General features: G+C 72.3%; 94 protein-coding genes, 1 tRNA gene and 3 pseudogenes (1 of these 98 only partly in view). 37 read left to right on the top strand and 61 right to left on the bottom strand.

Annotated features, from left to right (window positions below):
- The first annotated feature begins 24 nt into the window (after window positions 1-24).
- A complete protein-coding gene (locus JS756_RS07715) occupies window positions 25-1512 on the top strand; it encodes a glutamate synthase subunit beta (protein WP_205382243.1) in 1488 nt (495 codons plus the stop codon).
- 138 nt (window positions 1513-1650) lie between these two features.
- Here JS756_RS07715 and JS756_RS07710 read toward each other — a convergent pair whose 3' ends face one another.
- From JS756_RS07710 to JS756_RS07700, 3 genes are all read right to left on the bottom strand, one after another.
- A complete protein-coding gene (locus tag JS756_RS07710; RefSeq protein WP_205382242.1) occupies window positions 1651-2463 on the bottom strand; it encodes an SAM-dependent methyltransferase in 813 nt (270 codons plus the stop codon).
- Window positions 2464-2546: 83 nt separating this feature from the next.
- Window positions 2547-2822, bottom strand: coding sequence for a DUF397 domain-containing protein (locus tag JS756_RS07705; protein WP_205382241.1), 276 nt, complete (start codon window positions 2820-2822; stop codon window positions 2547-2549).
- On the bottom strand, window positions 2823-3683 hold the full coding sequence (locus JS756_RS07700) for a Sco1979 family transcriptional regulator (protein ID WP_205382240.1): 861 nt from the start codon (window positions 3681-3683) through the stop codon (window positions 2823-2825).
- A 260-nt stretch (window positions 3684-3943) separates the two neighbouring features.
- On the opposite strand from JS756_RS07700, the gene JS756_RS07695 reads away from it, so the two are divergent.
- From JS756_RS07695 to JS756_RS07685, 3 genes and pseudogenes are all read left to right on the top strand, one after another.
- On the top strand, window positions 3944-4621 hold the full coding sequence (locus tag JS756_RS07695; protein ID WP_205382239.1) for an ATP-binding protein: 678 nt from the start codon (window positions 3944-3946) through the stop codon (window positions 4619-4621).
- Complete coding sequence (locus JS756_RS07690; protein WP_205382238.1) at window positions 4612-5055, top strand: hypothetical protein; 444 nt, start codon at window positions 4612-4614, stop codon at window positions 5053-5055. The genes JS756_RS07695 and JS756_RS07690 overlap by 10 nt, the downstream gene beginning before the upstream one ends.
- A 252-nt stretch (window positions 5056-5307) precedes the next feature.
- Window positions 5308-7177: pseudogene (locus JS756_RS07685) on the top strand (ABC transporter ATP-binding protein).
- Window positions 7178-7183: 6 nt separating this feature from the next.
- Here the strand turns inward: JS756_RS07685 and JS756_RS07680 are convergent.
- Complete coding sequence (locus tag JS756_RS07680; RefSeq protein ID WP_205382237.1) at window positions 7184-7357, bottom strand: DUF8839 family protein; 174 nt, start codon at window positions 7355-7357, stop codon at window positions 7184-7186.
- Window positions 7358-8140: 783 nt separating this feature from the next.
- Window positions 8141-10039 (bottom strand): FUSC family protein, encoded by a 1899-nt coding sequence (locus JS756_RS07675; protein WP_307790395.1) that lies wholly within the window; start codon window positions 10037-10039, stop codon window positions 8141-8143.
- Window positions 10040-10353: 314 nt separating this feature from the next.
- Here JS756_RS07675 and JS756_RS07670 point away from each other — a divergent pair, with 314 nt between their 5' ends.
- A complete protein-coding gene (locus JS756_RS07670) occupies window positions 10354-10770 on the top strand; it encodes a RidA family protein (protein WP_205382235.1) in 417 nt (138 codons plus the stop codon).
- A complete protein-coding gene (locus JS756_RS07665; RefSeq protein ID WP_205382234.1) occupies window positions 10767-11261 on the top strand; it encodes a GNAT family N-acetyltransferase in 495 nt (164 codons plus the stop codon). Before JS756_RS07670 ends, JS756_RS07665 begins: the two co-directional genes overlap by 4 nt.
- A 54-nt stretch (window positions 11262-11315) precedes the next feature.
- Here JS756_RS07665 and JS756_RS07660 read toward each other — a convergent pair whose 3' ends face one another.
- On the bottom strand, window positions 11316-12365 hold the full coding sequence (locus JS756_RS07660; protein WP_205382233.1) for an alpha/beta fold hydrolase: 1050 nt from the start codon (window positions 12363-12365) through the stop codon (window positions 11316-11318).
- Window positions 12366-12436: 71 nt separating this feature from the next.
- Complete coding sequence (locus JS756_RS07655; protein ID WP_205382232.1) at window positions 12437-13246, bottom strand: uracil-DNA glycosylase; 810 nt, start codon at window positions 13244-13246, stop codon at window positions 12437-12439.
- A gap of 57 nt (window positions 13247-13303) precedes the next feature.
- Here JS756_RS07655 and JS756_RS07650 point away from each other — a divergent pair, with 57 nt between their 5' ends.
- Window positions 13304-13891, top strand: coding sequence for an RNA-binding S4 domain-containing protein (locus JS756_RS07650; protein ID WP_240203415.1), 588 nt, complete (start codon window positions 13304-13306; stop codon window positions 13889-13891).
- Window positions 13892-13957: 66 nt separating this feature from the next.
- Here the strand turns inward: JS756_RS07650 and JS756_RS07645 are convergent, their stop codons facing one another.
- The 3 genes from JS756_RS07645 to JS756_RS07635 form a co-directional block, all read right to left on the bottom strand.
- On the bottom strand, window positions 13958-14461 hold the full coding sequence (locus JS756_RS07645) for a DoxX family protein (RefSeq protein WP_205382231.1): 504 nt from the start codon (window positions 14459-14461) through the stop codon (window positions 13958-13960).
- Window positions 14462-14772: 311 nt separating this feature from the next.
- On the bottom strand, window positions 14773-15480 hold the full coding sequence (locus JS756_RS07640; protein ID WP_205382230.1) for a class I SAM-dependent methyltransferase: 708 nt from the start codon (window positions 15478-15480) through the stop codon (window positions 14773-14775).
- Window positions 15481-15675: 195 nt separating this feature from the next.
- Window positions 15676-16575 (bottom strand): acyltransferase domain-containing protein, encoded by a 900-nt coding sequence (locus JS756_RS07635; RefSeq protein WP_205382229.1) that lies wholly within the window; start codon window positions 16573-16575, stop codon window positions 15676-15678.
- Window positions 16576-16652: 77 nt separating this feature from the next.
- Here JS756_RS07635 and JS756_RS07630 point away from each other — a divergent pair, with 77 nt between their 5' ends.
- Window positions 16653-16925 (top strand): DUF6343 family protein, encoded by a 273-nt coding sequence (locus JS756_RS07630; RefSeq protein ID WP_205382228.1) that lies wholly within the window; start codon window positions 16653-16655, stop codon window positions 16923-16925.
- 126 nt (window positions 16926-17051) lie between these two features.
- On the opposite strand, the gene JS756_RS07625 is transcribed toward JS756_RS07630, so the two are convergent.
- The 4 genes from JS756_RS07625 to rpsA all read right to left on the bottom strand — a co-directional run bounded on the left by JS756_RS07625 (window position 17052) and on the right by rpsA (window position 20847).
- Window positions 17052-17432: a tetratricopeptide repeat protein gene (locus JS756_RS07625; RefSeq protein WP_205382227.1), complete on the bottom strand. Its 381-nt coding sequence runs from the start codon at window positions 17430-17432 to the stop codon at window positions 17052-17054.
- Window positions 17433-17482: 50 nt separating this feature from the next.
- Window positions 17483-18115 (bottom strand): dephospho-CoA kinase, encoded by a 633-nt coding sequence (gene coaE / locus JS756_RS07620; RefSeq protein ID WP_205382226.1) that lies wholly within the window; start codon window positions 18113-18115, stop codon window positions 17483-17485.
- Between the two features lie 69 nt (window positions 18116-18184).
- Window positions 18185-19123 carry a PAC2 family protein gene (locus JS756_RS07615; RefSeq protein WP_205382225.1) on the bottom strand — a complete coding sequence of 313 codons (939 nt, stop codon included), beginning with the start codon at window positions 19121-19123 and terminating at the stop codon, window positions 18185-18187.
- Window positions 19124-19353: 230 nt separating this feature from the next.
- Window positions 19354-20847, bottom strand: a complete 1494-nt coding sequence (gene rpsA, locus JS756_RS07610; RefSeq protein WP_205382224.1) for a 30S ribosomal protein S1 — start codon at window positions 20845-20847, stop codon at window positions 19354-19356.
- Window positions 20848-21235: 388 nt separating this feature from the next.
- Between rpsA and JS756_RS07605 the strand changes: the two genes are divergently transcribed.
- Complete coding sequence (locus JS756_RS07605) at window positions 21236-22096, top strand: class I SAM-dependent methyltransferase (RefSeq protein ID WP_438817291.1); 861 nt, start codon at window positions 21236-21238, stop codon at window positions 22094-22096.
- Window positions 22097-22166: 70 nt separating this feature from the next.
- The gene (gene hrpB, locus JS756_RS07600; protein ID WP_205382223.1) at window positions 22167-24716 is read left to right on the top strand and encodes an ATP-dependent helicase HrpB; all 2550 of its coding nucleotides are present in this window, start codon (window positions 22167-22169) and stop codon (window positions 24714-24716) included.
- A 489-nt stretch (window positions 24717-25205) separates the two neighbouring features.
- Here hrpB and JS756_RS07595 read toward each other — a convergent pair whose 3' ends face one another.
- Complete coding sequence (locus JS756_RS07595; RefSeq protein WP_205382222.1) at window positions 25206-27056, bottom strand: lytic transglycosylase domain-containing protein; 1851 nt, start codon at window positions 27054-27056, stop codon at window positions 25206-25208.
- Between the two features lie 371 nt (window positions 27057-27427).
- On the opposite strand from JS756_RS07595, the gene JS756_RS07590 reads away from it, so the two are divergent.
- On the top strand, window positions 27428-28282 hold the full coding sequence (locus JS756_RS07590; protein WP_205382221.1) for a DUF4184 family protein: 855 nt from the start codon (window positions 27428-27430) through the stop codon (window positions 28280-28282).
- On the opposite strand, the gene JS756_RS07585 is transcribed toward JS756_RS07590, so the two are convergent.
- Window positions 28242-28655, bottom strand: a complete 414-nt coding sequence (locus tag JS756_RS07585) for a hypothetical protein (protein ID WP_205382220.1) — start codon at window positions 28653-28655, stop codon at window positions 28242-28244. The two genes, JS756_RS07590 and JS756_RS07585, sit on opposite strands and share 41 nt — an antisense overlap.
- Before the next feature lie 677 nt (window positions 28656-29332).
- The gene (polA, locus tag JS756_RS07580) at window positions 29333-32059 is read right to left on the bottom strand and encodes a DNA polymerase I (RefSeq protein WP_205382219.1); all 2727 of its coding nucleotides are present in this window, start codon (window positions 32057-32059) and stop codon (window positions 29333-29335) included.
- A gap of 540 nt (window positions 32060-32599) precedes the next feature.
- On the opposite strand from polA, the gene JS756_RS07575 reads away from it, so the two are divergent.
- The 7 genes from JS756_RS07575 to JS756_RS07545 all read left to right on the top strand — a co-directional run bounded on the left by JS756_RS07575 (window position 32600) and on the right by JS756_RS07545 (window position 42224).
- Entirely contained in the window at window positions 32600-34879 is a 2280-nt protein-coding gene (locus JS756_RS07575) for an FdhF/YdeP family oxidoreductase (protein WP_205382218.1), read from the top strand.
- Between the two features lie 60 nt (window positions 34880-34939).
- Entirely contained in the window at window positions 34940-35413 is a 474-nt protein-coding gene (locus JS756_RS07570) for a PaaI family thioesterase (protein ID WP_205382217.1), read from the top strand.
- Window positions 35414-36374: 961 nt separating this feature from the next.
- Complete coding sequence (locus JS756_RS07565; RefSeq protein ID WP_205382216.1) at window positions 36375-37607, top strand: branched-chain amino acid ABC transporter substrate-binding protein; 1233 nt, start codon at window positions 36375-36377, stop codon at window positions 37605-37607.
- A 134-nt stretch (window positions 37608-37741) separates the two neighbouring features.
- Window positions 37742-38674: a branched-chain amino acid ABC transporter permease gene (locus JS756_RS07560; RefSeq protein ID WP_205382215.1), complete on the top strand. Its 933-nt coding sequence runs from the start codon at window positions 37742-37744 to the stop codon at window positions 38672-38674.
- Window positions 38675-38679: 5 nt separating this feature from the next.
- Entirely contained in the window at window positions 38680-40509 is a 1830-nt protein-coding gene (locus JS756_RS07555) for a branched-chain amino acid ABC transporter permease (RefSeq protein ID WP_205382214.1), read from the top strand.
- A gap of 6 nt (window positions 40510-40515) precedes the next feature.
- Window positions 40516-41511 (top strand): ABC transporter ATP-binding protein, encoded by a 996-nt coding sequence (locus tag JS756_RS37535; RefSeq protein ID WP_205382212.1) that lies wholly within the window; start codon window positions 40516-40518, stop codon window positions 41509-41511.
- A complete protein-coding gene (locus tag JS756_RS07545; protein ID WP_205382211.1) occupies window positions 41508-42224 on the top strand; it encodes an ABC transporter ATP-binding protein in 717 nt (238 codons plus the stop codon). Before JS756_RS37535 ends, JS756_RS07545 begins: the two co-directional genes overlap by 4 nt.
- Before the next feature lie 87 nt (window positions 42225-42311).
- On the opposite strand, the gene JS756_RS07540 is transcribed toward JS756_RS07545, so the two are convergent.
- Window positions 42312-42971, bottom strand: a complete 660-nt coding sequence (locus JS756_RS07540; protein ID WP_205382210.1) for an ANTAR domain-containing response regulator — start codon at window positions 42969-42971, stop codon at window positions 42312-42314.
- 96 nt (window positions 42972-43067) lie between these two features.
- On the opposite strand from JS756_RS07540, the gene JS756_RS07535 reads away from it, so the two are divergent.
- A tRNA-Leu gene (locus JS756_RS07535) sits at window positions 43068-43151 on the top strand.
- A gap of 82 nt (window positions 43152-43233) precedes the next feature.
- Window positions 43234-44026: pseudogene (locus JS756_RS36600) on the top strand (helix-turn-helix domain-containing protein).
- A 49-nt stretch (window positions 44027-44075) separates the two neighbouring features.
- Here JS756_RS36600 and pyk read toward each other — a convergent pair.
- The gene (gene pyk / locus JS756_RS07530) at window positions 44076-45512 is read right to left on the bottom strand and encodes a pyruvate kinase (protein ID WP_205382209.1); all 1437 of its coding nucleotides are present in this window, start codon (window positions 45510-45512) and stop codon (window positions 44076-44078) included.
- A gap of 315 nt (window positions 45513-45827) precedes the next feature.
- Window positions 45828-46533: pseudogene (locus tag JS756_RS07525) on the bottom strand (SIMPL domain-containing protein).
- A 177-nt stretch (window positions 46534-46710) separates the two neighbouring features.
- Between JS756_RS07525 and JS756_RS07520 the strand changes: the two are divergent.
- Window positions 46711-48534, top strand: coding sequence for a bifunctional metallophosphatase/5'-nucleotidase (locus JS756_RS07520; protein ID WP_205382208.1), 1824 nt, complete (start codon window positions 46711-46713; stop codon window positions 48532-48534).
- Between the two features lie 85 nt (window positions 48535-48619).
- On the opposite strand, the gene JS756_RS07515 is transcribed toward JS756_RS07520, so the two are convergent.
- The 5 genes from JS756_RS07515 to JS756_RS07495 all read right to left on the bottom strand — a co-directional run bounded on the left by JS756_RS07515 (window position 48620) and on the right by JS756_RS07495 (window position 56044).
- The gene (locus JS756_RS07515) at window positions 48620-50032 is read right to left on the bottom strand and encodes a lysine N(6)-hydroxylase/L-ornithine N(5)-oxygenase family protein (RefSeq protein ID WP_205382207.1); all 1413 of its coding nucleotides are present in this window, start codon (window positions 50030-50032) and stop codon (window positions 48620-48622) included.
- The gene (locus JS756_RS07510; protein ID WP_205382206.1) at window positions 50029-51399 is read right to left on the bottom strand and encodes a pyridoxal phosphate-dependent decarboxylase family protein; all 1371 of its coding nucleotides are present in this window, start codon (window positions 51397-51399) and stop codon (window positions 50029-50031) included. The genes JS756_RS07515 and JS756_RS07510 overlap by 4 nt, the downstream gene beginning before the upstream one ends.
- An 871-nt stretch (window positions 51400-52270) precedes the next feature.
- On the bottom strand, window positions 52271-54763 hold the full coding sequence (gene pepN / locus JS756_RS07505; RefSeq protein ID WP_205382205.1) for an aminopeptidase N: 2493 nt from the start codon (window positions 54761-54763) through the stop codon (window positions 52271-52273).
- 47 nt (window positions 54764-54810) lie between these two features.
- Window positions 54811-55356 carry a response regulator gene (locus tag JS756_RS07500; RefSeq protein ID WP_205382203.1) on the bottom strand — a complete coding sequence of 182 codons (546 nt, stop codon included), beginning with the start codon at window positions 55354-55356 and terminating at the stop codon, window positions 54811-54813.
- 262 nt (window positions 55357-55618) lie between these two features.
- A complete protein-coding gene (locus JS756_RS07495) occupies window positions 55619-56044 on the bottom strand; it encodes a chorismate mutase (protein ID WP_240203413.1) in 426 nt (141 codons plus the stop codon).
- Between the two features lie 104 nt (window positions 56045-56148).
- Between JS756_RS07495 and JS756_RS07490 the strand changes: the two genes are divergently transcribed.
- Window positions 56149-57045, top strand: coding sequence for a hypothetical protein (locus JS756_RS07490; protein ID WP_205382202.1), 897 nt, complete (start codon window positions 56149-56151; stop codon window positions 57043-57045).
- Between the two features lie 204 nt (window positions 57046-57249).
- Here the strand turns inward: JS756_RS07490 and JS756_RS07485 are convergent, their stop codons facing one another.
- Entirely contained in the window at window positions 57250-57975 is a 726-nt protein-coding gene (locus tag JS756_RS07485; RefSeq protein ID WP_205382200.1) for a VWA domain-containing protein, read from the bottom strand.
- A 154-nt stretch (window positions 57976-58129) separates the two neighbouring features.
- Here JS756_RS07485 and JS756_RS07480 point away from each other — a divergent pair, with 154 nt between their 5' ends.
- On the top strand, window positions 58130-59053 hold the full coding sequence (locus JS756_RS07480) for a rhomboid family intramembrane serine protease (RefSeq protein ID WP_205382199.1): 924 nt from the start codon (window positions 58130-58132) through the stop codon (window positions 59051-59053).
- Window positions 59054-59072: 19 nt separating this feature from the next.
- On the top strand, window positions 59073-59987 hold the full coding sequence (locus tag JS756_RS07475; RefSeq protein ID WP_205382198.1) for a chitosanase: 915 nt from the start codon (window positions 59073-59075) through the stop codon (window positions 59985-59987).
- Between the two features lie 428 nt (window positions 59988-60415).
- Here JS756_RS07475 and JS756_RS07470 read toward each other — a convergent pair whose 3' ends face one another.
- The 14 genes from JS756_RS07470 to hisI form a co-directional block, all read right to left on the bottom strand.
- Window positions 60416-61879 carry a glutamate synthase subunit beta gene (locus JS756_RS07470; RefSeq protein ID WP_205382197.1) on the bottom strand — a complete coding sequence of 488 codons (1464 nt, stop codon included), beginning with the start codon at window positions 61877-61879 and terminating at the stop codon, window positions 60416-60418.
- On the bottom strand, window positions 61872-66494 hold the full coding sequence (gene gltB / locus JS756_RS07465) for a glutamate synthase large subunit (protein ID WP_205382196.1): 4623 nt from the start codon (window positions 66492-66494) through the stop codon (window positions 61872-61874). Before gltB ends, JS756_RS07470 begins: the two co-directional genes overlap by 8 nt.
- Before the next feature lie 381 nt (window positions 66495-66875).
- Window positions 66876-67607 carry a VIT1/CCC1 transporter family protein gene (locus JS756_RS07460; protein ID WP_205382195.1) on the bottom strand — a complete coding sequence of 244 codons (732 nt, stop codon included), beginning with the start codon at window positions 67605-67607 and terminating at the stop codon, window positions 66876-66878.
- A 408-nt stretch (window positions 67608-68015) separates the two neighbouring features.
- Window positions 68016-69119 (bottom strand): prolipoprotein diacylglyceryl transferase, encoded by a 1104-nt coding sequence (lgt, locus tag JS756_RS07455; RefSeq protein WP_205382194.1) that lies wholly within the window; start codon window positions 69117-69119, stop codon window positions 68016-68018.
- Window positions 69120-69251: 132 nt separating this feature from the next.
- On the bottom strand, window positions 69252-70028 hold the full coding sequence (locus JS756_RS07450) for a DsbA family protein (RefSeq protein ID WP_205382193.1): 777 nt from the start codon (window positions 70026-70028) through the stop codon (window positions 69252-69254).
- A 116-nt stretch (window positions 70029-70144) separates the two neighbouring features.
- A complete protein-coding gene (gene trpA, locus JS756_RS07445; RefSeq protein ID WP_205382191.1) occupies window positions 70145-70963 on the bottom strand; it encodes a tryptophan synthase subunit alpha in 819 nt (272 codons plus the stop codon).
- Window positions 70960-72243, bottom strand: a complete 1284-nt coding sequence (trpB, locus tag JS756_RS07440) for a tryptophan synthase subunit beta (protein WP_205382189.1) — start codon at window positions 72241-72243, stop codon at window positions 70960-70962. Before trpB ends, trpA begins: the two co-directional genes overlap by 4 nt.
- 338 nt (window positions 72244-72581) lie before the next feature.
- Window positions 72582-72755, bottom strand: coding sequence for a tryptophan biosynthesis modulator TrpM (trpM, locus tag JS756_RS07435; protein WP_205382188.1), 174 nt, complete (start codon window positions 72753-72755; stop codon window positions 72582-72584).
- 24 nt (window positions 72756-72779) lie between these two features.
- Window positions 72780-73589, bottom strand: a complete 810-nt coding sequence (trpC, locus tag JS756_RS07430) for an indole-3-glycerol phosphate synthase TrpC (RefSeq protein WP_205382187.1) — start codon at window positions 73587-73589, stop codon at window positions 72780-72782.
- A 120-nt stretch (window positions 73590-73709) separates the two neighbouring features.
- Entirely contained in the window at window positions 73710-74156 is a 447-nt protein-coding gene (locus JS756_RS07425; RefSeq protein WP_205382186.1) for a DUF2752 domain-containing protein, read from the bottom strand.
- Window positions 74157-74238: 82 nt separating this feature from the next.
- Window positions 74239-74493, bottom strand: a complete 255-nt coding sequence (locus JS756_RS07420; RefSeq protein WP_205382185.1) for an HGxxPAAW family protein — start codon at window positions 74491-74493, stop codon at window positions 74239-74241.
- 203 nt (window positions 74494-74696) lie between these two features.
- Window positions 74697-75359, bottom strand: a complete 663-nt coding sequence (locus JS756_RS07415; protein WP_205382184.1) for a TIGR02234 family membrane protein — start codon at window positions 75357-75359, stop codon at window positions 74697-74699.
- Window positions 75360-75430: 71 nt separating this feature from the next.
- Entirely contained in the window at window positions 75431-76924 is a 1494-nt protein-coding gene (locus JS756_RS07410) for an anthranilate synthase component I (RefSeq protein WP_205382183.1), read from the bottom strand.
- An 11-nt stretch (window positions 76925-76935) separates the two neighbouring features.
- Window positions 76936-77334, bottom strand: coding sequence for a phosphoribosyl-AMP cyclohydrolase (gene hisI, locus JS756_RS07405; protein ID WP_205382182.1), 399 nt, complete (start codon window positions 77332-77334; stop codon window positions 76936-76938).
- Window positions 77335-77415: 81 nt separating this feature from the next.
- Between hisI and JS756_RS07400 the strand changes: the two genes are divergently transcribed.
- Complete coding sequence (locus tag JS756_RS07400) at window positions 77416-78051, top strand: TIGR03085 family metal-binding protein (protein ID WP_205382181.1); 636 nt, start codon at window positions 77416-77418, stop codon at window positions 78049-78051.
- A 34-nt stretch (window positions 78052-78085) separates the two neighbouring features.
- Here JS756_RS07400 and hisF read toward each other — a convergent pair whose 3' ends face one another.
- Genes hisF through hisD form a run of 8 tightly spaced genes read right to left on the bottom strand, consistent with a single transcriptional unit; the run spans window position 78086 to window position 83816 of the window.
- Window positions 78086-78841, bottom strand: coding sequence for an imidazole glycerol phosphate synthase subunit HisF (gene hisF, locus JS756_RS07395; RefSeq protein ID WP_205382180.1), 756 nt, complete (start codon window positions 78839-78841; stop codon window positions 78086-78088).
- Window positions 78838-79242 carry a RidA family protein gene (locus tag JS756_RS07390; RefSeq protein ID WP_205382179.1) on the bottom strand — a complete coding sequence of 135 codons (405 nt, stop codon included), beginning with the start codon at window positions 79240-79242 and terminating at the stop codon, window positions 78838-78840. Before JS756_RS07390 ends, hisF begins: the two co-directional genes overlap by 4 nt.
- Window positions 79239-79976 carry a bifunctional 1-(5-phosphoribosyl)-5-((5-phosphoribosylamino)methylideneamino)imidazole-4-carboxamide isomerase/phosphoribosylanthranilate isomerase PriA gene (gene priA / locus JS756_RS07385; RefSeq protein WP_205382177.1) on the bottom strand — a complete coding sequence of 246 codons (738 nt, stop codon included), beginning with the start codon at window positions 79974-79976 and terminating at the stop codon, window positions 79239-79241. Before priA ends, JS756_RS07390 begins: the two co-directional genes overlap by 4 nt.
- A complete protein-coding gene (gene hisH, locus JS756_RS07380; protein WP_205382176.1) occupies window positions 79976-80623 on the bottom strand; it encodes an imidazole glycerol phosphate synthase subunit HisH in 648 nt (215 codons plus the stop codon). Before hisH ends, priA begins: the two co-directional genes overlap by 1 nt.
- Window positions 80614-80778, bottom strand: coding sequence for a CG2302 family histidine operon protein (locus JS756_RS07375; protein ID WP_205382175.1), 165 nt, complete (start codon window positions 80776-80778; stop codon window positions 80614-80616). The genes hisH and JS756_RS07375 overlap by 10 nt, the downstream gene beginning before the upstream one ends.
- Window positions 80779-80782: 4 nt before the next feature.
- Complete coding sequence (hisB, locus tag JS756_RS07370) at window positions 80783-81385, bottom strand: imidazoleglycerol-phosphate dehydratase HisB (RefSeq protein WP_205382174.1); 603 nt, start codon at window positions 81383-81385, stop codon at window positions 80783-80785.
- Window positions 81382-82494 (bottom strand): histidinol-phosphate transaminase, encoded by a 1113-nt coding sequence (locus JS756_RS07365; RefSeq protein WP_205382173.1) that lies wholly within the window; start codon window positions 82492-82494, stop codon window positions 81382-81384. Before JS756_RS07365 ends, hisB begins: the two co-directional genes overlap by 4 nt.
- The gene (hisD, locus tag JS756_RS07360; protein ID WP_205382172.1) at window positions 82491-83816 is read right to left on the bottom strand and encodes a histidinol dehydrogenase; all 1326 of its coding nucleotides are present in this window, start codon (window positions 83814-83816) and stop codon (window positions 82491-82493) included. Before hisD ends, JS756_RS07365 begins: the two co-directional genes overlap by 4 nt.
- Before the next feature lie 325 nt (window positions 83817-84141).
- Here hisD and JS756_RS07355 point away from each other — a divergent pair, with 325 nt between their 5' ends.
- From JS756_RS07355 to ybaK, 3 genes are all read left to right on the top strand, one after another.
- The gene (locus JS756_RS07355) at window positions 84142-85719 is read left to right on the top strand and encodes an oxidoreductase (protein WP_205382171.1); all 1578 of its coding nucleotides are present in this window, start codon (window positions 84142-84144) and stop codon (window positions 85717-85719) included.
- Window positions 85720-85919: 200 nt separating this feature from the next.
- The gene (locus JS756_RS07350; RefSeq protein WP_205382170.1) at window positions 85920-86660 is read left to right on the top strand and encodes an LON peptidase substrate-binding domain-containing protein; all 741 of its coding nucleotides are present in this window, start codon (window positions 85920-85922) and stop codon (window positions 86658-86660) included.
- A 174-nt stretch (window positions 86661-86834) separates the two neighbouring features.
- Entirely contained in the window at window positions 86835-87335 is a 501-nt protein-coding gene (gene ybaK, locus JS756_RS07345; protein WP_205382168.1) for a Cys-tRNA(Pro) deacylase, read from the top strand.
- 369 nt (window positions 87336-87704) lie between these two features.
- On the opposite strand, the gene JS756_RS07340 is transcribed toward ybaK, so the two are convergent.
- The 4 genes from JS756_RS07340 to JS756_RS07325 form a co-directional block, all read right to left on the bottom strand.
- Window positions 87705-88370 (bottom strand): AAA family ATPase, encoded by a 666-nt coding sequence (locus tag JS756_RS07340; RefSeq protein ID WP_205382166.1) that lies wholly within the window; start codon window positions 88368-88370, stop codon window positions 87705-87707.
- Between the two features lie 34 nt (window positions 88371-88404).
- Window positions 88405-89226 (bottom strand): ABC transporter permease, encoded by an 822-nt coding sequence (locus tag JS756_RS07335; RefSeq protein ID WP_205382165.1) that lies wholly within the window; start codon window positions 89224-89226, stop codon window positions 88405-88407.
- Window positions 89227-89290: 64 nt separating this feature from the next.
- Entirely contained in the window at window positions 89291-90265 is a 975-nt protein-coding gene (locus JS756_RS07330) for an ABC transporter ATP-binding protein (RefSeq protein WP_205382384.1), read from the bottom strand.
- A 107-nt stretch (window positions 90266-90372) separates the two neighbouring features.
- Window positions 90373-91590, bottom strand: a complete 1218-nt coding sequence (locus tag JS756_RS07325) for an NYN domain-containing protein (RefSeq protein WP_205382164.1) — start codon at window positions 91588-91590, stop codon at window positions 90373-90375.
- A gap of 223 nt (window positions 91591-91813) precedes the next feature.
- On the opposite strand from JS756_RS07325, the gene JS756_RS07320 reads away from it, so the two are divergent.
- Window positions 91814-91978: a hypothetical protein gene (locus tag JS756_RS07320; RefSeq protein WP_205382162.1), complete on the top strand. Its 165-nt coding sequence runs from the start codon at window positions 91814-91816 to the stop codon at window positions 91976-91978.
- Between the two features lie 169 nt (window positions 91979-92147).
- On the opposite strand, the gene dnaE is transcribed toward JS756_RS07320, so the two are convergent.
- Window positions 92148-95687, bottom strand: coding sequence for a DNA polymerase III subunit alpha (gene dnaE / locus JS756_RS07315; RefSeq protein ID WP_205382161.1), 3540 nt, complete (start codon window positions 95685-95687; stop codon window positions 92148-92150).
- A gap of 179 nt (window positions 95688-95866) precedes the next feature.
- On the opposite strand from dnaE, the gene JS756_RS07310 reads away from it, so the two are divergent.
- The 6 genes from JS756_RS07310 to JS756_RS07285 all read left to right on the top strand — a co-directional run bounded on the left by JS756_RS07310 (window position 95867) and on the right by JS756_RS07285 (window position 102620).
- Window positions 95867-97216 carry a DUF2252 domain-containing protein gene (locus JS756_RS07310; RefSeq protein ID WP_205382160.1) on the top strand — a complete coding sequence of 450 codons (1350 nt, stop codon included), beginning with the start codon at window positions 95867-95869 and terminating at the stop codon, window positions 97214-97216.
- Between the two features lie 68 nt (window positions 97217-97284).
- Window positions 97285-97977 carry a hypothetical protein gene (locus JS756_RS07305; RefSeq protein WP_205382159.1) on the top strand — a complete coding sequence of 231 codons (693 nt, stop codon included), beginning with the start codon at window positions 97285-97287 and terminating at the stop codon, window positions 97975-97977.
- 193 nt (window positions 97978-98170) lie between these two features.
- A complete protein-coding gene (locus JS756_RS07300; RefSeq protein WP_205382158.1) occupies window positions 98171-99010 on the top strand; it encodes a thioredoxin domain-containing protein in 840 nt (279 codons plus the stop codon).
- A 130-nt stretch (window positions 99011-99140) separates the two neighbouring features.
- Window positions 99141-99533, top strand: coding sequence for a hypothetical protein (locus tag JS756_RS07295; RefSeq protein WP_205382157.1), 393 nt, complete (start codon window positions 99141-99143; stop codon window positions 99531-99533).
- Between the two features lie 116 nt (window positions 99534-99649).
- Complete coding sequence (locus JS756_RS07290) at window positions 99650-101311, top strand: alkaline phosphatase D family protein (protein ID WP_205382156.1); 1662 nt, start codon at window positions 99650-99652, stop codon at window positions 101309-101311.
- Between the two features lie 352 nt (window positions 101312-101663).
- The gene (locus JS756_RS07285) at window positions 101664-102620 is read left to right on the top strand and encodes a zinc metalloprotease (RefSeq protein ID WP_240203411.1); all 957 of its coding nucleotides are present in this window, start codon (window positions 101664-101666) and stop codon (window positions 102618-102620) included.
- Window positions 102621-102622: 2 nt separating this feature from the next.
- Here the strand turns inward: JS756_RS07285 and JS756_RS07280 are convergent, their stop codons facing one another.
- On the bottom strand, window positions 102623-103195 hold the full coding sequence (locus tag JS756_RS07280; protein WP_205382154.1) for a dienelactone hydrolase family protein: 573 nt from the start codon (window positions 103193-103195) through the stop codon (window positions 102623-102625).
- Window positions 103196-103290: 95 nt separating this feature from the next.
- Between JS756_RS07280 and JS756_RS07275 the strand changes: the two genes are divergently transcribed.
- Complete coding sequence (locus tag JS756_RS07275; RefSeq protein WP_205382152.1) at window positions 103291-104421, top strand: mechanosensitive ion channel family protein; 1131 nt, start codon at window positions 103291-103293, stop codon at window positions 104419-104421.
- A 12-nt stretch (window positions 104422-104433) separates the two neighbouring features.
- Here JS756_RS07275 and JS756_RS07270 read toward each other — a convergent pair whose 3' ends face one another.
- The 6 genes from JS756_RS07270 to JS756_RS07245 all read right to left on the bottom strand — a co-directional run bounded on the left by JS756_RS07270 (window position 104434) and on the right by JS756_RS07245 (window position 110189).
- A complete protein-coding gene (locus tag JS756_RS07270) occupies window positions 104434-105174 on the bottom strand; it encodes an SDR family NAD(P)-dependent oxidoreductase (RefSeq protein WP_205382151.1) in 741 nt (246 codons plus the stop codon).
- A 39-nt stretch (window positions 105175-105213) separates the two neighbouring features.
- The gene (locus JS756_RS07265) at window positions 105214-106800 is read right to left on the bottom strand and encodes a Na+/H+ antiporter (RefSeq protein WP_205382150.1); all 1587 of its coding nucleotides are present in this window, start codon (window positions 106798-106800) and stop codon (window positions 105214-105216) included.
- Between the two features lie 90 nt (window positions 106801-106890).
- Window positions 106891-107361, bottom strand: a complete 471-nt coding sequence (locus JS756_RS07260; RefSeq protein WP_205382149.1) for a GNAT family N-acetyltransferase — start codon at window positions 107359-107361, stop codon at window positions 106891-106893.
- Window positions 107358-108302: an RluA family pseudouridine synthase gene (locus tag JS756_RS07255; RefSeq protein WP_205382147.1), complete on the bottom strand. Its 945-nt coding sequence runs from the start codon at window positions 108300-108302 to the stop codon at window positions 107358-107360. Before JS756_RS07255 ends, JS756_RS07260 begins: the two co-directional genes overlap by 4 nt.
- A 61-nt stretch (window positions 108303-108363) precedes the next feature.
- Entirely contained in the window at window positions 108364-108954 is a 591-nt protein-coding gene (gene lspA / locus JS756_RS07250) for a signal peptidase II (protein ID WP_205382146.1), read from the bottom strand.
- A gap of 89 nt (window positions 108955-109043) precedes the next feature.
- Window positions 109044-110189, bottom strand: a complete 1146-nt coding sequence (locus JS756_RS07245) for a TraR/DksA C4-type zinc finger protein (RefSeq protein ID WP_205382145.1) — start codon at window positions 110187-110189, stop codon at window positions 109044-109046.
- 615 nt (window positions 110190-110804) lie between these two features.
- Between JS756_RS07245 and ileS the strand changes: the two genes are divergently transcribed.
- On the top strand, window positions 110805-113951 hold the full coding sequence (gene ileS / locus JS756_RS07240) for an isoleucine--tRNA ligase (RefSeq protein ID WP_205382144.1): 3147 nt from the start codon (window positions 110805-110807) through the stop codon (window positions 113949-113951).
- Between the two features lie 708 nt (window positions 113952-114659).
- Here ileS and JS756_RS07235 read toward each other — a convergent pair.
- Window positions 114660-115343 carry the 3' portion of a DivIVA domain-containing protein gene (locus JS756_RS07235; protein ID WP_205382143.1) on the bottom strand. It continues 414 nt past the right edge of the window, so only the last 684 of its 1098 coding nucleotides appear in the window; the start codon falls outside the window, past its right edge — the gene reads right to left on this strand; it ends in the stop codon at window positions 114660-114662.

Here is a 115343-nt window from a genome sequence, read left to right as displayed (position 1 = left end):
TACGCGGACGCAAGGATGACGGCCATGGCCGATCCCAAGGGTTTCATGACGACGCCCCGACAGGACTGGGCCCGCCGGCCCGTCGAGGAACGGGTCCGGGACTGGAACGAGGTGTACGTCCCCGGGGCCCTGCTGCCCGTCATCGGCAAGCAGGCCGACCGCTGCATGGACTGCGGGATCCCCTTCTGTCACGAGGCCTGCCCACTGGGCAATCTGATCCCCGAGTGGAACGACCTCGTCTCGCGCGCGGACTGGCACGCGGCGAGCGACCGGCTGCACGCGACGAACAACTTCCCGGAGTTCACGGGGCGGCTGTGCCCGGCCCCGTGCGAGGCGGGGTGTGTGCTGGCGATCAACCAGCCTGCCGTGACGATCAAGAACGTGGAGTGCGCGATCGCCGACCGGGCCTGGGAGGACGGTCTCACCCCGCCCCGGGCGCCCGAGCGGCTGTCGGGGCGGACGGTGGCCGTGATCGGCTCCGGTCCGACCGGGCTGGCCGCGGCCCAGCAGCTGACCCGGGCCGGGCACACCGTCGCCGTGTACGAGAGGGACGACCGGCTCGGCGGGCTGATGCGCTACGGGATACCGGCGTTCAAGATGGAGAAGCGCCACCTGGAGCGGCGGCTGGAGCAGATGCGGGCCGAGGGCACCAAGTTCCGCACCTCCACGGTCGTCGGCCGGGATGTCGGAGCGGCGGAGCTGCGGTCACGCTACGACGCCGTGGTGGTCGCCACCGGCGCGACCGCTTGGCGGGAGCTGCCGGTGCCGGGCCGTGAGCTGGCCGGGATCCATCAGGCCATGGAGTACCTGCCGCTGGCCAATCGGGTGTGCGAGGGCGATCTGGCGCTCTCCCCGCTCTCCGCGGCCGGCAGGCACGTCGTGATCGTGGGGGGCGGCGACACCGGCGCCGACTGCCTGGGCACCGCGGTGCGCGAGGGCGCGGCGTCCGTGACCCAGCTGGACATCTACGGCCGGCCGGGCGCGGAGCGGGACGAGGACACCGAGCCCTGGCCGACGTACCCGAAGGTCTACCGCCTGTCGCCGGCGCACGAGGAGGCACGGGAGCTGGGGACGGCGCCCGCCGCCGACGCCGACGCGCGTCTGTTCGCGGCGTCGACGCTCCGGTTCACCGGCGACGCGGACGGCCGGGTGCGCGGCCTGCACCTGGTCGAGGTGGACGCGCGACGGCGCCCGGTGCCGGGCACCGATCGCACACTCCCCACCGACCTGGTGCTGCTCGCCCTCGGCTTCTCCGGGCCGGACCGGGCGGACGGGCTCGTCGACCAGCTGGGGCTGGCGCTGGAGCCCCGCGGCACGCTCGCGCGGGACACCGGTTTCGCGACCAATGTGCCGGGGGTCTTCGCCGCCGGCGACGCCGCCCGGGGGCAGTCGCTCATCGTGTGGGCGATCGCGGAGGGCCGGGCGGTGGCGGCGGCCGTGGACCGCTACCTGACGGGCGACTCGCGGCTGCCGGCGCCGATCGCCCCCGGTGACCGTCCCATGGCGGTCTGACCTCCCCGTCGCGCACCCCGCCGGGGCCGGCGGCCGTCACCGCCGCCCCCGGCGTCGGGCAACGGCCGTCACCGCCGTGCGCCGCGCCGTGGGCCGCCGCGGCTGTCGCCCGCCGGTGCTCGGCGCTGCCGGCGGTGGTCACGGCTTGCGGGCCACCGCCCCGTAGCCCGGGATGACTCCGTCGTCCTGGCCGGGTACGGGCTCGCCCGGTTCCGGGTGCCACTTGTGGACGATCTCCACGCCCGGTTCGACCAGTTCCAACCCGTCGAAGAAGCGGGTGAACTCCGCGCGGGAGCGCAGGGCCAGGGTGACGCCGGCCGCCTTGAGCTTCTCGGTGGCGGCGGCCGACTGCTCGGGGGTGAAGTCGGCGGTGGCGTGGGTCATCACCAGGTGGCTGCCGGAGGGGAGTTCGGCCAGCAGGCGCTGGACGAGGTCGTGCGCCCCGTCCTCGTCGGAGACGAAATGCAGCAGGGCGACGAGGGACAGTGCGATCGGCCGGCCGAAGTCGAGCGCCTTCCGGGCGCCCTCGACGATCGTGGCCGGATCCCGTACGTCGGCCTGGAGGTATTCCGTCGCTCCCTCCTCGGTGCTGCGCAGCAGGGCGGCGGCGTGGGCGAGCACGACGGGGTCGTTGTCGCAGTAGACGACGCGGGCGTCGGGGGCGACATCCTGTGCGACCTGGTGCAGGTTGGGCTCGGTGGGGATGCCCGTGCCGACGTCCAGGAACTGCCGGACGCCGGCGCCGGCGAGCCAACGGGTGGCCCGGTGCATGAAGGCGCGGTTGACTCGTGCCATCACCGGCACGCGGGGGTCGAGGGCGAGCATCTGCCGCCCCATCTCCTCGTCGACGGGGTAGTTGTCCTTGCCGCCGAGGTACCAGTCGTACATCCGCGCGGGGTGCGGCCTGCTGGTGTCGATCCGGTCGGCGCCGGCGGTGTCCTGCCCGGTCATACGGCACTCCGTGAGCATGGGATCCGAAGAGTGATCAAGTCAGCACCACGACAAGTAAGTCGGAGCGAGAAAAAGACACACGTTCAGGACAGCAGGAAGTCCGCCTCCCCGGCCTTGGCACCCTCGATGAACGCGGTCATCTCGTCGGAGGTGTAGATCAGGGCCGGCCCGTCGGGATCGGTGGACTGGCGGACGGCGATCCGGCCGTCGGCGAGTTTCATCGCCTCCAGGCAGTTGCCGCCGTTGCCGCCGCTCCACGGCTTGTGCCAGCCCTCGCTGCCCAGCTCCCGGGCGGGCATGCCGTTGTAGATCCGCTGGGCGCGGCTCCCCGGCTTGTGCGGGGACGTGATGCGATCCATTCACAACTCCTTGCGGAGATCCTGGTGGATCTCCTTCGTGCGATGAGCCGTGGCGGCCTGGGCCGCCACGCGGTCCATGACCTCGAGATGGGTGGCCACCTCGTGGCGCGCGTCGAGGTAGACGGCGCCGGTCAGGTACTCGCTGTAGACCATGTCCGGCAGTTCGGGCATGGCGAACCGGAAGAGCACGAACGGCCCGTACGTGCCCGGGTGCGGGCCGGCGGAGAACTCGGCGACCTGCAGGGTGACATGGGGCAGCTGCGCGGCGTCGAGGAGCTTGTCGAACTGGGCGCGCATCGTCTGCGGGCCACCGACGGGGCGACGCAGCGCGGTCTCGTCCATGACGACCCACAGGCGGGGCGCGCCCTGGCGGGTGAGCAGGGCCTGGCGCTGCATGCGCAGTGCGACGTGGCGCTCGATGTCGTCGGGGCTGGTCCGGCCGATGGCGCCCGAGGTCAGCACCGCGCGCGCGTAGTCCTCGGTCTGGAGCAGGCCGGGCACGAAGTGCGGCTCGTACTGGCGGATCAGGGCGGCGGCGCCCTCCAGGCTGACGTGCATGGAGAACCAGCCGGGCAGGATGTCGTGGAACCGCTGCCACCAGCCGGGTCTATTGGCCTCCTCGGCGAGTTGCACGAAGGTCTCGGCCTCCTCGTCGCCGACCCCGTAGGCCTTCAGCAACAGTTGGAGGTAGGGGATCTTGAGGGAGACCTCGGCCATCTCCATGCGGCGGACGGTGGCGGGCGCGACACGCAGGACGCGGGCGGCCTCCTCACGCTTGAGACCGGCGCGCTCCCTCAGATCCAGCAGGCGACGACCGAGAACGACCTGCCCGACTGTCGGCGCGGACCGCGGTTCACTCACGCTCCACCTCCATCAAGGGCCCTGGGCGGGCGTTCTCCGGCCCCTGCCCACCGTCCGGCAACACGGCGACGTCAAAAGAATCCTGACAGCCCAGCGGCGCCATTCGAAGACCCGTTCGAAGATCTTCGAGGATCCCCGATGGCCCAACTGGCGCCGCTGCAGATGCTGTTGCGAGCAGTGTGCCACGGCCGTTCACTGCGTCATACAGCACTCTGCATTTTTCAGAGTGACACTTGCCAAGTGTTCACGGCGGGGAGATAGTGGCAAGCGTGATTCCGTCCGCGCCCTTAGGAACAGACGCCGCAGACCACTTCGGTCTCCCGGCCGATGGAAGTCCCCTCGCCGGACGCCGGTTCCGTTTCGAGCTGGCCGCACATCCGAGTTCTCCCGCACGGGCCAGACGTCTGACGCGGGCCCGGCTGAACGGCTGGGAGGTGTGCGAGGACACCTGCGACACCGCGGCTCTGGTCGTATCGGAGCTCGTCACGAACGCGGTCGTGCACACCGCGAGCAGAGTGGTCGTGTGCGAACTGCGCGACGGCGGCGACCGGGTGCGCATAGCCGTGCTCGACGAGGGGTGCGCGCCGGGCGGACCGAGCGCGGCACAGGGGCGGCCCGAGGAGGAGCACGGGAGGGGACTGCTTCTCGTCGACACCCTGTGCCACGCATGGGGGGCCCATGAACACGGGCCCGGCCTGCTCGTGTGGGCCGAGCTTCCACGGCAGGCCGACCCGCCCGGCACACCCGCAGGGCCCCGGGACGACCTCGGTTGGGGCGCCCGCCCCAAGCCGGGCCCGGCCGACGGGGACCCGGGCGACGGGGACGAGGCACAGCGCACGGAAGCACCACCACAGCAGACGGCAACGGCCCGACGGGCGGGGCGCCGCCCGTCGGGCGACGGCACGGAACACCACGTGGCAGGGGGCGAATGGGCGTGAGCGCCGAATCCGGCCGCCCCCAGGTCCGCAGCATGCACACCCTCGTACGCCTCGGGCGCGGGCTGCATCCGGCACACTCTCCTGGCCGGCTCACCGTGCCCGAGGGCATGACCGCACCACTGGGCTGCGACGCGGTCGCCGTACCCGCCCGGCTCGGGCCACTGCTGCTGCCCCGCCTCCCCCGTGTGGGATGCGTGTACGCCGATGACACCCACTGGTGGTGGATCGTCCCGTCCGACTCGGACTACGCGCTGGACTGGCCGACCCCCACGCGCTACTCCACCGGCGCCGTCCTGCCCGACGCCCGGCGCGCCCCCGGCCTCATCCACCAGCCCGACGACACGGTGCCGTACACGCCGCCGATCCCGCTGTACCTGGCCCTGTGCCGGTTGACGGGAACCACACCGGCCTGGTCACGGCCGGTCAGCGCGTAGCGCCGTACCGTCCCGCCCTCCGGTTGCGCGCCGCTCGCTCCGGCGCACACCCCGGGGCCGCACTCCCCCGCCACCGCGGTGTACACCCGCGCACTCCTGCCCTCGCCCCGTACGCCCTGCCCCGGCCGGGCCCGTCCCGCGATAGTGACCCTCCGTCCGCACAGGGGGAGGTCACCGGTGGCGACGAAACCGGACGCACGCGAGGTGTCGGAGTCGGAGCGGCTGCTGTTCGGGGGCCCGCTGCGCTACGACATGGGCTGGAACCAGCATCGGGACGGGTTCGGGGGACTGGGACTCCGATCCATGATCACCCGGCTGCCCTCCCTGCTCTCCGCCAGTCTCCGGCTGGCCCGCCGGGCCGACCGGCGCGCCGCGCGGACGGTGCTGGTCGCCGAGGTCTGCCGGGGCGCGGCACAGGCCGTGGGCCTGATCGCGGTCAACAGCGTCCTCGCCCGCCTGATCGGGGCCGGCACGATCGGGGAGCGACTGCACGGCGCCGCCCCGGCGCTGGCCGCCATGGCCGCCGTGCTGCTGCTGTCGGCGCTGCTGCGGGCGGTGTCGACGCATGCCACCGGGCGCCTGGAACCGAAGGTGGAGCGGGTGGCGACGGAGCTGTACCTGGAGCGGGCCGCCGCCGTGGAGCTGTCCGCGATCGAGGACCACGCCTTCCACAAGCTGCTGGACACCGCGCAGTACGGCGCCGCCTCGGCCCGCCGGATGATCACGTACGGTGCGCGCGTCGTGAATGCGGTGATCTCGCTGGCCGCAGCGGCCGGCGTACTGACCGTGCTGCATCCGCTCCTGCTGCCGCTGCTCGTGACGATGACCCTGCCCAGCGCCTGGAACTCGCTGGCCCATGCCCGACGACACTACGAGTCGTTCCACACCTGGGTGCAGCACGCGCGCGCGGGACACCTGCTCAGCAGCCTGCTGACGGAACCGGCGGCGGCGCCGGAGATCCGGGTGCACGGCGTCGGTCCGTTCCTGCTGCGCCACTTCCGCGCCATGGCGGAGACCGCGGAGGCGGAGCAGGCCCGGCTGGCCCGGCTCGCGGCCCGCACCGGTCTGATCGCCGCGGCCTGGACGGGGCTGGCGACCACCGCGACGTACGCCACACTCGGCGGGCTGCTGCTCACCGGGACGATGGCGCTGTCGGTCGCGGGCACCGCCGTGATCGCGATCCGCAGCGGATCGGCGAGCCTGAACACGCTCGTGCAGGAGGTGAACCTGTTGCACGGGGAGGCCCTGTTCGTCGGCGACCTGGAGCGGATGTACGTGGAGGCGGCCGAGCGGGCGATCCCGGTCGGCGGTACGGCGCTGCCGGAGCAGCCGCGCGAGATCTGCTTCGAGAACGTCACCTTCCACTACCCGGGCGACCCCGCGCGCCCCGCCCTCGACGACGTCTCCCTCACCTTGCCGCTGGGCCGGATCGTCGCGCTGGTGGGCGAGAACGGCTCTCCGGCAAGACGACTCTGGTCAAACTGCTCGCGGGGCTGTACGAACCGGACTCGGGAAGGATCCTGTGGGACGGTGTGGACGCGGCGCGGGCCGACCGGCACCGGCTGGCCGAGCGGATCGCGACGGTCGCGCAGGACTTCAAGCGGTCGCCGTTCACCGCCTGGGTCAATGTGACGATCGGCCGCTCGGCGGCCCCCCTGACCGAGGAGCGGATGTCGGCGTCGAACACGGAGGCGGGCGCCGAGGAGGTCGTCGCGGATCTGCCGCGCGGCCTGGACACGCTGCTGGCCCGGACCTTCTCGGGCGGGCACGAGCTGTCGGGAGGGCGGTGGCAGCGGCTCGGTATCGCGCGGGCCGCCTACCGGCGCGGGCAGATCCTGATCGTGGACGAACCGACCGCGGCGCTGGACGCGTGGGCGGAGTCGGAGGTCTTCGACAGGATCCGCGCACGGGCGGCGGCCGGTCAGACCGTCGTACTGATCACGCACCGGCTGGCATCGGTACGTCATGCGGATCTGGTACACGTACTCGATCAGGGACGCCTCGTGGAGTCCGGGAGTCCGGAGGAGCTGCTGGCCTCCGGGGGCTGTACGCCGAGCTGTACGCGCTCCAGGCGCAGCAGTTCGCCGCGGAGGTGACGGTGCCCGCCCCGAAGGCGGGCTGACCCGTCTCACTCCCCCAGGTCGCCACCGCGGACGATCACCAGGAACGTGTCCGTCGCGAGGTCCATGACGACCTCGGCGGGCAGCCCTTCCAGACGCCGCGCATGCGCGAACTCCTCCGCCGGCCACGATCCGCGCGGCCCGCCTGCGGGAAAGCGTTCGAGCACTGTTCGCCCGTTCACCACCCTGCACCTCCAGAAAGCGTTGTACTTGTAGGAGTTAACGCCTTCCCCGGGTCGAAGGGCTCACCCGGTGACGGGACTGAGACATTGTTGACACGCGTTCACCGCGCACGGTGAGGAAGCGATCACCTTGCGCGTTTCCGTGAACACATACCGCATCTCTTGTCGCACGTTGCGTGTCCGGCGCCGCGCCCGCCGCGACACCGGATCCGGCACCGGCGACACCGACGCGAGCGCGCGATCCGGGCACGGAGGCAGGCGCGTCGGATACGCGGCCGGGAGTTCGACGCGAACAGTGCACCACACGCCCTGAGATGAGACGAATGTCCGATCCGATACGGAAAGGTCCGTCAGTTCGACCACGTCCCGTCCACGACGGTTGTCGGCTCGATGCGGGGACGGCCGACCGCGCCCGGCCACAGCCTCGAACAGCCCCTTGCCCCAGTGCTCCTCGCACGGCGTGCGCCCCCGCTCGCGCCAGACGGCCTCCGGGTGCGGTGGTCGTCCCTCCTGGACGGTGGCCGGACGAGCGGGGACCACGGAGAGGGAACGGAACTTGCCACTCCGGCACGGCATTTCCCCACTTCCCTCCCTGGGGCCCGTTCCGGTCGCGCACGGCCGGGCGCGGCGGCGGAGAGGCAGTGACCGAGGCCCCGGTCGACTCCGGCAAGGCGGCTACCGGAACGGTCGCCGAGCGGAGCAACGGAGCCCTCGGTCAACTCGCGGACAGCAGTGGCCGTGCCGACGACCGACGGCGCGGCGCGGGGTGGGGCGGGGCGGGCTTCAGGAAACCACGTCGACCGCGCGCACGCCCACGAGACCCGCCGCGGGGAACCCCGGTGCGGGGAGCCCGACCCGCTCCCGCGTCCGCTCCAGCCGGCCGAGGACGTCCTGGAGTCGACGGAGGTGCCCGGGGGTGAGTCGGCCGGTGTCGTCGAGGTGGACGGCGCACGCGGTCGTCGTGTCCACGAGGCGTTCGAGCAGGCCCGCGACCGCGTCGGTACCCTCGGTGTGCCGGGCGACCGGGGGCAGTTCGGCGGCGGCCGACGCGATCGCCGTACGGGCCTCGGCCAAGGTGCGGTACGCCTCCCGCCGAAGGGTCCAGCGGGCGGCACGGTCCTCGGACCCGGCGAGCACGTGGCCGAGGTGGGCGTACGCCGCCGAGTGCGCCGCGGCCAGCAGGTGCCGCACTCCCCCGCCCCGCCGGCCGGGCATCGGAAGGTGCCCCACGACGAGCACGATCCCGCACGCCAGCAGAGTCTCCCCGATGCGTCCGGCGGAGGCCTGCGGCTCGCCGCCCACCATCACCAGGGCGAGGACGAGGACGGTCACGACAGCGGTCTGCGCGGCGAAGTGCCGCGTGGCGGCGGGAAGGAGAGCCCCGCACACCGCGACGACCACGACGAGCCCCTCCGGCCGGGGCAGCAGGGCGGTGAGCCCGGCGAAGACGGCGGCGCCCAGCACGGTCCCGGCGGCCCGGCACAGCACGCGGGAGACGAGCGGACCGAGGTCGGGCTTGACGAGGAAGACGGCGGTGACGGGCAGCCAGTACCAGTGCGGGTGGCTGCCGTACCAGCGGGCGTGGTGCAGTGCCTGCGCGGCGGCGGCGCCGGCGCCGAAGCAGAGGGCGACACGCATGCCGTACTCGCGACCGCCGCGACCCGAGGCAGCCTTCAGCGCCTGCCGGACGGTCCCCCGGCGCCTGTGCAGATCGCGGCCGCCGTACCCGCGGTCGAAGACCTCCGCGGCGTGCAGCAGGGCGTCGTCGAGGGCGCGCAGGGCGGGGGTGGAGCGATCCGGTGCGGGCAGCGACGCGGTGTGCGCGCGGTCCAGCACGGCGGCGGCCAGGCGCCGGGGACCCGCCGATGCCCGGGGCCCGGCGGGCTCCCCGGCCCAGGCGAGCGCGGTGGCCGCCTCGGCCAGCGGCAGCGCGGCGGCGTACTGCGCGTGCAGCCGGCGCTCGGCGGCACTGGACGCACGGCGCCGCAGGCGGGGCCCGGCCAGAGCGTCCTGGGCCTGGTCGAGCGCGGCGGTGAGAGCGGCACGGCGGGCGCCGGCCTGCGGGGTCCCGGCCCCGTCGAGCAAACCGCCGACCGCGTCGTACACCCGGGCGACGGCCGACCGTTCCCCGTCGAAGCGGAAGTCGCCGCCGGCCAGCGATCCCGGCGTGGGCAGCACCAGCCGCAGCAGCAGCAACCACCCCGCCCCGGCGAGGAAGACGAGTCCCCTCTGCCATCCGGTCTCGGGCAGTGGCATCCCGGCCCCGATCGCGGCGGCCACCAGCACCTGGGTGCCGGCCGCGGAGGCGACCGGGCCGATGGCGCTGACACAGCCGGCGAGCAGCCCGAGCCCGGTCAGCAGCAGGGTGAGCACGACGGCCGAGCTGTGCTGTCCGGCACACGTGCCCGCACAGAGCCCCGCCGCCCCGGCCAGCGCGGGCACCCCGATCCGGCCGACGGCGGCCCGCCGGCTGCCGGGACGGTCATTGATCCCGGCCAGCATGGCGGCGACCGCGGCGACGACCCCGAGGGAAGGGCGGGCGGTGAGCAGCGCGGCCGACAGCAGGGGGCCGGCGGCCAGTGCGCCGCGGGTGACCGCGCTCCAGGGAACCGGTCCTCGCTGTGCACGCAGGGCGTGGGCGAGCCACGGCGGAAGGGCGACGGCGGCGCGGGGGTGTGACACGGGTCTCCTGACCGGTCGAGAGCGGGATGCCTTCGGACGACGGCGGCCGGGCGACGGGGGTGCGCCTACCAGCGTAGATCGCGTCGGTGTCCGGGAGAGGGACAGCCGTATTGCCGACATGTGAAGGCGCCGCGGAACAGGCGCGGGAAAAGGAGGTGCGGGCAGGTGGTGTTTCGCGGACGATCTGTGGCCGGTGCACGCGCCGGCCCGACGGCCCGCCGCCTCTGCGGTCCCGGAGGGCACGCCCGGACAATCGGCCGCACGGCCTGTGCCCGCACGGCCGCCGAACCGACGTTCACGAGGAGCCGCCCCGCATGGACCGCCGCGTCGTCACCTCCCCCGGCCTCCTCCCGCCACCCGCGCACTCCCCCGACTCCGTCGTCCGGGCCGGCACCGGCCTCGCCTTCCGCGCCGGATCCGTACCGCCCGACGCCGACGGCGTCCTGATCGGCGAGGGGGATCCGGCCCGGCAGGCGCGGCGGGTACTCGCCGATCCGGAGCCGCAACCGCACGCGGTCGAGGGCGACTTCGCCCACGTGGTGGTGACCGAGTTCCACGTGGTCGGCGCGGACCACGCGGTGCTGTCGGCCCTGTGGGACGTGGTCACGGCATCCGGGCTGAGTGCCGGGCCGCAGTCGTCGAGGCCGGTCGGGGTGGCCTGCCGCGGCCACGGCGGGCACCTGGTGGAGACCACGGCCACCGCGGTCCCGGCCGAGGGGGCCCGCCCGTGACGGCCTCAGGCGGCTCGCCCAGGAGGCAGCGGCCCGACGTCCTCCTGCGGCGGGCCGTCGTTCCCGACGCCGGTGCGGTGGCCGACGTCTACCTGCGTTCCTTCGCCGAGGCGCTGCCCTCGGTCGTACGGCCGCGGTCGGACGACGCGGTGCGGGACTACCTGCGGGACGTCGTCGTGCCGTTGCGGGAGACCTGGGTCGCGGAGGCCACCGACACGGACGGGGCGCGGATCGTGGGGCTGATGGTGCTCGGGGACGGCCTGCTGTCGCAGCTGTACCTCGATCCCGACTGGCGCGGGCGGGGCATCGGGGACCGGTTCGTCGCTCTCGCCAAGGAGCGGCGACCGCAGGGGCTGGAGTTGTGGACGTTCCAGGTGAACACCCCCGCGCACCGGTTCTACGAGCGGCACGGCTTCACCGCCGTCGAGCACACCGACGGCCACCGGAACGAGGAGCGGGAACCGGACGTGCGGTACGTCTGGAGTCCCTGACCCGTCGGACCGCCCGCACGACCTGCGGGGCCGGTGGTCGATGCCGCCGGTGGACTATCCCGCCGCGTAGCGGTCCGTCGCCGCCACCATCGCCTCGACCGCGCCCGGGGCCCGGGCGTCGTGGCCGACGTCGTCCACGACGACCAACTCGCTGTCCGGCCAGGCGTGGTGGAGGCGCCAGACGATGCCGAGCAGGTTGCCGAAGTCGAGGCTGCCCTGCACGAGCGTGCCCGGGATGCCGTTCAGCCGGTGGGCGTCGCGCAGGATCACCCCCGCGGCGTCGCTCCTGCCGCCGGCCTCCGCGCCCACCCCGTCCGCGTGACGCGCGCCTCCTGCCTCAGCCGCCTCGTCCGCCTCGTCCGCCTCGTCCGCCTCGTTCAGAAAGTGGCCGTTGGCCCAGTAGTGGGTGACGGTCCGGGCGAACCCCATCCGGAACCGCGGATCCTCGTACCGCTCGACCGACCGCGGTGGCGTGGGGATCGTCGCCGTCTCCCAGTCGGTCCAGGCCCGCGCCGCCCGCTCCCGGACCGCGGGATCCGGGGACTCCAGCAGCCGGTTGCAGGCCGCGGCGAGGTTGCCGTGGCGCCGGTCGGCGGGCAGCTCGGAGAGGAACCGCTCGAAGGCCTCCGGGAAGAACTTCCCGAGTCCTCGCGTCAGCAGCTCCACCTCGGCCTCCGACCCGGTCGCGACACCCGTCAGCACCAGCTCGGACACCGCCTCCGGGCAGGTCTGCGCATACCGCAGCGCCAACGCCGACCCCCATGACACGCCCCAGACCAGCCACCGCCCGATATCGAGCCGCCGGCGCAGCAATTCCAGGTCGGCCAGGAGATGCCTCGTCGTGTTCACGCTCATGTCGGTGTCGTAGGCACTCGCGTGCGGTGTCGACCGGCCGCAGCCTCGCTGGTCGAGCAGCACGATCCGGTAGGCGTCCGGGTCGAACAGGCGCCGGGGGAAGGGGCTGCAGCCCGAGCCCGGACCGCCGTGCAGCACGACGGCCGGTTTGCCCCGGGGATTCCCGCACGTCTCCCAGTGGACGCGATTGCCGTCACCGACGTCGAGCATGCCGTGGTCGTACGGTTCGATCTCCGGATAGAGGGGCATCCGGGCAGCCTAGTGCCGCGACCGTTCCGCCGGCCTCGTCGCCAGGGTCCGTCGGCTCAGGTCTTTTCGGCTCAGGTGCCGTCGGCTCGCCGCTCCTCGGGCAGGTGGGGCAGACCCGCCGCGCTCGCCGCCGTGCGCAGCACGTCCCGCAGCATGAGGGGGGTGAGCCGGCCGGTGAAGGTGTTGCGCTGGCTGACGTGGAAGCAGCCGAGGAGTTCCAGTCCGTCGTGCCCCTCCAGCGTCACCCGCGCACCGTGGGCGAACGCGGGCCGCGGCCGGGGAACGGCCCAGCCGGCCTCGGCGAACGCGGGCAGGGCCGCCTGCCAGCCGAAACCGCCCAGGACCAGTACGGCTCGCAGCGTCGGCCGCAGCGACCGCAGCTCCTGCACCAGCCATGGCCGGCACGTGTCCCGTTCCGCGGGGGTGGGCCTGTTGGCCGGCGGTGCGCAGTGCACCGGCGCAGTCACACGGACGCCGTGCAGTTCCAGACCGTCTCCCACGCCCACCGAGGTCGGCTGCGAGGCGAGCCCCACCTCGTACAGCGCCTGGTACAGCACGTCCCCGGAACGGTCACCGGTGAACATCCGGCCGGTGCGGTTCCCGCCGTGCGCCGCGGGCGCGAGGCCGACGATCAGCATCCGGGCGTCGACCGGGCCGAACCCGGGCACCGGTCGTCCCCAGTACGTCCAGTCGGCGAACGCCGCCCGCTTCGTCCGGGCCACCTCCTCCCGCCATCCGACCAGCCGGGGGCAGGCCCGGCAGCCCGCGATCCGCCGGTCGAGCCCGGCGAGTCCTCGTGGGGCGCCGGGGACGGCGGGGGCCGGGAGGGCGGCGCTGTCGTCTGCTGGGTCGGGGCTCCCCGCGGGTGGGCTGGCGCTCATCCCTCCACCGTAGGAAACCGGTCGGAGACGTGCCGTGCGGGGAGCTAAGGTCGGGACATGGTTGCTGAAGGTACGGACCGCGCCGCGACGGACCCGGCGCACCCCGGCGGCGAGGGTCCGGAGACCGGCACGTCCCGGTCCGAGGGCCCTGAGGTCGCCGCCGCGGTGGCCGCCGCCGAGGCTGCCGGGCCGGGCCACGGCGAGTCGGTGCGCATCGACAGCTGGATCTGGTCCGTTCGACTGGTCAAGACCCGCTCCGTGGGCGCCGCCGCCTGCAAGGGCGGTCATGTGCGGGTGAACGGCGAGCGCGTGAAGCCCGCCCATTCGGTGCGGGTCGGCGACGAGGTCCGGCTGCGGCACGAGGGCCGGGAGCGGGTCGTCGTGGTCAAGCGCCTGATCCGCAAGCGGGTCGGCGCGCCGGTGGCCGTCCAGTGCTACATCGACAACAGCCCGCCGCCCCCGCCGCGCGAGGCCGTCGCCCCTGCGGGCATCCGCGACCGGGGCGCCGGGCGTCCCACCAAGCGTGACCGCCGCGAGCTGGAACGGCTGCGCGCCCTGCGCATGCAGGGCAGCGCGGCTCTCCGGCCGGGGGCTGCGGGCAAGCCGGGTGCGGAGGGTGGCGGCGGGCGCACCGGCGGCCGGTGAGCGGGGTGAGTCCGGTTCCGCCCTTTCCCCGGCTGCCTGGCGGCACCGCCGGTTCGCCCTTGGGAGTCAGCTCCGTCGCTGCACCCACCGCACCAGCTCCGCCGTGTGCCGGCGCCGCACCCACGCGATCAGCAGGAGCGGCACGATCAGGACGACCGGTGTCGCCGCGTTCTCCCCGGCGAAGACGGTGACCTGCACGGCGAACGCCCCCACCATCAGCGCGCTGAGCGCCGTCGCCGCCAGGGACTGCAGCACCGGGACGAGCAGTGCCACCGCCCCGGCCAGTTCCAGCACGCCGATGGCATACATGCCCGCGCCGCCCCAGCCGATCGTGTCGAACACCTCGACGGCCGACGGGTGTGCGATCAGCTTCGGCAGTGCGCTGGCCAGCCCGAAGAAGAGCGCGAGGAGCACCTGCACGGCACGCAGGGCGACCATGGCGCGGCGTCCGCGTGCCGTCAGGGTCGCGTCACCACCGGCGCCGGGCGCCGCGACACCGGCGGAAGGGACGGAAGCTGCGGCAGCGGGGGTGAGGGAAGCGCTGGCGGCGGAAGCTGTGGTCTCGGACATGGGGCTCTCCTGTACCGGTCGGTCCGTGCGGGGTCGTAGGAGGTAGACCGCCCGGCACCGCACAACTCATCGCTCCCGGACGGCAGAACGGCTCCCCGTCGCCTTCTCGGCCTTCCCGGCGCCCCTCCGCCGTCCACCTCCGCGGAGCCCGCCAGCCCGCCGTCAGTTCCGCTCGCGGTGAGCAACAGAGGGGCCCCGACCCCGCCGGATCGGCGCGGCGTCCGGGCCGCGGCCGCCCCTCCCCGCGTCCGAGCCCGGGCGCCCCGTGGCAGGTCGTCCGGCGGGCGCCTGCCCGCAATCGCGCGGCGCGGTCACCCCGTCGGCCCCCGGTCCGCGTGCACCGCCCGCACCCATGTCCGGTCCTCCGTCAGGTACCGGTCGACCTTCAGTCCCGTTCCGCAGAGGGCCTCCTCGAACTGCTGTCTCGTCAGGGGCCGGGTGCGAAAGCTCTGGGTCCAGGTGGCGTCGGGGAAGACGTATGCGGCGTGGACCGCGTGCACCCCGTCTCCGATCGGCTCGGAAGAGGTGATCCGTACGGTGAAGCCGTGGGGGTCACGGCGCTCGCGCGGCACGTCGGTGTGGTACTCCTCCCCCTCTCGCTGGATGAGGACGCAGCCGCCCTCGGCGAGGTGCCGGACGCAGGCGCGCAGCAGGCCCCGGCGCACGTCGATGTCGGCGGTGTGCACGAGGAACGAGGCGAGCAGCACGACATCGAACGTCTCGCCCAGGTCGAGCTCCTCGATCGGACTGCATATCGTCCGGGCCCCGGCTACCCCCTCCAGCATGTCGGGGGACTCGTCGACCGCGGTGACCGTGAAGCCCCGGTCCAGCAGCGGGTGGGTCATGCGCCCGGTCCCGCTGCCCAGTTCGAGGACGGTCGCGCCTGCCGGCACGGCCGCCTCGATGATGTCCGGCTCCGGTCCGGCCGGCAGCCGGGAGTAGAGCTCGACCGCGCAGCCGTCGGGCGTGATCGGTCCGGGTCCCGTCCCCTGATGTCCCGCTCGCACTTTCAGCTCCATGCCCGTCCAACGGCCCGCTCCCGTAGGGACGTTCCCCTCCCCCTTGGGTTCACCCGTTCGAGTGGCCCTCCGCGTGGCGACGTCGTCCGGAGCCCGCCCCGCGCGGCTTCGGGCCGCCGGCGAGCGGGCGCGCATCGACCGCAGGGTCGACCGGGCGGGTGCTGCCCGTTCGCGAGCCCTGCCGGAGCCGCCCCGTCACAGGCGGAGCCATCCGTCCGGGACGTACCAGTGCCCGCCGTCCCGGACGTGGTCGACCACCGCGCGTTCCAGGACCGTCCGGCGCGGCAGCCGGCGGGGGTCGCCGTCGGGGGTGCCGAAGACGTAGCGGATCGGCGCGTCGTCCTCCGGTTCCGCCGGCAGGTGGCTGATGCGGAAGCGTTCCTGGAAGCGGACGATGTTGGAGCGGTCGGGCAGGTACCGCTTCAGCTGCGGGTCGAGCAGCCAGGAGCCGCAGGTCGCCACCTGGTACCGCTCGTCGGGGTAGTGACGGGCGAAGAACGCGCGGGCCAGCTCCAGGGAGCGATCCACGGCCTGCGGGGTCAGCGGCCCGAGGGAGTCGGGGATGTGCAGGGCGAGGCCCGGGGCGTCGGGGCCGAGCGGGAGGCCGGTCGCCGCGGCGGATTCGCCCGTCCACTTGCCGACGCGGCTCCGCTGGAACTGCAGCCTGCCCAGCTGGTACAACTCGCCGCGGAAATGCAGGGTCAGCCACCGGGGGCGCATCAGGCCACCGGTGCCGTAGCGCCTGCGATGGGCGGCCAGGGCTCGTCCGGTGTCGGCGAGGGTGCGTCGGGTGACCTCCGGCGGGATGCCCCGCTCGCGGTGGTGGGCGCGTACCGCGGGCAGGGCCGCGAGCAGGACGTACAGCGGGAAGTAGCGCTGCATGGGGCCGGACGGCCAGTCGAGGTCCGGGAGGTCCGCACCGCCGCGGATCTCGCCGATGTCCTCGACGAGTACCGCCAGTCGGCGCTCCGCCGCGGCGCGCAGTTCCGGATCGTCCGCCACCCGCCGGTTCATCCGCACGACGTCGTTGATGTCCTCGTGCGGCACGGAGAGGTCGCAGAGCGTCGCGGCCAGTTCGTCGGTGTCCCAGAGCACGCGCTGAGCCCCCTGTCGGACGGTGTGGAGAACCTCTGCGCCGAAGAGTACGTTGCGGAGGGGAGCTGGTGGTCGCGATGCGTACGGGCAGTGAGCCGACGACGGCACGCAGTGCGCTGCGGATGCGGTTCTGGCTGAGCCTGTGGGGCGTGTTCTGGTCGATCTTCGGGACGGCCGTGTTCGCGTTCGTCGGGCGCCCCGGGTGGGCGGCGGCGTGCGGGGTGCTGTGGCTGGTGATCACGGCGGATCTGGCGATGATCCTCAGGCACATGCGGCAGGGTCCGCATTTCCAGCCGGGACCGGACGTCCCGCCCTACCGGCCCCCCGAGCACCGCCGTCGTCCCTCGTGAGACGTGGGATCCGCTCCCCCCGGGAGGCCGACTCGGCTCGCCACGAGACGCACACGCCGGCCCGCGGCAGACGCACGGCAGGGAAGGACGCGCCGGAGGGGGACGCGCCTCGAAAGAGGGCGGACGTCAGTTGTCGAAGCGTGCCGCTTCGAGGTACTGCGGGTTGGGGTCCAGGGCGGCGGCCAGACGGAAGTGGCGCCTGGCCTGGTCGCCGCGGCCCTGGCGCTCGTAGGTGCGGGCGAGGGCGAAGTGCGCGTAGGCGTTGTCCGGCTCACGCTCCAGGACGATGGAGAACTCCAGCTCGGCGGGTCGCAGTTGCGCGGCGGCGAAGAAGGCCCGGGCGCGCAGCAGCCGGGCGGCGGTGTTCTCCGGATGCGCTGCGATGACGGAGTCGAGCAGTTTCACCGCGCCGCGCGGATCGCGGGCGGCGAGCAACTGCTCGGCGGCACGGAAGTCGATGACGTGTGTCTCCGGAGTACCTCCGGTCGAACCGCTGGTTTCGGGCACGGAAAAATCCTTCCCTCGCTGCCGGGAATCAACGCCCGGAGCGTGTGCCTCTATTCCGGGCGGCTGGTGCGGGCGCCGGCGCGCCGCTCGTGCGCCGTGCGTTCCAGTTGCGCCCACACCTCGCGCACCCGCTGCCGGAGCCGTTCCAGGGGCACGTCGTTGTCGATGACGATGTCCGCGATCTCGCGGCGCGCGTCCCGGGTGGCCTGGGCGGCCATGCGGGCGCGTGCGTCCTCCTCGGTCATCCCGCGCAGCCGGACCAGGCGGTCCAGCTGGGTCTTCGGGCTCGCGTCGACGACGACCACGACGTCGTAGAGCGGAGCGAGGCCGTTCTCGGTGAGCAGGGGGACGTCGTGCACGACGACGGCGTCGTCGGAGGCGGCCTGCTCCAGTTCGCGGGAGCGGGCACCCACCAGGGGGTGCACGATCGCGTTCAGCGCGGCGAGCCTGTCGGGATCGGCGAAGACGACGGCACCCAGCCGCGGCCGGTCCAGGCTGCCGTCCTCGGCGAGGATCTCCTCGCCGAAGGCGTCGACGACGGCCGCGAGTCCGGGCGTGCCCGGGGCCACGACCTCGCGCGCGATGCGGTCCGCGTCGATCAGTACCGCCCCGCACTCGACGAGCAGCCGGGACACCTCGCTCTTGCCGGCGCCGATCCCGCCGGTCAGGCCCACCTTCAGCATGAGCGGAAGCCTAGGCCCTGCCACCGGTGGTGCGTGGGGCAGGGCCGGGGCCGAGGGACCGGGACGACGTCAGTTGTCGCCCTCACGTTCGGCCAGGAACCTCTCGAACTCGCGCCCGATCTCGTCGGCGGACGGGATGTCGACGGGTTCGGCGAGCATGTTGCCGCGGCTCTCGGCTCCCGCGGCCGCGTCGTACTGGTGCTCCAGCCCCTGCACGAGAGCGGTGAGCTCCTCGTCGCCCTCCCGGATCTGGCGCTCGATCTCGGTCTGCGTGCGGTGGGCGTCCGTGCGCAGCGCGTGCGCGATACCCGGCAGCACCAGGCCGGTGGCGGCGGTGATGGACTCCAGGACGGTCAGCGCGGCGTCCGGGTACGTGGACCGGGCGATGTAGTGCGGGACGTGCGCGGCGACGCCCAGGACGTCGTGCCCGGCCTCCATGAGGCGGTACTCGACAAGCGCCTCGGCGCTTCCGGGCACCTGGGCCTCGTCGAAGGGGCTGCGGTGGCCGGGCACGAGTTCCGTGCGGTTGCCGTGCGGGGTGAGGCCGACCGGGCGGGTGTGGGGCACGCCCATGGGGATGCCGTGGAAGTTGACCGACAGGCGCACGCCGAGCCGCTCGACGATCTGCTGCACGGCGGCGGCGAACCGCTCCCACTCCACGTCCGGTTCGGGCCCGGACAGCAGCAGGAACGGGGCTCCGGTGGCGTCCTGGACGAGCCGTACGGTGATGGACGGTTCCTCGTAGCCGGCCCAGCGGTCGCGCCGGAAGGTCAGCAGGGGCCGGCGGGCCCGGTAGTCCACCAGCCGGTCGTGGTCGAAGCGGGCGACGACCTGGTGGGGCAGCGAGTCGAGAAGCCGGTCGACGATCTGGTCGCCGGTCTCGCCCGCGTCGATGTATCCGTCGAAGTGGTAGAGCATGACAAGTCCGGCCGACTCCTGGGCGAGCGCCACGTCGACGACGGCCAGGCCCTTCGGCTCCCATGCGTACAAACCCTGCGGATCAAGCACTTGGACCGCTCCTCCTCGTGTTCTCGGAGAACAACGCGGGCGGGAGCGCGGGCATTCCCGGGCCGGGGCCTTGATCAACCGGCTTCTGCCCGCTTCTTGCCTGCTTCAGCCTGCTTTCCTCGGGTCAGGGCCGGACGGCAGCAGAGAGCGGCGGGCCGGACACGGCTGAGGGGCCGCACCTCGAAAGGTGCGGCCCCTCGGCTATGGGCTATGCCTCAGCGGTGAGCGGATCAGCTCTGGCCGCCGGCCAGCTTCTCGCGCAGCGCGGCGAGCGCCTCGTCCGAGGCCAGGGCGCCGGACTGGTCGCCACCCTCGGAGGAGTACGAACCGCCACCGGACGCGACCGGAGCAGCGGCCTCGCCACCCTCGGCGGCAGCGGCAGCGTCCGCCTCGCGGGACTTGACGACCTGCTGCTGGTGCTGCTCGAAGCGGGTCTGCGCCTCGGCGTACTGGCGCTCCCACTCCTCGCGCTGCTTCTCGTAGCCCTCGAGCCAGTCGTTGGTCTCGGGGTCGAAGCCCTCGGGGTAGATGTAGTTGCCCTGGTCGTCGTAGGACGCGGCCATGCCGTACAGGGTCGGGTCGAACTCGACCGCCATCGGGTCGGCACCGAAGGACTCGTTGGCCTGCTTCAGCGAGAGGCTGATGCGACGACGCTCGAGGTCGATGTCGATGACCTTGACGAAGATCTCGTCGTTGACCTGGACGACCTGCTCCGGGATCTCCACGTGGCGCTCGGCCAGCTCGGAGATGTGGACCAGACCCTCGATGCCCTCGTCCACGCGGACGAACGCACCGAACGGAACCAGCTTCGTGACCTTGCCGGGCACGACCTGGCCGATCTGGTGGGTGCGGGCGAACTGCTGCCACGGGTCTTCCTGGGTCGCCTTCAGCGACAGGGAGACACGCTCGCGGTCCATGTCCACGTCGAGGACCTCGACGGTGACCTCCTGGCCGACCTCGACGACCTCGGACGGGTGGTCGATGTGCTTCCAGGACAGCTCGGAGACGTGGACCAGGCCGTCGACGCCACCCAGGTCCACGAAGGCACCGAAGTTGACGATCGAGGAGACGACGCCGGAGCGGACCTGACCCTTCTGCAGGGTGGTGAGGAACGTCTGGCGGACCTCGGACTGGGTCTGCTCGAGCCAGGCACGGCGGGACAGGACCACGTTGTTGCGGTTCTTGTCCAGCTCGATGATCTTCGCCTCGAGCTCCTTGCCCACGTAGGGCTGGAGGTCGCGGACGCGGCGCATCTCGACCAGGGAGGCCGGAAGGAAGCCGCGGAGGCCGATGTCGAGGATGAGACCACCCTTGACGACCTCGATGACGGTACCGGTGACGATGCCGTCCTCTTCCTTGATCTTCTCGATGGTGCCCCAGGCACGCTCGTACTGGGCGCGCTTCTTCGAGAGGATCAGGCGGCCTTCCTTGTCCTCCTTCTGGAGGACAAGGGCCTCGATCTCGTCGCCGACGGCGACGACCTCGTTCGGGTCGACGTCGTGCTTGATCGAGAGCTCGCGGCTCGGGATGACACCTTCGGTCTTGTAACCGATGTCGAGCAGGACCTCGTCCCGGTCGACCTTCACGATGACGCCGTCGACGATGTCGCCGTCGTTGAAGTACTTGATCGTCTCGTCGATCGCTGCGAGGAAGGCTTCCTCGTTACCGATGTCGTTGACCGCTACCTGCGGGGTGGTGGCGGTGGTCTCGGTGCTGCTCGTCATGTGGGAAAGGGCTCCGGTACGGACATTGAAGTCGTAGGTACTGCTACGCCGGAGCCCGTTTCGCTCTGCAGAAGCCGGACAGCCAAGGAAGCGCCACACGAAAACGCTGGTGGCGCCTCGAGAACCGAGGGGACATACAACAGATGCGAGCGCAGCCTGCTACGTCTGAGGTGCGCAGGCCCGCAGCGCAACTTGTAGCATACGGGGGCAGCCGGGCAGGGTCAATGCGCGAAGGCGCACACCCGGGGCGGATCGCCGCATTCCCGGCACGAAAACCTGCGGCGTCGGCCGCATGTCGGACATTGTCCCGCGCCCGTGCGGGCCCACCGCGCCTTCCTGAGGGACGCGGCCGGGACAGGTTGGACGGAAGAGTACGACGAGGGAGCCGATCATCCAAGAGCCCGAACCGTTCGCAAACCCGGAAGGGCCCCCTGGGCCGGACGTGGACGCAGAGGCCACCCGGCGTACGGCAGGGATCGCCGAGAGCGCCCGGGCCAACCGGGGCTGGTGGGACCGCAACGCGGACGAGTACCAGACCGAGCACGGCACCTTCCTGGGTGACGACCGCTTCGTATGGGGCCCGGAGGGCCTGGACGAGGTGGAGGCGGAGCTGCTCGGCCCGCCGGAGGAGCTGAAGGGCCGCGCCGTGCTGGAGATCGGCGCCGGTGCGGCCCAGTGCGCGCGCTGGCTGGCCGCCCAGGGCGCCCGCCCGGTCGCCCTGGACATCTCCCACCGTCAGCTCCAGCACGCGCTGCGCATCGGCGGATCGTTTCCCCTGGTGTGTGCGGACGCGGGCGCGCTGCCCTTCGCTGACGCCTCCTTCGACCTGGCGTGCTCGGCGTACGGGGCGCTGCCCTTCGTGGCCGATCCGCGGCTCGTGCTGCGGGAGGTGCGCCGGGTGCTGCGTCCCGGGGGCCGGTTCGTCTTCTCCGTGACCCACCCGATCCGATGGGCGTTCCCGGACGAGCCGGGACCCGAGGGCCTGTCGGTGTCGGCGTCGTACTTCGACCGCACTCCCTATGTCGAGCAGGACGAGGAGGGCCGTGCCGTGTACGTGGAGCACCACCGCACCCTCGGCGACCGGATCCGGGACGTGGTGGCGTCCGGGTTCCGGCTGGTGGACCTGGTGGAGCCCGAGTGGCCGGCCTGGAACACCTCCGAGTGGGGCGGCTGGTCGCCGCTGCGCGGGCACCTCCTCCCCGGAACGGCGATCTTCGTGTGCGAGCGGGACCGACGCCCCCGCACCTGAGGTCGTCCACGAGCGAATGGTGGTCCACAGGCGCGTCCGCGGCGGGCGGCCGGCGTACGACACTGGGGGCGTGATCCGTTACGACGCCCTGGACGCGCTGCCCGTGCGCGGCGCCCTGCCCGCCCTGCACGAGGCCCTGGACACCCACGGCACCGCGGTGCTGGTGGCGCCGCCCGGCACCGGCAAGACCACCTTGGTGCCGCCGGTGCTGGCCGGGCTGCTGGGCGGCGGACCGGCGCGGCGGGTGGTGGTGGCCGAACCGCGGCGGATCGCGGCGCGGGCGGCGGCGCGGCGGATGGCGTGGCTGCTGGGTGAGAAGGTCGGCGGCCGTGTCGGCTACACCGTCCGCGGCGAGCGGATCGTGGGACGGCAGACCCGCGTGGAGGTCGTCACCACCGGCGTGCTGCTCCAGCGGCTCCAGCGGGACCAGGAGCTGCCGGAGGTGGACGCGGTGGTGCTCGACGAGTGCCACGAGCGGCATCTGGACGCGGACACGTCCGCGGCGTTCCTGTGGGACGTGCGCGAGACGCTGCGGCCGGAGCTGCGGCTGGTGGCCGCGTCGGCGACCACGGACGCGGAGGGCTGGTCACGGCTGCTGGGCGGGGCGCCGGTGGTCGAGGCGGACGGCGTGTCGCACCCGGTGGAGGTGGTGTGGGCGCCGCCCGCCCGTCCGGTGAGACCGCCGCACGGGATGCGGGTGGATCCCGCGCAGCTGGCGCACGTGGCGTCGGTGGTGCGGCGGGCGCTGGCCGAACGTTCCGGGGACGTGCTGTGCTTCCTGCCGGGCGTGGGCGAGATCGCACGGGTGGCGGGCCGGCTGGGGGACCTGGACGGCGTGGACGTGCTCCAGGTGCACGGGCGGGCGCCGGCCGCGGTGCAGGACGCGGTGCTGGTGCCCGGTGAGCGGCGCCGGGTGGTGCTGGCGACGTCGGTGGCGGAGTCGTCGCTGACGGTTCCCGGGGTGCGGGTGGTGGTGGACTCGGGGCTGGCGCGCGAGCCGCGGGTGGATCACGCCCGCGGGCTGAGCGCGCTGACGACGGTGCGGGCCTCGCAGGCCGCGGGGCGGCAGCGGGCGGGGCGGGCCGGGCGTGAGGCGCCGGGCGCTGTGTACCGGTGCTGGGACCGGGCCGAGGAAGCGCGGCTGCCGCGCTTCCCGGCACCGGAGATCAAGGTGGCCGACCTCACGGCGTTCGCGCTGCAGGCGGCCTGCTGGGGGGATCCGGACGCTTCCGGGCTGGCGCTGCTGGATCCGCCGCCGGCCGGTGCGATGGCGGCGGCGAGGGCCGCCCTGTCGGCGGTGGGGGCCGTGGACGCCCAGGGCCGTGCCACCGGGCGCGGGCTGACGTTGTCGCGGCTCGGGCTGCACCCCCGGCTGGGGCGGGCGCTGCTGGACACGTCCGGCGCGGGCGCGGAGGTGGTCGCGCTGCTGTCGGAGGAAGCACCCCGGGAGTACGGCGACGATCTGGCCGCCGCGGTGCGCGAGGCCCGGCGCGGGGGCGACGGCTACTCCGGGCGGTGGCGGTCGGAGGTGCGTCGGCTGCGGTCCGCCCTGGGGGAGGCCCAGCACCCGTCGGCACCGGGTGGTGGCCCGTCGCCGGCGGACGGCGGGCGCGAGGCGGGCGGTGCGCGCGGGGAGGCGGACAACTCCGTCGACCGGGTCGCCGGGCTGGTCGCCGCCCTCGCCTTCCCCGAGCGGGTCGCCAGGCTGGACGGGGGCTCGTATCTGATGACTTCGGGCACCAGGGCGGATCTGCCGCTGAACTCGCCTCTGCGAGGCTGCCCGTGGATCGCCGTCGCGGTCGCCGACCGGCCCGTCGGCAAGGGCCACGCGCGCGTGCAGCTCGGGGCCGCCGTCGACGAGGATCTGGCTCGCCTCGCCGGTGCCGCCCTGCTCGAAGAACGGGAGGAGGTGCGGTGGGCCGACGGTGACGTGGTGGCGCGTCGAGTGGAGCGGCTGGGCGCCGTCGAGCTGGCGGTGCGGCCTCTGGCCGCCGCCGAGCCCGCGCTGGTGCGGCGGGCTCTGCTGGACGGGCTGCGGCAGGAGGGGCTCACCCTGCTGCGGTGGTCCGCGGACGCCGCAGCGTTGCGGCAGCGGCTGGCGTTCGTGCGGCTGCACCACGGGCAGCCGTGGCCCGAGGTGTCGGACGAGGCCCTGTTCGCCCGCGTCGACGAGTGGCTGGAGCCGGAGCTGGGCAGGGCCCGGCGGCGGGCCGATCTCACCCGGATCGACGCCGGCGCGGCGCTCGGGCGGCTGCTGCCCTGGGCGTCGGGTGAGGCGGGGCGGCTGGACGAGCTGGCGCCGGAGCGGGTCACCGTGCCGAGCGGGTCGAGGATCAGGGTCGACTACACCGATCCCGAGCGTCCCGTCCTCGCGGTGAAGTTGCAGGAGATGTTCGGTCTGCAGGAGTCGCCCTCGCTCGCGGGCGTGCCGCTGCTGGTGCACCTGCTCTCCCCCGCCGGGCGGCCCGCGGCGGTGACGGCCGACCTGGCCTCCTTCTGGAGGGACGGGTACACAGGGGTGCGGGCCGAGCTGAGAGGGCGTTACCCGAAGCATCCGTGGCCGGAGGATCCCGCGGCCGCGGAGCCGACCCGGCACACCAACGCGCGGCTGCGGAGGTGAGCGGGGCACGCGGGTGCGGCTCTTCCCCTCGGACGCGGGCCGCCGCGCGGGCGGCCCGGGGCGGAGGGTGGGACGCGGGCAGGCAGGGGGCGGAGGCCGAGGCACGGGGGTTGTGCCGGTGCGCAAGGGCAAGGCCGCGGGTGTCGTGCCGGCACAGGGGAGCGGGGCGAGCGCTTCGCCGGTGCGGGTGCGGGAGCAGGGGTGTTGCGCCGGACGGGTCCGCGCCGCGCCCCTGCCCGGGACCGGTCCGGCGTCGCAAACGGCTTCGTGGCCGGGCCGGACCGGAGGCCGTCACCGGACGGCCGGGGCGAAGACCTCCACCGGCGTGGTCCGCGGTGCGGTACCGGCGCAGACATCCTTCACGGCCGCCGGGCGGCGCCACGTCCTGCGCCCCTGCCCGGGACCGGTCTGTGTCCGGAGGTGTCCTGGGTGCGTGGACGGGCAGCGCCCCTCGGTGGGGAGGGGCGCTGCGGCCGGTCGCGCGGGGCGCTACGCGCCGGGGCTCGCCGACGGGGAGGCGTCGGCCGAGGGGGTGGAGTCGGCCGAGGGGGTGGAGTCGGCCGAGGGGGTGGAGTCGGCCGAGGGAGTCGGCTCGGTCGAGGGGGTGGATCCCGTCGACTCGCCGGGGCCCGGTGACGCCTCGGACACGGTCAGCTCGACGGTGAGGGTCGCCCCGCCGGTGGTGGTGATGCGCAGCAGGAACGTGCCCGTGGTGTCGTCCGCGTACAGCTCGGGCAGCTTCAACAGCCCGTCCGCGTCCGTCTCCAGGTCGGCCAGGGTGCGCACGGGCTTGCCGTCGGCGTCCTTGAAGTAGGGGCCCTTGTCGTTCTCGGCCGGGTCGTCGGCCGACGTGACGAGCGTGGCGGTGGCGGCGACCCGGTCGGCGGCGGCGCCCTTGTACGTGGCCTTCACCTCGACCCGCTCGGCGAACTCCCCGCCCGGGGTGCAGACGAGCGCGGCGTCATCGGTGCGGCTGAGGGTGTCGGCGGCGCGCGCGGTGACGGTCGCCGCGTACGGCAGGCCCGGAAGGGTGCGGCCGACCAAGGTGGCGCGGACGGTGAAGGCACCGGTCCGCTCGCCGGCCCGCAGCACGGGAGCGACGGCGACGCCGGAGCCGTCGGTGGCGACCGTGGCGACGGTCTCGCCGCCGGCGAACGTGGCGTCGGTGTCGCCGGAGATGGTGAAGCGGATGCGGACCTTGGCGACGGGTGTGCCGGAGGCGGCCTCGGCCCGGGCGCTGAGCCGCGGGGTGAACGCGTCCCCCGCCATGGCGGTGAGCTCGGCCGTACCGGCGTTCGCCAAGTGGTCCACGGTGTCGGTGGGCGTGGGCGGCGCGGGCAGCGGCGTCCAGGCGGGCGGGGTGGCGGGGGTGGACGGTGTGGCCGGCTGCTGCGTCGGGGGCGGGGTGGGGCTCGACGGGGTGGTCCCGGACGGGGTGGACGGAGCGGCCGGCGCCGAGGGAGCGGGCGGTGTCGGCTCGGTGCTGGGGCCCGGCGTGGTGTCGTCGCTGGAGTGGGAGGGCACGTTCCCGGTGCCGTCCGGGATCTCGTGGGTGCCCTTGCGGTAGTACTCCAGCCACGTCAGGACCAGGTTCAGGTAGTCCTGCGAGTTGTTGTAGCTGAGGATCGCTGCGTGCAGGCCCCTGTCGGTGGCCATGTTCCAGTCGTTGCGGCACAGGTAGTGCCCGGCGGCGAGCGCGGCGTCGTAGATGTTGTTCGGGTCCTCGAGACCGTCGCCGTTGCCGTCGCGGCCCGCCCAGGCCCAGGTGGACGGGATGAACTGCATCGGTCCCACGGCGCGGTCGACGGTGGAGTCGCCGTCGTAGGCGCCGTGGTCGGTGTCCTTGATGTGGGCGAAGCCGTTGCCGTCCAGCTTGGGGCCGAGGATCCGGCCGAGCGTGGTGCCGTTCGCGTCCACCTTGCCGCCGCGGGCCTGACCGGACTCGACCTGGCCGATGGCGGCCAGGAGTTGCCAGGGCATGTTGCAGCCGGGCTTGCTCGCGGCGAGTTCGGCCGCGGCCTTCTTGTAGGCGTCCAGGACGGTCGCCGGTACGCCGGCCTGACCCTCCGTGGTTGCGGCGGGCGGGGTCGTGGCCGTGGTCGGTGCGGGGTTGGGGCTGTTCAGCGGCGGCAGGTCGGTGTAGTACCGCGAGTTGCCGGTGGCGGTGTCGTCGGCGGCCGGATCGGGTACGGGCTGCGTCCCGCCGGTGGTGGTCTGCCCACCGTGCCCGTCCCCGATGACGCCCGGGGCCTGGGATGCGGAGAGCGCCGCCACTGCCGCCGCGGCCACGGCGGTGGTGACCGCCCCCTTGCGCAGCCGCCTGCCGAATTGCGCCGCCATAAAGTGAACCCCTCCCGCGGACGCCCGAGCGTCCGTCTCTGTGTGCCGTGCCCGGTGTGCCGTGCTCGCCCTGGTGTGACGATCGACCCGCCGTGCTGGTTGCGCTCGTGACGGGTTTACGTTGTTCTTCCGTGCGTTGTGCGTTCTCTTGCGTGTTGCGCGGTTTGCGCCGCCGGTGCCTGACGCCGGTCGCGCGCGCCCTCGCACGGCGCCTCGTGACCCTACGACAACTTCCTTTGTCCGGGCACCGGTTCCTGTCCGATTTTCGCCCCTTGCTCACGTGCTGTTCCCGTGAAGGTGGCGTCGCGCATACTGGAGCGCGCTGATCGTCGGCCGGGCGGTCCGGCCGACGCGGCTTCGGGGGAGTTCGGTTGCCGTTCACACTGAGTCATGCGGCTGCGGTGCTGCCCGCGGTGCGCACCGACGGGACCGGGCGGGGCCGGCTGGTGCCGGCCGTGCTCGTCGCCGGTTCCTTCGCACCCGACATGACCTACTACGCGGCCGGCGCGGTACCCGGGGCGATGGAGTTCGGCGCGGTCACCCACTCCTTCCCGGGAGTGTTCACCGTCGACGTCCTCGTCGCCTGGGCGCTGGTGGGGCTGTGGCTGCCGGCGCGCGAGCCGCTCGTGGCGCTGCTGCCGCGGGCCCGCCGGGGGCGCTGGGCGGCGCTGCTGCGCTGCGGGGCGCCGCGCACGCGGGTGCGGCCCGTCGGGGCGCTGTGGTGGTACGTGTCCGCTGCGCTCGGCGCGTCGACCCATGTCGTGTGGGACGCGTTCACCCACCTCGACCGGTGGGGGATGCGTCTGTTTCCCGTTCTGGGCCGGGAGGTGGCGGGCTCGCCGCTGTACTGGTACCTGCAGTACGGCGGTTCGGCGGTCGCCGCGGTCGCCATGGGCGTGTTCGTGGCGCGCGCGGTCCGCGGGGCACCCCCCGGCGAACCGGTGGGGGTGCCCGCGCTGTCGGTGCGGGACCGGTGGTGGGCGGCTGCCGTCGTCGGCGGCTGCGCGGCGGTGGCGGCGTTCCAGCGGACCTCGCGGTGGTGGGCCCACCGGGGTGCGGACGCCAAGCCCTTGGACCTGATTCCGACGTTGTGCTTCGGGGCGGGCTCCGGGCTGGCGGCCGGGCTGCTGCTGTACGCGGCGGGGGTCCGGTTGTGCCGTCCCGTCCGCCGGGAGCCGGTCGTGGTCAGCACCAGGGCCGAGCGGAGCCGTCCCGGCGTTCGCTGACAGCGGGGCCGACCGCCGGGGCGGCCGTCGCGACGAACACGGTGAGTCTGCGGTCGGGGCGGGGTTTCGGCAGCCGGGCCAGCACGAGGGCCAGATACCCCATGCCGACGTCCGCCCAGGTCCGCCAGGCGGCGGCGCCGGGGAGGCGTACGGCCGTTCGACCGCGACCGGCGAGGCGGCAGCCCAGGCCGGCCGCGGCACGGGCGAGGGCTCTGGCGGGGTCGGCGGGGATGCGGGCGGTGCTGGCGGCCGCCGCGGCGGGCGGGACCGTGGGGAGCGACGCGGAGGGGGCCGCTTCGGCGCCGGCGCGGGCCGGAGCCGCTTCCTGGGCCTGAGCTCGTGCCGTCCGGCGATGGAGCATGCGTATACCCATGCCCGCATCCTGGCGGGCCGCACTGCGAGGGGCCTTCTCGCGGGGGCCAGCCGGGTGACCGGTCGGGCCGGAACGGGGGTGATCCGGGTCGGCCCGCGCCGGGGGGACGGGCCGGACGCGGGCACGCCGACGCGGGGACGCGGGGACGCGGGAGCGTCCGGAGTGACCGTGGCAGGGGCCGGAACCGGCGGGGCGGAACCCGGCCGGGTCGCGGGCCGCGGAACAGCGGCGTGCGGGCCGCGGTCGGGCGGGAGCCGCCGGCGCCGCAGCGACGGACGGTGGTGGTGGTGGTGACCGTTGATGTGCCGGTGGCAGCCGGTGCCGGTGCAGCGCTGACAGCTGCGGTCGCCGTCTGCGCGTCGGTGACAGCCGGCGTTGCGGTGGCGGCCGGAGGTGCGGAGCGGGCAGTGCCCGGCGTGCGGTCGTCGAGGCGGAGCGGCAGGGCCTGCGGCGGGCGCGGGCGGAAGGGCTCCACGCCGAACCCCCGCGGCGAAGGGGCCCCGGCGGGCGGCGGACGCCGGCGCCGCGGCCGGGAAGGGCCCGCGGCGCGCGACGCCCGGAGCGGTACGTCGCCGCGCGGTCGCACGACCTGGTACTCCCGCAACGGGTCGTGCGCCGCTTCGCGCGGCTCCGCGCCGGACGCCGTGGGCCTTCCGGCAGTCCGTGCCGGCGCAGGGTCAGTGTGCCGCGGACTCCCAGTCCGGGCCGACACCGACCGATACGTCCAGGGGGGCGTGCAGATGGACGGCTCCCGCCATCTCGCGGCGGACGAGTTCCTCCACCGCGTCACGCTCGCCGGGCGCGATCTCCAGGACGATCTCGTCGTGCACCTGGAGCAGCATGCGGGAGGTGAGCGCGGCCGCGCGGAGCGCGCCGTCCACCTTGAGCATGGCGATCTTGACGATGTCGGCGGCGGTGCCCTGGATCGGCGCGTTGAGGGCCATCCGCTCGGCTGCCTCGCGGCGCTGGCGGTTGTCGCTGTTGAGGTCGGGCAGGTAGCGGCGGCGGCCGAAGAGCGTCGCCGTGTAGCCCGTCGCCCGTGCCTCGTCGACGACCCTGTGCAGATAGTCCCGGACCCCGCCGAAACGGTCGAAGTAGGCGTCCATCAGGGCACGGGCCTCGGCGGCCTCGATGTTCAGCTGCTGCGACAGCCCGAACGCCGACAGGCCGTAGGCCAGGCCGTACGACATCGCCTTGATCTTGCGGCGCATCTCGGCGTCCACCGCCGACCGCTCCACGGCGAACACCTGGGAGGCCGCCGTGGTGTGCAGGTCCTCCCCGGAGGTGAACGCCTCGATCAGGCCCTCGTCCTGGGACAGATGGGCCATCACCCGCAGTTCGATCTGGCTGTAGTCGGCGGTCATCAGGGACTCGTAGCCCTCGCCGACGACGAAGCCGCGGCGGATGGCGCGGCCCTCGTCCGTGCGGACCGGGATGTTCTGCAGGTTCGGGTCGGTGGACGACAGCCGTCCGGTCGCCGCGACCGTCTGGTTGAAGGTGGTGTGGATCCGGCCGTCCGCCGCGATCGTCTTGATCAGGCCCTCGACGGTGACGCGCAGCTTGGCCTGCTCGCGGTGCCGCAGCATGATGACCGGCAGTTCGTTGTCGGTCTGGGTGGCCAGCCAGGCCAGCGCGTCCGCGTCGGTGGTGTAGCCGGTCTTGGTCCTCTTCGTCTTCGGCAGGCCGAGTTCGCCGAAGAGGACCTCCTGCAGTTGCTTGGGCGACCCCAGGTTGAACTCGTGTCCGGCCGCGGCGTGCGCCTCCTTCACCGCCTGCTGCACGGCGCCCGCGAACATCTGCTCCATGGCCTCCAGATGGGCCCGGTCGGCGGCGATGCCGTGCCGCTCCATGCGGGCCAGGAGCACGGACGTGGGCAGTTCCATGTCCTGCAGCAGGTCCGCGGCGCCGACCTCCTCCAGCCTGGTCCGGAAGGCCTGGCCGAGGTCGAGGACGGCACGGGCCTGGATCATCAGCGCCTCGGCCTCCGCGCCGTCGTCGGCACCGAAGGCGAGCTGCCCGTCGGCCGCTGCGGCCGGGGCCAGCTCGCGGCCCAGGTACTCCAGGGACAGCGCGTCCAGGTCGAAGGAGCGGCGGCCCGGCTTGACCAGGTAGGCGGCGAGGGCGGTGTCCATGGCGACGCCGTCGACGCTCCAGCCGTGCTCGGCGAACACGCGCATGGCGCCCTTGGCGTTGTGCAGGACCTTGGGCCGGGAGGCGTCGGCCAGCCAGTCCGCGAACGCCCGCTCGTCGGCCTCGTCCAGCTGCGACGGGTCGAACCAGGCGGCGGGTCCCCGGTCCGTGGCGAGGGCGACCTCGGCCACCGAGCCGGTACCCAGCGCCCACGAGTCGACGGTGGCGACGCCCAGGGCGTCGTCGGCGTGCTCCGCCAGCCACGGGGCCAGCTCCCCGGTGCCCAGCACCGTCCCGTCCAGCTCCACCCCGTCGGCGACGACCGGTGTCGTCTCCGCCTCCTCCGCGCCCGGGTCGACGGCCAGCAGCCGCTCACGCAGCGAGGGATTGCGGATCTCCAGGGTGTCCAGGATCATCGCGACGGCCTTGCGGTCGTAGGGCGCGCGCTCCAGGTCGGGGACGGTCCGGTCCAGCTCGACGGTGCGGACCATCTCCGTCAGCCGGCGGTTGAGCTTGACCGCCTCCAGGTGGTCGCGCAGGTTCTGCCCGGCCTTGCCCTTGACCTCGTCGACCCGCTCGACGAGGTCCGCGAACGAACCGAACTGGTTGATCCACTTCGCGGCCGTCTTCTCGCCGACCCCGGGGATGCCCGGCAGGTTGTCGGACGGGTCGCCGCGCAGGGCCGCGAAGTCCGGGTACTGAGCGGGCGTCAACCCGTACTTCTCGACGACCTTCTCGGGGGTGAAGCGGGTGAGCTCCGACACGCCCTTCGTCGGGTAGAGCACCGTGACGTTCTCGGTGATCAGCTGGAAGTTGTCGCGGTCGCCCGTGACGATCAGCACCTCGAAGCCCTCGGCCTCGGCCTGCGTCGCGAGCGTGGCGATGATGTCGTCGGCCTCGAAGCCGTCGACGGCGAAGCGGGAGACGTGCATCGCGTCGAGCAGCTCGCCGATCAGCTCCACCTGCCCCTTGAACTCGTCCGGCGTCTTGGAGCGGTTCGCCTTGTACTCGGTGAACTCCTGCGACCGCCAGGTCTTGCGGGAGACGTCGAACGCCACTGCGAAGTGCGTCGGCGCCTCGTCACGCAGTGTGTTGGCCAGCATCGACGCGAAACCGTAGATCGCGTTCGTCGGCTGGCCGGTCGCGGTGGTGAAGTTCTCCGCGGGCAGCGCGAAGAACGCGCGGTAGGCCAGGGAGTGCCCGTCCATGAGCATCAGGCGCGGGCGGCTGCCGCCGGGGGTGCTGTCGGTCTTCTTCGATGCTGTCTCTGCCACGCACCCGATCCTGCCACGGCCCGGTGACAGTCGGCCGCCACCCGCGGGCGGCCGGTCCCGGCCCCGTGGCGGCAGGGCCGCCCACAGCCCGGCCGAAGCAGACCCGTCCGGACCGGCGGCCGTGCCACGGCCCGCCTGCGCAGCGGGCCCGTCGGCGGAGACCGGTCCGGACGGCCACGGACCGCCTGCGGCCCGGGCGGCGTCCCGCGCGGCCGCCGGTCCGGGCACAGGGCGCGCCGGAATCCCGACCGGGACGGGACCACGAAGCGCGCCTCGCCGGGCGGGACGGCGCTGCGGCAATCGGTCCGCGAGAGACCCGCGGGACACCGGCGCCCGCCCGGTCGGTGCCGCCCGGCACCGATCCGAGGCCGCCGACCGCCCTCACCACGCGGGGCCCCGGCAGGAGCGGGGAACGAGGGGGCGCGCCGTCCACCGCGAGGCGGCCCGGAGCTGTGCGCGGAGCCCGCCCGCCCTGGTGGTCGGTGGCGCGTGCGAGGATCGGAGACGTACTTCACACGTGTACCCGAAGGAGAGTGCGCGATGGCGACGAAGCCGCCGAAGGGCGATCCGGTCCAGGACGCGCCGCAGGTCAGCGCCCCCCAGCACGCGGCGGCGGGCCTGCCGGCCGTCGGGCACTCGCTGCGCATGGCCCAGCAGCAGATGGGCGTGAGGCGCACCGCGCTGACGCTGCTGCGGGTGAACCAGAAGGACGGCTTCGACTGCCCGGGCTGCGCCTGGCCGGAACCGGAGCGCCGGCACGCGGCGGAGTTCTGCGAGAACGGCGCGAAGGCGGTCGCCGAGGAGGCCACGCTGCGCCGGGTCACCCCGGAGTTCTTCGCCGCGCACCCCGTGACCGATCTCGCCACTCGCAGCGGCTACTGGCTGGGGCAGCAGGGCCGCCTGACGCACCCCATGTACCTGCCAGAGGGCGCCGACCGCTACGAACCGGTCACCTGGGAGCGCGCCTTCGACATCATCGCCGAGGAGATCACCGGCCTCGGCTCCCCGGACGAGGCCGTCTTCTACACCTCGGGCCGCACCAGCAACGAGGCCGCGTTCCTCTACCAGCTGTTCGCCCGGGAACTGGGCACCAACAACCTCCCCGACTGCTCCAACATGTGCCACGAGTCGTCCGGCTCGGCCCTGTCTCAGACGCTCGGCGTCGGCAAGGGCAGCGTGCTCCTGGAGGACCTGTACCAGGCCGACCTGATCATCGTCGCCGGGCAGAACCCCGGCACCAACCACCCGCGCATGCTCTCCGCGCTGGAGAAGGCCAAGGCCGGCGGCGCGAAGATCATCAGCATCAATCCGCTGCCCGAGGCCGGGCTGGAGCGCTTCAAGAACCCGCAGACACCCAAGGGCCTCACCGCCGGCGCCACGCTGACCGATCTGTTCCTGCAGATCCGCATCGGCGGCGACCAGGCCCTCTTCCGCCTCCTGAACAAGCTGGTCGTCGAGACCGAGGGAGCCGTCGACGAGGCCTTCGTCCGCGAGCACACCCATGGCTACGAGGAGTTCGCCGAGGCGGCCCGGGCCGCCGACTGGGACGAGACGCTCGCCGCCACCGGCCTCACCCGCGCGGAGATCGAGCGGGCGCTGGCGATGGTGCTCGCCTCCCGGCGCACCATCGTCTGCTGGGCCATGGGCCTCACCCAGCACAAGCACGCCGTACCGACCATCCGCGAGGTGGTCAACCTCCTGCTGCTGCGCGGCGCCGTCGGCCGTCCCGGCGCGGGCGTCTGCCCGGTGCGCGGGCACTCCAACGTGCAGGGCGACCGCACCATGGGCATCTTCGAGCGGCCCGCGCCGGCGTTCCTGGACGCGCTGGAGAAGGAGTTCGGCTTCGCCCCGCCGCGCGAGCACGGGTACGACGTCGTCCGGGCCATCCGCGCGCTGCGCGACGGCGAGGCGAAGGTGTTCTTCGCGATGGGCGGCAACTTCGTCTCCGCCTCCCCCGACACCGACGTCACCGAGGCGGCCGTGCGCCGTGCCCGGCTGACCGTGCACGTGTCGACGAAGCTGAACCGCTCGCACGTCGTCACGGGCGCGCGTGCGCTCATCCTGCCCACCCTCGGCCGCACCGAGCGCGACCGGCAGGGCAGCGGCGAGCAGTTCGTGACGGTCGAGGACTCCATGGGCATGGTGCACGCCTCCCGGGGCCGGCTGGAGCCAGCGGGCCCGCAGCTGCTGTCCGAGCCGGCGATCGTGTGCCGCCTCGCGCGCCGGGTGCTCGGCGGGCGCAGCGTGGTGCCGTGGGAGGAGTTCGAGAGGGACTACGCCGCGATCCGGGACCGCATCGCGCGCGTGGTGCCCGGCTTCGAGGACTTCAACGCCCGCGTGGCGCGTCCCGGCGGCTTCACGCTGCCGCACGCGCCCCGCGACGAGCGCCGCTTCCCGACCGCCACCGGGAAGGCCAACTTCACGGCGGCGCCGGTGGAGTACCCGCGGCTGCCGCAGGGCCGGCTGCTGCTGCAGACGCTGCGCTCGCACGACCAGTACAACACCACGATCTACGGCCTCGACGACCGCTACCGGGGCATCAGCAACGGCCGCCGGGTCGTCCTGGTGCACCCGGAGGACGCGCGGGAGCTGGGCGTGGCCGACGGGTCCTACGTCGACCTCGTCGGCGAGTGGAAGGACGGGGTGGAGCGGCGGGCTCCCGGGTTCCGGGTGGTGCACTACCCGACGGCCCGGGGCTGTGCGGCGGCCTACTACCCGGAGACCAACGTGCTGGTCCCGCTGGATGCCACCGCGGACACCAGCAACACCCCGGCCAGCAAGTCCGTGGTGGTCCGTCTGGAACAATCGGCGACCGACTGAGCGTTTGCTTAAGTCACCGCTGTACCTGGATCGACGGATCGACGAACGGAGCCGGGCCCCATGGGCGAGCAGCAGCACGTGAAGTTCCCGCAAGAGGTCATCGACGAGTACGCCGCCCTGGGCGTCGACCTCCAGGCCCTGTTCTCGGCGGGCCACCTCGGCACCCGCATGGGCGTCCAGATCCTGGAGGCCTCCGCCGACCGCGTCGTGGGCACGATGCCGGTGGAGGGCAACACCCAGCCCTACGGGCTGCTGCACGGCGGCGCGTCCGCCGTCCTCGCCGAGACCCTCGGCTCCGTCGGCTCGATGCTGCACGGCGGAACGAGGAAGATCGCCGTCGGTGTCGACCTGAACTGCACCCACCACCGCGGTGTCCGCTCCGGCCTGGTCACCGGAGTGGCGACGCCGGTGCACCGGGGGCGCACCACGGCGACCTACGAGATCGTCATCAGCGACGAGCAGGGCCGCCGCGTGTGCAGCGCCCGCCTGACCTGCCTGCTGCGCGACGCCGCCCCCGCCGGGACGGACGGCTGACCGAACACGCCGCACCCGCGCTCCAGGGGCCGGGACGACACCCCGGCCCCTGGAGACGCTCACCGCGGGGATGTTCCGAACACCGGGCGGGCGAGCACCCGCCGCACCCGGGCCGCTCGGCCCGGAGCTCCGACAGCACGCGAGCCCCAGCGCTCCCCGGGCCCGAAACCCCACGACTCGGGGAGCCGCAGCCCAACTCCCGCCACCGGGGGCCCGGGCCCGGACACCGCCGCGCATCCGGACGGCCACCGGCGCCGCTCCGCGCCGTACCCAGCGCAACGGCGGGGCGTCAATCCACGGAGCATCGAACCGGCCAACTCCCGCCCGAACGCATACTGTTCGGAGGCACCGTGCGCACCCTGCGGCGCCGGCAATGGATGACTGCCCATCAGCCACCCCACACACAGCGTGAGTTGATTGCACAACGGACCGGCGAACAAGGGTCGATCCCCTGGCGCGCCTTTCCGGACAAAGTCAGTTTCCCGACGCAAGATCACCATCATCTTGCATGTCACGGAATGCGGAAAAGTGCCAAGGAATGCCAGATTCCCTTTCGCGCACGTAACCCTGCGTAATGCGTACGCAATGGGGGACCCTGCCTCAGCGCCGGCGCCCCCACCCCCACTCGACCTGCACGGACCTCACAAGTCGCCCGTAGCAACGAATCCAGGTAATCACCAAAACCCTTGAGACACCTGAACCGATCACGGCCAGTCCTGCAAGTTCTCACCATGCGGACGGGGCGAATCGGCCGTAATTCCGCCGTTCCCCCCACTCAGTACCGCTCTGCATTACCTCGTGTCATAACAAGAGCGTCACAGCCTTCGTCAGACCCTCCTCGACTTCCCCACACCCGCTTAGAGTCACGCCCAGTCACCGCGCCGTGGGAATGTCTATCGGCCCGGCGCTCGACTCGGCCGCCTCCACGGGGATGCGGCTGTGCCAGCGGAAAGGACAGATCGTGCGTCAACGTTCGCTCATCGCCATCACCGCCGCGCTGGCGGCGGGAGCTCTCACCCTCACCGCTTGCGGCTCGCGCGACGACGACGGCGGCTCGAAATCCGGAAGCGGCGGCACCAAGGTCGTCATCGGTGTCGACGCCCCGCTCACGGGCGACCTGTCCGCAATCGGCCTCGGCATCAAGAACTCCGTCGACCTGGCCGTCAAGCAGGCCAACAAGCAGAAGCTCGTCGACGGCGTCACCTTCGAGGTCCAGGCCCTGGACGACCAGGCCCAGCCGTCGTCCGGGCAGCAGAACGCCGTCAAGCTCGTCGCCGACAAGAACGTCCTCGGCGTCGTCGGCCCCCTGAACTCCTCCGTCGCCGAGTCCATGCAGAAGGTCTTCGACGACGCGAAGCTGGTCGAGGTCTCCCCGGCCAACACCAACCCCGCCCTCACCCAGGGCACCAACTGGGCGACCAGCAAGGCCCGCACCTACAAGTCGTACTTCCGCACCGCGACCACGGACGCCATCCAGGGCCCGTTCGCCGCGCAGTACGTCTTCAACAAGGCCAAGAAGAAGAAGGTCTTCGTCATCGACGACAAGAAGACCTACGGCGCGGGCCTCGCCGGCACCTTCACCGACGAGTTCAAGAAGCTCGGCGGCACCGTCGCGGGCACCGAGCACATCAACCCCGACGCCAAGGACTTCTCCGCGGTCGCCACCAAGGTCAAGAACTCCGGCGCCGACGTCGTCTACTACGGCGGCGAGTACCCGCAGGCCGGCCCGCTCAGCAAGCAGATCAAGGCCGCCGGGGCGAAGATCCCGGTCGTCGGCGGCGACGCCCTGTACGACCCGACGTACATCAACCTGGCCGGCGCCACCAGCAACGGCGACCTGGCCACGTCCGTCGGCGCCCCGCTCGACGAGCTCCCCTCCGCCAAGGAATTCCTCGACAACTACAAGGCCGGCGGCTACAAGGAGGCGTACGGCGCCTACGGCGGCTACGCCTACGACTCCGCCTGGGCGATCATCGAGGCCGTCAAGAAGGTCGCCGAGGACAACGGCGGCAAGCTGCCCTCCGACGCCCGCGCCAAGGTCACGGCGGCCATGCAGGGCATCTCCTTCGACGGAGTGACGGGCAAGGTCTCCTTCGACGAATACGGTGACACCACCAACAAGCAGCTCACCGTCTACGCCGTCGAGAACGGTGCCTGGAAGACCGTGGAGTCCGGTACCTACAGCGGTAACTGACCCCCACCCGCACCACACCTGAGCCGCGCGGGGCGCTGTTCCACTGGCGCCCCGCGCGGACTCGCATCCGGACACATCACTCCCCGGACATACGGCCCATCCGTCGAAACATCCGAAATCTCGGAGGACATGCGGTGAACGAACTGCCGCAGCAGCTGGTCAACGGCCTGCTACTGGGATCCATGTACGGGCTGGTCGCCATCGGCTACACAATGGTCTACGGCATCGTCCAGCTCATCAACTTCGCCCACGGCGAGATTTTCATGACCGGCGCCTTCGGGGCGTTCACGGTCTACATGTACGTCCTGCCCGACGGCACCTCCATGGCAATCGCACTGCCACTCATGCTCATCGGCGGCATCATCGTCGCCGTCCTCGTCGCCGTCGGGGCGGAACGGTTCGCCTACCGCCCCCTGCGCGGCGCCCCCCGCCTCGCCCCCCTCATCACCGCCATCGGCCTCTCCCTCGCCCTCCAGCAGGGCGTGTGGGCCTGGTACCCCGACGCCACGTCGGCTCTGAAGTTCCCCCAGATCAAGGGTGGCCCCTTCGAGATCGGCAACGTCACCATCCAGACCGGCGACATCTTCCTGATGATCGCCGCCCCCCTCAGCATGGCGATCCTCGCCTACTTCGTCATGCGCACCCGCACCGGCCGCGGCATGCAGGCCACCGCGCAGGACTCCGACACCGCCAAGCTCATGGGCGTCAACACCGACCGCATCATCGTGATCGCCTTCGCTCTCGGCGCGGCCTTCGCAGCGGTCGGCGGCATGGCCTACGGCCTCAAGTACGGCCAGATCGACTTCCGCATGGGCTTCATCCTCGGTCTCAAGGCCTTCACCGCAGCCGTCCTCGGCGGCATCGGCAACATCTACGGCGCCATGATCGGCGGCATCGTCCTCGGTGTGGTCGAAGCCCTGTCGACCGCCTACATCGGCGACATCCCCGGCATGGACAAGTTCGGCAGCCAGTCCTGGGCAGACGTCTGGGCGTTCGTACTCCTCATCCTCGTGCTCCTCCTCAGGCCACAGGGCCTGCTCGGCGAGCGCGTCGCGGACAGGGCGTGACACCGATGACCACACAGACCACCGTTCCCGAAACCCCCAGCACCCCCGCCGCGACCACCCCCAGCGGCCTCATCGGCGGCATCCCCCCGACCGTCGCCCGCGCCCTCGCCACCGGCGGCGGCATCCTCGCGGTCGTCTCCACCTTCCTCGCCTGGACCTGGACCGCCGAATTCCCCGGCGACCTCACCGTCTACGGCTACCCGGGCGGGCTCCAGGTCCTCGTCCTCATCGGCGGCATCCTCACCACGCTCTTCGCCCTCTCCTCCTACCAGGTCAAGGGCCTGCGCTGGCTGACCCCCGCCGGCGCCGACGGAGCCCTCAAGCTCGCCGCCCTCGGCACCTTCGCCACCGCCTGGTACACCGTCCTCGCCATCAGCGCCAAGCTCGGCGGCCTGGTCAACCTGGAGCCCGGCGGCTGGCTCGTCGCCGTCGCCACCCTCGTCTCCGTCACAGGCGCCGCCGCCCTGCCGTTCGAGCGCCCCGAACCGGAGCCCTTCGACCCCGACGACACCGGCTGGGAGACCTACCGCCACCAGGTGCGCCACGGCATCGCCATCCTGCGCGCCGCCGTCGCCTCCGGCACCCCCACCCCGGCCCGCAGGCTGCCCGCCTACGCCGAGATCCTCGTCATCGTCGCCGCCATGGCCCTCGGCCTGATCGTCTTCACCTACGGCATCGGCACCGAGTACGACCAGCTGTTCATCGGCTTCCTCATCACCGTCGGCTTCTGCTTCGCCGCACTCGCCAAGTCCGGCCTCATCAGCCGCATCTCGGCCATCACCGCCCGGCACCGCGTCATCACCATGGCCGGCGCCTTCATCGCCGCAGCCCTCTTCCCCTTCACCCAGTCCGACGACCAGTACGCGACCATCGGCGTCTACATCCTCATCTTCGCCACCGTCGCCCTCGGCCTGAACATCGTCGTCGGCCTCGCCGGCCTCCTCGACCTCGGCTACGTCGCCTTCCTCGGCGTCGGCGCCTACACCGCGGCCCTGGTCTCCGGCTCCCCCGCCTCACCGCTCCACGTCCAACTCCCCTTCTGGGCCTCCGCCCTCCTCGGCGGAGCCGTCGCCATGGTCTTCGGCGTCATCATCGGCGCCCCCACCCTGCGACTGCGCGGCGACTACCTCGCCATCGTCACCCTCGGCTTCGGTGAGATCTTCCGCGTCACCGTCCTCAACCTCGACGGCACCTCCGGCCCGGACATCACCAACGGCTCCAACGGCATCTCCTCCATCCCGAACCTGAACATCCTCGGCTTCGACTTCGGCCAGGAACACAACATCCTCGGGTTCACCATCGCCCGATTCGCCAACTACTTCCTGCTGATGCTGCTCATCACGCTCATCGTGGTCGTGGTGTTCCGCCGCAGCAGCGACTCCCGCATCGGCCGCGCCTGGGTCGCCATCCGCGAGGACGAGACCGCCGCCCTGGCCATGGGCATCAACGGCTTCCGCGTCAAGCTCATCGCCTTCGCCCTCGGCGCCACCCTCGCCGGCCTCGCCGGCGCCGTACAGGCACACGTCACCTACACCGTGACCCCCGAGCAGTACCAGTTCGCCCACGTCGTCCCGCCCAACTCGGCCTTCCTGCTCGCCGCGGTCGTCCTCGGCGGCATGGGCACCATCAGCGGACCCCTCGTCGGCGCCGCACTGCTCTACCTCATCCCCGCCAAGCTCCAGTTCCTGGGCAACTACCAGCTCTTCGCCTTCGGCCTCGCCCTCGTGCTGCTGATGCGCTTCCGCCCCGAGGGACTCATCCCCAACCGGCGCCGCCAGCTGGAGTTCCACGAAGACGCCGAAGCGCCCACCGTGCTGAGCAAGACAGGGGCCTGACCTGAGATGACCACCCAAACCACCACCAGCGGCGAGACCGTCCTCGACGCACGCGGCGTCACCATGCGCTTCGGCGGCCTCACCGCCGTTCGCGGCGTCGACCTCACCGTCAACAGCGGCGAGATCGTCGGCCTCATCGGCCCCAACGGCGCCGGAAAGACCACCTTCTTCAACTGCCTGACCGGCCTCTACATCCCCACCGAGGGCGAAGTCCGCTACAAGGGCGACGTCCTGCCGCCCAAGTCCTTCAAGGTCACCGCAGCCGGCATCGCCCGCACCTTCCAGAACATCCGCCTGTTCGCCAACATGACCGTGCTGGAGAACGTCCTCGTGGGCCGCCACACGCGGACCAAGGAAGGCCTCTGGTCGGCCCTGCTGCGCGGCCCCGGATTCCACAAGGCCGAGCGCGCCTCCCGCGACCGCGCCATGGAACTGCTGGAATTCGTCGGCCTCGCGGAGAAGGCCGGCCACCTCGCACGCAACCTCCCCTACGGCGAACAGCGCAAGCTCGAGATCGCCCGAGCCCTCGCCAGCGAGCCCGGCCTCCTCCTGCTCGACGAACCCACCGCCGGCATGAACCCCCAGGAGACCCGCGCCACCGAGGAACTCGTCTTCGCCATCCGCGACAAGGGCATCGCCGTCCTCGTCATCGAGCACGACATGCGGTTCATCTTCAACCTCTGCGACCGCGTCGCCGTCCTCGTCCAGGGCGAAAAACTCGTCGAGGGCGACAGCGCCACCGTCCAGGGCGACGAACGCGTCGTCGCCGCCTACCTCGGCGAACCCTACGAAGGCGACCCCGGGCAGGACGAGGCAGCCGAGGTCGAGGCAGCCGAAGCCCACGCCACACGGTCCCACACCGCCGACACCGAAGCCGAGGCCACCGAAGCCGAGACCACCGAGGCCGAAGCCCCCGAGGCCGAGACCACCGAGGTCGAGACCGCCGAAGCAGACGCCGAGGCCACCACGGACGCCGCGCCCGGCAAGGAGAACGACCGATGACCACCCTCCTCGAAGTCGAAGACCTCCGGGTCGCCTACGGCAAGATCGAAGCCGTCAAGGGCATCTCCTTCAAGGTCGACGCCGGCGAGGTCGTCACCCTCATCGGCACCAACGGCGCCGGCAAGACCACCACCCTGCGCACCCTCTCCGGCTTGCTCAAGCCCGTCGGCGGCCAGATCAAGTTCAACGGAAAATCACTCAAGAAGAGCCCCGCCCACCAGATCGTCCAGCTGGGACTCGCCCACTCCCCCGAGGGGCGGCACATCTTCCCCCGCATGACGATCGAGGACAACCTCCGCCTCGGAGCCTTCCTGCGCAGCGACCGGCAGGGCATCGAGAAGGACATCCAGCGCGCCTACGACCTCTTCCCCATCCTGGGCGAACGCAGGAAGCAGGCAGCCGGCACCCTCTCCGGCGGCGAACAGCAGATGCTCGCCATGGGCCGCGCGCTCATGTCCCAGCCCAAGCTGCTCATGCTCGACGAACCCTCGATGGGCCTCTCCCCCATCATGATGCAGAAGATCATGGCCACCATCGCCGAACTCAAGGCACAGGGCACCACGATCCTGCTCGTCGAACAGAACGCCCAGGCCGCCCTGTCCCTGGCCGACCACGGCCACGTCATGGAGATCGGCAAGATCGTCCTGTCCGGCACCGGCCAGGACCTCCTCCACGACGAGTCCGTCCGGAAGGCCTACCTCGGCGAGGACTGACCCCTCACGACACGGGCGTGGGGCCCCCCCCCCCGGGGGGGGGGCCCGCCCCGGGGGGGGGGGGGGCCCACGCCCGTGTCGAAAAGGTCACTTCCCCTTCGCGGCCTTCTTCTCGTCCGCGTCCTGGATGACCGCCTCCGCGACCTGCTGCATCGACATCCGCCGGTCCATCGACGTCTTCTGGATCCACCGGAACGCCGCGGGCTCCGTCAGCCCGTACTCCGTCTGGAGAATCGACTTCGCCCGGTCCACCAGCTTGCGCGTCTCCAAGCGCAGCGTGAGGTCCGCGATCTCCTTCTCCAGCTCCTTCAGCTCCGTGAAGCGGGACACCGCCATCTCGATCGCCGGCACCACATCGCTCTTGCTGAACGGCTTCACCAGATACGCCATCGCACCGGCGTCCCGCGCCCGCTCCACCAGATCGCGCTGCGAGAACGCGGTGAGCATCAGCACCGGCGCGATACGCTCCTCGGCGATCTTCTCGGCCGCGGAGATGCCGTCGAGCCTGGGCATCTTCACATCGAGGATCACCAGGTCCGGCCGGTGCTCCCGGGCCAGTTCCACGGCCTGCTCGCCGTCACCGGCCTCACCGACGACCGTGTAGCCCTCCTCTTCCAGCATCTCTTTGAGATCGAGCCGGATCAGGGCCTCGTCCTCGGCGATGACGACACGGGTCGTCAGCGGGGGAACGTGCGACTTGTCGTCGTCGGGCACGTCTACGGGCTGGGGCGACTCGGGGGCGGTCACTGAGGCTCCTTGGTCCAGGGCAGGCGGTACTGCTTCCAAGAGCCTACCTAGCTGAACCCGCGGGCGGTCACCGGGTACACTCCGATCAGTACTGTCGCCGGGTTGGCGGAACAGGCAGACGCTGATGTCTCAAACACATCTGTCCGAGAGGACGTGCGGGTTCGAGTCCCGCACCCGGCACCGTTGAAGCGGAAGGCCACGTTCGCGTGGCCTTCCGCTTTTTTCTGCACAGCGTCACGGTCGGTGACTCACAGTGGAGCACATGGACCTCCATGGCACTGACGTACGACAGCTGGCCGTCTCACTGCTGCGCAACGGAGCGAGGAATGCGGACGTGGCACGCGAGCTCGCCGTCCCCCCGGGAACCATCAGCTACTGGAAGCACATGGACCGAGCGAAGCGCGGCGAGTCCCCCGGCCGTCCCCACCCGCCCCCGTGCCCTCGCTGCCAGGGCGGTTTGGACGACAGGGCCCACGGCTACCTCCTGGGCCTGTACCTCGGGGACGGGCACATCGTCCAGAACCGCGCCATGCGGGCCCCCAGCCTCTCGATCACCTGCGCGGCGGCTCATCCGGGGCTTGTGGACGAGTGCGCACGCACCATGAGCCTCGTCTTCCCGGACAACTCCGTGTGCAGAGTCCGCCGAAAGGGGTGCTGGGAGGTGAAGGTGTACTCACTGCACCTGAGATGCCTGTTCCCCCAGCACGGCCCCGGCCGGAAGCACGAACGCCGGATCGTGCTCGAACCCTGGCAGCGGCGGATCGTCTACGCCCATCCGTGGGAGTTCGTCCGCGGCCTGATCCACTCCGACGGGTGCCGTATCACCAACTGGACCACCCGCACCGTCGGCGGCGAACGCCGGCGGTCGGTACACCTACCCGCGCTACTTCTTCACCGACACGTCGGACGACATCCGAGCTCTCTACACGGGAACTCTCGACAGGCTCGGCGTCGCATGGACGCACTGCCGCCGCAACGGCACCGCGTTCAACGTCTCCGTCGCCCGCAGGGCCTCCGTGGCGCTCATGGACGCCCATGTCGGCCCCAAGCACTGAGACCGAAGCAGGGCCCCGGTGACGGGCGCCGGTGCCGGGGCCCGGTCCGTCACCTCGGGGTGTCGTCCTCGCCGATGTGGTGGACGCGGACCATGTTGGTCGACCCGGAGACGCCGGGCGGGGAGCCGGCGGTGATGACCACCGCGTCGCCCTTCTCGCAGCGGCCGTAGCGCAGCAGCAGTTCGTCGACCTGGTCGACCATGGCGTCGGTGGAGTCGACGTGGGGGCCGAGGAAGGTCTCCACGCCCCAGGTGAGGCTCAGTTGGGAGCGGGTCGCGGGGTCGGGGGTGAAGGCGAGGAGCGGGATCGGGGAGCGGTAGCGGGAGAGGCGGCGGGCCGTGTCGCCGGACTGGGTGAAGGCGACGAGGAACTTCGCGCCCAGGAAGTCGCCGGTCTCCGCCGCCGCGCGGGCGACGGCGCCGCCCTGGGTGCGGGGCTTGTTGCTCTCGGTGAGGGGTGAGAGGCCCTGGGCGAGGAGGTCCTCCTCGGCGGCCTCGACGATCTTCGCCATGGTGCCGACGGTCTCGACGGCGTACTGGCCCACGCTGGTCTCGCCGGAGAGCATCACCGCGTCCGTGCCGTCGAGGACGGCGTTGGCCACGTCGCTGGCCTCGGCTCGGGTCGGGCGGGAGTTGTCGATCATGGAGTCGAGCATCTGGGTGGCGACGATGACCGGTTTGGCGTTGCGCCTGGCGAGTTTGATGGCGCGCTTCTGGACGATGGGGACCTGTTCGAGCGGCATTTCCACGCCGAGGTCCCCGCGGGCGACCATGATGCCGTCGAAGGCGGCGACGATGTCGTCGACGGCGTCGACGGCTTGGGGTTTCTCGACTTTGGCGATCACGGGGAGACGGCGGTTCTCCTCGTCCATGATGCGGTGCACGTCGTCGATGTCTCGGCCGCTGCGGACGAAGGAGAGGGCGATGACGTCGAATCCGGTGCGCAGGGCCCAGCGGAGGTCTTCCTGGTCTTTTGCGGACAGGGCGGGGACGGAGACGGCGACGCCGGGGAGGTTGAGGCCTTTGTTGTCGGAGACCATGCCGCCTTCGACGACGCGGGTGCGGACGCGGGGGCCGTCGATGCCGGTGACCTGGAGGCTGACCTTGCCGTCGTCGACGAGGATGCGTTCGCCGGGGGCGACGTCGGCGGCGAGGCCGCTGTAGGTGGTGCCGCACTGGTCCTGGTTGCCTTCGGCGCCTTCTTCGACGGTGATGGTGAAGGTGTCGCCGCGTTCGAGGAGTACGGGGCCTTCGGTGAAGCGTCCGAGTCGGATCTTCGGGCCTTGAAGGTCTGCGAGGAGGCCGACGCTGCGGCCGGTTTCGTCGGCTGCTTTGCGCACGCGCCGGTAGCGCTCCTCGTGTTCGGCGTGGGTGCCGTGGCTGAGGTTGAAGCGGGCGACGTCCATTCCGGCGTCGACCAGGGCTTTGATCTGGTCGTACGAGTCGGTGGCGGGGCCCAGGGTGCAGACGATCCTTGCTCGGCGCATGGTTCGAGCCTATGGCTTACCGGTGGGTAGCGAATTGGCCGGGCGTGACGACTCAACAACCGTTGGGTGAAGGGTTATTGACAAGGGTTGAATGGTGCGCGGGGGCGCTCCGATGAGCATTCCGGCGGTTTTTCGGGCGCCCGTTCGGAGGGGGTTCCGCTTTTTCGTTCGGGGGTGTTGCGGGGGTGTGTCCGGGGCGCGGTCCGAAGGTTTCGGGTGTCTGTCCGTCGTACGTTCAGGATGGCTTTCCCCCGGGGGAGTTCCGGTGGCCCGTCCGGGGGGTGTTCGGGGTGCCGTACGAGGGGGCTGCTCCGTTCAGGCTCGCAGGTCCGGCGGTACGACGGTGAAGCGGGCGTCGACCTGTGCGTGGACGTGTCGGCGTTCGGGCTGCAGGTTCAGGGGGGCGGGCTCGTCGGCTTCGGGGCCGGCGCCGGGGGCCGAGGAGCGCAGGAGGCCGGGGGTCTGCGCGTGGGTGGCAGGGGTGTGGTGCGTGCCGGTGTCCGCGAGTTCCACCAGGGCGGCCAGTGTGGTGCCGAGTGCCTCGGCGTATTCGCGGGCGCGGCGGAGGGCTTCGTGGACGGCTTGGCGGCGGGCTTGCCCGGTGGGCGGGTGAGTCGGGGCGCAGGGACCACCAAGGGCCGTCGACGCGGGTGAGTTCGAGGTCGGCGAGGCGGGTGGTGAGTTCGCCGAGTGCGGTGAAGTCGTTGAGTTCGGCGGTGATGCGGAGGGTGCCGTGGTGGGTGCGGATGCGTTCGCCGCGGCCGTGGCGGGTGAGTTCGGGGTTGAGGGAGAAGGTGCCGGTCTCGATGCGTTCGACTGCGGGTCCGTACTCCTTGAGCAGGTTGAGGGTGGTGGTGTTGCGCCGGGTGAGGTCGTCGAGGGCGGTGCGGTGGTCGCGGGCCCGGGCGTGGACGGTGATGGTGATGCGGGCGATCTCGGGGGCGACTTCGAGGTGGGCTTCACCGCGGACGGTGATGTGGGGGGTGTCGGGGGTGCCGTGGGCGAGGTCGGCCTGGGTCATACCGGCCACTGTGTCACGGGTTGGCGGGTTACGGTCTGTCAGATTCACAGGTCGGGTCATGTAATCGCAACCTGCGGGGCCTGTTGTTGTCGGTCGTGTCCGGGTCAGAATCTACGCGCGTTCATCTACGCGCGTTGTGGGCGCGTGGGAAGAGGATTTCCCCGAGGAGAGGCAGACATGGCGCTGAACCGCCGGAAGTTTCTGAAGAAGTCGGCCGTGACGGGGGCGGGGGTGGCGGTCGCGGGTGCGGCGGCGGCTCCGGCGGCGCAGGCGTCACCGGCCTCGCAGGCCGGGGGGGCGAAGGGTGGCGGGAGGCCGGTGAAGCGGTACGCGCTGACCGTCATGGGGACGACGGACCTGCACGGGCACGTCTTCAACTGGGACTACTTCAAGGACGCGGAGTACGCGGACAAGGCGGGCAACGCTCAGGGACTGGCGCGTATTTCGACGCTGGTGAACGAGGTGCGGGCGGAGAAGGGCCGCGCACACACGCTGCTGCTGGACGCCGGTGACACGATCCAGGGGACTCCGCTGGCGTACTACTACGCGAAGGTGGACCCGATCACCGCCGAGGGTGGTCCGGTGCATCCGATGGCGCAGGCGATGAACGCGATCGGGTACGACGCGGCGGCGCTGGGCAACCACGAGTTCAACTACGGGATCGACACGCTGCGCAGGTTCGAGGCGCAGTGCGACTTCCCGCTGCTGGGTGCGAACGCGGTGGACGCGACGACGCTGCGTCCGGCGTTTCCGCCGTACTTCATGAAGCGGTTCCATGTGCCGGGGCTGCCGCCGGTGAAGGTGGCGGTGCTGGGTCTGACGAACCCGGGCATCGCGATCTGGGACAAGGCGTACGTGCAGGGGAAGCTGGCGTTCCCCGGGCTGGAGGAGCAGGCGGCGAAGTGGGTGCCGAAGCTGAAGTCGATGGGCGCGGACGTGGTGGTGGTGTCGGCGCACTCGGGGACGTCGGGGACGTCGTCGTACGGTGATCAGGTGCCGTACGTGGAGAACGCCGCGGCGAATGTGGCGCGGCAGGTCCCGGACATCGACGCGATTCTGGTCGGGCACGCGCATGTGGAGATTCCGGAGCTGAAGGTCGTCAACGAAAGCACGGGCAGGACGGTCGTGCTGTCGGAGCCGCTGTGCTATGCGGAGCGGCTGACGCTGTTCGACATCGAGCTGGTGTTCTCCCGTGGGCGGTGGACGGTGGAGTCGGTGTCCGCGTCGCTGCGGAACTCCAGCTCGGTGGCCGACGATCCGGCGATCACGAAGCTGCTTGCGGACGAGCACGAGCAGGTGGTGGCGTACGTCAACCAGGTCGTGGGGAAGGCGACGCAGACACTGACGACGGTGGAGGCGCGGTACAAGGACGCCCCGATCATCGACCTGATCACGACGGTGCAGGAGGACGTCGTCAGGGCGGCGCTGGCGGGGACGGAGTACGCGTCGCTGCCGGTGATCGCGCAGGCGTCGCCGTTCTCGCGGACGTCGGAGATCCCGGCCGGCGAGGTGACGATCCGGGATCTGTCGAGTCTGTACGTGTACGACAACACGCTGGTGGCGAAGTTGATGACGGGTGCGCAGGTCCGGGCGTACCTGGAGTACTCGGCGGAGTACTTCGTGCGGACCGCGGCGGATGCGGTGGTCGACGTGGAGACGCTGACGAATGCGAACGGCCGTCCGGACTACAACTACGACTATGTGTCGGGGCTGCGGTACGACATCGACATCGCGCGGGCCGCGGGTGAGCGGATCACGAATCTGACGTTCGGGGGTGCTCCGCTGGACGATGCGCAGCAGTTCGTGTTCGCGGTGAACAACTACCGGGCCAATGGCGGGGGTGCGTTCCCGTTCGTGGCGTCGGCGAAGGAGCTGTGGTCGGAGTCGACGGAGATCCGGACGCGGATCGCGGAGTGGGTGACGGCGAAGGGTGTGCTGGATCCGCGTGACTTCGCGTCGGTGGACTGGAGGCTGACGCGGGACGGTACGCCGGTGTTCTAGGGCGCGCCACGGCCTGGGCGTCCGGGTCGGTGCGGCGTGGGAGCAGGGGGCGGGTCGGCTGGTGCCGGCCCGCCCTCGGCGTGTCTCAGCGGCCGTCGGTGAGGAGGGGGGCGATGGCCGGGGCCTGGCGGGCCGGCGGGATGTGGGGATGGGGGGTCAGGCCGAAGGTGGTGAAGGCGGTGCGGTCGGGGAGGGGGTAGGTCTCCTTGCCGGTGAGGGTGTTGAGGATGGTGGCGCTGCGCCAGGCGGCGAGGCCGAGGTCGGGGGTGCCGACGCCGTGGGTGTGGCGTTCGGCGTTCTGGACGTAGACGGTTCCGGTGACGGAGGGGTCGAGGTCGAGGCGGAAGTGTTCGTCGATGCGGGGGCGTCGGCCGGAGTCGCGGCGCAGGTAGGGGTCGAGGCCGGCGAGGAGTGGGGTGAAGGGGCGTTCGCGGTAGCCGGTGGCGAGGACGACGGCGTCGGTGGTGAGACGGGAGCGGGTGCCTTGTTCGATGTGTTCGAGGTGGAGTTCGACTTTGGTGGTGGCGAGGCGGCCGGCGGTGCGGACGCGGACGCCGGGGGTGAGGACGGTGTCGGGCCAGCCTCCGTGCAGGGTGCGGCGGTAGAGCTCGTCGTGGATGGCGGTGAGGGTGTCGGCGTCGATGCCTTTGTGGAGTTGCCACTGGGTGGTGGCGAGTTGGTCGCGGACCGGTTCGGTGAGGCCGTGGAAGTAGCGGGTGTAGTCGGGGGTGAAGTGTTCGAGGCCGAGTTTGGAGTACTCCATGGGGGCGAAGGCGGGGGTGCGGCCGATCCAGTGGAGGCCCTCGTGTCCGGTGGGGCGGGTGCGGAGGAGGTCGAGGAAGATCTCGGCGCCGGTCTGTCCGGAGCCGACGACGGTGACGTGGTCGGCGGTGCGGAGGGTGTCGCGGTGGTCGAGGTAGTCGGCGGCGTGCAGGACGGGCACGCCGGGTGCCTCGGCGAGGGGCCGTAGTGGTTCGGGGACGTGGGGTTCGGTGCCGATGCCGAGGACGACGTTCCGGGCGTAGGTGCGGCCCAGGGCTTCGGCTTCGCCTTCGGTGTCGAGTTGGGTGAAGTCGACTTCGAAGAGGTCGCGTTCGGGGTTCCAGCGGACGGCGTCGACCTGGTGGCGGAAGTGCAGGGCGGGGAGGTGTTCGGCGACCCAGCGGCAGTAGGCGTCGTACTCGGCGCGGTGGATGTGGAAGCGCTCGGCGAAGTAGAAGGGGAAGAGGCGGTCGCGGGCCTTGAGGTAGTTGAGGAAGCTCCAGCGGCTGGTGGGGTCGGTGAGGGTGACGAGGTCGGCGAGGAAGGGCACCTGGATGCGGGCGCCGTCGATGAGCAGGCCGGGGTGCCAGTGGAAGCCGGGGTGCTGTTCGTAGAAGACGGTGTCGAGTTCGGTGAGGGGGTGGGCGAGGGCGGCCAGGGAGAGGTTGAAGGGGCCGATGCCGATGCCGACGAGGTCGCGGGGGGCGTCGGGCTCGGGGCGTGGGGGTGTGTTCATGCGGGGGCGGGTCCTTCGGTGCGTTCGAGGATGCGGTCGAGGAGGAGGGTCAGGTCGGCGGGCCGGGTGTGGGGGTTGAGGAGGGTGGCTTTGAGCCAGAGGCGGCCGTCGAGGTGGGCCCGGCCGAGGACGGCGCGGCCGTCGGTGATCAGGCGGCGGCGCAGTTCTGCGACGGTGGTGTCGGGGGCGTGGGCGGGGCGCAGGAGGACGGTGCTGAGGGTGGGTCGGTCGTAGAGGTCGAGGCGGGGTTCGGCGGTGACGAGGTCGGCCAGGGTCTGGGCGTGGGCGAGGACCTGGTCGACGAGGGTGGCGAGCCCGCGGCGGCCGAGGGTCTTGAGGGTGGCGGCGATCTTGAGGGTGTCGGGGCGGCGGCTGGTGCGCAGGGAGCGGCCGAGGAGGTCGGGGATGCCGGCTGCGGTGTCGTCGGGGGCGTTGAGGTAGTCGGCGTCGAGGTGGAGGGGGGTGAGGTCGGCGGGGTCGCGGACGGCGAGGAGTCCGGCGGCGATGGGCTGCCAGCCGAGTTTGTGCAGGTCGAGGGTGACGGTGTGGGCTGCGTCGAGGCCGTCGAGGCGGGCGCGGTGGGTGGGGCTGAACAGGAGGGGGCCGGCGTAGGAGGCGTCGATGTGGAGGCGGGCGGCATGGGCGGCGCACACATCGGCGATGTCGGGGAGGGGGTCGATGAGGCCGGCGTCGGTGGTTCCCGCGGTGGCGGCGACGAGGTGGGGGCCGGGCAGGTGGGTGAGGGCGGCGTCGAGGGCGGCGGGGTCGAGGGTGCCGGCGGGGGCGGGCACGGCGACGGGATCGGGCAGGCCGAGGAGCCAGGCGGCGCGTGGGAGGGAGTGGTGGGCGTTCGCGCCGTGGACGAGGCGGAGGCCTGCGCCGTGGGCCTCGCGGGCGAGGAGGAGGGCGAGGTGGTTGGATTCGGTGCCGCCGGTGGTGACGAGGGCGTCGGTCAGGCCTGCGTGCCGGGCGAGGGTGCGGGTGAGAAGGGTCTCCAGCGCGGACGCCGCGGGGGCCTGGTCCCAGGAGTCGAGGGAGGGGTTGAGGGCGGAGGCGGCGAGGTCGGCGGCGGTAGCGACGGCGAGCGGCGGGCAGTGCAGGTGGGCGGCGCAGAGCGGGTCGGCGGGGTCGGCGGAGCCTGCGGCGACCGCGGTGACGAGGGTACGGAGGGCGTCGGGGTCGCCGTGCTCGGGCAGGAGGTCGCCGACGGCGTCGCGCAGGTGTGCGGCGGTCTTGTCGGGACCGCCGGCGGGCAGGGGGCCGCCGCGGGCCCGGGTGCCGTCCTGGAGGGCGTCGAGGACGGTGTGGAGCAGGGGCCGCAGCGCGCCGGGGCCATGGGGTCCTGAGGCGAGGGGCGGCGTGCTCATGGGTCCTCCGGGCGGGCGCGGGACGGGAGTCCAGCTTGTCCGCGGTGGGGGCGGCGCGCCGGGAAAGCGCCTCGAAGCGACCCGAAAGTGGGTACTGCCCTGCGGGGCGGGCTGGTTGAGGTGGAAGGGGGGCGGGGATCCCGGGGTGGCCGCGCGCCGGAGGCACGTCCGGTGGCGGGACGGGGCCCGAGGGCGGCCGGATGCTGGGGCGGGCCCCCGGGGGTCCGCGGGTGACGTCGGTGGGGTGGGGTCGGGGGCTGCGGGAGGCTCGTGACGTGCCCGGGGCACGGTGGTGGCGGGACGGGCCGAGGTACGGGCGACGGAGGCGACGCCCGCAGTCCGGTGGAGTATCGCGCGACCGGCGCGGGCCGGCGGCGCCGGCCGGGCTCGGCGGGGCCGGCGGTGTGTATCGGGACCACCGAGGAACGCGTCGGGGGTCGGCCGGGCACGTCAGGGCAACCGCGAAACACGGCAGGGGCCGACCGCGCCCGTCGAGGCAACCGCGCGACACGACGGAGGGCAGCGCGCCGGCACGGCTGCGGAAGGCATCGGGGGGGGTGACGGCGGTGGGCGTCAGGAGTCCGGCGGGACGTGACGGGAGCGGCGGCGCTCGGCGGGGCGGGGCTGCGGAGGCGGACGGCCGCCGAGTGTCCGAACCCGGGGCCGTCCGCGTCCCCGAGGCGGCGACCGGAGGGTCCGCGGGCCGGCCGGCCGCGGGCCCGGGGCGGGGGCCGGCCTCGGGTTGCCGAGGCACGGGCCTGCCCACGGGTGCCCGGGGCGGGGCCGGTCGCCACGGGTTCTGAGGTGGGTGACGGCCGGACCCCGTCCGGGGTGCGGAAGGGGGTGGTCGGGCCGGGCCTTCCGTGTGGTTCTAGGCCTGCCTGACGCGCAGTGCCCGCGTCAGGTCGTCGAGTTGGTCGACGAGCTTGCGGCGCAGCGCGGGGACGGGGTCGGCGTCGCGCAGGCACTCCTCGCCGAGGCGGAGGGTGTCGGCGTCGACGGCGTGGGCGGGGAAGGCCCAGCGGCCGGCGGCCTCGGCGATGGCGGCGCCGCGGCGGTCGGCGACGGCGACGGCGTCCCGGTAGTAGCGGGGGACGTAGTCGGTGAGGAGGTCGGCCTGCTCGGGCTGCCAGAAGCCCTGGGCGGTGGCGGTGAACAGGTAGTTGGACAGGTCGTCGCGCTCGAACATCGCCGCCCAGGCGCGGGCCTTGGCGTCCGGGTCGGGCAGCGCGGCGCGGCAGCGGGCTGCGCCTTCCCGGCCGGTGGCGCTGGGGTCGCGATCGAGTTCGGTGGCGATGAGGGCGTCGTCGGTGGCGCCGAGGACGGCGAGCCGGGCCAGGATGCGCCAGCGCAGTTCGGGGTCGAGTTCGGGGCCGCCGGGGACGATGCCCTCGGCCAGCCAGGCGGCGAGGGTCTCGGGCTGGGCTGCGGTGTCGATGTAGTGGCGTACGGCGATCAGCCGCAGCCCGGGGTGGTCGCCGTCCTCGGTGCGGCGGATGAGGTCGCGGCACAGGGAGCTGAGGGTGGCGAGGGCGGCGGGGCGCTGGTCGGGGCGGACGTAGCGGTCGGCGATGTGGGCGCCGGCGAAGGCCAGGACGCCGTCGACGAGGGCGAGGTCGGTCTCCCTGGGCAGGTGGGCGGCGGCGGTGGCGAGGTAGTCGGCGGGGGCGAGGTCGCCGTCGCGGACCATGTCGCGCAGGGCGTTCCAGACGACGGCGCGGGTGAGCGCGTCGGGGATGCCGGAGATGCCGCGCAGGACGGTGTCCAGCGAGGTGTCGTCCAGACGGATCTTGGCGTAGGTGAGGTCGAGGTCGTTGGGGACGACCAGGGCGGGCCGGGTACCGGGGCGGGGTTCGGCGCCGTCCTGCGGCAGGTCGGTCTCGTAGCGCTGGCGCAGGACGAGTGTGCGGCCGTCGTTGAGGTCGCGGTCGTACACGCCGATGGTGACGCGGTGGGGGCGGCTGCCCTCGTGGTCGAGGCCGAGGCTCCACCGGCCCACGGTGGCGTCGACGGACGCGGTGATGGTGTCGACGCCGGTGGTGCGCAGCCAGGCGTCGGCCCATGCGTGGACGTCGCGTTCGGTGTGGGCGGCGAGGGAGTCGATGAAGTCGGCGAGGGTGGCGTTGGCGAACTTGTGGCGGGCGAAGTGGGTGTTGATGCCGGCGAGGAAGTCCTTCTCGCCGAGCCAGGCCACGAGCTGCCGCAGGGCGGAGGCACCCTTGGCGTAGGAGATGCCGTCGAAGTTGAGCATGGCGGCGGCGGTGTCGTCGACACGCTCGGGGGCGACGGGGTGGGTGGAGGGGCGCTGGTCGGCGTCGTAGCCCCAGGCCTTGCGGACGACGCCGAAGTCGGTCCAGGTGTCGGTGAAGCGGGTTGCTTCGGTGAGGGTCTGGTAGCCCATGTACTCGGCGAAGGACTCGTTGAGCCAGATGTCGTCCCACCAGGTGAGGGTGACGAGGTCGCCGAACCACATGTGGGCCATCTCGTGGGCGACGACCATGGCGCGGGTCTGGCGTTCGGTGTCGGTGACGGCGGAGCGGTAGACGAACTCGTCGCGGAAGGTGACCAGTCCGGGGTTCTCCATGGCGCCCGCGTTGAACTCGGGGACGAAGGCCTGGTCGTAGGAGTCGAAGGGGTAGGGCTCCTCGAACTTCTCGTGGTAGCGGTCGAAGCACGCGCGGGTGATGTCGAGGATCTCCTCGGCGTCGGCGTCGAGGTGGGCGGCGAGGGAGCGGCGGCAGTGGATGCCGAAGGGCAGGCCGCGGTGCTCGGTGCGCACGGAGTGCCAGGGTCCGGCGGCGACGGCGACGAGGTAGGTGGAGATCAGGGGGGTGGGAGCGGCTTTCCAGCGGCCGTCGCCGAGGTGTTCGGTGAGGCCGTTGGCGAGGACGCTCCAGCCTGTGGGGGCGGTGACGGTGAGGTCGAAGACGGCCTTGAGGTCGGGCTGGTCGAAGGCGCCGAAGACGCGCTGGACGTCCTCCATGAACAGCTGGGTGTAGGCGTAGGTCTCGCCGTCGGTGGGGTCGGTGAAGCGGTGCATGCCCTCGCCGGTGCGGGAGTAGCGCATGGTGGCGTGCAGGTGCAGCTCGTGCGTGCCGGCGGTGAGGTTCTTCAGCGGGAGCCGGTTGCCGTCGAGGCTCTCGGGGTCGAGGGGCTGTCCGTCGAGCGTGGCGGAGTGCAGCTCGGTGGGCTTGATTTCGACGAACGTGTCAGCGTCGGCCCGTGCGGTGAACCGGATGGCGGTGCGGGAGTCGAAGGTGTCGTCCCCGGTGGTCAGGTCGAGTTCGACCGTGTAGCGGTGGACGTCGAGGAGTCGGGCACGGGAGTGCGCTTCGTCGCGCGTCAGTACGGACATGCAGGACATGCTGCCTGATCGCGTCGGCGACGCACAGGGGCGGATCGGTACGTGCGCTATGTCGCCTCGTGCGCGGGCGCCGGAGTCTGGGCGTCCCGCTGGAGCGGAACTCGGGCGTCCGGGTGGGGCGGGGCGGTACGGGGTGCGGGTGGCGGGGAGGTTCCGGTTCCTTTGACGAGGGCGCGCAGTTCGCGGATCTCCGCTTCGAGGGTGAGGCGGTGCTGGTGGGCGTCGTAGAGGTAGCGGATCTTGGTGCGCAGGGCCCAGGGGTCGACGGGCTTGGCGATCAGGTCGGCGACGCCGAGGGCGAAGGCGGCGGTGGTCAGTTCCGGATCCCGGCCGAAGCCGGTGAGCGGGACGACGGGGATGTGCCGGCTCTGGTCCAGGCGCCGCAGGTAGCGGACGACCTCCAGGCCGTTCATGCCGGGCATCTGCACGTCCAGCACGAGGAGGCCGACCCGGCCGCGCAGCACCTGTTTGAGTGCCTCGTCGCCGCTGGTGGCGCGGCTGAGCGGGCGGCCGAGCGGGATGAGGGCGCTCTCCAGTGCAAACAGTGCGCCCGGGTGGTCGTCGACGATCAGGATCTCGGCATCCGACGGCATGGCCCGACGTCCCTTTCGCGGTGGGACCACCAGCTTACGTCCGGGCACTGACACCGTGTGCCCGCAGTCTCACCGGCTGTGCGGATACGGGGTGCCGGTCGGGCCGCCGGGGGCGTGTCCCGCGGGGTCCGCTCCGGGATCTGCCGAGGGGCGGCGGCCGTCCGCCGAGGCGGGGCGGGCGTCGGCGCGGGGTGCGGCCGGGCGCCGGCGGCGGTGAGGGCTGGCCGGAGGCCGATGCCGTGGAGCCAGGGGGCGGACGGGGTCAGCCGGCGGCGCGGGTCGGGGCGCCGGCGGCGTTCCCCGTCGCCTCGGCGTCGTCCCCGGTGGCGTTCGTCGCGGCGTTCCCGGTGGTCTCGGCGCTGTTGCCGGTGGTCTCGGCGATGGTCTCGTGGTGCCGGATCACTTCGGCGATGATGAAGTTCAGGAACTTCTCGGCGAACGCCGGGTCCAGCTTGGCGCTCTCGGCCAGGGAGCGCAGGCGGGCGATCTGGCGGGCCTCGCGGTCGGGGTCGGCGGGCGGCAACTGGTGGGCGGCCTTGAGGTGTCCGACCTGCTGGGTGCATTTGAAGCGCTCGGCAAGCATGTGGACGACGGCCGCGTCGATGTTGTCGATGCTGTCGCGGAGCCGGGCGAGTTCGGCGCGCACGGCGGGCTCGACGTCACCGGTACCGGTGTTGCTGGTGGTCATGGCGGTCCACCCTAGTGCGTCGACGTGCGGCATGGTGATCTGCGGGTGCCGGGGGGAACCTGCGTAGAGTGGAATCGGATTCAGGGCGTCTTGGGGGTTCGGACGTGGCCAACGGCGGACCGGTCGAGCATGGATACCCGCATCTGGAGACGGTGCGGGCCGCGATCACGGCGCTGTACCGGCGCCTGTCCCACGACACGGTCCGGACGTTCGCGACGAGCGTGGCGCCGGCGGACGTGGCGTTCTGCGACACCGACGATCTGCATCTGGGTGCCCAGCGGGTGGCACGGGAGCTGGTGCGGCACTTCAGGCTGCCGGATGCGCGGGTGATCGTTTCCTTCCGCGAGATGACGCACGCCGCGAACGTCGAACTCACGGCGGGCCCGGAGTACTTCGTGGAGCTGAACGACCGGTTCCGTAGGCACCGGCGGGACATCGGCGCGGCGTTGGCGCACGAGATCACGCATGTGTACCTGCACCGGCTGGATCTGGCGTTCCCGGGGACACGGGACAACGAGATCCTCACGGACACCGCGACGACGTATCTGGGCGCGGGCTGGCTGCTGCTGGACGCCTTCCGGGAGGACGCGGTGTCGTCGCAGAAGCTGGGGTATCTCACGCCGGAGGAGTTCGGGTACGTGCTGGCGAAGCGGTCGCTGGTGTTCGGTGAGGACCCCTCGACGTGGTTCACCAGTCCGCAGGCGTACACGGCGTACGTACGGGGCATGGAGCGGGCCCGGCGGGACGGGCAGCAGCCGCCGCTGACGGCGGCCGGGTGGGCGGGGCGGCGCCGCTACGCGCGCGACCGGCGGCAGGCCGAGGGCCACGCGCACGCACCGGCCGTGGACGGTGCCGGGTACTCCTTCGCGGCGGAGGGCCCCGGCTTGCTGCGGGTGACGTTCCCGTGCCCGACCTGCCACCAGCGGATCAGGGTGCCGGTGCAGGGCCGGGTGCGGGCGCGGTGCGGGCTGTGCCGGACGGTCCTGGAGTGCGACACCTGACGTCCGGCACCCCGGGCGCCACGACGCACGCCGACCACCACACGACGCCGACGAGCCGGGCCGGCCGGCCGAGGCCGCACCTGACCAGTTGGAGCGCTGGGCGCGCGGGGCCGCCGCACGCGGACCCGGTGCGCGCCGAGCGCCTCGGCCGCTCTGCCTGAAGGGTTCGGGTGCGCCGTCGGCCCCGACGGCCCTGCGGCGGGGTCAGGCAGGCCCTACGATGCCCCGGGCGCGGGCCGCCGCCAGCCACTGCGGGAACTCGCCGACCAGCCGGTCGTACAGGACGGCGTCGGAGACGTTCAGCGGGTCCGTGCCCGCGGAGAAGAAACCGGCGTTGTCGACGACCCGCATGTCCGGTACCGGCAGTTCGTCCAGTTTCCGCAGGAAGTCGAACTGCTTGCCGCCGGGGTCACCGAAGCCGATGAACTGCCAGAACAGCGGTAGCGAGGCCGCCTTGCACAGGAACCGCTGCGCGGCGAGCTTGTTGATCGGGCCGCCGTCGGTCTGGAAGACGACGAGCGCGGGGTCCGTGGTGCCGCTGTCCAGGTAGTGGTCGATGACGGCGTCCATGGCGAGGTGGTAGCTGGTCCTGCCCATGTGCCCGAGTCCGGCCGCGATCCGCTCGACGCGGCCCCGGTGGTCGGTGAGGGCGATCTCGGTGACGGCGTCGACATCGGTGGAGAAGAAGACCACCGGCACGCGCCCGTCGTCGTCGAGGTGCGCCGACAGGCCCAGCACCCGGTCGGCGAGCGCCTGCACGCTGCCGTCCCGGTAGTACGGCTTCATCGAGCCCGAGTAGTCGACCACGAGGTAGACGGCGGCCCTGAGGCCGCCCAGTCCGTGCTTCGCCAGCGAGACACCCGCGGTCTTGTACAGGCTCACCAGCGCGGGCGCGGCCTCCTCCACCTCGGTCGCACTGATCGCGGTCATGCGGCTCTCCCCCTTCGCACACGGAACCTGCAGCCGAGCGTACGGGACGGCACCCGGACCCCCGCTTTCCGCAGTTCACAGGGGTTCGCTATGTTGTTCGCCGCCGACCCCGCCGGCTCACCGTCCCCGCCCCACCCGCCAAGGAGCCGGCTCCGTGGAACCCGAGTCCACCGTCACCACCTGTTTCCGCCATGCCAAGGTCGAGTCGCATGTCCGCTGCACCCGCTGCGACCGCTACATGTGCCCCGGCTGCATGCGTGAGGCGGCCGTCGGCCACCAGTGCGTGGAGTGCGTGAAGGAGGGCGCCCGCTCGGTGCGGCAGCCCCGTACGGCCTTCGGCGGCCGTGTCTCGGCGGTGCCCGTGGTGACGTACGTGCTGATCGGGCTGAACGTGCTGGCCTACCTGGGCGAGTTGGTGCGGCCTGCGATCGTGGACCGGTTCTCCATGCTGGGCGGCCGCCTGGTCGGCCCGGACGGCATGACCTACCTGTACGACGCCTTCGCCCCGGCCGGCTACCACGCCGAGGGCCTGGTCGCCGGCGAGTGGGACCGGCTGCTGACGGGCTCCTTCCTGCACGCGCTGCCCACCGATCCGCCGTTCGGACCGCTGCACATCCTGATGAACATGGCAGCGCTGTGGCAGCTCGGCCGGGTCGTGGAGGGTCAGCTCGGCCGCGTCCGCCACCTCGCCCTGTACGTGCTGTCGGCGCTCGGCGGCTCGGTGCTGGAACTGCTGGCCGCCTCGCCCGGCACACAGTCGGTGGGCGCCTCCGGCGCGATCTTCGGGCTGGGCGCCGCCTACTACGTGATGGCACGCCGGCTCGGCGGCGATCTGCGCGGAGTGAACCAGTTCATGGTGTTCCTCCTCGCCTGGATGGTGCTCTCCGCCGGTCTCACCTCCTGGCAGGGCCACCTCGGCGGGCTGCTGGTCGGCGCGGCGGTGACCGCGGCCTACGCGTACGCTCCCAGGAACGGCCGTCGGGCACTGGTCCAGGCCGCGGCGTGTGTGACGCTGCTGGCACTGCTGGCGCTGTGCACATGGGCGAAGGTTGCGGAGCTGACAGGAGGGGCGGCCTGACCGGGCCGCGGTGACTGCGATGAGACGTATCGGATTGTTGCTGCTGGCGGTCGTGCCCGTCGTGGCCGGGGCGCTGTTCTACCTGTTCGGGCCCGGTGGGTCCGACGCGGCCCCCGCCGCCGCGCACACCGCCTCCCCTCACAACCCCGAGGACGCCAAGGCGCGGGCCGAGGAGTCGGCCGCCGCGCAGAAGTCGGAGGACGACCAGGTCGTCGCCGACGCCCCGCCGGGCCTGGCCGCTGCCGACAAGAAGGAACTGGCCCAGAAGATCGTCTCCACCGCCGAGAACTCCACGCTCCGCTGGCGCAGCGCCTACGACCGTGTCGAGGACATCGGCGACGGCTGCGGCTACACCGCCGGCATCATCGGTTTCTGCACCGGCACCCACGACCTGCTCTCCCTGGTCGAGCACTACACCGAGGACCACCCCGGCAACGGACTGGAGCCGTACCTGCCCGCCCTGCGCAAGGTCGACGGCACCGACTCCCACGAGGGCCTGGACCCCGGTTTCCGGGCCGCCTGGAAGGCCGAGGCGAAGCTCCCCGTGTTCCGCACGGCCCAGGACACCGAACGCGACCGCGTCTACTTCGCCCCCTCCGTCCGCCTCGCCAAGCTCGACGGCCTCAGCACGCTCGGCCAGTTCATCTACTACGACGCGATGGTCTTCCACGGCCCCGGCATCGACCGGGACGGCTTCTACGTGCTGCGCGACCGCACCATGGAGAAGGTGAGGACCCCGGCCGAGGGCGGCGACGAGAAGACGTTCCTCGACACGTTCCTCGACATCCGCCGCGCCGCCATGAAGGAGCGCCGCGCCACCCTGGACACCTCCCGCATCGACACCGCCCAGCGCCGCTTCCTCGCCAACGGCAACATGGACCTGACCACCCCGCTGACATGGTCGGTGTACGGGGAGCGGTACCGGGTGCCGTGATGCCCTCGCCGCCCTGAACGGCGGCGATCCCCGCCCGACGCACCGTCGGGAGCCGCGGTGCCGGAGGGTTCCCTCTTCGCTGCGCGGTGCCGCGACGAGTCCTGGACCTCCTGCGCCCCCACGGGGCCGGCACGGCCGCGCCGGCACCGTCTCGGCGACGTCGACCAGCCGCGTCGACATCCCTGGTCCGGGACCGCCCGGCCCGTCCTGCACAGCGCGCGCACCTCGCACGTACGCGGTCGGACGCCCGCGGGTCCGGGCTGCTCGGCGTACTCGCCGTCATCACCTCGGTCGCGCCCGGCGGGTAGCCGGAAAAGCGGCGGCGCCTGCCAGGTCGTCCGGTCGGGGACAGGTGGCAGGCGCCGTCTGTGTTCCGTACGCCGTTGTACGGGACGTATGGGGAGTGACCCTGCGGGTCACCCGGTGTGTCAGACCATCAGTGCGCGGTCCGTCGGGCGGATCGGGGCCGGCAGGTCGCTGACGCCGGTCAGGGCCCGGTCGACGCCACGGGCGGCCGAGCGGCCCTCCGCGATCGCCCAGACGATCAGCGACTGACCGCGACCTGCGTCACCGGCGACGAACACACCCGGCACGTTGGTCTGGAAGTCGGCGTCCCGGGCGATGTTACCGCGTTCGTCGAGTTCCAGACCGAACTGGTCGACGAGGCCGTTCTCGCGGTCGGTGCCCGTGAAGCCCATGGCGAGGGTGACCAGCTGGGCGGGGATCTTGCGCTCGGTGCCCGGCTTCTGGATCAGCTTGCCGTCGACGAACTCGACCTCGGCCAGGTGCAGCCACTGGACGTTGCCGTCCTCGTCGCCCTCGAAGTGGGTGGTGGAGACGGAGTAGACCCGCTCGCCGCCCTCCTCGTGCGCGGAGGTGACCTTGTAGAGCATCGGGAAGGTCGGCCAGGGCTGGCTGACCGGGTTCCGCTCCTCCCCGGGCCGGGGCATGATCTCCAGCTGCGTCACCGAGGCCGCGCCCTGACGGTGGGCGGTGCCCACGCAGTCGGCGCCGGTGTCGCCACCGCCGATGACGACGACGTGCTTGCCCTCGGCCGAGATCGGGGCGGTGACGTAGTCGCCCTCCTGGACCTTGTTGGCCAGCGGCAGGTACTCCATGGCCTGGTAGATGCCCTGAAGCTCACGGCCCGGGACCGGCAGGTCGCGCGCGGTCGTCGCACCGACGGCCAGCACGACGGCGTCGTAGCGCTTCTTCAGGTCCGTGGCCTTCAGGTCGCGGCCGATCTCGATGCCGGTGCGGAAGCGGGTGCCCTCCGCGCGCATCTGCTCGATGCGGCGGTTGATGTGCCGCTTCTCCATCTTGAACTCGGGGATGCCGTAGCGCAGGAGGCCGCCGACGCGGTCCGCGCGCTCGTAGACGGCGACCGTGTGACCGGCCCGGGTCAGCTGCTGGGCGGCGGCCAGGCCCGCGGGGCCGGAGCCGACGACCGCGACCGTCTTGCCGGACAGGCGCTCGGGGACCTGCGGGGCGACGCCCCCGGTCTCCCACGCCTTGTCGATGATGGAGACCTCGACGTTCTTGATGGTGACCGCCGGCTGGTTGATGCCGAGCACGCACGCGGACTCGCACGGCGCCGGGCACAGGCGGCCGGTGAACTCCGGGAAGTTGTTGGTGGCGTGCAGGCGCTCCTGCGCGGCCGACCAGTCCTCGCGGTAGGCGTAGTCGTTCCACTCGGGGATGAGGTTCCCCAGCGGGCAGCCGTTGTGGCAGAACGGGATGCCGCAGTCCATGCAGCGGCTGGCCTGCTTGCTGATGATCGGCAGCAGGGAGCCGGGGACGTAGACCTCGTTCCAGTCCTTGACACGCTCGGGGACCGGGCGGGACCTGGCGACCTCGCGGCCGTGGTTCAGAAAGCCCTTCGGGTCAGCCATTGATCGCCGCCTCCATCATCTTCTCGTGGGTCTCGGTCTCGGAGAGACCGGCTCGCTCGGCGGCGTCCTTGGCGGCGAGCACTGACTTGTACGTGCTGGGGATGATCTTGCTGAAGCGTTCGACGGCGTTGTCCCAGTCGGCCAGGAGCTTCTCGGCGACGGTGGAGCCGGTCTCCTCCCGGTGCCGGCGGACGACGTCGTGCAGCCACTGCCGGTCGCCCTCGTCCAGCGCCGCGACGGCGTCCAGGTTGCCGGCGTTGACGTTGTCGCGGTCCAGGTCGATGACATACGCGACACCGCCGGACATGCCGGCCGCGAAGTTGCGGCCCGTCTCGCCGAGCACCACCGCGTGGCCGCCGGTCATGTACTCGCAGCCGTGGTCGCCCACGCCCTCGGAGACGACCAGTGCGCCGGAGTTGCGGACGCAGAAGCGCTCGCCGGTCCTGCCGCGCAGGAACATCTCGCCGCCGGTCGCGCCGTAGGCGAGGGTGTTGCCCGCGATGACGCTGTACTCGGCGAGGTGGTCGGCGGCCCGGTCCGGGCGGACCACGATCCGGCCGCCGGACAGGCCCTTGCCGACGTAGTCGTTGGCGTCGCCCTCCAGCCGCAGCGTGACACCGTGCGGGACGAAGGCGCCGAACGACTGGCCGGCGGAGCCGGTGAAGGTGATGTCGACGGTGTCGTCGGGCAGGCCCGCGCCGCCGAACCTCCGGGTCACCTCGTGGCCGAGCATGGTGCCGACCGTGCGGTTGATGTTGCGGATGGTGACCTGGGCGCGCACCGGCTGCGCCTCCGTCGCGTCGGAGGCGGACAGGGCGTCGGCGGCGAGCTTGATCAGCTCGTTGTCGAGCGCCTTCTCCAGGCCGTGGTCCTGGCCTATCACCTGGTGGCGCGCCGCGCCCTCGGGCAGCTCGGGCACGTGGAACAGCGGCTCCAGGTTCAGGCCCTGCGCCTTCCAGTGGGTGACCGCGCGGGTGACGTCGAGGACCTCGGCGTGGCCGACGGCCTCGTCGATCGAGCGGAAGCCCAGCTCTGCGAGGAGCTCGCGGACCTCCTGCGCGATGAACTCGAAGAAGTTGACCACGTACTCGGCCTTGCCGGCGAAGCGCTCGCGCAGGGTGGGGTTCTGGGTCGCGATGCCGACCGGGCAGGTGTCCAGGTGGCAGACGCGCATCATGACGCAGCCGGAGACGACGAGCGGGGCGGTGGCGAAGCCGAACTCCTCGGCGCCGAGGAGCGCGGCGATGACCACGTCGCGGCCGGTCTTGAGCTGGCCGTCGGTCTGGACGACGATCCGGTCGCGCAGGCCGTTCAGCAGCAGCGTCTGCTGGGTCTCGGCCAGGCCCAGCTCCCAGGGTCCGCCGGCGTGCTTGAGCGAGGTGAGCGGCGAGGCGCCGGTGCCGCCGTCGTGGCCGGAGATGAGGACGACGTCCGCGTGCGCCTTCGACACACCCGCGGCGACCGTGCCGACACCGACCTCGGAGACCAGCTTGACGTGGATCCGCGCCCGCGGGTTCGCGTTCTTCAGGTCGTGGATCAGCTGGGCCAGATCCTCGATGGAGTAGATGTCGTGGTGCGGCGGCGGTGAGATCAGGCCGACACCGGGCGTCGAGTGACGGGTCCGGGCCACCCACGGGTAGACCTTGTGGCCGGGCAGCTGGCCGCCCTCGCCGGGCTTGGCACCCTGCGCCATCTTGATCTGGATGTCGTCGGAGTTGACCAGGTACTCGGAGGTCACGCCGAAGCGGCCGGAGGCCACCTGCTTGATCGCCGAACGGCGCGCCGGGTCGTACAGGCGCTCCGGGTCCTCGCCGCCCTCACCGGTGTTGGACTTGCCGCCCAGCTGGTTCATGGCGATGGCGAGGGTCTCGTGCGCCTCCTGGGAGATCGAGCCGTACGACATGGCGCCGGTGGAGAAACGCTTGACGATCGCCGAGACCGGCTCGACCTCCTCGACGGGGATCGAGGGGCGGTCCGAGGTGAAGCCGAACAGGCCGCGCAGCGTCATCAGGCGCTCGGACTGCTCGTTCACACGGTCGGTGTACTTCTTGAAGACGTCGTACCGGCCGGTGCGCGTGGAGTGCTGGAGGCGGAAGACCGTCTCCGGGTCGAACAGGTGCGGTTCGCCCTCGCGGCGCCACTGGTACTCGCCGCCGATCTCCAGCGCGCGGTGCGCCGGGGCGATGCCGGAGGCCGGGTAGGCCTTGGCGTGGCGGGCGGCGACCTCCTGGGCGATGACGTCGAGGCCGACTCCGCCGATCTTGGTGGCGGTGCCGTTGAAGTACTTCTCGACGAAGGAGTGGTCCAGGCCGACGGCCTCGAAGACCTGGGCGCCGCGGTAGGAGGCCACGGTGGAGATGCCCATCTTGGACATCACCTTCAGCACACCCTTGCCGAGGGCGTAGATGAGGTTCCTGAGGGCCTTCTCGGGCTCCCCGCCGTCGAGGAAGGTGCCCGCGCGCAGGAGGTCCTCGACGGACTCCATGGCCAGGTACGGGTTGACGGCGGCGGCGCCGTAGCCGATGAGCAGGGCGACGTGGTGGACCTCGCGGACGTCTCCGGCCTCGACCAGCAGGCCCACGTGGGTGCGCTGCTTGGTGCGGATGAGGTGGTGGTGGACGGCCGCGGTGAGCAGCAGCGACGGGATCGGCGCGTGCTCGGCGTCGGAGTGCCGGTCGGACAGGACGATGAGGCGGGCGCCGTTGTCGATGGCGGCGTCGGCCTCGGCGCAGATCTCCTCGATGCGGGCGGCCAGCGCGTCACCGCCGCCGTGCACCCGGTACAGGCCGGAGAGGGTCGCGGCCTTGAAGCCGGGCATGTCGCCGTCGGCGTTGACGTGGATGAGCTTGGCCAGCTCGTCGTTGTCGATGACGGGGAAGGGCAGCACGACGGACCGGCACGAGGCGGCGGTCGGGTCGAGCAGGTTGCCCTGCGGGCCGAGCGAGCTGCGCAGGGAGGTGACCAGTTCCTCGCGGATCGCGTCCAGCGGCGGGTTGGTGACCTGGGCGAACAGCTGGGTGAAGTAGTCGAAGAGCAGACGCGGGCGCTCGGAGAGGGCCGCGATCGGCGAGTCGGTGCCCATGGAGCCGATCGGCTCGGCGCCGGTGCGGGCCATCGGGGCGAGGATGACGCGCAGTTCCTCCTCGGTGTACCCGAAGGTCTGCTGGCGGCGGGTGACCGAGGCGTGGGTGTGGACGATGTGCTCGCGCTCGGGCAGGTCGCCGAGCTCGATCTCGCCGGCCTCCAGCCACTCGGCGTACGGCTGCTCGGCGGCGAGCTGGGCCTTGATCTCGTCGTCCTCGATGATGCGGTGCTCGGCGGTGTCGACGAGGAACATCCGGCCGGGCTGGAGACGGCCCTTGCGGACGACCTTGGCGGGGTCGATGTCGAGGACGCCGACCTCCGAGCCGAGGACGACGAGGCCGTCGTCGGTCACCCAGTAGCGGCCGGGGCGCAGGCCGTTGCGGTCGAGCACGGCGCCGACCTGGGTGCCGTCGGTGAAGGTGACGCAGGCGGGGCCGTCCCAGGGCTCCATCATCGTGGAGTGGTACTGGTAGAAGGCGCGCCGGGCCGGGTCCATGGAGTCGTGGTTCTCCCACGCCTCCGGGATCATCATCAGCACGGAGTGCGGCAGCGAACGGCCGCCGAGGTGCAGCAGTTCCAGGACCTCGTCGAAGGAGGCGGAGTCGGAGGCGTCGGGCGTGCAGACCGGGAAGACGCGCTCCAGGTTCCTGCCGCTGCCGAACAGGTCGGAGACCAGCTGCGACTCACGGGCGCGCATCCAGTTGCGGTTGCCCTTGACGGTGTTGATCTCGCCGTTGTGCGCGACGAAGCGGTACGGGTGGGCGAGCGGCCACGAGGGGAAGGTGTTCGTGGAGAACCGGGAGTGCACGAGCGCGATCGCGGAGGCGAAGCGGCGGTCGGACAGGTCCGGGAAGAAGGGCTCCAGCTGGCCGGTGGTCAGCATGCCCTTGTAGACGATGGTGCGGGCCGACAGCGACGGGAAGTAGACGCCCGCCTCGCGCTCGGCGCGCTTGCGCAGCACGAAGGCCTTGCGGTCGAGGGCGATGCCCCGGCTGGGGCCTTCCCCGGACTCCGTCGGGGAGGTGCCCGCGGTCACGAAGAGCTGGCGGAAGACCGGCATGGTCGAGCGCGCGGTGGCGCCGAGGAGTTCGGGGGCGACCGGGACGTCGCGCCAGCCGAGGACGGTCAGGTTCTCGTCGGCGGCGATCGAGTCGATCTGCGCGATGGCCTCGGCCGTGCCCTGTTCGGGCAGGAAGGCGATGCCGACCGCGTAGGCGCCGGCCTCGGGGAGCTCGAATCCGGCCACCTCGCGGAAGAAGGCGTCCGGCACCTGGGACAGGATCCCGGCGCCGTCGCCCGAGTCGGGCTCGGAGCCGGTGGCACCGCGGTGCTCCAGGTTGCGCAGGACCGTCAGGGCCTGTTCGACCAGGGTGTGGGACGCCTCGCCGGTGAGGGTGGCGACGAAGCCGACGCCGCAGGCGTCGTGCTCGTTGCGGGGGTCGTACATACCCTGCGCAGCAGGGCGAGCATCCATGAACGACCAGTTCTGGCCATTCGCGGAGTGCTGGGACGGCTGGCGCGGCGTACGCATCGGCTCTCCCGTCGTCGTCAATTGGCATATGCAGGTGCCGAGGGACGACGTTGGCCCTCTGCGGAGAATGCACACAGGTGCAAAATTTCGTGCAGGTTACATGATGGAGCGATTCTCGGGAACCGGATACTGCGTTCCAACATGCGGACGCCCCGGGCGTGCGGCGGGGGTGTGCACGCCGTGGCGGAAAGTATGGGGTGGCCGCTGCGGACAGATCCATGTCCGGCGACCCGAGGGCGGGGCGGGCATCTTCGCCCGTCCCCTGGGTGCGCCGCAGGCGTCATTGCCCACAGCGCTTACGGCTCATGCCCCGCGGTCACGCAGTCGAAACCAACGGGTAACGGGCTACTTATGCGGCCCCTCGCATAAGTAGCAGCCGGGTCATCCTACGGCGGTTCCGAACAGGGTGCCCAGGGCGTACGTCACACCGGCCGCCGCACCACCGAGGGCCAGCTGCCGTACACCACTGAACCACCAGGACCGCGCGGTCACCCTGGCCACGACCGCACCGCACAGGAAGAGGCCGAACAGCGCGAGCAGCACGGCAGGCCACAGGACGCTCGCGCCCAGCAGGTAGGGCAGGACGGGCAGCAGGGCGCCGAGCGCGAAGGACCCGAAGGACGACACGGCCGCGGTGAGCGGCGAGGGCAGGTCGCCGGGGTCGATGCCCAGTTCCTCGCGGGCGTGGATCTCCAGGGCCTGTTCAGGGTCGTGCGAGAGCTGGCGGGCCACCTCGCGGGCCAGGGCCGGCTCCACGCCCCGCGCCTCGTACAACGCCGCGAGCTCGGCCTCCTCGTCCTGGGGGTGCCGCCTCAGTTCACGCCGCTCGACGTCCAGTTCCGCCTCGACCAGCTCACGCTGCGAGGCGACGGAGGTGTATTCGCCGGCCGCCATGGAGAAGGCTCCGGCGGCCAGACCCGCGAGCCCGGTCAGCACGATGGCGTGCCGGCCGACCGCGCCGCCCGCGACACCGGTCATCAGGGCGAGGTTGGAGACCAGGCCGTCCATCGCACCGAAGACGGCCGGACGCAACCAGCCCCCGTTGACGTCGCGGTGCGTGTGGTTGTCGCGGTGCGCGACGTGCAGCGCGGCTTCGGTTTCGATGATGGCCATACGAGCCCCCAGGAAGCTAAGGCAAAGCTAAGTTTGGACGTGTTCTACTTTTCGACTACGCAGAATCTATGTCCTCACCCGGCCCCGCGCCAGCAAGGAGAGGCTGGGCTAACCTGCGGTTTTACCCACTTGCGCTCGCCTGGGGGACATCATCCGCACAGGCGCCGTCGAACGAGGGCGACCCGTGAACACCTTCCCGAGGACCGGCCCGGCGCCCCCGTCCCGCACTCCCCCGGAGCCCGTGGCCGACCCGACCCGGCACCCGCTCGCGCCGGGCCGGCCCGGACGGCGGCGCGAGACAGGCGGCCACCGCCGCCGAGCGACCGCCGGACTCCTCTCGGCCACCGCGGACGCGACCGAGGGCGCCCGGAAAGGATCCGGGCGCCCTCGTCGCCGTGCAGCGGGCCGTCAGGCCTTCTTGGTGGCCGACTCGGCCGCGTCCTTCTTCCCGCCGGAGGCCTGCGCCTCGGCACCCACCGTGTGAGAACCGGCCTCGCCGGCCTCGTCCGAATCGTCGGCCTTCTCGTCCTTCTCGGGCTCCTGAACCGCGGGGTCGGGCCCGGCATCGGTGCCGGAGCCACCTTCGGTCCCGGAAGATGCCTCGGCTCCGGCGGCCGCATCGGTCCCGGACTCCGCATCGGTCCCGGGCTCCGCGTCCGCGTCGCGCTCCGCGCCGGCGTCGCCGTCGGCGGCCTGCGCGCCCGGCTCGACCACGGCCTCGCGGCCCGGCCGCTTCTTCGCCGACACCACCAGGTACAGCACCGCCAGCAGGAACACGCCCAGCGCGGTCCAGTTGTTCAGACGCAGGCCCAGGATGTGGTGGGCGTCGTCGACGCGCATGTACTCGATCCAGAAGCGGCCCGCGCAGTACGAGGCGACGTACAGCGCGAAGGCCCGGCCGTGGCCCAGGCGGAAGCGGCGGTCGGCCCAGATGACGAGGAGGGCGACGCCCACGCACCACAGCGACTCGTACAGGAAGGTGGGGTGGTAGTAGCCGGGCACCCGGCCGTCCGCCGAGGACGTGATGTGCAGCGCCCAGGGAAGGTCGGTCTCCCGCCCGTACAGCTCCTGGTTGAACCAGTTGCCCCAGCGGCCGATCGCCTGGGCGAAGGCGATGCCGGGCGCCACGGCGTCGGCGTACGCGGGCATCGGGATGCCGCGGCGCCGGCAGCCGATCCAGGCGCCGAGCGCGCCGAGGGCGACGGCACCCCAGATACCGAGGCCGCCCTCCCACACCTTGAAGGCGTCCACCCAGTCACGGCCCTCGCTGAAGTACAGCTCGTAGTCCGTGATCACGTGGTAGAGCCGGCCGCCGAGAAGGCCGAAGGGCACGGCCCAGACCGCGATGTCGGCCACCGTGCCGGCCCGCCCGCCCCGGGCGATCCAGCGCTTGTTGCCGAGCCAGACGGCAACGAAGACACCGATGATGATGCAGAAGGCATAGCCGCGCAGCGGAACGGGGCCGAGGTAGAGAACCCCGCGCGACGGGCTGGGAATGTAGGCAAGTTCCATGGCAAGGTCGACGCTACCGTGCCGGGCCGGGCCCACGACGGGCAGCCCGGCTACGGGTCCATAACGGGGCGGTGAGAATCACAGCCGTGCGCCTTACCCCCTCTTCCGTTCGTCCGTACTCGCCGCCGCTTGTCACCTCTTTGCGGCGTCCTGCACCATCTGCTTCAGCTTCGCCGGGGTCATCGACTGGTCCTCGTAGATGTTCTTGCCGTTGAGCAGGACCGTGGGCGTGCCCTGGAAACCGCTCTTCTGGAAGGCCTGGTTGGACTTGGCGACCCAGCTGTTGTGCCGGCCGTCCTCCACGCAGGTCCGGAAGACGGGCGTGTCGAGCCCGTCGACCTTGCGGGCCAGCTCCAGCAGCGTGCTGTTCTTCGCGAAGGCGTCGTCGGTCTCCGGCGGCTGGTTCTCGTAGAGCACGTCGTGGTACGGGGTGAACTTGCCGGCGTCCTGGGCGCAGGCCGCGGCGTTGGCCGCGTTGCGGGAGCCCGTGCCGCCCATGTTGCCGTCGATGATCGTGGCCAGGTGGTACTGCACCTTCATCAGGCCGGAGTCGGTCAGCTCGTGGATGGTGGAGCGGTACGCCGTCTCGAAGGCCTGGCAGGCCGGGCAGCGGAAGTCCTCCCAGACCGTGAGTGTGGACGGCGCGTTCTCCTTGCCCACCGGGATGGTCAGGTCGTCCTCGCCGGTCGCCCCGGAGGGCGCCACGACCGGGCTCGCGGAGTCGCTGCCGCTGTCCTTGCCGGAGTTCGCGGCGATCACGCCGATCACCGCCGCCAGGCCGAGCACGCAGACCACGGCGCCGCCCACGATCAAGGCCCGTCGTCGCTTCTCCGCGGCCTTCTGCTTCGCACGCTCCGCGGCCAGCCGTTCACGCGCGGTCCGCTTTCCCTCACGGTTCTTCTCGCTCACACCCCGCAGAACGAACCGGGGAGGCGCAGCGCGCCTCCCCGGCCCCAGGTCCACCCGTACGAGTGACCGACGGTCAGGGTCCGCGCCCAGGCCTGCGGCGCGGGCCCTGCCCGGCGTCACGCCTGTCCGCGCACGCCCTTCGCCAACTCGCCCGCGAGGGTGCGGACGGCGTCGAGGCCGGCCGCGTGGTCGGAGGCGTCCAGCATCCGCTTGACGAAGGCGGACCCGACGATCACGCCGTCGGCGAAGCCGGCGACCTCGGCGGCCTGGGCACCGTCGGAGACGCCGAGGCCGACGCAGACGGGCAGGCCGGTGCCGGTGGCGCGGGTGCGGCCCACCAGGTCCCGGGCCTGTGTGCCGACCGACTCACGGGTGCCGGTGACGCCCATCAGGGAGGCGGCGTAGACGAAGCCGCTGCCCGCCGCGGTGATCTCGGCGAGTCGCTCGTCCCTGCTGCTGGGCGCCACGACGAAGACGGTCGCGAGACCGTGCTTCTCGGCGTGCTCCCGCCACAGGGCGGACTCCTGCACCGGCAGGTCGGGCAGGATGCAGCCGGCTCCGCCGGCCTCGGCCAGCTCGGCGGTGAAACGCTCCACGCCGTAGCGGTCGATGGGGTTCCAGTACGTCATGACGAGGACCGGCTTGCCGGTGGCCGCGTGAGCCTCCGCGACCGTCCGCATGACGTCGGCGATCCGCACGCCGCCGCGCAGGGCGATGTCGTCGGCGGTCTGGATGACGGGCCCGTCGAGGACGGGGTCGCTGTGCGGCAGCCCCACCTCGACGATGTCGGCGCCGCCGTCGAAGACGGCCTTGACGGCCTCGATCCCGCCGTCCACGGTCGGGAAGCCGGCCGGCAGGTAGGCGATGAGCGCGGAACGGCCTTCGGCGCGGGCCGCCGCGATCGTGTCGGTCAGCAGCTGGATGTTCCCGCTCACCGGGCGTCCCCCTCGATCTCCGCGGTGTCGGCGGCGTCGGCCGCGACCTCGGCGTCGGTGTCGTACAGGCCGAAGTAACGGGCGGCGGTGTCCATGTCCTTGTCGCCGCGGCCGGACAGGTTGACGACGATCAGCCCGTCGGGGCCCAGCTCCCGGCCGACCTCCAGGGCGCCGGCCAGCGCGTGGGCGCTCTCGATGGCCGGGATGATGCCCTCGGTCCGCGACAGCAGGCGCAGTGCCTGCATCGCGGCGTCGTCGGTGACCGCGCGGTACTCGCCGCGCCCGGAGTCCTTGAGGTAGGAGTGCTCCGGGCCGATGCCCGGGTAGTCCAGGCCCGCCGAGATCGAGTACGGCTCGGTGATCTGGCCCTCGTCGTCCTGCAGGACGTACGACCGCGAGCCGTGCAGGATGCCGGGCTCGCCCGCGGTGAGGGTGGCCGCGTGCTCACCGGTCTCGATGCCGTGGCCGGCCGGCTCGCAGCCGATGAGCCGCACGCCCTCGTCCGGGATGAAGGCGTGGAAGAGGCCGATCGCGTTGGATCCGCCGCCGACGCAGGCGACGGCCGCGTCGGGCAGGCGTCCGGCGCGCTCCAGGATCTGGCGGCGGGCCTCCACGCCGATCACGCGGTGGAAGTCGCGGACCATGGCCGGGAACGGGTGGGGGCCCGCGACGGTGCCGAAGAGGTAGTGCGTGTGGTCGACGTTGGCGACCCAGTCGCGGAACGCCTCGTTGATGGCGTCCTTCAGGGTGCGGCTGCCCGACTTCACGGAGACGACCTCGGCGCCGAGCATGCGCATGCGGGCCACGTTGAGGGCCTGCCGCCGGGTGTCGACCTCTCCCATGTAGATCGTGCAGTCCAGGCCGAACAGCGCGCAGGCGGTGGCGGTGGCGACGCCGTGCTGGCCGGCGCCGGTCTCCGCGATGACGCGGGTCTTGCCCATGCGCCTGGTCAGCAGGGCCTGGCCGAGCACGTTGTTGATCTTGTGTGAGCCGGTGTGGTTGAGGTCCTCGCGCTTGAGGAACACCCGGGCACCGCCGGCGTGCTCGGCGAAACGGGGCACCTCGGTGAGCGCGCTCGGGCGCCCGGTGTAGTGGACGAGCAGGTCGTCGAGCTCGCGGGCGAACTCGGGGTCGTGCTTGGCCTTGTCGTAGGCGACGGCCACCTCGTCCACGGCGGCCACGAGGGCCTCCGGGATGAACGTGCCGCCGAACGCGCCGAAGTAGCCCTCGGCGCTGGGCACCCGGCCCTCCGGGTCGGGGACGAAGAAGTCGCTGGGCATGCGGAAACCTCACGGTGAGTACGGAAGAGACACCTGTCGCCGTGGGGGCGGGGTACGGCTGCGGCGCCTCGGGCCGCCTGCGGCCCGTCGCGCTCGCGCGGTTCGCCCTCCCCGGGGTCTGTCGCGCACGTCCCGTCGCCGGACGGGATGTTCACGCGGGCAGCCCCTGGGGCGTGTCTCGAATGTCGCGTCGGAACGGACCGCGGAGCCCGGTGCCGTGCATCGCACACCGCGGATCCGCCCCGTACCGGAGTACCGGGCCTACGCGGACGACTCCGGCAACGCGGCGAGGCGGGGTGCCGGGCGTCGCGGGCCCGGCGGGACATTCGACACACGCCCTAGCGGGCGTCCTGCCATCGGCGTCCGTTCACCTGTCCCGGCTCGTCACCGATCACGTACCGCACCCTGCGACCGTGGACCCGTCGCGCGGGCGCACGGCAGCCGCGGGGCCGGCAGCCGCGCGCGAGGCGGGCGTACGGGTCCCGGGTCACCAGGGTGATCGGACGGTTCATCGGCGTTTCCAGCCTACCGGGGATTCAGCCCCGGCCCTGGCGCAGCGCCGGATGCGCGCCCGCCGCCACCAGGTCCGCCACCGCCGCCTTGGGCTCCTTGCCGGTGACGAGGGACTCGCCCACCAGGACGGCGTCGGCGCCGGCGTTGGCGTAGGCGATGAGGTCGTGGGGGCCGCGGACGCCGGACTCGGCGACCTTGACGATGCCGCCGGGGATCTCGGGCGCGATGCGCTCGAACGTCCCGCGGTCGACCTCCAGGGTCTTCAGGTTGCGCGCGTTGACGCCGATCACCTTGGCGCCCGCGTCGACGGCGCGGTCGGCCTCCTCCTCGTCGTGGACCTCGACGAGGGGGGTGAGCCCGATGGACACCGCGCGCTCGATCAGCGACTCCAGGGCCGGCTGGTCCAGCGCCGCCACGATCAGCAGGGCGAGGTCGGCGCCGTAGGCGCGGGCCTCCCACAGCTGGTACGAGGTGACGATGAAGTCCTTGCGCAGCACCGGGATGTCGACCCGGGCCCGCACGGCCTCCAGGTCGGCGAGCGAGCCGCCGAAGCGGCGCTGCTCGGTCAGGACCGAGATGACGGCGGCGCCACCGGCCTCGTAGTCGGCGGCGAGGCCCGCGGGGTCGGCGATCGCGGCCAGTGCGCCCTTGGACGGGCTGGAGCGCTTGACCTCGCAGATCACGCGCACGCCGTCACCGCGCAGCGCGGCCACCCCGTCCTTGGCGGCGGGGGCCTGGGCCGCGCGCTCCTTGAGCTCGTCGAGGCTGACGCGCGCCTGCCGCTCCGCGAGGTCGGCACGGACTCCGTCGATGATCTCGTCGAGCACACTCACGCGAGCGGCCCCCTTCCGGACGGTGGGAAACCCAATGGTCACTGCGATGGTATCCGGAGGAGGGCTCAGTCCCCGCATCCGGTTGACGGCGGTCCCACTGGCTGGACATTCCGCAGGTCATCAGGGGTGGAGCCAGGCGCCGAACGGCAGGTTCCGGACAACGGTGAAGACCAGCACCAACGCCCCCAGCGTCCACAGCTGCACCGGGGTGAGATCGATCCGCATCGGGCGCCCGCGCGCCACGCGGACCACCCAGACGGCCCACAGCACCGCGAAGAGCAGATAGCCGGCGACGGCCGGGGCGTTGTCGTGCAGGGCGGCCGAGAGGTCCCCGTGCACGACGGCGTGGGCGCTGCGCAGCCCGCCGCAGCCAGGGCAGTAGATGCCGGTGGAGCGCAGCAGCGGGCACGCCGGGTAGTGGCCGGGTTCGTTGGGGTCGACCGCGCCCACGTAGGCGAAGGCCGCGGCGACGGCCGCGAGCACGGACAGCGGCGCGGCGAGCCGCCGCAGCGCGGTCCCGGGCACGTGGGCTGCTGTGGTGCTGCTGTCGGCGTTCACGTCTCGCATTCTGCCCCGCACGGGCCGCACACGCGCGCGAGGGGCGGACCGGACGCGTGCGCGCCCGGTCCGCCCCTCGCGGGGGTCGCGGTCAGCTCTGCGGAACGGCCGCCTCGCGGACGGCGGCGCGCTCGGAGGTGACCAGCGGCTGCGCCTTGGGCGCGCCGAGTCCCATGGTCCGCATGATGCCGCCGACCACACCACCGAGGAGGACGACGGCCGTGCCGGCCCAGAAGCCGACCGGTTCGGCCATCACCACGAAGGCGCCCGCGACGCAGAAACCGATGAAGGAGATGATGACACCGGTCCAGGCGGCCGGGGTGTTTCCGTGGCTGGTGCCCGCCATTGCTTGCTCCTCATTGCCGTGTGATTGCCGTGCACGCGTGTCGCGCGTGTCACGCCACATGTCGTACGGGTCCGAGCCCTGCGCTCAGTCCGCTTCCATTCTCCCGCACGCGCGCGGATGCGGTGAGCGGGGGTGGCCGCCGTGCGCCGGGCCGGGCGCCGCCGTCGGTCTCCCGCCCGCTTCGGGACGCGCCGCCGGGGACGCTACGGCCGGCCCGGGGCCGGATCGGTGCCGGTCGGGTCCTCGCCGCGGTCGAGGGCCTTCCACAGCTCCTCGGGCCGCTCCGGGTCGGTGGGCCGGGCGCTGCGGCGTGGACGGGGGGCGCCGCCGCGTTCGTAGCGTCCGGACATGCCGGGCCACTGGCGGCCGTAGCGCAGGGCGAGCAGACCGGCCAGGAGGATGAGCAGGCCGCCCGCGGCGGCGACGTAGGGCCAGGCCGTATGGCTGAGGGCGCCGACGGTGGCCGAGGTGTCGCCGGCCGCCTGGGCGGCCTTGTCGTCGAGGGCGGCGCGGTCGGCGGCACCGATCAGGGCCGCGGCGGCGATGCCGGCCCCGGACAGGGCGAGGAGGGCGGCGACGAGGACACGGCCCGCGCGGCGGACGGCGAAGACGGCGACGAGGGCGGCCAGTCCCACTACGGCGAGCGCCGCGGGGACGCCGGTGACGTCGCTGCCCCTGGCGGTGAGGGGGAAGGCGCCACCGGCCACCGTCGCGGTGCCCTGCGCCCACTGCTGCCGGGTCGCGAGCAGGGCCACGGCCGCGCCGAGGGCGCCGAAGAGGAGGGCCAGGGCGAGGCTGCGGCGGCCGGACCGGCTGGGGGCGGCGGCGTCGGATCGGGGGTGGGGTACGGCAGTCACGTCCTCCACTATCACCCGAACCCCGGGCCGTACGTCACCCGGGGCTCACGTGATCCGCGCCCCATTGCCGCTCGGGACGCCTACCCGCCCAGCCGGTTGGCGGTGTGCACGGCGCGCAGGACGGCCGCCGCCTTGTTGCGGCACTCGGTGTCCTCGGCGACCGGGTCGGAGTCGGCGACGATGCCGGCGCCCGCCTGGACGTACGCGGTGCCGTCGCGCAGCAGGGCCGTGCGGATGGCGATGGCGGTGTCGGAGTCGCCGGCGAAGTCGAGGTAGCCGACGCAGCCGCCGTACAGGCCGCGCCGGGAGGGTTCGAGTTCGTCGATGATCTGCATGGCGCGCGGCTTGGGGGCGCCGGAGAGGGTGCCCGCGGGGAAGCACGCCGTCAGGACGTCGAAGGCGGTGCGGCCCTCGGCCACGGTGCCGGTGACCGTGGAGACGATGTGCATGACGTGCGAGTACCGCTCGACCGACATGAAGTCCACGACCTCGACGGAACCGGGTTCGCAGACCCGGCCCAGGTCGTTGCGGCCGAGGTCGACCAGCATGAGGTGCTCGGCGCGTTCCTTGGGATCGGCCAGGAGTTCCTCGGCGAGGGCGTTGTCCTCCTGCGGGGTCGCGCCGCGCCACCGGGTGCCGGCGATGGGGTGGACCATGGCCCGCCCGTCCTCGACCTTGACCAGGGCCTCGGGCGAGGAGCCGACGACGTCGAACGCCCCGTCCTCCCCGTCCGGGAACCGGAACAGGTACATGTACGGCGAGGGGTTGGTGGTCCGCAGGACCCGGTAGACGTCCAACGCGCTCGCCCGGCACGGTGTTTCGAAGCGCTGCGAGGGGACGACCTGGAAGGCCTCGCCGGCACGGATGCGCTCCTTGACGTCCTCCACGGCCCGCTGGAAGTCGGGGCCGCCCCAGCGGGCGGTGTAGTCGGGCAGCTCGGAGGGCGGCAGGACGGCCGGTGGCTGGGCGACGGGGCGGGACAGGTCGGCCTGCATCGTGTCGAGCCGGGCGACGGCGTCCGCGTACGCCTCGTCGACACCCGTGGCCAGGTCGTTGTGGTTGATCGCGTTGGCGATCAGCAGGACCGAGCCCTCCCAGTGGTCCATGACGGCGAGATCGCTGGTGAGCAGCATGGTCAGCTCGGGCAGCCCGAGGTCGTCGCGCTCGCCGGGGCCGATCTTCTCCAGGCGCCGCACGATGTCGTAGCCCAGGTAGCCGACCATGCCGCCGGTGAACGGCGGCATGCCCTCCTGGTGCGGGGTGTGCAGGGCCTGGAGGGTGGCGCGCAGGGCGGCGAGCGGGTCGCCGTCGGTGGGGACGCCGACGGGCGGGGTGCCGAGCCAGTGCGCCCGGCCGTCGCGCACGGTGAGGGCGGCGGCCGACCGCACGCCGACGAAGGAGTAGCGGGACCAGGAGCGGCCGTTCTCCGCCGACTCCAGCAGGAAGGTGCCGGGGCGCTCGGCGGCGAGCTTGCGGTAGAGCGCCACCGGGGTGTCGCCGTCGGCGAGGAGCTTGCGGGTGACCGGAATGACGCGGCGGTCTACGGCCAGCTTGCGGAACGTCTCTAGGTCCATGGCCGCAGACCTTACTGACCGGAGTCGGTCGTACCCGAATCGCCGCCGTCCCGGTGCAGCACGTCGGCGTCGAAGCAGGTGCGCGCGCCGGTGTGGCAGGCGGCGCCGACCTGGTCGACCCTGACGAGCACGGTGTCGGCGTCGCAGTCGAGGGCGACGGACTTCACCCACTGGTAGTGGCCGGAGGTGTCGCCCTTGACCCAGTACTCCTGCCGGCTGCGGGACCAGTACGTGCACCGGCCGGTGGTCAGGGTGCGGTGCAGCGCCTCGTCGTCCATCCAGCCCAGCATCAGCACCTCCCCGGTGTCGTACTGCTGGGCGATGGCGGGGAGGAGCCCGTCGGTGCTGCGCTTGAGGCGGGCGGCGATCGCCGGATCCAGCCGGCTGGACGGAGGGGGCGTGCTGGTCATGGGGTCATTGTGCCGTGCGGCACCGGTGGGAGGGCCCTGTGTCCACTGGGCGGACCTGCTACGCGGTCGTAGGCTGACTGCATGTCGACCTTCGCCCAGCGTGAACGTCTCCTCTTCGCCGATCTCCTGGAGACCGCGGGTCCAGACGCGCCGACCCTCTGCGAGGGCTGGCTGACCCGCGATCTCGCCGCGCACGTGGTGGTGCGCGAGCGCCGCCCCGATGCCGCCGGCGGCATCCTGATCAAGCAGCTCGCCTCCCGCCTGGACAAGGTGATGCAGGAGTTCGCGGCCAAGCCGTACGAGGAGCTGCTCCAGCTGATCCGCACCGGCCCGCCGCGTTTCTCGCCGTTCCAGCTCAAGCAGATCGACGAGGCGTCGAACACGGTCGAGTTCTACGTCCACACCGAAGACGTGCGCCGGGCCCAACCGGACTGGACGCCCCGCGCGCTCGACCCGGTCTTCCAGGACGCCCTGTGGTCGCGGCTGGAGCGCAGCGCCCGCCTGATGGGCCGCGGCGTCCCGACCGGCCTTGTCCTGCGCCGCCCGGACGGCCAGACCGCGGTCGCCCGCCGCGGCACGCCGGTCGTCACGGTGACCGGCGAGCCGTCGGAGCTGCTGCTGTTCGCCTACGGCCGGCAGAGCGCCGCCAAGGTGGTGCTGGAGGGCGACGAGGACGCCGTCGCCAAGCTGCACGAGGCCAAGGCCCTCGGCATCTGACGCGGGCGCCCCGGGACTCCCCCGCGGGACGCGGTCACCGCACCGGGTGACCCGCCTCCCGCAGCGCCTGCTTCACCTGCCCGATGCGCAGGTCGCCGAAGTGGAACACGGACGCGGCGAGCACCGCGTCCGCGCCCGCCGCGACGGCGGGCGGGAAGTCGGCGAGCCGGCCGGCGCCGCCGGAGGCGATCACGGGGACGGTGACGTGCTTGCGGACGGCCGCGATCATCTCCAGGTCGTAGCCGTCCTTGGTGCCGTCGGCGTCCATCGAGTTCAGCAGGATCTCGCCGGCGCCCAGCTCCGCCGCCCGGTGCGCCCACTCGACGGCGTCGAGGCCGGTGCCGCGCCGGCCTCCGTGGGTGGTCACCTCGAAGGTGCCCTCGGGGGTGCGGCGCGCGTCGACCGACAGCACCAGCACCTGGCGCCCGAACCGCTCGGCGATCTCCCGGATCAGGTCGGGCCGGGCGATCGCGGCCGTGTTGACGCCCACCTTGTCGGCGCCGGCGCGCAGCAGCTTGTCCACGTCCTCGGCGGTGCGGACGCCGCCGCCGACCGTCAGCGGGATGAACACCTGCTCGGCGGTGCGGCGCACCACGTCGTACGTGGTCTCGCGGTTGCCCGACGAGGCGGTGATGTCCAGGAACGTCAGCTCGTCGGCGCCTTCGGCGTCGTACACCTTCGCCATCTCGACGGGGTCGCCCGCGTCGCGCAGGTTCTGGAAGTTGACGCCCTTGACGACCCTGCCGTCGTCCACGTCCAGGCAGGGGATGACTCGGACCGCCAGGGTCATGAATCCACGGCTCCTCTATACGCTTCGAGTTCCACCGAGACCAGGATGCGCGGGTCGACGAAGCCGTCCACGACCAGCACGGTCGCGACCGGCCGGACGGCGTCGAAGAACTCCTTGTGGGCGCGGCCCACCTCGTCGACGTCGCGCTGATGGGACAGATGGATCCTGGTCCTGACCACCGACTCGGGCCCCAGCCCGAGCTCGGCGATCGCGTCCAGCGCGCTGGTGAAGGACACCTTGGCCTGCTCGTACGGGTCGCCCTCGCCGTAGAGCACGTCTCCCTTGAAGGCGGTGGTGCCCGCCACCAGCACGCGATCGCCGGCCGCGACGGCGCGTGCGAATCCGAAAGTCTCTTCCCAGGGAGTTCCGCTCTGCACCCGCCGTACGGCATCGGACGTCATGACGACACAGCCTCCAAGGCTTCTTCCAGGGTGAACGCCTTTGCGTAGAGGGCCTTCCCGACGATGGCGCCCTCGACACCGAGGGGCACCAGCTCGGCGATGGCCCTCAGGTCGTCCAGCGACGACACCCCGCCGGACGCCACGACCGGGCGGTCCGTCGCCGCGCACACGTTCTTCAGCAGCTCCAGGTTGGGGCCCTGGAGCGTGCCGTCCTTGGCGATGTCGGTGACGACGTAGCGGGCGCAGCCCTCCTTGTCGAGGCGCTCCAGCGTCTCGTACAGGTCGCCGCCGTCCCGGGTCCAGCCGCGCCCGCGCAGGGTGGTGCCGCGGACGTCGAGGCCGACCGCGATCTTCTCCCCGTGCTGGGCGATGACCCCGGCGACCCACTCGGGGGACTCCAGGGCGGCCGTGCCGAGGTTGACGCGGGCGCAGCCGGTGGCCAGGGCGGCGGCCAGGGACGCGTCGTCGCGGATGCCGCCGGACAGCTCCACCTTCAGCTGCAGGTCCGCCATGCGCTCGGCGACCTCGGCGATCAGCCGCCGGTTGTCGCCGGTGCCGAAGGCGGCGTCCAGGTCGACCAGGTGCAGCCACTCGGCGCCCGCCCGCTGCCAGGCGAGGGCCGCCTCCGGGGGGGAGCCGTACGAGGTCTCCGTGCCGGACTCGCCGTGGACCAGTCGGACCGCCTGGCCGTCACGGACGTCCACGGCGGGGAGGAGTTCGAGCTTCGAAGCCATCAGAGGGTTCCGATCCAGTTGATCAGCAGCTGCGCTCCGGCGTCGCCGGACTTCTCGGGGTGGAACTGCGTGGCCCACAGGGCCCCGTTCTCCACGGCGGCCACGAAGGGCTCGCCGTGCCTGGCCCAGGTGACCCGGGGAGCGGTCATCAGCGGGTTCTCGGTCTGCAGGGTCCAGTCGTGGACGGCGTAGGAGTGCACGAAGTAGAAGCGGGCGTCGTCGTCCAGGCCGGCGAACAGCTCCGAGCCGGCCGGGGCATCGACGGTGTTCCAGCCCATGTGGGGCACGACGTCGGCCTGGAGCGGCCCGACCACGCCGGGCCACTCGTCCAGGCCCTCGGTCTCCACCCCGTGCTCGATCCCGCGGGCGAAGAGGATCTGCATGCCGACGCAGATGCCCATCACCGGCCGGCCGCCGGCGAGCCGGCGGTCGACGATCCAGTCCCCGCGGGCCTCCCTCAGGCCCTTCATACAGGCGGCGAAGGCGCCCACGCCCGGCACGAGCAGACCGTCGGCGTTCATGGCCGTGTCGAAGTCGCGGGTGATCTCGACCTCGGCGCCGGCGCGGGCGAGGGCGCGCTCGGCGGACCTCACGTTGCCGAAGCCGTAGTCGAAGACGACGACCTTCTTCGGGCTGCTCAATTCCACACCTCCAGCCTCATCACGCCCGCGACGAGGCACATGGCCGCGCCGATGGACAGCAGCACGATCAGGCTCCTGGGCATCTGCTGCTTGACGAAGGAGATGATGCCGCCGACGAGGAAGAGGCCGACGACGATCAGCAGGGTCGACAGTCCGTTCATGGGGTTACAGCGCGCCCTTCGTGGAGGGAAGGATGCCGGCCGCACGCGGGTCGCGTTCGCTGGCGTAGCGCAGGGCCCGGGCCAGCGCCTTGAACTGGCACTCCACGATGTGGTGCGCGTTGCGCCCGTAGGGCACGTGCACGTGCAGCGCGATCTGCGCCTGGGCGACGAAGGACTCCAGGATGTGCCGGGTCATGGTGGTGTCGTACTCGCCGATCATCGGCGCCATGTTCTCGGGCTCGGTGTGCACGAGGTAGGGGCGGCCTGACAGGTCGACGGTGACCTGGGCGAGGGACTCGTCCAGCGGGACCGTGCAGTTGCCGAAGCGGTAGATGCCCACCTTGTCGCCGAGGGCCTGTTTGAAGGCGGCGCCCAGGGCGAGGGCCGTGTCCTCGATGGTGTGGTGGGAGTCGATGTGCAGGTCGCCCTCGGTCTTCACGGTCAGGTCGAACAGACCGTGCCGGCCGAGCTGGTCGAGCATGTGGTCGTAGAACCCGACGCCGGTGGAGATGTCCGTCCGCCCGGTGCCGTCGAGGCCGATCTCGACGAGGACGGACGTCTCCTTGGTCGTCCGCTCGATTCTTCCGAGGCGTCCCTCGCGAGTCATGCGCTGTGCTCCTTCTTCAGTTCACGTACCGCGTCGAGGAACGCGTCGTTCTCCTCCGGGGTGCCGGCGGTGACCCTGAGCCACCCCGGCACGCCGTTGTCCCGGACCAGGACGCCCCGGTCGAGGATCCTCCGCCAGGCCTCGTGGGCGTCGTCGAACCGTCCGAACTGCACGAAGTTGGCGTCGGACGCCGTGACCTCGTAGCCGATCGCTCTCAGTTCGCCGACCAGCCGGTCCCGCTCGGCCTTCAGCTGCTCGACGTAGCCCAGCAGGGTGTCCGTGTGCTCCAGCGCAGCCAGCGCGGTCGCCTGGGTGACGGCCGACAGGTGGTACGGGAGCCGCACGAGCTGGACGGCGTCGACGACGGCCGGATCGGCCGCGAGGTAGCCCAGGCGCAGGCCGGCGGCGCCGAAGGCCTTGGACATGGTGCGGGAGACGACCAGGTGCGGCCGTCCCCGGAGCAGGGGCAGCAGCGAGTCGCCGTGGCTGAACTCGACGTACGCCTCGTCGACGACCACGATCGACGGCTTGGCCGCCTGCGCCGCCTCGTACAGCGCGAGGACCGTCTCCGGCGGGACCGCGTTGCCGGTGGGGTTGTTGGGGGTGGTGATGAAGACGACGTCGGGCCTGTTCTCGGCGATCGCCTTCTCGGCGGCCTCCAGGTCGATGGAGAAGTCCTCGCCCCGGGGGCCGGAGATCCAGCCCGTGCCGGTGCCGCGCGCGATGAGGGCGTGCATCGAGTACGAGGGCTCGAAGCCGATGGCCGTGCGGCCGGGCCCGCCGAAGGTCTGCAGCAGTTGCTGGATGACCTCGTTGGAGCCGTTGGCCGCCCAGACCTCGGCCGTGCCGACCGGGTGGCCGGAGGTGTCCGTCAGGTACCTGGCCAGCCGCGTGCGCAGTTCCACCGCGTCCCGGTCCGGGTAGCGGTTGAGGTGGCGGGCCGCCTCCCGGACGCGTTCGGCGATCCGCTCGACCAGCGGCTCGGGCAGCGGGTAGGGGTTCTCGTTGGTGTTCAGCCGGACGGGGACGTCCAGCTGGGGCGCGCCGTAGGGCGTCTTGCCGCGCAGTTCGTCCCGTACCGGGAGGTCGTCGATCCTCACGTCGCTCACTTGCCCGTCGGCACCTTCCACCCGAACCGCGCCTTGATCGCGGCGCCGTGCGCCGGCAGGTCCTCCGCCTCCGCCAGCGTCACCACGTGGTGGGCGACCTCGGCGAGCGCCTCCCGCGTGTAGTCGACGATGTGGACACCGCGCAGGAAGGACTGGACGGACAGGCCCGAGGAGTGGCAGGCGCAGCCGCCGGTGGGCAGGACGTGGTTGGAGCCGGCGGCGTAGTCGCCCAGCGACACCGGCGCCCACGGCCCGACGAAGATCGCGCCGGCGTTCCTGACCCGGTCGGCGACCTCGGCGGCGTCCGCGGTCTGGATCTCCAGGTGCTCGGCGCCGTAGGCGTCGACCACGCGCAGGCCTTCGTCGACTCCGTCGACCAGGACGACGGCGGACTGCGTTCCCTTCAGGGCGGGGACGATCCGGTCGTCGATGTGTTTGGTCGCCTCGACCTGCGGCTGGAGCTCCCGCTCCACCGCGTCGGCGAGTTCGGCGGAGTCGGTGACGAGGACGGCGGCGGCGAGCGGGTCGTGCTCGGCCTGGCTGATCAGATCGGCGGCGACGTGCACCGGGTCGGCCGTGGCGTCCGCGAGGATCGCGATCTCGGTCGGGCCGGCCTCGGCGTCGATGCCGATCTTGCCGGTGTAGTAGCGCTTGGCGGCGGCGACCCAGATGTTGCCCGGGCCGGTCACCATGGTGGCGGGCGGGCAGGACTCGGTGCCGTGGGCGAACATGGCGACCGCGGTGGCGCCTCCGGCGGCGTACACCTCGTCGACGCCGAGCAGGGCGCACGCGGCGAGGACGGTCGGGTGCGGCAGTCCGCCGAACTCGGCCTGGGCGGGTGAGGCGAGCGCGATCGACTCGACGCCGGCCTCCTGCGCCGGGACGACGTTCATCACCACGGACGACGGGTAGACCGACCGGCCGCCGGGCGCGTACAGGCCGACCCGGTCGACCGGGATCCACTTCTCGGTCACCGTGCCGCCGGGCACGACCTGTGTGGTGTGGGTGGTGCGGCGCTGCTCCCGGTGGACCAGGCGGGCGCGGCGGACGGACTCCTCCAGGGCCGCGCGCACGGCCGGGTCGAGGTCCTCCAGGGCGCGGGCGAGGGCCTCGGCGGGCACCCGCACCCGGTCGAGCCGGACGCCGTCGAACCTCTCGGCGAAGTCGATCAGCGCCGCGTCGCCCCGATGATGCACGGCCTCGCAGATCGGGCGCACCTTCTCCAGGGCGGCCTGAACGTCGAAGTCGGCTCGGGGCAGCAGGTCGCGCAGGGCGGGGCCCTCGGGAAGGGCGTCGCCGCGCAGATCGATTCGGGAGATCACGGTCTCAATTCTCGCAGACCCGAGACGGCGCCCGTTCCGCCGTATCAGTGGCTGATACGCGCGTCGCCGCTCCGGACCGGCCGTGCCCCTGCGCCGCCCGGTACGCGGCCGGACGGCGACGCGGAGAACGGGACCGGACCGGACCGGGAGCCGGGCCGGGCTCCGGGCCGCACCGGGGCGGGGCGCGGACGGGAGGCGGGCAGGGCGCGGTCCGGGCCGGGGGCGGAAGATCTCCTTCACGTCCGGTGTTCGGGACGTCACCCAGCGGGCATGAACGCCTGTACGAAGACGTACCCGGGAGTAGCAGGGGAGGAAGGGACGCACCGTGACCGAGGGGGCCGGCCCGCTCGCCGGGGACCTGCCGGACGACCTGACCGCGGCGGAGGCCGGCATGTGGCAGGCCTTCCGCAACGGCAGCCTGTACGACCTCAGCGCCGGCGACCCGGTCGTGGACGATCCGCACGGCGGGCACCCCTGGGGGCCCGAACGGACGGTGCGGGCGCGCATCGTCGCCTGGCTGCTGCTGGACGGCCCGCCCGCCCTGTCCGGCCGGGTCTCCTCCCTCAAGCTCGCCGGCGTCCAGATCGGGGGCACCCTCGACCTGGCCGGCGGCACGGTCGCGCCGTACGTCGAGATGCGAGGCTGCCGCTTCGAGCGGGAGGTCCGGCTGCCGGAGGCGCACTTCACGACCGTGCGGCTGGTCGACTGCTCGGTGCCGCGCCTGGAGGGCGCCCGGCTGCGCACCGAGGGCGACCTGCATCTGCCGCGCTGCCGCTTCCACAACGGCGTCCGCCTCACCGACGCGCACATCGGCACCGATCTGCTGCTCAACCAGGCGGTCGTGCACCGGGACCGCAGCGGACGCTCGATCTCCGGGGACGGCATGACCGTCGGGCAGGACCTCCAGGCGGAGATGCTGGAGGCCTACGGCGAGCTGAGCCTGCGCAGCGCCACCGTCGGGGTCTCGCTGAGCCTGCGCGGGGCGCGACTGGCCAACCCGCACGCGCGGCTCGCGCTCAACGCCCCCCAGCTGACCGTCGAGCGCACCCTGTACCTGACCCCGGCAGGCGTCGGCGGGCAGGCGCTGAGCGGGACCACACCGGCCCAGGGCACGCGCATCCAGCGGTTCGAGTGCCGGGGCGGGGTGCGGCTGGACGACGGGCGGTTCGGGGACGCGGTCGACCTCGAAGGAGCCCGGTTCGCCCTCACCGACGAGCAGGAGCTGTCGCTGCGCCGGGTGCAGACGCCCGAACTGCGCTTCCTCGGGGACCGGCCGCCGCGCGGCACGATCGTGCTGTCCGGGGCACGCATCGTCAACCTGGTGGACCGGGCGGGCGCCTGGCCCGGTCCCGGCCGCCTGCACATGGGCGGCTTCAGCTACGAGAGTCTGGTGCCCCAGGGCCCGTTCCCGCTGGAGACACGGCTGGGGTGGATCGCCGCGGCGACCGCCGAGTACAACCCCGAGCCGTACGAGCGGCTGGCCGCAGTGCTGCGGGCCGCCGGGGAGGACGAGGACGCGCGCGAGGTGCTGCTCGCCAAGCAGCGGCGCCGCCGTGAGACCCTGCCGCCCGCCGCCAAGCTGTGGGGGTACGCCCAGGACTGGGCGGTCGCCTACGGCTACCGGCCGGGCCGGGCCGCGATCTGGATGGCGGTGCTGTGGGCGGCCGGGACCCTGGCCTTCGCGCACGCCCACCGCCCGCCGGCCCGGGGCGACGGGCCGCCCGAGTGGAACCCTGCGCTGCTCGCCCTCGATCTGCTGCTGCCGGTCATCGACCTCGGCCAGGCCGGCCGGTGGCAGCTCGGCGGCGGCTGGCAGTGGCTGGCGGCGGCGATGGTCCTCCTCGGCTGGATCCTGGCGACGACGGTGGCGGCGGGGGCGACCCGGTCGCTGCAACGCAGCTGAGGCGCCCCCTCACGGGCAGGGCACGGGCGGCCGTTCCTCTGCCTCGGTTCCCCCGTGGGAGGGGGTGTCGGACGTTCCGCCGCACCGCCTCCCGAAGGGGTGCGTGGGGGTGGGCCGGCACCGTCGGAAGGACCACCGGAGGCCGCACGCGGAGGGGACGGCGGACGTGCGCGCTCCGTCGGCCATTAGGCTTTTGCGTCGTGACCACCGTCCGGCTGCCGCTCTTCCCCCTGAACTCGGTGCTGTTCCCGGGTCTTGTGCTTCCTCTGAACGTCTTCGAGGAGCGATATCGCGCCATGATGCGCGCCCTGTTGAAGACCCCTGAGGACGAACCGCGCCGGTTCGCCGTCGTGGCGATCCGGGACGGTCACGAGGTCGCGCCCAGCGAGCCGGGCCTGCCCGATCCGACGGCGGTGCCCGAGCGCGGTCCGGCGGCCGGTTTCGGTCCGGACCCCGTGCGGTCGCTCCACGGTGTCGGGTGCATCGCCGACGCGGCGACGGTCCGGGAGCGGCCCGACGGCACGTTCGAGGTGCTGGCGACGGGGACGACCCGGGTGCGGGTGAAGTCCGTGGACGCCGGGGGCCCGTTCCTGACGGCGGAGCTGGAGCCGCTGGAGGAGGAGGTCGGCGACGGGGCGGGGGCGCTGGCCGAGGGGGTGCTGCGAGCGTTCCGCCAGTACCAGAAGCGGCTGGCGGGGGCGCGCGAGCGGTCGCTGTCGACCGGCGCGGACCTGCCGGACGAGCCGTCGGTGGTGTCGTATCTGGTCGCCGCCGCCATGATGCTGGACACGCCGACCAAGCAGCGGCTCCTGCAGGCCCCGGACACCGCCTCCCGGCTGCGCGACGAGCTGAAGCTCCTGCGCGCCGAGACGGCGATCATCCGCAACCTGCCCTCGCTGCCCGCGTCGGAGCTGACCCGCGGACCGACGAGCCTGAACTGAGGCGCCGCCGAGCCGGGCGGGTACCCGCGGCCGACCCGCCCGCCGTCCCCCTGGGCCGCGTGTCCCGCCCCCGCCGACGTCCGCACGGCGGAGTCCGTGCGAGGGGCGGGCGAAGGCCGTAGGCACGCAGGCCCGTCCCGCCGAAGCCCGTCCGAACCGAGCCCTGGAAACCCGATGGCGAAGAAGTCGAAGAAGCAGCAGTCCGGCGGCACCCCGGCGACGGTGGCGCTCACGGCGGCGGGCGTGACGTACACGGTCCACGCCTACGACCACGATCCGGCCCACCCCTCCTACGGCGAGGAGGCGGCCGAGGCGATGGGCGTCTCGCCCGACCGGGTCTTCAAGACCCTGGTCGCGGACGTCGACGGAACCCTGACGGTGGCGGTGGTGCCGGTGGCCGGCCAGCTCGATCTGAAGGCACTGGCGGCGGCGGTGGGCGGCAAGCGGGCCGCGATGGCCGACCCGGTCCTGGCGGAGCGCACCACGGGCTACGTCCGCGGCGGTATCTCGCCGCTCGGCCAGCGCAAGAGGCTCCCCACGGTCCTGGACGACTCGGCCGCAGTCCACGCCACGATCTGCGTCTCGGCGGGCCGCCGTGGCCTGGAGGTCGAACTGGCCCCCGGGGACCTGACCTCTCTCACCGACGCGACCCTCGCGCCGATCGGCCGCGCCTAGTGCCGCGGCGGGCAACGTTCGCCCGTCGAGGAGCGGCGTCCGGTGCGTGCTCCCGGTGTACCGGCCGGAAGCCCTCGTACCTGGATGTACTCGGGCTTTCGTCCGGTGCAGCGAGAGTGCGTGCCGGGCGTCGCGACGGGGCGAACGTCGCCTGGTGCGGCACTGGGCCCTCCGGCCGCACGGCCGGAACCCCTCGCGCCCCCGCGGCGCCGAAGGTCACCCGGTCGGGCACCGCAGTGGACCGGGTCCGACCTTCTCAGGACGCCGGGCTGTTCGGCAGCGCCCCGAAGGGACCCGGGCAACTGCGCGAGGGGCCACCGCAGCGCCACGGGCGGCCGACGCCACACCCCGGCACGTCCAGCGCAGCGCTCAGGCCGGCGGCAGGCTGTAGGGCGGCTCGGGATCGCGGGGCCCGAACAGCGCGGTCAGCCCCAGGTGGACGAGAAGTGCCGCCAGCGGCCAGGCCAGCAGTGCCCCCTTCGCCGACAGCTTCAGCGGCGCCGAGAAGGTGACCCCCTTGCCCACGGCCTTCGCCTGGGCGAGCACGTCGTCCGCGGGCCCGAGCCAGACGCCGACCCGCCATGCCAGCAGCGCGCCGAGGAGCCCGCCGAGGCCGAGGCCGACCACCAGTGGGACGCCCCCGCGCCGCCGCCAGGCGAACACGGCGAGAGCGCTGACGAGGCCGAAGGCCAGCGCCAGCAGGGTGAACGTGCCGTCCACCCCGATCGCCTGCTCGCCCTCGCTGTCCTTGAGGTAGACGACCCAGCTGCCGTCGGTCTCCGCCCCGACGAGCGGCACGTGGGGCGCCAGCCACCACCACAGCACGCCGAGCAGTGCCCCGGTGACGGCCACCGCCACCGTGACCACGGCGGCCTCCCGCAGTTCGGTCTTCATGCCGGGCCCGTCCTGTCCGTACGCGGCATCGGGCAGCGCGGGATGCCCGAACCCGTACCCACCGGGTGACGGCGGCCAGTGCTTCGGGGATCCCTGCGCGGAGGGTTCGTGCGGCGGCGGCGGAGTCAGCGGTGCGGTCACCCCCACATCGTGCCAGGTACGCCTCGGCGGCGCGTCATCGGACGGCTGCCCGGCGGTACGCCCACGTCGCGACGGCCAGCGAGGCCACCCCGACCCCGGCGCACACGGCCAGGTCGCCGGCCACGAACGCCCAGTCCGGATGCGCGCCGAAGGTGCGGGCGAGTGCCTCCACGCCGTACGTGGACGGCAGCAGGTCCCGTACCAGCCGCACGGCCTCCGGCATCCGGTCGGCCGGCAGGACGCCGAGCAGCAGCGCCGCCGACATGCCCAGCTGGCCCAGGAGGGTGGCCAGTTCGGGCCGCGGGGCCAGCAGGCCGCAGGCCGCGCCAAGCCCCGACAGCGCGGCGCCCGACAGCGGGACCACCGCCGCCAGCACCCACAGGTGGGTCATCGGCAGACCGAACAGCAGGCAGCCGAACACCGCGGTGACGACCGTGCCCGGCACGGTGAACGAGGCGTAGGCCGCGGCCGCGCCCAGCACGACCGAGGCGGGCGGCACGGGCAGCGTGGCGTAGTGGTCGAGCCCGCCGCTGGCGCGCAGCTGGCCGAAGTACTGGGCGAGGAGGTTCAGCGCGACGAAGGCGACGACGAGGACCGCCGACCCCGCGACCACGGACTCGGCCTCGCTGCCGCCGTCCACCACCCCGCGCATCATGACCAGGATGCCGATGGACTGGAACGTCGCCACGAACAGCAGCGGGATCCGCGCCACCCGGGCCCGGGACAGCTGCGCCCGGTAGACGGCAGCCAGCGACGGCCACAGCCGCGCACGCGGCCCGAGCTCGGCCCGGCCCGGGGCCGTCTCGCCCGCGCCCCGGGTCCTGCCCGGCACCACCTCGGCGGGTACGACACTCACGTGGAGCTGCTCCTCTTCGCTACGGCTGTCCCGCCGTCCTCTACGGATCCGGCGCGTGCTGCGCTCATGCCTTCACCAGCCCCTGCCGTGCGGCACCGCCGAGCGACAGGTAGACGTCCTCCAGGCTGGGCGTGGCAAGCGTGAAGTCGTCGAGGGCCGCGAAGGCGGCTCCGCCGGTGACCGTGGCGACCACGGTACGGGCCTCCTCGGGGACCAGCCGGAGCGTCCAGCGGCGCCCGGACTCGGCGGCGCGGTCACGCAGCGCGGCGACCTCCGGCACCTCCAGGGGCGCCCGCTCGCGCCACACCAGCTCCACCCGCACCTCGTCGGCGACCTGCTCCTTGAGGCCGGCGGGCGTGTCGCAGGCGATGATCCGGCCCTGGTCCAGCACGGCGACCCGGTCGAGGACGGTTTCGGCCTCGATGACGTTGTGGGTGACCAGCAGGACGGTCGTGCCGTTCTCGGCACGCCGCCGGTCGACGGCCGACCACACCGCCCGGCGCGCCACCGGGTCCATGCCCGTGGTGGGCTCGTCCAGCACGAGCAGGGGCCTCTCCCCCACCAGGGCGGCGGCGAAGCAGGCCAGCCGCCGCTGCCCGCCGGACAGCTTCTTCAGCGGGCGCCCGGCGATCACGGCGAGGCCGAGTTCGTCGAGCACGGCGTCCCGCTCGGCGCGGGCCCGGCGGACGTCCAGACCGCGGAGCCGGCCGGTGGTCTCGGCGGCGAGGGAGACGGTCAGCTCGTCGAGCGCGGTGGAGTCCTGGCCGAGGTAGGCGAGGATGCGGGCGGCGCGCTCGGGGTGGCGCACGATGTCGTGGCCGAGGATCTCCACGCTGCCGGTGTCGGGCCGCATCAGGCCGGTCAGCTGGCGGACCAGGGTGGACTTGCCGGCCCCGTTCGGCCCGAGCAGGCCGAAGACCTCACCCCTGCGGACGTCCAGCCGTACGTCGTCGGTGGCCCGCACGGCGGGGGTGCCGGGGGCGTTGCGGCGGGCGCGCACCGCCGGGTAGGTCTTGGTCAGTCCGCGCACGGCGCACACGACATCGTCTCTGTCCCCGATGACCGGTGCGGCGCGCGTACTCACAAGGAACGAGCCTACGGGGTCGGGCGCCTCCGCACGCGTCCGGGGCGGGCTGCCGCAGCCGCTCACTCGCCCGCGGGCGCGTGCTCCGCGGCGGTCCGCACATCGATCTCGCGCCAGAATCCGGCCCGGATGGCGTAGCGGTCGTGCTCGTCGATCTGGTCGTCCTTGTGGGTGAGCAGGCCGAAGCGGGCGGCGTAGCGCAGCAGCTCACCGTCGATGCGGTGCGGGACACGCGGGTACATGCCGGACAGCCTCTGCAGCTGGCCCTGGTCGCCGAGGCGGGAGATCCAGCGGCGGGCGAAGACCTGCCCGACCTCGTACGGGTCTCCGCCGACGGTGGTGATGTCCTCCTCCCGGTCCGCCCAGCGCTGCTCGGCGGTGGTCAGCTGGGCGAGCGTCGGCATGGCGGCCACCTCGGGCGGCTCAGCGGCACCGCCGGGCCGGTCGACCCAGCCCTTGTCTGAGGACCAGCGCAGGGTGGCGGTGGCGGGCGGCTGCGCGGGGTGCGCACCGGCCCGCAGCTCGGCGAGGTCCTTGGGGGTGGGGACGCCCTTCGGCGCGGGGAGGCGCTCCTGTGAGCCGTTCTGGGCGGCGGTCGGCGCCGGATGCTGCGGCTCCTCGGCGGGCCGCTCGGGCGCGGTCGCGGGGATCGCGGACTCCGGCAGCGGCGCGGAGAGGATCGCGGCGATCTCGGGGCGGGGCGCGGGCGGCGGAGCGCACACTCCGCCGAGTTCCCTGGCGCGGACGGCCCTGGTGATCCAGGTGCGGTCCAGCACGCGCCGCTCGTCGGCCTCGGCGACCAGGTCCTCGGACTGGTTGTAGTCGCCGTCGGCGGCCTGGACGGCCCACAGGTGGACGGCGACGCCGTGCTCCTTGGCGGCCATCATGCCGGGCAGCAGGTCGCCGTCGCCGGTGACGAGGACGATGTCGGAGCAGGCCCGGTTGCGGGCGAGCTCGGTGAGCTCGGCGTGCATGGCGGCGTCGACGCCCTTCTGGGCCCAGCGGCCGTCGCTGCGGGTCAGGGCACCCAGCCGGACGGTGACCCGGGGCATGACGCGCAGCCGGCGGTGCTCGGGCTGCGGGACGCGGTCGGGGGCGCCGTCGAACCAGTAGATGCGCAGCAGGGGCTGCTGCGTGTCGGACTCTGCGCGTTCACGCAGACCCTGGATGAGGGCGGAATGGTCGACGGTGATGCGGGAGCGCGACGGCTCCCCGGCGAGGAGACTGGCGGCGGCCCCCAGCAGATACCCGGCGTCCACCAGGACGATGCAGCGGTCCACGCGATCCACCCTCTTTCCGGGAGGTTTGCTTCGGGCTTGCTTCGAGTCTGCCCGACCGCGCGGAGGTTAACGGCCGGAACTCGATCTTCGGCGTGGCGTTTCGATTCAGCTGCCGCCGATCACCCCTGTCACACACGGTAATTATCCGACATGCACTCTTTGTCGGCTTGTGTGAATCTGGTCGCGGCCCTGGCCCCGAGTCCCCCGCAGGAGGCAGATCCCCATGGCCAAGAACAAGAACCGTGACCGCAAGCAGCCGCAGTCCACACGTGGGCAGCACGCAGCCGAGCAGGCGGTGATGGAGCCGCCCGCCGAGCACGGCGCCTCCCCGGTGACGCCCGGCGACGTGGCCCGCAAGGGCCGGCAGAAGCGCTTCGGCCACAACTGACATCTGCCTGACGGGCCGTTGCGGCCCAGGCACACACGAGGGGCGCACCCGAACCCGGGTGCGCCCCTCGCGTCCACGATCCAGCCGCTCGCCCTTGTCCGGCTTTCGGCCCGTGGGCGCTGGTCGCGCCCTTCGCACCGGTCGGCGTTCCGGCGCCCCGGCGTTCCGGTCAGCCCGCCAGGCAGGACGGGCCGAGCAGCACCTTCAGGTCGCCGAAGAGGGCCGGGTCCGGCTTGACCCGGTGCCGGTCCAGGCGCAGGACGGTGGTCCGGGTCGGGCCCTGGAGCTTGATCCGGACCTCGCTGTCGCCCTTGTGATGACTGAGGATCTCACCGAGCCGGCTCACCATCGGCGGGGTCACCTTCACCGCCGGGATGGTGAGCACGACGGGCGCGTTGGCGCCCGCGGCCGACAGGTCCGGGACCATCAGCTCCATGGCGACCAGCCGGGGCACGTCCTCGCGCTTGTCGAGGCGGCCCTTGACGAACACGACGGCGTCCTCCACGAGTTGGGTGGAGACCAGCTGGTAGGTCGCGGGGAAGAACATGCACTCGATGGAGCCGGCCAGATCCTCCACCGTGGCGATCGCCCAGGCGTTGCCCTGCTTGGTCATCTTGCGCTGCAGACCGGAGATGATGCCGCCGATGGTCACCACCGCGCCGTCGGCGTGCTCGCCCCCGGTGAGCTGGGCGATGCCCGCGTCGGCCTTGTCGGACAGCACGTGCTCCAGACCGAACAGCGGGTGGTCCGAGACGTACAGGCCGAGCATCTCGCGCTCCTGGGCGAGCAGATAGGTCTTGTCCCACTCCTCCTCGGTGAACTGCACGTCGAGCCCGAAGCCCGGCTCGTCGCCGCTGTCCTCCCCCATGCCGCCGAAGAGGTCGAACTGCCCCTCGGCCTCCTTGCGCTTGACCGCGACCACATTGTCGATCATCGGCTCGTACTGCGCCGTGAGGCCCTTGCGGGTGTGGCCCATGGTGTCGAAGGCGCCGGCCTTGATCAGCGACTCGGTGGTGCGCTTGTTGCAGACCACCGCCTCGACCTTGTCGAGGTAGTCGGGGAAGGAGGCGTACTTGCCCTTGGCCTTGCGGCCCTTGATGATCGCCTCGACGACGTTGGTGCCGACGTTGCGCACGGCGGACAGCCCGAAGAGGATCACGTCGTCGCCCTGGGCGGCGAAGTTCGCCTCGGACTCGTTGACGTTGGGCGGGAGCACCCGGATGCCCATGCGGCGGCACTCGTTGAGGTAGACCGCCGACTTGTCCTTGTCGTCCTTGACGGACGTCAGCAGTGCGGCCATGTACTCGGCCGGATGGTTCGCCTTGAGGTAGGCCGTCCAGTACGACACCAGGCCGTACGCGGCGGAGTGCGCCTTGTTGAAGGCGTAGCCGGCGAAGGGGACCAGTACGTCCCACAGGGCCTGGATCGCCTCGTCGCTGAAGTCGTTCTTGCGGGCGCCGGCCTGGAAGATGACGAAGTTCTTCTCCAGTTCCTCCGGCTTCTTCTTGCCCATCACGCGGCGGAGGATGTCGGCCTCGCCGAGCGAGTAGCCCGCGATGATCTGGGCGGCCTTCTGCACCTGCTCCTGGTAGACGATCAGGCCGTAGGTGACGTCCAGGACCTCCTTGAGCGGGGCCTCCAGCTCGGGGTGGATCGGCGTGATCTCCTGCTGCCCGTTCTTGCGCAGGGCGTAGTTGGTGTGGGAGTTCATGCCCATCGGGCCGGGGCGGTACAGGGCCGAGACGGCGGAGATGTCCTCGAAGTTGTCGGGCTTCATCAGCCGCAGCAGCGAGCGCATGGGGCCGCCGTCGAACTGGAAGACGCCGAGGGTGTCGCCGCGCTGGAGCAGTTCGAAGGTCGTGGGGTCGTCCAGCGGGAGGGCCAGGAGGTCGATGTCGATCCCCTTGTTGGCCTTCACCATCTTGACGGCGTCGTCCATGATCGTGAGGTTGCGCAGGCCCAGGAAGTCCATCTTCAGCAGGCCGAGCGACTCACAGCTCGGGTAGTCCCACTGGGTGATGGTCACTCCGTCGGTGTGCCTGACCCAGACCGGGACGTGCTCGGTGATGGTCTCGCTGGACATGATCACGCCGGCGGCGTGCACGCCCATCTGCCGCACCAGGCCCTCCACACCGCGCGCGGTGTCGATGACCTTCTTCACGTCCGGCTCGTTCTCGTACATCCCCCGGACCTCGCCCGCCTCCGAGTAGCGGGGATGCTCGGGGTCGGTGATGCCGGACAGCGGGATGCCCTTGCCGAGGACGTCGGCGGGCATGGCCTTGGTGATGCGGTCGCCCATCGCGTACGGATAGCCCAGGACGCGGGCGGAGTCCTTGATGGCGTTCTTGGCCTTGATCGTGCCGTAGGTGCCGATCATGGCGACCTTGTCCGCGCCGTACTTCTCCGTCACGTACCGGATCACCTCGACGCGCCGGCGCTCGTCGAAGTCGATGTCGACATCGGGCATCGAGATGCGCTCGGGGTTGAGGAACCGCTCGAAGATCAGGCCGTGCGGGATGGGGTCGAGGTCGGTGATGCCCATGGCGTAGGCGACGATCGAGCCCGCCGCGGAGCCTCGGCCGGGGCCGACGGCGATGCCCTGCTTCTTGGCCCACATGATGAAGTCGGCGACCACGAGGAAGTAACCGGGGAAGCCCATCGAGATGATGACGTCCATCTCGTACTCGGCCTGCTTCTGGCGGTCCTCGGGGACGCCGCCCGGGAAGCGGCGCTCCATGCCGCGGCGGACCTCCTCCTGGAACCAGGTGACCTCGGTGTAGCCCTCCGGGATGTCGAACTTCGGCATCAGGTCGCGCTTCTCGAACATGCCGGTCGTGTCGACCATCTCGGCCACGAGGAGCGTGTTGGCGCAGCCCTCCTGCCAGGCGTCCGAGGAGTCCACGGCGTACATCTCGTCCGTGGACTTCAGGTAGTACCCGGTGCCGTCGAACTTGAAGCGGTCGGGGTCGGAGAGGTTCTTGCCGGTCTGGATGCACAGCAGGGCGTCGTGGGCGGTCGCCTCGTGCGCGTAGGTGTAGTGGGAGTCGTTGGTGACCAGGGGGGGGATGCCGAGCTTCTTGCCGATCTCCAGCAGGCCGTCGCGGACCCGGCGCTCGATCTCGATGCCGTGGTCCATCAGCTCCAGGAAGTAGCGGTCCTTGCCGAAGATGTCCTGGTAGTCGGCTGCGGCTTTGAGGGCCTCGTCGTACTGGCCGAGCCGCAGCCGGGTCTGGAGCTCACCCGAGGGGCAGCCGGTGGAGGCCACGATGCCCTCGGACCACTGGGAGATCGTCTCCTTGTCCATCCGGGGCCACTTCTGCAGCCAGCCCTCGGCGTAGGCGTCCGAGGAGAGGCGGAAGATGTTGTGCAGGCCCGTCTTGTTCACGGCCCACATCGTCTTGTGGGTGTAACCACCGGAACCGGAGACGTCGTCCCGCTTCTGGTGCGGCTGCCCCCACTGGATCTTTCGCTTGTTGCGCCGGGACTCGGGGGCGACGTAGGCCTCGATCCCGATGATCGGGGTGACTCCGGCCTTCTTCGCGGTGTGGAAGAAGTCGTACGCGCCGTGCAGGTTGCCGTGGTCGGACATGGCGATGTGCGTCATGCCCATCTCGTTGCAGGCGTTGAACATGTCCTTCAGCCGCGCGGCACCGTCCAGCAGCGAGTACTGGGTGTGGACGTGCAAGTGCGTGAACGGCGGCTTTGACACGGTGAGTCCTCCAGGGGAAACACTCGGCGACGGGAAGGCGGACAGTTCCGGGGTCAGCGTCGAAGTCTATGCCTCGGGACTGACACCGGACGGGCACTCACGCGTACCGTCGTGCGTTGGAGACGGCAGAGAGGCCGTCGTACACGGATCGCACCACCTGCACCAGGAGGCACCCCGGGATGTCGCTTCCCCAGCTCAACGGCGAGCAGCGCGGCGAGGAGATCCTCGCCGTCTTCGACACCGCCTTCGGCGAGCTCCTGGCCGCCGACCCGGCCGCGTTCCGGGTGAAGTTCCGCAAGATGGCGGCCTCGGCCTTCGCGTTCTACCGGGGTACGGCGTGCCTCTTCTACCACGACGTCGAGGCGGGGTCCGCCGCGCGCGGCGAGAGCGGGACGAGCCGCGGGCCGTACCTGGACGAGCGCACCTGCCGGGTGTGGATCCACGGAGACCTGCACGCCGAGAACTTCGGCACGTACATGGACTCCAACGGCCGCCTGGTCTTCAACGTCAACGACTTCGACGAGGCCTACGTCGGCCCCTTCACCTGGGACCTGAAGCGCTTCGCCGCCTCGCTGGCCCTGATCGGGTACGCCAAGGCCCTCAGCGACGACCAGATCACCGAGCTGGTGCGCGTCTACGCGGGCGCGTACCGCGAGCGGATCCACGCGCTGGCCACCGGGGCCAAGAGCGACGAAGTGCCGCCCTTCACCCTGGACACCGCCCAGGGCCCCCTGCTGGACGCGCTGCGGGACGCCCGCTCGCTGACCCGCTTCGGGCTGCTGGACTCGATGACCGAGATCCGGGACTTCGAGCGCCGCTTCGCGCCGGGCGGCGGCTCCGTGGAGCTGGACGCGGCCACCCGCTACAAGGTGCTCGACGCCTTCGACGGCTACCTGGAGACCCTGCCGGAGGCGTCCCTGGCACGCCCCGACTCCTACCGCGTGAAGGACGTCGTCGGCCGCCGCGGCGTCGGCATCGGGTCCGCCGGGCTGCCCTCGTACAACATCCTGCTGGAGGGCAACAGCGACGCCCTGGAGAACGACGTCGTGATCTACATCAAGCAGGCCCAGACCCCGGCCGTCTCCCGGCACATCACCGACCGGGCGATCCGTGACTACTTCCTGCACGAGGGCCACCGCACGGTCATCTCCCAGCGCGCCCTGCAGGCGCACGCCGACCCGTGGCTGGGCTGGACCGAGCTGGACGGCGCGGGCCAGCTGGTCGCCGAGGTCTCCCCTTACGCGGTGGACCTGGGCTGGGACGACATCGACGACCTGGAGGAGATCGCCCAGGTCGTCGCCGACCTGGGCCGGGCCACGGCGACGATGCACGCCGCCGCGGACGACACCTCGGGCGAGTCGCTGGTGCCCTTCTCCACCGAGCGGGCCATCGACGCCGCCATAGCGGCCGACGAGGAGGGCTTCGCTCCCGTGCTGGTGGACTTCGCACACGCCTACGGCGCCCGCGCACGTGCCGACCACCAGATCTTCGTGGACCTCTTCCGCAACGGACGGATCCCGGGTCTGTGACGTCCGGCAGCCTCACAGGGACCCTTTAGGGGTCCCTTACGGCGGCGCATGACACACTCTCCCTCGCTATGGACATATCCGGGACCCCTCTCAGGGCACTGCGCGCGGCGCTCTTCACGGCATTGGTCGTGACGCTGAGCACCGCGTCGCACGTGCTGCTGTCCCGGTCCCCGCTGCCGGCGAACACGGTGGCCGCCGTCGCGGCAGCCGTGTTCGCGCTGGCGTACGCGATGGCGGGCCGCGAACGCGGCTTCGGGCGGATCGCCGCCCTGCTGATCCCGCTGGAGCTGGCAGCCGACACGATCTTCACCACTGGCCAGCACGTCTGCTACGGCGCCGCGGGCGGCCCGCTCGCGGGCCCTCTGCGCTCGGTCGGCTGGGACGTCCTGTGCGGTGACGGCACCCGGGTGGGCACCCCGCTGGCCCAGCTCACCGGTGCGGACACCGACCGGGCGACCGTCTTCTTCAGCCACGCCGACCCGGTGGCGGCCTGGCTGCTCCTGGGCGCCCACGTCGCGGTCGGCCTGATCGCGGCGGCCTGGCTCCGCAAGGGTGAGCGGGCCCTGGCCCAACTGCTCCGGACCGCGGCCGCGACGACGTTCCGCCCGCTGCTGTTCGCGGTGGCCGCGGTGACGGTCCGCCCGGCCCGCACGCTCTCCGCGCGTCTGCCCCGCTCCGCGCACCGGCCGCGCACGCCCCGCACCCGGCACCTGGCCCACACCCAGGCACGCCGAGGGCCACCGGCACCACTCCCGGCCTGAGGCCCGGCACGCGTCCCCGCATGCCCGCGGCCAGGGCGAGGGCGGGATCCGGCGACGGCCCCCTGTGGTCACGGGCATCCGCCGACCACCCGGAGCCGGAGACACGGTCACCGTCCCGCGCCCGCGTGACACATCGAAACCGACGACGCACCCGTGCAGACACCTGCACGACCCCCAGGGAGAACACACCACCATGAGCAAGCGGAACAGTCAGGCGGCGAAGACGGCTGCGCGCGAGCGCCTGCGCGCAGAGCGCGAGCGCGAGGCCAAGCGGGCCAAGGTCAAGCGGCAGGTCGTCGTCGCCCTCTCGGTCGCGGGCGTGCTGGCCGCGGCGGGCGGCATCGGCTACGCCGTCGTCCAGGCCAACAAGCCCGGCCACTGGGATGCCGTGAAGGGGGACAAGGTCGTCGTCCCGGCGAACACGACGGGCACCGACGGCACGACCGTGGTCATCGGCAAGGACAGCGCGAAGAAGACCCTCAAGATCTACGAGGACCCGCGCTGCCCGATCTGCGCCTCGTTCGAGCAGGCCGTCGGCAGCACCGTCGAGAAGGACGTCGAGGCCGGCAAGTACAAGATCCAGTTCGTCAGTGGCACGTTCATCGACGGCGACCGCCTCAGCAAGGGAGACATAGGCTCCCGGGGCGAGGGCTCCAAGAACGCCGTGAGCGCCCTCGGCGCCGCGCTGAACGTCAGCCCGGAGGCGTTCCTGAAGTACAAGTCGGCCCTGTACTCGGAGAAGTGGCACCCCGAGGAGACCGACGACAAGTTCAAGAGCGACGACTACCTGATCAAGGTCGCCGACACGGTCGACGAGCTCAAGAACAACACCACGTTCCAGACGGCCGTGAAGAACGGCACGTACGACGCCTGGGCGCTGGCCATGTCGAAGGCCTTCGACACCAACAAGGACGACGTGACCGGCACCCCGAGCTTCGTCATGGACGGCAAGAAGCTGGTCACCGAGGCCGGCAACCAGCCCATGACGGTCGACGAGTTCAACACGGTGGTCGACGCGGCGCTGAAGGGCTAGCAGTCCGGCACAGGGTGTGGTCACCGGCGCGTTCGCCGGCCACACCCCGTCCTGAAATGATCTTGCACCCTCTCGATCAAGCGGCATATACATGACATGCAACTGACCATTGCATGATCGAGGGGGAACCGTGACGTTCGGAGCGAAGGCACTGGGCGGCGCACTCGCCGCAGGCGCGGCGGCCGTCATCCTCGCCGCCGGACCCGCTGCGGCGGGTACGGACGTCTACGTCGACACGACCGATCCGTGGAACTCCGCCGCGGCCGGTTTCCACGCATACGGCGAGATCTTCACCGTCTGCGACAACCGGGCGGACGGCATGCGGGCCAGCGGCCACATCGGGTGGCTCGACTCCAAGGCTTCGCACTGGGTGCCGCTCGAGGACGCCAACGGGGCGAACAACTCCTGCGCGCGGCTCGACCTGGAGATCCCGGAGGGCAAGACCGTGACCGTGGAGATCTGCGTGAAGGACGGAGCCAAGGGCACGCCGAAGTACTGCGCGATCAAGCGGGGCGTGGCGTAGCCCTCCCGCTCCCGCCGGAGGGCTCGGCGTACGCCGGACCACTGGAGCAAGAAGAGTGGGCGAACTTTCAACGGTTCGCCCACTCTCGTTCGTACCGATCAGTAACCTGATCGGTCGTGACCAGTCGATACAGAGCCTCACAAGGCATCAACTCGCATGCTCCGCGCCGCCGTACGGTCGTCAAGGCCGCGGCGGCCACTGCCGCTCTCGCCGCTCCGCTCGCCGCGGCGCTGCCCGCCCGGGCAGCGGAGAGCGGGCCGGCGTTCCTGCACGGCGTCGCCTCCGGCGACCCGCTGCCCGACGGCATCCTGCTGTGGACCCGGGTGACTCCGACGCCGGAGGCGACCCCCGGCTCGGGTGCCGGCCCGGACACCGAGGTCGAGTGGGCCGTCGCCCGGGACCGGGCCATGACGCACATCGTCGCCCAGGGCTCCGTCACCGCGACCGCCGCCTCCGACCACACCGTCAAGGCGGACGTGCGCGGCCTCGCGCCGGCCACCGACTACTGGTTCCGCTTCTCTGCCGGCGGGACCGACTCCCCGGTGGCGCGCACCCGCACCGCGCCGGCGGCGGACGCCTCGGTGGCCAACCTGCGCTTCGGCGTGGTCTCCTGCGCCAACTGGGAGGCCGGCTACTTCGCGCCGTACCGCCATCTCGCCGCCCGCGGCGACCTGGACGCCTGGCTGCACCTCGGCGACTACATCTACGAGTACGCGTCGGGCGACTACGCGGCCGGCAAGACCGTCGTACGCCGGCACGCCCCCGCACACGAGATCCTCACCCTGGCCGACTACCGGATCCGGCACGGCACGTACAAGACCGACGCCGACCTGCAGGCGCTGCACGCCACGGCGCCGGTCGTGGCGATCTGGGACGACCACGAGTTCGCCGACAACGCCTGGTCCGGCGGCGCGGTCAACCACACCGAGGGCGCCGAGGGCGCCTGGACCGCCCGTCAGGCCGCCGCCAAGCAGGCCTACTTCGAGTGGATGCCGGTGCGCCCGGCGATCGCGGGCACGACCTACCGCCGGCTGCGGTTCGGCAGGCTCGCCGACCTCTCTCTGCTGGACCTGCGCTCCTTCCGCTCCCAGCAGGCCGCCACCGGCAGCGGTTCGGTCGACGACCCGGACCGGACGATCACCGGGCGGGCCCAGCTCGACTGGCTGAAGGCCGGACTGGCGGCGTCGGACACCACCTGGCGGCTGGTCGGCAACTCCGTGATGATCTCCCCCTTCGCGATCGGCTCACTCTCCGCCGACCTGTTCAGGCCGCTCGCCGAGCTGCTCGGGCTGCCCAAGGAGGGCATCGCGCTCAACACCGACCAGTGGGACGGCTACACCGACGACCGCCGCGAACTGCTGGCGCACCTGCGTTCCCACGCCATCCGCAACACCGTGTTCCTCACCGGCGACATCCACATGTCCTGGGCGAACGACGTGCCGGTGGACGCCGGGACGTACCCGCTGTCGCCCTCGGCGGCCACGGAGTTCGTGATCACCTCGATGACCTCCGACAACCTCAACGACTACGTGAACGCCCACGAGGGCACCATCTCGGCGCTCCTCTCGCCGCTGATACGGGCCGCGAACCGGCACGTCCACTGGGTCGACACCGACCGGCACGGCTACGGCGTCCTCGACATCACGACCGACCGGGCGCAGATGGACTACTACACCGTCTCCGACCGCACGGACCCGCGCGCCACGTCGTCCTGGGAGCGCTCGTACCGGACCCGCAGCGGCACGCAGAAGATGGAGCGGACCTGGCGGCCCGTGTGACGCCTGTGAAAGCAAGTTCATTCTCGGCCGATGAGCGCGCCATCCGGCTCTGTTAACCGGAGATCACGCAGCCGGCGGCGGGTGGTGGGGCCCGCATCCCGAATGCGGACACACCACCCGCTCGTGCCGCCGCGCGCGTTACGGCGGGATCTCGCCCTCCGGTAGGCCGGGCCGTTCCGCTCCCCGATCACCCCTGTTTGCCAGGAATTCGAATGGGCCAGATCGCCCCTCTTCCCGACTAGGCATGTACACGTAATTTTTTGGGGCGGCGGCCAGGAAGACCCCTGCGCCGCTCTCCCCACCGCCTCCACCAGGAGTCAGCATGCGTGCGCTTGCCCGGATATCTCCCCCGATGCGCAGACGCCTCCTCGGCACCGCCGTCGTGGCCGGAACTCTGATGCTCACCCCGCTGTCGGCGCCCGTGGGCGCCGCCGCGGCCGGCGCAGCCGACACCACCTGCGGGAGCGGCGCCCCCACCGCCGCCCGCGAGATGCGCCCCGCCCCCGGCGGGCACATCGCCGAGCCCAACGAGGTCAGCGAAGCCCGCGCCCAGGCGATGGACGCAGACCTGCACAAGAAGGTCGACAGCCTGCGCGCCGACGGCCGGAGCATCGCCGCGCTGGCGGCCTCGACCAGCATCCCGGTCTACTTCCACGTCATCCACGACGGTTCGAAGGGCCGGCTCGGCTCCTCCGACATCGACGCCCAGATGAACGTGCTGAACGCCGCCTACGCCGGCCAGGGCAGCGGCAACAACGACTCCGGCTTCCGGTTCACACTGGCCGGGACCGACTACACGGACAACGCGTCCTGGTACAACGTCGGTTACGGCTCGCAGGAGGAGAAGGCGATGAAGACCGCCCTGCGCAGGGGCGGCGCCGACGCACTCAACGTCTACACCGCCGACCTCGGCGACGGCCTGCTCGGCTGGGCCACCTTCCCCAGCTCCTACAGGTCCAGCCCCTCCATGGACGGCGTCGTCGTCCTGGACGCCTCGCTGCCCGGCGGATCGGCCACCCACTACGACGAGGGCGACACCGCCACGCACGAGGTCGGCCACTGGATGGGCCTCTACCACACCTTCCAGGGCAGCTGCAACGGCAAGGGCGACTACGTCGACGACACCCCGGCCGAGAAGAGCGCCGCGTACCAGTGCCCCGAGGGCCGCGACTCCTGCACCCGCACGTCCGGCACCGACCCGATCCACAACTTCATGGACTACACGTACGACTCCTGCATGTACCAGTTCACCGCTGGTCAGGTGACGCGCATGCAGCAGAGCTGGGCGGCCTACCGGGCGGCCGGCTGACGCTACCCGAGCGAGCCGAGGAAGCCGAGCGCCACCCGCCAGGTGGCCTCGGCGGCCTCCGCGTCGTGGTCGGGCAGGTCGGGGTCGGTGTAGAGGTGGCCGGCCCCGGCGTAGCGGTAGACCTCCACATCGGCGCCCGCACGGCCCATCTGCAGATACCAGGCGCTCAGCCAGTCGTCCGTCTCGAACGGGTCCGGCTCGGCCACGTGCAGCTGCACCGGCAGCTCGTCCACCCGCGTATCCGGCGCGAGGTCCGACGTGCCGTGCAGGAGCAGCAGGCCACGCGCCCGCTCGTCGCCGAGGCCGAGCGTCTGCGCGATCGAGGCACCGAGCGAGAACCCGGCGTACACCAGCCCCCGCTCCGAGTAGGGAGCGGCGGCCAGCACGGCGCGCTTGAGCAGCTCGTCCTTGCCGACCTCCGCCCTGTACGCCGAGCCCTCCTCGACCGAGTCGAACGTCCGCCCCTCGAACAGGTCCGGCGTCCACACCTCGTGCCCGGCCTCCCGCAGCCGGTCGGCGGCGGCGCGCACCGCGGGGCGCAGGCCGTAGGTCGAGTGAAAGAGCATGATGTTCATGAGCCCATGGTGCCAGCCGGAACCGGCGGCGCCCGCGGCACCGCCCGACGGGGGCCCATGTTCGCGACCTGCCGGATGCGGTTACGTTCTCAGGCATGGAGAACGTACTCCGCCCGTTGATCGTGATCGGCGGCTCGGTCTTCCTCACCCTGGCCATCGGCTGGGCCACCGACCGGCTGCTGCAGAAGGCCGACCGCCGGCACGGCGAGACCCCGTTGTGGGGGCTGCTGCGCCGCGGACGCATCCCCTACCAGCTGGTGCTGTGCGCGGCCGTGCTCAGAGGGTCCTACGACCAGGCGCGACTGCTCCCCGAGCACCGGGCGGGTGTCGGGCAGATCCTGACCCTGGTGCTGATCGGAGCGACGGCCTGGCTGGTGATCCGGATCGCCTCCGCCGTCGTCGAGACGTCGTACAGCCGGTACGCCACTGCCCACCGGGACCGCGACCCGGCCCGGGTCCGGCGGGTGCGCACTCAGGTGACGCTGATCATGCGGGTGGTGTCGGCCACCGTCGGCGTCCTCGCGATCGCCTCGATGCTGCTGACCTTCCCCGAGATGCGGGCGGCCGGCGCCTCCCTGCTCGCCTCGGCCGGCATCGTCGGCATCGTCGCCGGCGTGGCCGCCCAGTCCACCCTGGGCAACCTGTTCGCCGGGCTGCAGATCGCCTTCGGCGACATGGTGCGCATCGGGGACACCGTGGTGGTGGACGGCGAGTGGGGCACCGTCGAGGAGATCACGCTGACCTTCCTGACCGTGCGGACCTGGGACGAACGCCGGATCACCATGCCGGTGTCGTACTTCACGTCCAAGCCGTTCGAGAACTGGTCGCGCGGCACCCCGCAGATGACCGGCACGGTCTTCTGGCACCTCGACCACTCGGCCCCGATCGAGGAGATGCGCGACAGGCTCCGCGACATCCTGCGCGAGTGCCCGGCCTGGGACGGCCGCAACTACGGGGTCGCGGTCACCGACTCCACGCCGAACACCCTTCAGGTCCGGGCCCTGATGACCGCGAAGGACGCCGACGACATCTGGACGGTGCGGGTCACCGTGCGCGAGCAGATGATCCGCTGGCTGTCGGAGAAGCACCCGTACGCGCTGCCCCGGGTCAACACCGCGGACGCCGTACTGCCGCCCGGCGCGCCCACCGGCCCGCCGACCGTCCACAAGCCCCGGGACGGCGTGGTGCGCCGCGCCCACGAGACGCCGCGCACCGGCCGGGGGTAGTGCCCGGCCCGGTCAGTGGCCGCGCTCGGCGCCGCCGTTGACCTGGATGATCTGGGAGGTGATGTGCCCGGCTCCCGGAGAGGCCAGCCAGTGCAGGGTGGCGGCCACGTCCCCGGGCGTGCCCGCCCGGCCGGTCGAGGTCTCGGCGATGCGCTGCGCACGCCGCTCCTCGGTCATGCCCCCGCCGAAGAACCCGGTGTCCTCGACGTACCCCGGCGCGACCACGTTGACGGTGACGCCGCGCGGTCCCAGCTGCCGGGCCAGATGGTGGGTGTACGGGTGCAGTGCGGCCTTGGCCGCGGCGTACGCCCCGCTGCCGGACCCCCGGTAGGCGGCGATGGAGCCGATGAACAGCACGCGCCCGCCGGGCTCGGCGAGCCGGTCCTTCAGCGCCTCGGTGAGCAGTACCGCGGTGAGGGTGTTGAGGCGGAAGTTGAGGGTCCAGTCGTAGGCGACCGTGTCGAGCGGGTCGTCGCTGTCGCTCGGCGGCTCCAGATAGCCTGCACCCCCCGCGCTGTGGATCAGGACGTCCACCGCGCCGAACTCCTCCGCGACGAGCCGGGCCGCCCCGCGCACCCCGGCGGGGTCGCTGAGGTCCGCGGCGTGCGTGAGGGCCCCGGGCACCCCGGCCCTCTCCAGCACCTCGGCGCGGCGGCCGAGCAGCAGCACCCGGTCCCCGTCCGCGGCGAAGGCCTGCGCCGCCGCAAGCCCGATTCCGGTACCACCGCCACTGATCACCACATTGCGAGCCATGATCCGATCCTACGAGCGTCCGGTGCCGCCGGGGTCGTGTCAGCGCAGGCTCCGCACGTCCAGATGGCGCAGGACCCGGTCCACCACCTCCGGGTCCGTCCCCGGCTCGCTGCGGGCCGCCAGCACCTCGTGGCGGGCGGCGCTGAGCATCTCGCCCTGGATCCGCCGCACCCGCTTGAGCCGGCGCACCCGCTGCTCGTGGGCTTCCCGCCGCTCCTCCTCCCCCAGGTCGGGACTGATCCGCACCCCGATCTCGAAGGCTCTGCGCAGCATCTGCTCGGACAGCTCCTCCGGCAGTTCCTCGACCTGCTCGATCTCCCGCAGCCGCCGCTTGGCCGCCTTCGCCGCGCGGACGGCCAGCTGCTTCTCGAACGCCTTCTCCCGGGCGCTGTCGGACTGCACGCCGAGCAGGCGGACCAGCGTCGGGAGGGTCAGTCCCTGCACCACCAGCGTCGCCATGATCACGCCGAAGGCGATGAACACGATCTCGTCGCGGTCGGGGAACGGCGCGCCGCCGTCCACGCCGAGCGGGACGGCCAGGGCCAGCGCCACGGAGGCCACACCCCGCATCCCGGACCACCACATGATCACGGTCTCCCGCCAGCTCATCGGGATCTCCTCGTCGTAGTCCCGGCGGGCGTGCAGCCGCTTGGTCAGCCATGTCGCCGGCAGCAGCCACACCAGCCGTACGGCGATCACGACGCCGACGACCGTGCCGGCCCAGCCGAGCATGTCGGCCCACCGCCCCTGCGCCGTACGGATCGCGTTGTGCAGTTCCAGGCCGATCAGCCCGAAGGCGACCCCGGTGACGAGGGTGTCGACGACGTCCCAGAACGTGTGCCCGGCGAACCGCGCCATGACGTCGTCGGCGTCGGTGGCGTACTCGGCCAGGAACAGCGCGGTCACCAGCACCGCGAGCACGCCGGAGCCGTGCATCTCCTCGCTGAGCAGATAGGAGGCGTACGGCACCAGCAGGGTCAGGCCGATCTGCAGGGTGGGTTCCCCGAGCAGGCCGAGCAGTCTGTTCGCGCCCCAGCCGAGTGCGAGCCCGACGCCCAGCGCGACCACCGCGGACAGCACCAGGTCCAGGCCCGCACCCCAGGGCGAGAAGGTGCCGCTGACGACGGCCGCGACCGCCACGTTGTACAGGACGATGGCCGTGACGTCGTTGAAGAGGCCCTCGCCCTCCAGGATGGAGACCAGTCGGCGCGGCAGCCCGAGTTGCCCGGCTACCGCCGTCGCCGCGACCGGGTCGGGCGGTGCGACCAGCGCCCCGAGAACGACGGCGGCGCCGATGCTCAACCCGGGCACGATCGTGTGCGCGACCGCGGCCACGCATGCGGTGGTGACCAGCACCAGCGCGACCGCCAGCAGCAGGATCGGCCGGACGTTGGACGCGAACTGCCGCCAGGAGGTGCGCCGCACCGCCGCGTAGAGCAGCGGGGGCAGCAGCAGCGGCAGGATCAGGTCCGGGGGGACGGCGACGTTCGGCACGAACTCCAGCACGGCGAGCACGATGCCGAGCAGCGTCATCAGCACCGGCGCGGGCAACCGCAGCCGGTCCCCGACCGGTACGCTCACCACGGCCCCGAGCAGCAGCACGAACAGCAGGGCCAGCTGGTCCACGGGTCAGCGCTCCGGAGGGGTCGACGGTCCGACGGCAGACCTCCAGCCTGCCACGGCCCCCCTCCCACCAGCGCTTTCTGACGCCGTCGGCTACAGCACGCGACGCATCGCCCGGTGCGCGATGCCCGCCTCCTGGTACTCCGGGCCGTAGGGGACGTAGCCGAGCCGCTCGTAGAAGCCCAGGGCGTGCGTCTGCGCGTGCAGGTCCACCGCGGTCAGACCGAGGGCGCGCGCCGCGTCCTCGACGGCCCGCACCAGGGCCGCGCCGACCCCCAGGCCGCGCGCCTCGCGGGCCACGGCGAGCCGGCCGAGGGAGCCCACGGACGCGTCGCCGGTGCCCTGGGCGAGGGCCGCCGCGCCGTGCAGCAGCCGGCCGGTGCCGAGCGGCACCCCGTCCTCCCGGACGGCCAGCACATGGACCGCACCGGGGTCGTGCGCGTCGTACTCGATGTCCTCCGGCACGCCCTGCTCGCCGACGAAGACCTCCTTGCGCAGGGCGAAGCAGGCCTCGCGGTCGGCGGGGTCCTCGGCGACACGCACCGCGCAGAGGGACGCGCTCATCCGTAGGTCTCCTCGCGGACCTGGTCCAGCGCCTGCTGGAGGTCGTCGGGGTAGTCGCTGGCGAACTCCACCCACCGGCCGTCCCCCGGGTGTTCGAAGCCCAGGCGCACGGCGTGCAGCCACTGGCGGGACAGGCGCAGTCGCCTGGCGAGGGTCGGGTCGGCGCCGTAGGTGAGGTCGCCGACGCAGGGGTGGCGGTGGGCGGCCATGTGGACGCGGATCTGGTGGGTGCGGCCGGTCTCCAGCTTCACGTCGAGCAGGGAGGCGGCGCGGAAGGCCTCGATGAGGTCGTAGTGGGTGACGGACGGCTTGCCGTCCGCGGTGACCGCCCACTTGTAGTCGTGGTTCGGGTGGCGGCCGATGGGGGCGTCGATGGTGCCGCTGGTGGGGTCCGGATGGCCCTGTACGAGCGTGTGGTAGCGCTTGTCGACCGTGCGCTCCTTGAACTGGCGCTTCAACGACGTGTACGCGTACTCCGACTTGGCGACCACCATCAGACCGGAGGTGCCGACGTCGAGGCGGTGGACGATGCCCTGCCGCTCGGCGGCGCCGGAGGTGGAGATCCGGTAGCCGGCGGCGGCCAGACCGCCGATGACCGTGGGTCCGCTCCAGCCGGGGCTGGGGTGGGCGGCGACGCCGACCGGCTTGACGATCACGACGATGTCGTCGTCGTCGTGCACGATCTCCATGCCCTCGACCGGCTCGGCGACGACCTGCACCGGCGCGGGCGCCTGCGGCATCTCCACCTCCAGCCAGGCTCCGCCGCGGACGCGCTCGGACTTGCCGACCACCGTGCCGTCGACCAGCACCTTGCCCGCCGCGGCCAGCTCTGCGGCCTTGGTGCGGGAGAAGCCGAACATGCGGGAGATGGCGGCGTCGACGCGCTCGCCCTCCAGGCCGTCGGGCACGGGCAGGGTACGGATCTCGGGAATCGTGCTCACCCGTCGAGTATGCCGGACGGGGGAGACGGTCCCGACAGCGCGCCCGTCCGGCCCGGCCCGTTCAGTCCTTGTGGACGGTCCCGTCGGGGTCCAGGCCGCGGAACGACAGCAGGACGATCAGGATGCCGCCGCAGACGATCGCCGAGTCCGCGAGGTTGAACACGGCGAAATGCTTGGGCGCGATGAAGTCGACCACCTCGCCCTTGAAGATCCCCGGTGAGCGGAAGATCCGGTCCGTGAGGTTGCCGAGCGCGCCGCCCAGCAGCAGGCCGAGTGCGATCGCCCAGGGGAGGCTGTAGAGCTTGCGCGCCAGGCGGACGATCACCACGATCACAGCCGCCGCGATCACCGTGAAGATGATCGTGAAGGCCTGTCCGAAGCCGAAGGCCGCACCCGGGTTGCGGATCGCGTTGAGCTCCAGCCAGTCACCGACGATCTCGATCGGTGCATGGTGCTCGAGCCGGGCGACCACGAGCATCTTGCTGATCAGGTCGAGCGCGAAGGCGAAGGCGGCCACCGCGAACAGCACGGCGATCCGCCGCCTGCCCCGGGGCCGCTCGGTCACCACGTCCCGGCCATCCGCTCCGGCCGCCGTGTCGCCGCTGTCACCAGGGGTGTCCGGCGTACCGATGATGCGCTCCGCCTCTGCCACGTGAGTCCCTCAACCTAGGTGCCTGACTGAGGACGAGGGTACGGCACACCCTGCGGGACCCACGTGCTCAGGATGGGTGGGGCGGCGGATCAGTACCGTCGTTCCTGCTTCTGCTTGCACTCCACGCACAGGGTGGCCCGGGGGAAGGCCTGCATGCGGGCCTTGCCGATCGGGTTGCCGCAGTTCTCGCACAGGCCGTAGGTGCCGGCGTCCAGCCGCTCCAGGGCGCGCTCGGTCTGGATGAGCATCTCGCGCGCGTTGGCGGCGAGCGCCATCTCGTGCTCCCGCGTGATGTTCTTGGTGCCGGTGTCCGCCTGGTCGTCGCCCGCGCCGTCGCCGGAGTCCCGCATCAGCCCCACGAGGGACGCCTCGGACGAGGCGATCTCGTCCCGCAGCCGCGTCGCCTCGGCCAGCAGTTCGGCCCGGGCCTCCTCGACCTCCTCCGGGGTCCAGGGGTCCTCACCGGGGCGGACCGCCAGTTCGCCGGGCTCCGCCGCGGCGAGGCGCGCCTTGGGGACGGCGGTCTCCGCCGTCGTGGCCGTGCCAGGAGTCTTCTTCGCAACCACTGTCGTGGCTCCCGTCTGCTCCGCGGCCTGCGCCGCGCCCGCCTTCTTGACCGTGCCCTTCGCGCCGGCGCCCCTCGCGGCGCCGCTCTTCTCCGCGGATGCCTTCCCACCCGGCCGTTTCCCGACGCCGCCCGGCGCCGGCGCGGCCTCCTCGGTGGCGTGCCTCCTCGCGGGAGCCTTCCGTGCGGAAGCCTTCTTCGGGGCGTGGCCCGCGGCCGTGGACCGGCCGGCGCCGCCCTCCGCGGCCAACCCCTTCTCGGCCGGTGCCTCACCCGCCGCGGCCTTCCCCCCGGGGCGCGCGGCCTTCTTCGCCGCGCGCTTCTTCGCCGGAGCCCTTTTCGCCGCGGCCTTCTTCGCCGGGGCCTTCTTCGCCGCTGTCTTCCCGGCCGCCGCCTTCTTCCCGGCCGTCGCACCGGCTTCCGTCACCCCGGCCGCCGTCCCCTCCACCGCCGGCTTTCCCGAGGTCGAGGGCTCGTCCCCGGCGGACGTCCGGGCGGCACCGTCGGCCTGGCCCGCCGTCCGCGCCCGCTTCACCGGCTTCGAAGCCCCCGCCGCGGCCCGCGCCCGGGTGCTCTTCTCGGCGTCCGTGTCCCTGGCCGCACCGCGGCCGGAGGCACCTGCGGACCTGTCGGACGCCGACTGCTGTGCGGCGGTCTTCTTCGCCACCATGGCCGCGGCCCCTTCACATATTGTGATCTTGCACGCGAAATCGTGCTGGGACGATAAATCGGCCTGAGCCCCACGGCAACGGGGCACACCGCCCGATTCGCCCGCCTCGCGCACGACGTGCGCCGAGCCTGCATGCGTTGTGCCCAGCTCCCCGCCAGGTATTCCGCAAAATCGGGCATCCTCGGATCCGACCACCCGTACCTGACCATTCGGGTCATCGCGCACACCGTGCCGGTACGACTCCGCCTGCGCGGAAACCCGGTCGGCCGCGGTCCGCGAGGAGCCGTACACTGGGCGGAGCGAAAAGCGTGGATGGGGACGAGTAGCGGCGTACGCAGCCCAGAGCGACCCGGGGACGGTGTGAGCCCGGGGGCGAGCGCGACGTGAAGATCACCCCGGAGCCGCCGGAGGAAAGCCGCCACCCGCAGCGCAAGCATCGGGGCGCGGCCGGTAGAACCGGCATCGCGACCCCAATGAGGGGGCTCACCGACGTGTGCGGCACGCCGGGGGCCAAGGAGGGTGGTACCGCGGGAGCGCGCCGACAGCGGCGCAGGCCGACAGCAGGCTCTCGTCCCTCCGACGGAAGGCAGAACGTCCGCCGGAGGAAGATCGCTGATGACAACAGCGCCGACGTACCGCCAGGTGCCCGCCCAGGTCGACCTGCCCGCGCTCGAGCACGCGGTGCTCGACTTCTGGCGCGAGCAGAAGATCTTCGCCAAGAGCCTGGAGCAGTCCGAGGGCCGCCCCGAGTGGGTGTTCTACGAGGGCCCGCCCACCGCCAACGGCATGCCCGGCGCCCACCACATCGAGGCCCGCGTCTTCAAGGACGTCTTCCCCCGCTTCCGCACCATGCGCGGCCACCACGTGGCCCGAAAGGCCGGCTGGGACTGCCACGGCCTGCCGGTGGAGCTGGCGGTGGAGAAGGAGCTCGGCTTCAGCGGCAAGCAGGACATCGAGGCGTACGGCATCGCCGAGTTCAACGCCAAGTGCCGCGAGTCGGTGACCCGGCACACCGACGCCTTCGCCGAGCTGACGACCCGCATGGGCTACTGGGTCGACCTCGACGACGCCTACCGGACCATGGACCCCGAGTACGTGGAGTCGGTCTGGTGGTCGCTGAAGGAGATCTTCGGCAAGGGCCTACTGGTCCAGGACCACCGCGTCGCCCCCTGGTGCCCGCGCTGCGGCACCGGCCTGTCCGACCACGAGCTGGCCCAGGGCTACGAGACGGTCGTCGACCCGTCCGTGTACGTCCGTTTCCCGCTCACCTCCGGTCCGCTCGCCGGCCGGGCCGCCCTCCTGGTGTGGACGACCACCCCGTGGACCCTGGTGTCCAACACGGCCGTCGCCGCGCACCCCGAGGTCACCTACGTCGTCGCGACCGACGGCCGGGAGCAGCTCGTCGTCGCCGAGCCGCTCGTCGCCAAGGCCCTCGGGGAGGGCTGGGAGACCACCGGTGAGACCTTCACCGGCGCCGAGATGGAGCGCTGGACCTACCAACGTCCGTTCGAGCTGGTGGAGTTCCCCGCTCCGGCGCATTTCGTCGTCAACGCCGACTACGTCACCACCGAGGACGGCACGGGCCTCGTCCACCAGTCCCCCGCCTTCGGCGAGGACGACCTCAAGGTCTGCCGCGCCTACGACCTGCCGGTGGTGAACCCGGTCCGCCCGGACGGCACCTTCGACGAGGACGTCCCCATGGTCGGCGGCGTCTTCTTCAAGAAGGCCGACGAGAAGCTGACCGAGGACCTCGGTGAGCGGGGCCTGCTCTTCGAGCACCTGCCGTACGAGCACAGCTACCCGCACTGCTGGCGCTGCCACACCGCGCTCCTGTACTACGCGCAGCCGTCCTGGTACATCCGCACCACGGCGGTCAAGGACCGTCTGCTCCAGGAGAACGAGAAGACCAACTGGTTCCCGGAGAACGTCAAGCACGGACGGTTCGGCGACTGGCTGCAGAACAACATCGACTGGGCGCTGTCCCGCAACCGCTACTGGGGCACCCCGCTGCCGATCTGGCGCTGCGAGGACGACCACCTCACCTGCGTCGGCTCCCGCGCGGAGCTGACCGAGCTGTCCGGCACCGACCAGTCGGAGCTGGACCCGCACCGCCCCTACATCGACGACGTCACCTTCGCCTGCCCGCACGAGGGCTGCGGGCGGACCGCCACACGCGTACCGGAGGTCATCGACGCCTGGTACGACTCGGGCTCGATGCCGTTCGCGCAGTGGGGCTACCCGTACAAGAACAAGGGGCTGTTCGAGAGCCGGTACCCGGCGCAGTTCATCTCCGAGGCCATCGACCAGACCCGCGGCTGGTTCTACACGCTGATGGCCGTCGGCACCCTCGTCTTCGACCGGTCGTCGTACGAGAACGTCGTGTGCCTCGGCCACATCCTCGCCGAGGACGGCCGGAAGATGTCCAAGCACCTGGGCAACATCCTCCAGCCGATCCCGCTGATGGACCAGCACGGCGCTGACGCGGTCCGCTGGTTCATGGCGGCCGGCGGTTCCCCCTGGGCGGCGCGCCGCGTGGGCCACGGGACCATCCAGGAGGTCGTCCGCAAGACGCTCCTGACCTACTGGAACACCGTCGCCTTCCAGGCCCTGTACGCCCGCACGTCCGAGTGGGCGCCCTCGGCTGCGGACCCGGCCCCGGCCGACCGTCCGCTGCTGGACCGCTGGCTGCTGAGCGAACTGCACGCCCTGACCGACCAGGTGACCCGGTCGCTGGAGAGCTACGACACCCAGCGGGCCGGCAAGCTGCTGTCCTCGTTCGTCGACGACCTGTCGAACTGGTACGTCCGCCGCTCGCGGCGCCGGTTCTGGCAGGGCGACAAGGCGGCGCTGCGCACGCTGCACGAGGTGCTGGAGACCGTCACCCGGCTGATGGCGCCGATCACCCCGTTCATCACCGAGCGGGTGTGGCAGGACCTGGTCGTCCCGGTGGACCCGGGCGCGCCCGAGTCGGTCCACCTGGCCTCGTGGCCGGAGGCGGACCTCGCGGCCGTCGACCCCGAGTTGTCGGAGCAGATGGTCCTGGTCCGCCGCCTGGTGGAGCTGGGCCGGGCCACACGCGCGGAGTCGGGCGTCAAGACGCGGCAGCCGCTGCAGCGGGCGCTGATCGCGGCGACGGGCTTCTCCTCCCTCTCGCCCGAACTGCACGCGCAGATCACGGAGGAGCTGAACGTCGAGTCGCTGGCGTCACTCAGCGAGGTCGGCGGCAGCCTGGTCGACACCACCGCGAAGGCGAACTTCCGGGCGCTCGGCAAGCGGTTCGGCAAGCGCGTCCAGGACGTGGCGAAGGCGATCGCGGGCGCGGACGCCGCCGCGCTGTCGCTCGCGCTGCGCGAGGGCACGGCTTCGGTCGAGATCGACGGCGAGACGGTCGAACTGGCCCCGGACGAAGTGATCATCACGGAGACGCCGCGCGAGGGCTGGTCCGTCGCCTCCGACTCCGGCGCCACGGTCGCCCTGGACCTGGAGATCACCGAGGAGCTGCGGCTCGCCGGGCTCGCCCGTGACGCGATCCGCCTGATCCAGGAGGCCCGCAAGAACAGCGGCCTCGACGTCGCCGACCGGATCGCGCTGCGCTGGACGGCCACCGACCCGGCCACGATCGCGGCCCTGAGCGAACACGCGCAGCTGATCGCCGAGGAGGTCCTGGCGACCGACTTCGCCCAGGGCGAGGCGGACGACGCCTACGGTGCCCCGTTCACGGACGAGGGCCTGGCCCTGACGTTCCGCCTGCAGAAGGCGTAGCCGGCAGCCGGTGGTATGCAGGCCCGGTCCCCCGTGCGGGGGACCGGGCCTGCCGTGCCGGGGAGGGGCGACGGCTCTCGCCGGGAGAGCGGTGGGGCAGGTGAGGCGGGGGGACCGGCCGACGTCCTCACGCGCCGCGGCAGGCGAGGTCGGCCCCGCTGCGGCGCGCCGCTCCGAACGCACCGCCGAGCAGCCCCGTTCGGGGTATCGGGCCGTGCGCCGAGCCGGAGGACGCGTCGGACGCCGCCGCGCTCGACCGGCGGCCACGCCGGGCCCGGCATCGGACGCGGCACCGGGGGCGGCCGTCGAGGCGCCACGCGCCCCGGCGGGTTCCGGACCCTGGCGCGGACCGTCCTGTGAGTCCCATCGTCCCTCCGGCGACCGGGGCTACGGCACCCGGGGCGGACGGCGCCACCGGGTCCGTCTCCGCCGGCGGCGCCCCGTCGTCCGGCGGGCGGCGGGCGGCGGGCGGCGGGCGGCGGGCGGCGCAGGACGGTGCCCGGCGCACGGACCCGCACGCCGGCCCCGGGAGGCCGGGCCCGGACAGGCGCGGGCCGGGGCGGCGCCGCCGCACCTCACCCGCGGGTCGGCCATGCCGGAGGACGTGCTTCAACCCGCGTAAAAAGGGCGGGACCCCGGATGGTGAATCCGGGGTCCCGCCCTGAACGCTGCCGACGCCTGAGGCGTACTACTCGCCGTGACCGGTGCTCAGTTGTCGTCCTCGTCGATGAGGAAGCCGCGCATCGGTGACGGAGCCTGGCCCATCGGGGACGGGCCCTGCGGCCGGACCGGCGCCATCGGCTGGGTCATCGCGGGCGACATCTGCTGCTGACCGCCGTAGGACGGGGCAGAAGGCGCCGGAGAACCACCCATGGTCTGGTTGCCACCGTAGGACGGACCGCTCGCACCGGCCGGAGCCATGGAGGGCGCCGGGGACGGCGGGAGGGAGGCCGTGGCGGGGGTCCGCGGCGGAGCCAGGGAGTCGTCGGCCTGGGTCTCCAGCTGGCGCAGCTGCGACTCCAGGTAGGACTTCAGACGCGTCCGGTACTCGCGCTCGAAGCCGCGCAGGTCCTCGACCTTGCGCTCCAGCGTGGCGCGCGCGGACTCCAGGGAGCCCATGGCGACACGGTGCTTCTCCTGCGCGTCCCGCTCCAGCGCGTCGGCCTTGGCACGGGCGTCCCGCTCCAGGCCCTCGGCACGCGAACGCGCCTCACCGACGATCTTGTTGGCCTCGGAGCGGGCCTCGGCGATCGCCTGGTCGGCGGTCTGCTGGGCCAGCGAGAGGACACGGGCGGCGCTGTCGCCACCAGGGCCCTGACCGGGGCCGCCCATCGGGCCACCCATGGGGCCGCCCATCGGGCCGCCCATCTGCTGCTGCATGGGGGGCTGGCC

It is taken from the genome of Streptomyces actuosus (assembly GCF_016921115.1).
In the GTDB taxonomy this organism is placed as follows: Bacteria; Actinomycetota; Actinomycetes; order Streptomycetales; family Streptomycetaceae; genus Streptomyces; species Streptomyces actuosus_A.
Note: the sequence above shows the minus strand (reverse complement) of the source record. Positions and strands in the feature narration are given on the sequence as shown.

Bases quoted from the DNA above. Each gene is read 5' to 3' on its own strand.
- JS756_RS07575 (WP_205382218.1), top strand. From the start codon at position 32,600: ATGGCGACGAAGCCGCCGAAGGGCGATCCGGTCCAGGACGCGCCGCAG.
- JS756_RS07545 (WP_205382211.1), top strand. From the start codon at position 41,508: ATGACCACCCTCCTCGAAGTCGAAGACCTCCGGGTCGCCTACGGCAAG.
- priA (WP_205382177.1), bottom strand. From the start codon at position 79,976: ATGGCTTCGAAGCTCGAACTCCTCCCCGCCGTGGACGTCCGTGACGGC.
- JS756_RS07645 (WP_205382231.1), bottom strand. From the start codon at position 14,461: ATGTCCGAGACCACAGCTTCCGCCGCCAGCGCTTCCCTCACCCCCGCT.
- JS756_RS07690 (WP_205382238.1), top strand. From the start codon at position 4,612: ATGGGCGTGAGCGCCGAATCCGGCCGCCCCCAGGTCCGCAGCATGCAC.
- JS756_RS07495 (WP_240203413.1), bottom strand. From the start codon at position 56,044: ATGACCACCAGCAACACCGGTACCGGTGACGTCGAGCCCGCCGTGCGC.
- coaE (WP_205382226.1), bottom strand. From the start codon at position 18,115: ATGCTGAAGGTGGGCCTGACCGGCGGGATCGGCGCCGGCAAGAGCGAG.
- JS756_RS37535 (WP_205382212.1), top strand. From the start codon at position 40,516: ATGACCACCCAAACCACCACCAGCGGCGAGACCGTCCTCGACGCACGC.
- JS756_RS07310 (WP_205382160.1), top strand. From the start codon at position 95,867: ATGTCGCTTCCCCAGCTCAACGGCGAGCAGCGCGGCGAGGAGATCCTC.
- lgt (WP_205382194.1), bottom strand. From the start codon at position 69,119: ATGGAACTTGCCTACATTCCCAGCCCGTCGCGCGGGGTTCTCTACCTC.
- JS756_RS07650 (WP_240203415.1), top strand. From the start codon at position 13,304: ATGGTTGCTGAAGGTACGGACCGCGCCGCGACGGACCCGGCGCACCCC.
- pepN (WP_205382205.1), bottom strand. From the start codon at position 54,763: ATGTCCTGCATGTCCGTACTGACGCGCGACGAAGCGCACTCCCGTGCC.
- JS756_RS07285 (WP_240203411.1), top strand. From the start codon at position 101,664: ATGCGCAGACGCCTCCTCGGCACCGCCGTCGTGGCCGGAACTCTGATG.
- JS756_RS07515 (WP_205382207.1), bottom strand. From the start codon at position 50,032: ATGAACACACCCCCACGCCCCGAGCCCGACGCCCCCCGCGACCTCGTC.
- JS756_RS07420 (WP_205382185.1), bottom strand. From the start codon at position 74,493: ATGGCGGGCACCAGCCACGGAAACACCCCGGCCGCCTGGACCGGTGTC.
- JS756_RS07280 (WP_205382154.1), bottom strand. From the start codon at position 103,195: ATGAACATCATGCTCTTTCACTCGACCTACGGCCTGCGCCCCGCGGTG.
- JS756_RS07470 (WP_205382197.1), bottom strand. From the start codon at position 61,879: ATGGCTGACCCGAAGGGCTTTCTGAACCACGGCCGCGAGGTCGCCAGG.
- gltB (WP_205382196.1), bottom strand. From the start codon at position 66,494: ATGCGTACGCCGCGCCAGCCGTCCCAGCACTCCGCGAATGGCCAGAAC.
- JS756_RS07275 (WP_205382152.1), top strand. From the start codon at position 103,291: ATGGAGAACGTACTCCGCCCGTTGATCGTGATCGGCGGCTCGGTCTTC.
- hisF (WP_205382180.1), bottom strand. From the start codon at position 78,841: ATGACCCTGGCGGTCCGAGTCATCCCCTGCCTGGACGTGGACGACGGC.
- ileS (WP_205382144.1), top strand. From the start codon at position 110,805: ATGACAACAGCGCCGACGTACCGCCAGGTGCCCGCCCAGGTCGACCTG.
- hisB (WP_205382174.1), bottom strand. From the start codon at position 81,385: ATGACTCGCGAGGGACGCCTCGGAAGAATCGAGCGGACGACCAAGGAG.
- JS756_RS07400 (WP_205382181.1), top strand. From the start codon at position 77,416: ATGTCGACCTTCGCCCAGCGTGAACGTCTCCTCTTCGCCGATCTCCTG.
- JS756_RS07485 (WP_205382200.1), bottom strand. From the start codon at position 57,975: ATGACCGCGATCAGTGCGACCGAGGTGGAGGAGGCCGCGCCCGCGCTG.
- trpB (WP_205382189.1), bottom strand. From the start codon at position 72,243: ATGCCCAGCGACTTCTTCGTCCCCGACCCGGAGGGCCGGGTGCCCAGC.
- JS756_RS07585 (WP_205382220.1), bottom strand. From the start codon at position 28,655: ATGGGTATACGCATGCTCCATCGCCGGACGGCACGAGCTCAGGCCCAG.
- JS756_RS07595 (WP_205382222.1), bottom strand. From the start codon at position 27,056: ATGGCGGCGCAATTCGGCAGGCGGCTGCGCAAGGGGGCGGTCACCACC.
- JS756_RS07510 (WP_205382206.1), bottom strand. From the start codon at position 51,399: ATGAGCACGCCGCCCCTCGCCTCAGGACCCCATGGCCCCGGCGCGCTG.
- JS756_RS07270 (WP_205382151.1), bottom strand. From the start codon at position 105,174: ATGGCTCGCAATGTGGTGATCAGTGGCGGTGGTACCGGAATCGGGCTT.
- JS756_RS07520 (WP_205382208.1), top strand. From the start codon at position 46,711: ATGGCGCTGAACCGCCGGAAGTTTCTGAAGAAGTCGGCCGTGACGGGG.
- JS756_RS07260 (WP_205382149.1), bottom strand. From the start codon at position 107,361: ATGAGCGCGTCCCTCTGCGCGGTGCGTGTCGCCGAGGACCCCGCCGAC.
- JS756_RS07715 (WP_205382243.1), top strand. From the start codon at position 25: ATGGCCGATCCCAAGGGTTTCATGACGACGCCCCGACAGGACTGGGCC.
- rpsA (WP_205382224.1), bottom strand. From the start codon at position 20,847: ATGACGAGCAGCACCGAGACCACCGCCACCACCCCGCAGGTAGCGGTC.
- ybaK (WP_205382168.1), top strand. From the start codon at position 86,835: ATGGCGAAGAAGTCGAAGAAGCAGCAGTCCGGCGGCACCCCGGCGACG.
- JS756_RS07570 (WP_205382217.1), top strand. From the start codon at position 34,940: ATGGGCGAGCAGCAGCACGTGAAGTTCCCGCAAGAGGTCATCGACGAG.
- JS756_RS07640 (WP_205382230.1), bottom strand. From the start codon at position 15,480: ATGGAGCTGAAAGTGCGAGCGGGACATCAGGGGACGGGACCCGGACCG.
- JS756_RS07660 (WP_205382233.1), bottom strand. From the start codon at position 12,365: ATGCCCCTCTATCCGGAGATCGAACCGTACGACCACGGCATGCTCGAC.
- trpM (WP_205382188.1), bottom strand. From the start codon at position 72,755: ATGAACCGTCCGATCACCCTGGTGACCCGGGACCCGTACGCCCGCCTC.
- JS756_RS07655 (WP_205382232.1), bottom strand. From the start codon at position 13,246: ATGAGCGCCAGCCCACCCGCGGGGAGCCCCGACCCAGCAGACGACAGC.
- JS756_RS07300 (WP_205382158.1), top strand. From the start codon at position 98,171: ATGAGCAAGCGGAACAGTCAGGCGGCGAAGACGGCTGCGCGCGAGCGC.
- JS756_RS07460 (WP_205382195.1), bottom strand. From the start codon at position 67,607: ATGGCCATCATCGAAACCGAAGCCGCGCTGCACGTCGCGCACCGCGAC.
- JS756_RS07705 (WP_205382241.1), bottom strand. From the start codon at position 2,822: ATGGATCGCATCACGTCCCCGCACAAGCCGGGGAGCCGCGCCCAGCGG.
- JS756_RS07475 (WP_205382198.1), top strand. From the start codon at position 59,073: ATGAGACGTATCGGATTGTTGCTGCTGGCGGTCGTGCCCGTCGTGGCC.
- JS756_RS07305 (WP_205382159.1), top strand. From the start codon at position 97,285: ATGGACATATCCGGGACCCCTCTCAGGGCACTGCGCGCGGCGCTCTTC.
- pyk (WP_205382209.1), bottom strand. From the start codon at position 45,512: ATGCGCCGAGCAAGGATCGTCTGCACCCTGGGCCCCGCCACCGACTCG.
- JS756_RS07410 (WP_205382183.1), bottom strand. From the start codon at position 76,924: ATGGACCTAGAGACGTTCCGCAAGCTGGCCGTAGACCGCCGCGTCATT.
- JS756_RS07670 (WP_205382235.1), top strand. From the start codon at position 10,354: ATGGACCGCCGCGTCGTCACCTCCCCCGGCCTCCTCCCGCCACCCGCG.
- JS756_RS07245 (WP_205382145.1), bottom strand. From the start codon at position 110,189: ATGGTGGCGAAGAAGACCGCCGCACAGCAGTCGGCGTCCGACAGGTCC.
- JS756_RS07320 (WP_205382162.1), top strand. From the start codon at position 91,814: ATGGCCAAGAACAAGAACCGTGACCGCAAGCAGCCGCAGTCCACACGT.
- JS756_RS07710 (WP_205382242.1), bottom strand. From the start codon at position 2,463: ATGACCGGGCAGGACACCGCCGGCGCCGACCGGATCGACACCAGCAGG.
- hisI (WP_205382182.1), bottom strand. From the start codon at position 77,334: ATGACCAGCACGCCCCCTCCGTCCAGCCGGCTGGATCCGGCGATCGCC.
- JS756_RS07630 (WP_205382228.1), top strand. From the start codon at position 16,653: ATGCGTACGGGCAGTGAGCCGACGACGGCACGCAGTGCGCTGCGGATG.
- JS756_RS07390 (WP_205382179.1), bottom strand. From the start codon at position 79,242: ATGACGTCCGATGCCGTACGGCGGGTGCAGAGCGGAACTCCCTGGGAA.
- JS756_RS07500 (WP_205382203.1), bottom strand. From the start codon at position 55,356: ATGCCGTCGGATGCCGAGATCCTGATCGTCGACGACCACCCGGGCGCA.
- JS756_RS07555 (WP_205382214.1), top strand. From the start codon at position 38,680: ATGACCACACAGACCACCGTTCCCGAAACCCCCAGCACCCCCGCCGCG.
- JS756_RS07375 (WP_205382175.1), bottom strand. From the start codon at position 80,778: ATGAACGGACTGTCGACCCTGCTGATCGTCGTCGGCCTCTTCCTCGTC.
- JS756_RS07425 (WP_205382186.1), bottom strand. From the start codon at position 74,156: ATGCGAGACGTGAACGCCGACAGCAGCACCACAGCAGCCCACGTGCCC.